This window comes from Polyangium mundeleinium, from assembly GCF_028369105.1.
Classification (GTDB): Bacteria; Myxococcota_A; Polyangia; order Polyangiales; family Polyangiaceae; genus Polyangium; species Polyangium mundeleinium.
In genome coordinates this window covers 634,388-749,730 of the sequence record NZ_JAQNDO010000001.1, presented here as the reverse complement: position 1 = coordinate 749,730, position 115,343 = coordinate 634,388, and the positions used below count along the sequence as shown (strand labels likewise).

The window sequence follows — 115,343 nt, the reverse complement described above, 5'->3', positions numbered from 1 at the left end:
TGCCCCCGGATCACGACACCCTCGCCGAGGTCCTCCTCGGCCCACGCGCCACGAACGGCGGGCCCACGGACGGCTACGTGCTCGCGTTCGGCGGCTGGGCCAAGCGGTGCTTCGCGTACGTCTTCGCCACGCGCGGGGCGAGCGAGCGCGTCGTGATGGAGCGGCTCGCGGTCATGGTGGACGGCTCGCTCCGGCGCATGCACTTCCAGAGCGAGCTCACGCCCACGCGCCCCTCGCGCGAGCGGGGGTCGACACGAGGCGACCCCCTCGGTCCACGATGACCGGCAAGGGTCGACGCGAGGCGACCCCCTCGGTCCACGATGACCGGCGGCGGTCGACGCGAGGCGACCCCCTCGGTTCACGAGGACCGGCAGCGGTCGACGCGAGGCGACCCCCTCGGTCCACGAGGACCGGCGGCGGTCGACGCGAGGCGACCCCTTCGGTGCAGGATGACCGGCGGCGGTCGACACGAGGCGACCCCCTCGGTTCACGAGGACCGGCAGCGGTCGACACGAGGCGACCCCCTCGGCGACGCCTTTTGTCCCCTCTGGGGTTGGTGAGGGCGTCGCCTCTAGAGCCCCGCAAACATCTGACAGAACTTGCTCGTCTTGGCCTCGTCCTCCACGAGGATCCACGTCCCCTGCGAGGCCTCCCCGTTCGGCGACGCGCCGAGCATCTCGGGGAGGACCAGACAAACCACCTCGTAACGCCCGTCGATCGTCCCCACCGGGAACGCCTCGTCCGACGTCTCGAACTGCCCGTTGAGCTTGCCGTACGACGTGCGCAGAAAGAGCGTGCCTGGACCGATGATGCTCGCGCCGCTCTGCGACAGATGCGCGAGCGTCCCTCCGCCGTACCCCTCGGACAGCGCCACCGAGAAGCTCCGTTCGAGCAGCGTCTCCGTGCTGACGTCGAACGCGATGCTGAGCCCGTAGCCCCGGCGATCGGCCGTCGAGAGCGTCACCGACGCCGTCGCCGGGGGGCCGTTCGGCAGCGGCGCCCGGATCTCGATGCTCGCCGGATCCCCGCGGAAGATGCGCCCGTCGGCCGTCCGGATCGTGAGGTCATCGTCCACGGACGTCGTCCGGAAGGCGAACAGATCACTCACATCACCCACCGAGCAGGCCGTGGTGCTCATGGCGGCGGCGGACGCGGCGCATACGCGCAGTAAGAAAAGGTTTTTGTCGTCCTTCATCGACGTATCCTCTGGCTTCAGCACCCGCAGTCGAGCACCTGGATGGTGAGCGGGTTGTGGATGACGTTGTCGCTCTCCGAGCTCTCGACGACGGCGTTGCCCGCGTCGACCTGGTGGTAGAGCCAGTACAAACCCTTCGGCGTGCCGCATGGCACCGTGGTCGTCACGCTCGGATGGACCTGCTTCTCCGCGTTGACCGTCGCGCCGAACCACGTCCCAAGCGTGATCCCCGCCCACGCGTGCGCGGTCGGGCTCGTCGCGAGGAAGAAGCGCTGGTCCGATGCCACGCTCTTCGTCCCCGTGTTGGCCGTGGTGAAGTGAAACGAGAACGTCTCGCCGCGGCAGCGCTGGATCGTCGTCCACGGCGCTGTGCTGCGGATGTTGCCGCTCGTCAGGCGCTGCGCGGAGGCCATCAGGTTCGTCTCGCCGGTCGTCGACGGGTACAAGAAGCGCCCGCCGGCCGCGTCGTCGGGCATGGGCTGCGCGAACATCGCGCTCGGCCCGCCGCCGAGCGGTACGGGCGGCGAGGGCCGCATGACCGTGAAGTCGAGCGTGTGGTTGTCCTCTCCGCCCGGGGCCGAGATCGAGAGCCCGTGCGCGTGACCAAGCTCGTGGAGGAACGTGGATCGGCCCGTCCGCGTCGGGCTGTACGGGCATGCGCCCGAGGCGAACGCCTCGTCGGGGTTGTCGAAGCTCTGCGTCGACAGGTTCGCGAGCAGCACGTTCACCTCGTCGATCCGATCGCAGCTCCGCACGACCACCGTCGTCCCGAGCGAGCCGTCGATGCTCGACGCCTCGACGAGCGCCACGTCGTTCCAGCCGTCGTCGAGGTCGACCCAGCAGTGGTTCGTGGACCAGGATCCGTAGTGGTAGACGGCGTCCTGCATGCCGCCGACGCCGCGCCACTGCCCGATCGCCGCGGCGTAGGCCTTCGCCTGGCTCGATCCCGAGGGGATGCTGCAAAGGTTCTGCACGAGCCCGAACGGCGACTTCCAGCGGACGTTCTTGCCGTTGCACGTGAGGAAACGAAACGCCTCGGCGTTACGCGTGAGCGTCAGGCACGCGAGGAGCACGTACGTGGCGACGATCAAGAGATGCACGCGCATCACGGCGCACCTCCGGCCTCGCACACGGCGAGCTCCTTCGTCGACGTGTCCGCGAGGCCCACGGGCGGGTCGAAGCACGCGAGCAAGCCCTCGGTGCTCGCGGGGCTCTCCGTGGGCGTGGGCGCGCGCCACGTCGTCACGCGCCGCCACGGACCGGCCGACATCGGCGCGGGCGAGAACGACCCGTGGGGCCACACGCCCGTCGCGTGGGCGAAGACGCGCAGCGCCTCGGCGAGCTCCTCGGCGTCGAGCGCGCGCTCCACGTCGGCCTCCGTGATCCACGTGGCGAGCCGCGGCGGCGCCGCGCCCTCCGCCGCGCCGCTCGGCAGCACCCATAGCAGTGGCCCGGCCAGGATCTCGGTCGCGCCCACGCCCGCGACGAGCCGCCCGTAGGCGTCCACGAGCGCGCGCTTCTTCCCCAGGGTGTCGAGGCGGAAGACGTGCCCGAACGCGATCGGCGACAGCGTCCACTCGGTGTTGCGCAGGAGCAGGAAGTACCGCTTGCCCGCGGCGAGCTCGGGCACGTGTGTCGCCGCGATCTCGCGACCGTCGGGCAGGTACCCGCCGAAGGATCGGATCTCGACGGAGCTCGGCGCCGATGGGCCGAGCGAGCCCAGGTGGACGGACAGGTTCGTCAGGGTCGCGACCGTCCGCGGCCCTTCGACCTCATCGAAATGGAAGCTCACGTCCTCGACGTCGCCTTCGATCACGGCGGCCGTTTGTCGCAGCACGGCGGCGAGCGTGTCCGCGGGCGAGGGCAGCGGAGCGGCGTGGGCGCTCTCGGCCCCGAGCGAGGCGCAAACGATCACGGAAGCGATGAAACTCGGACGGACGGATCGCATCGGATCTCCTCCGGCGGATGGGTCTTTTTCGACGCGGCGACGCGGCCATCCTCGCGCGCGGCGTCGCCACCGCGCCCTCGTTCGGCCTGCGCGGCGGCGCGACCGGGCCGGGACGAACGTGGTCCCGACGAACACGAACGATCTGGCGCATCGGGAAGAAACGGCCATCGGGCTGTCGGGGCCGTGTGTTCGAGGAACTTCCCGTCTTCGTCAGGAAAACGATGTACACGCCCTCGATCGGCGTGATCTCGCGGGGGATCTGGGGTCCGCCCGGTTTGTCGTTCTGGAGCCTGGTTTGTCCGTCGCGACGCCGCTGGTTTGTCCTTCGCGCGTGCAGTATGCGGGCAAGATCACGACTCGGGTGCAAACCGGAACCGTCGGGCAGGGGGCTCCCCGGCCCTTCGAAGAAAGAATCCCTACATGGAACGTCCAGGGTCCGGCATCCGCCTGGGACTCCGGGCGGAATGGACTTTCGCGGGAGGGACGACCTCGCTACGGTGCAAAAAAGCTCGTCCCAGGGACGTATTCTCTCCTGGGATGCACCGGGGAGATCGTCATGAACGTGCGCATTCTTGCTGCCTCCACGCTCGCCGCGGCGCTCGCTGTGAGCGGCTGCGGTTATTCCGAGGAAGAGTGGCAGGCGCAGCTCGACAAGTACAACAAGCTCCTGGCCGACAAGAACGCGAACGACCAGGCCGCGGCGGCCGCGCAGAAGAGGCTCGCGGAGGAGCTCGCGGGGGAGCAGGCGAAGGTCGCTGACCTGACGAAGAAGCTCTCGGACGCCGGCGTCGACATCAGCAAGCTGAACGAGAGCCTGCAGGCGTCGGCGACGAAGGTCTCGGCGCTGAGCTCGACCTTGGAGGAGCGCGAGAAGGCGCTCGCCGAGTACAAGGCGCGCGCCAAGCAGCTCGAGCAGATCAAGGCGCGGTTCGAGATGCTGCGCAAGAAGCTCGACGAGCTCACGAAGCTCGGCCTCGCGGTGAACATCCGCAAGAACCGCATGGTCATCTCGCTCCCGGGCGACGTGCTCTTCGACTCGGGCCGCGAGAGCCTGAAGAAAGAGGGTCAGGAGATCCTCACGAAGGTGGCGGGCATCATCAAGAACGACGCCTCGCTGCTCGGCCGCGACTACCAGGTCGCGGGGCACACGGACAACAAGCCCCTCGCGGGCGGCGTCTTCCGCGACAACTGGGGCCTCTCGCTCATGCGCGCGCGTGAGGTGCTGCTGTACCTCGTGAGCGAGAAGGGCGGCAACATGCCGACCGCGAAGTGGAGCGCCGCCGGCTTCGGCGACACGGACCCGATCGCCACGAACGACACCGACGAGGGCCGGCAGAAGAACCGCCGCTGCGACGTCATCGTGGTGCCGAGCGTCGAGGAGATGCTCGACCTCAAGGCGATCACGACGCAGTAACCCGCGCCCGCGTTCCGCCCCCCGTTCTCCCGCCTCAGGGACAAGCGCCGTCGTCGTACCAGGGATTCTGGCTCTGGATCAGGCTGCACTGATCGAAGCACGTCCCGCCGGCGCACCCCTTCGCCTTCGCCCCCGCCGTCGAACACGAAATGGGCATGCCCCAGCAAACGCCCGTGGCCATGGGCGAACAGGCGTTCGCCGTCTCCACCCTGCGATTGCATTGACGCCCGGCCGGGCAAGGCGCTTGCGGATCACAGGCCATGGCGTCCGCGGAGGGGCAGGCGCCCGCCGATTTCACGCTCGACCCGAACACCTCGGCGATCTCCGCATTCCAGTACGTCACGCCGTCGCAGCCGCACACGAGGGCCGGCGTCTGCGATTGCAACCCCGGCGGCGGCTTCGGCGCGCAAACCCCCTCCCCGCACCCCGGCGCATTGCAATAAAGACCCGGATCACACCCGTCGACGCCCCCGCTGCACGGCGCGCCGACCCCATGGCCACCCCCCGCGCCGCCGCCGCCGCCGCTGCCGCTGCCGCTGCCGCTGCTGCTCACGCTCCCGCCGCCGCTGCCGCTCCCGCCCCCGATTCCGCCTCCGCCCCCGCCTCCGCCGCTCCCGCCCCCGATTCCACCGCCGCCGCCGCTCCCGCCCCCGATCCCGCCCGCGCCCCCGGACGCACCCGTTCCCGCGCCGGACGCCCCGCTCCCCGTGGTGCCCTCGCCCTCGTCGTTGCAGCCCGAAACGGTCGGCGACAGGCCGGCTGCAAACATCACCGAAATCAGGATCGATTGCGCTCGCATACCGGCATCTTACACCGGATCTCCCCGCGACGCGGCCTCGCTGCTATGTTCCTCGCGTGACCCACGCCGCCGCCCCGCGCTCGCACGCCGCCCCCCTCGCGCCGGGACCTCGGGGCGCGCCGCTCCTCGGCAACCTCCCCGATCTTCGCCGCGACCGCATCCGCATCTTCCTCGACGCCGCCGATACCTACGGCGACGTCGTCCGTTTTCAATTCGGCCCCGGCGAAAGGCGCACCGGCCACCTCCTCCGCCACCCCGACCACATCAAGCACGTCTTCATCGACGCCGCCGATCGTTTTACCAAGCAAACCCCCGGCGTCCGCGAGGTCCGCGCGCTCCTCGGCGACGGCTTGCTCACGAGCGAAGGCGCCCTCTGGCGCCGGCAACGCCGGATTGCCCAGCCGGCCTTTCACAAGCAACGCATCGCGGCCTTCGCCGGCGTCATGGTCCGCGCCGCCGACGAGCTCGTCGATGGCTGGATGCGAAGGCCACGCCCCGATGCGCCCGTCGACGTCGCCAGCGAGATGATGCGCCTCGCCCTGCGAATCGTCACGGAGACCTTGCTCGGGACCGACGTCCCCATCGACGCCGCCGCGACCGCGCACGCGCTCGACCTCATCCTCGCGGACACGCGCAAGGGCGTCACGCGGATCCTCAAGATCCCCCGCAGCGTGCCCACGCCGAACAACCGGCGGTTTCAGGAGGCGGTCGCCGTCCTCGACCGCGAGGTCCTCCGCATCATCGAGCACCGCCGCAAGGCGCCCGAGGGCGGGACGGACCTCGTCTCCATGCTCATGGCCGCGCGTGACCCCGAGACGGGCGAAGGAATGACCGATCGCCAGCTCCGGGACGAGGTCATGACCATGTTCGCCGCGGGCCACGAGACCACGGCGAACGCGCTCGCCTGGACATTTTACCTGCTCTCCACGCATCCCGACGTCCGGCGCCGCGCCCGCGCCGAGGTCCTCACGGCCCTGGGCGGCCGCCTCCCGGATTTCGCGGATCTCGGCGCCCTCGACCTCGTCGGCCGTGTGTTTCAGGAATCGATGCGCCTTTATCCGCCGGCCTGGATGATCACCCGCCGCGCGGCCGAGGACGACGTCGTCGGGGGGTATTTGATCCCCAAGGATTCGCTCGTCTTCCTCGCCCCGTACGTCACGCACCGCCACCCGGCGTACTGGGAGAACCCCGAGGGCTTCGATCCCGATCGTTTCGCCGGCGGCGCGCTCGCGCGGATGCCTCGTTTTGCTTATTTTCCGTTCGGTGGCGGCGCGCGCCAGTGCATCGGCTCGAGCTTCGCCATGGTCGAGGGGACGCTCGTGCTCGCCACGATCCTGCGCCGCGTCCGCCTCGACCTCGTCCCCGGACAGACCATCGAGCCCGAGCCGGGAATCACGCTCCGGCCCCGGGGTAGCATCCACATGCGTGTCGTCCCCGAGCCGCTGCCGACCTGAATGACGACGACTACGCCTTCTCCGCGCCCGCCGCCTTCTTCGAGGCGAAGTGCGTCCGGATCGCGCCAACGATCGGCGGGAGCACCGAAATCACGATGATCAGGTAAACGACTTTCTCGATTTCCTTCGCGCCGAGCACCTTGCCGAGGAAGTAGCCGAGGAACGTCATCGACACGACCCAGCCGATGCCGCCGCAGACGTTGAACATGACGAAGCGGCGATAACTCATCTTGCCGATGCCGGCGACGACGGGGGCGAACGTGCGGGCGAACGGCATGAAGCGGGCGAGCACGATCGTCTTGCCGCCGTGCTTCTCGTAGAACTTCTGCGTGGCCACGAGGTAGTCGCGCCGGAAAAACAGGCTTTGCTCCCGGTTGAAGAGCTTCGGGCCCGCTTTGTACCCGATCGAGTAGCCCACCGTATCCCCCACGATCGCCATGACGCAGAGCACGGCGTTCATGAGCAGGAGGTTCGTGAAGGTGGGGAGCTGGAACGGGTTGATCAGATTCGCGTTGACGAGCACGCCCGCCGTCACGAGAAGGGAGTCGCCCGGGAGGAAAAAACCCACGAGCAGCCCGGTCTCGGCGAAGATGATGGCCATGAGCACCGGGTAGCCGCCCCAGGCGAGGAGCTGCTCGAGGTTGCGCAGGCGCGTGAAGAACTCGCGTAGAAGGTCCACGGCCGACCGACTAGCGCACCTTCGGGTTTTTGTCGACGTTCTGCGCTACTCCCAGCTCACCTCGCGCCGCACGCGCACAACGTCGAGCCCGTGCGCGCGCCCCTCCGGCACCTGGGAAAGCCATCGATGCCGCACCCGCCGCGCGCCCGCGAGCTCGAGCGCGTGCACCACCCCGAACTCCGTCGCCGCCATGTATGCGGAGGCCGCGATCGCCGGGACGCCGGAGGCGCTCGCCGCGAACGTCTTCGGCCGGACCTCCGCCACGTCCACGCGCACGAAATCGTAATAGGTGCCGCTGATGCGAGGCAGGTTCCGCATGGTCATTTCGGGCGAGGCCATCTTGAGCAGGAACCTGTAGAGCCCCGTGAACTGCCGCGGGACCCGCGCCCGGGCGACATTTCGAATCGTCTCCAGGAAGGGCTGCGCCGTCGTCAAGGACGCCGACCTGTGCACCGCGAGCAGCGGAAAGATATCGTACCAGCCGCCGACCACGAACGCGCGACCGAGGAATTCACGCAGCGCGGCATTCGTCACCCGCTCGAGGACTGCGGCGCGCCCGCCTCGCACGTTCTCGTCGATGAAATCGAGCGTGTCCACGTAGAGCACGCCTTTGCAGCGGAACGGCGAGGTCCCCGGCGCGAATGGAATGCCATCCATCGAAAACATGGACTCCCCTCTCTCTCGCCTGCCCCGCCCGAGCGACCATCTTGCACCCGATCACGAACGAACGGCAAGATGGTCGGAATGGACGCCGGCTTTTCGCCGCGCCACGCCGAGTGCAAGTTCTCCGGCCTGTCCTCGGAGCCTCGACGTTCAGCGCGCACCCCGAATGGCCTCCTCTGGTTCCTCGGGTTTTCGCTACTGACGAGTTGGCCGTGGTGTGCAGGGTCGGGTGATGCGTCCCTGCACGGACGGAAGCCGGGCCCCTCCGTATCGGTCGGGCGTGAGGGTCCGTGCCGGTCATGTGCGGAATTACGCTCGCTCCCTGTATCCGTCCTGATCGGACGCCGCGGAGCCTCCAAAGCGTCGACCCCACGATTCACGCGGAAATGTGCGCGGAACTGAGGACGGCAGGGGCTTTGCATTGGTGTCTGGCAGCGTGAACGAAGCCGGCCGAGGCGCGCTCGCCCGGTCTCGAAACGCGGAACGAAGTGGAGGAGGAACCCATGCTCAAGCACATCGCAGCCGCCGCTCTCGTCTCGACCTTCGCTCTCGGGGCCACGGCTTTCGCGGAGACGGGGGCTGGTCAGAGCGCGGGGCTCAAGCAGCTCTCGTGGCAGCAACTCCAGTCGGCCTGTCAGAACCCGTCGGCATTCCAAAGCCAGCGCCAGCCGAATGCCATTCGGCTGACCTGCGAGGATAACCGGCTCGTCTGGGAGGCCGAGCAGAGCGACTCCGTGGAAATGGACAACTCGCGCCGGATCACGGCGTCTCTGAGCTCGGACAAGTATTACGTCATCCGGCAGGATCAAGCGGCGTCGATCGGCGTGTCGCAGACGATGTGCCCGCGTTTCAAGGAGGTCCAGGTCACCCACACGCAGAGCTTCTCGCTCTCGTGCCAGGAGATTCAGAGCTTCCAGGGCAACATGAACGAGTTCTGCCAGGGCCGGCTCGACGCCGCGATCAAGAGCAACCAGCAGCTCGCCACGCGCACCCCGACGGGTCGCGTGTACGACATGTGCGCGGCGCCCGCGCTCGTGAATGAGCCTCCGAAGGCCCCGGCGCCGGCCGCTCCGGCCCAGAATGCCGGCAAGGGACTTCCGGGCGGCGTGCAGGTCAACCCGGCCATCGGCGTGCGTCCGGCCATCGGCGGGCAGCTCCCGGCGCTCCCGGGCCTCGTGGGCCGCAAGTCGCGCTGAGCAAGTCGCGCTGAGGTGAAAGAAGCGCGCTCGTCGGGCGGCCGGGCCGCGTGGCTCGGCCGCCTGGCCTTTTGCAAAAATCCCCTGAGCATTCCGGGACAAACATCCAAGGAGACGGCTCATGGCGATTCGTATCGTGACGACCTCCACCCTCCTCGTGATCGGCCTCGTAGGCGCCGGTTGCGGCATCGGCGGCACCACGGCCACCGGCCCCGATTGCGAGCAGGCGGAGGATTGCCCGGACAACACCGGCGGACATGGAGGTGACGGCGGCACCGGCGGCGGTGGGGGAGGAGCAGGCGGCACCGGCGGCACTGGCGGCGGAAACTCGGCGACGGGGCAGCCGCTCTACTGGGTCGAGGAGGGAGAACGCAAGGCGGAAGCAACCAGAAAGCCCTGGTCGTCCTGGTGGTACCCCCTTTGGGAGGACACCCTGTTCCAGGGGAAAAACGGCGAGGCTTCGACGCTCGAGAAATACGACATCTGGGTGGAGAAAGCGGGCAATACGCGCACGTCGGCCGCGGCCTACGAGCGCAAGGAGCTCTACCAGCCGCGCGCGGCCTCATGGTCGGGCCTCTGCGACGCGTGGGCCCTGGCGTCAATCCTCGAGCCCGAGCCGACGCGCTCTTTGACGCAAGGCGAGGTGACGTTCACGGTCGGGGACCTGAAGGCGCTCCTTCTGAAGACGTACGAAAAGGTCCCGCCGCTCACGCTCGTGGGCAGCCGATTCAATGGTGAATGGGACGACGTCTACGAGGACGTCCTGCCCCACGAGCTGCACCGTGTCATCGAGACCGAGCTCATCGGCCGGAAGCGGGCCTTCATCATCGACGAGGACGCGGGCCCCGAGGTGTGGAACGAGCCGGCGTGGAAGACCATCACGCGGGTCGAGAGAGATGCAAGCAACAAGAACGTGGCACACGTCCGCACCTGGCTCTTCCTCGTGAGCCCGCACGTCGACGATCGCAATTTCGTGGGCATGCTCGAGGACTCTCGCGAGTACACCTACGACCTCAAGGGCAAGTGGCAGGGCAATCGATTCGGCGTGACGTCGAGCGCCTGGACCGACCGGTCGCAATGGGATCACCCCGATTACGCGATCGTCGTGCCCGAACGCGTCCCGCGCGGCAGCCACAACCCGCAAATCCGGACCGAGTTCGTCGACCGCATCCGCGGCCGGTGAATCCCGGGGCGCCGGGGAGCGAGGCCCGAACCTCGCTCCCCCGAAGGCCTCCTCCGTCCGAGACGCGTCCCCGGGCCCGGGGGGTCCGAATGCCCTTGCCAGGGCCTCGGGCTTCGGCCGATGATCGGCGCCATGTACGACGTCAAGATCGTGGGCGGCACCCTCGTCGACGGCACGGGCGCGCCGCGTCATTCCGGCGATATCGGCATCAAGGACGGCAAGATCGTCGACGTCGGCGACTGCCCCGAGAGCGCCGCGCGCACGATCTCGGCCCAGGGCGCCCTGGTGATCCCGGGGTTTCTGGACATCCACACGCACTACGACGGGCAGATCTCGTGGGACGAGGAGCTCGCGCCCTCGTCGCTCCACGGCGTCACGACCTGCGTCATGGGCAATTGCGGCGTCGGATTCGCGCCCGTGCGGCCGAGCGACCACGAAAAGCTCATCGAGCTCATGGAGGGCGTCGAGGACATCCCGGGCAGCGCGCTGGCCGAGGGCCTCACGTGGGGCTGGGAGAGTTTTCCGGAGTACATGAACGTCCTCGAAAAGAGGCGCCGCGCGATCGATTTCGTCTGCCAGGTCCCGCACGACGCCCTGCGCGTGTACGTGATGGGCGAGCGCGCCGTCGCCGAGGAGAGCGCGACCGAATCCGACGTCGAATCCATGCGCGCGCTCCTCCGGGAGGCGCTGCTCGCCGGCGCGGCTGGCTTCTCCACGGGCCGCACCGACAACCACAGGAGCGCGCAGGGCAAACCCACGCCCGGCTCCGAAGCCCGGGGCGACGAGCTCGCGGGAATCGCGCGCGCCTTCGCCGGCCTCCCGCACGGCGTCGTCCAGGCCGTCAGCGATTTCGACATGTTCCGCGGCGAGGAGTATTTCCCGGCCGAATTCGACCTGCTCGAACGGATGGCCGAGGTCTCCGGCCGGCCGCTCAGCGTCTCCACCATGCAACGCGACCACGCCCCGCGGCAATGGGAGCGCATTTTCGAGCGCGCCGAGCGCGCCGCGCTCGCCGGCATGGACATTCGTTGCCAGGTCGCGGCGCGGCCCATTGGCGTCTTGCTCGGCCTCACGGCCACGTTCCACCCGTTCATGGGATTCCCGAGCTACCGGGAAATCGCCTCCTTGCCGCTCGACGCGCGTGTCGCGCAGATGCGGGATCCCAGCTTCCGCGCCCGGCTCCTCTCGGAGAAAAGCGGAAAGGTCGCCGGCGACGGCAGCCCCTTGCCGCCGCTCGCGGACTTTTTCCTGGCAAACCCGCTCCTCGTGGCGATGCGCCTCTTCCGGCTCGGCGAAGCGCCGAACTACGAGCCGTCCGGGCTCACGAGCCTGGCGGGCGACGCGACGCGCGGCGGTTTGCCGCTCCTCTCGGTCATCTACGACGCGATGCTCGAACAGGACGGCCGCGCGCTCCTGTATTTCCCGCTCTACAATTACACCGAAATGAACCTCGACGTCGTGCGCCGCATGCTCCTGCACCCGCTCTCGCTGCCGGGCCTCGGCGACGGCGGCGCGCACGTGGGTACCATTTGCGACGCGAGCTTCCCGACGTTCTTGCTCACGCACTGGGGCCGTGATCGGGCCGAGGGCAAGATCCCCGTGGAGCGCCTCGTCAAAATGCAGGCGCACGACACCGCGCGGTTCCTCGGCCTCGACGACCGCGGCACCTTGAAGCCGGGGCAACGGGCGGACATCAACATCGTCGATTTCGACAACCTGCGCCTCGGGTCCCCCTTCATGCAGCGCGACCTGCCGGCCGGGGGGCAGCGCCTCATGCAGCAGGTGGAGGGCTACGTGGCGACGCTCGTGGCCGGCGAGGTCATCGTGGAGAACGGGCGGCTCACGGGGGCGCGGCCGGGGCGGCTCGTGCGGATGGGAAAGGGCCGCGGCTGAGACGCCTCAAAACCGCTGTTTGCGAAGCGCGATGAGCCACCCCGAGAGCGCGCGGAACGCCTCGTCCGACGGCTTCTCCGGCAGGACCGAGGGTTCGCGCGCCCCTTCGAGCAGGCGCATCGCCCGATCGAGGCACGCGCGGAATCGCTTCACCTCCCGCGTCGAGAGCTTCGTCTTCTCGCCCGCGCGCTTCATGGTCACGAGCTCGCTCGCCTCCTCGAAGCCGTATTCGGGGAACAGCCGGGCCACGTCCGTCACCACCTCGCCTGCGCGGAGCAGGTGCGTCCCCGTGAGCGCCGTGCGCAGCACGTAGAGCACGCGCTTCGCCGTCGTGCCGCCCTCCTCCTCGGCCGCCTTGCGCTGATTCTGGGCAAACCCCGCGTAATGCCGGTACACGCGCCGCGACAGCGCCGCGCGCACGAGCGGGCGCAGCCCTTCGAGCAGCGGGCTCGCCACGAGCGCGGGCGCGCCGAGGAGCCGCTCCACGTAATTGCCATTTCCCCCGAGGACCCCGGCGAGCACGGGGCCGACCTCGTTCGAGGTGTAATCGATCTCCACCCCCTCGATCACCTCCATGCGGTCCCGCGCGCCCGGCGCCATGTCGAGGCCCACGAGCAGCGACGTCGGCACCACGTGCACCGCCTTCAAATCGAGATCACTGTCGGGCGAGGCGAACCCATACGCGTGCGCGCCGCTCAGCAGGACGACGATGTGCTCGCGGGCCTTGCCCTCTTCCTCCAGGACGCCGCGGGCCACCTTGGCTTGCCCGTCGGGCAGGACGTCGAATTGCATCACGAGCTCGATCGCCTCTCGGCCCTTCTCGTTCGTCATTGATCCCTCATTCGTCCCAGCGCGCCTCCGGTGCGGGCGCCGCGTCCTTGCCGAAGGGCCCTTCCCTGCCCTCGAAAAACCTCCGCGCAGCCTCTTCGCGGATCCTTCGCAGCGCGGCCTCGGCCCGCCGCACGTCCGCGCGCCGCGGCAGCTTGCTCTCCCGCCGCGCCGCTTCGAGCTCCGGCGTGAGCGACTCCGCCAGCGTGATCACATCCGCGAGCGGTACGCGCCCCTTCTTGATGTCGAGCAGCACGGGCCTGAGCTCGTCGCGCACGCAAAGCTCCGGCTCGCCCGTCCGGAGCCATCGGATCGACAGATCGATGAGGCGCACCAGGTTGTAGGCATTCTTCGGCCGGAGCTCGCGCGGCGAAGGCAGGAGCGCGCTCTCGCCCGCGCGCGCGTACGCGGCGAGCGCCGTCCACTCGCGCCCTTCGAGCAAGCCCTGATCGGCCATCGATCGGTAAAGCTGCTTCAGGTACTCGCGCGCGCGCAGAAGCGCGTCCTCGGGCGTCGGGGCCACGATGTGCGTCTCCTTCGCGAGCCGCGCCGCCGCCTCGTCGAGCCCGAGCGTCGGATCCTCGCGCAGCCAGCCGAGCACGATCGCGCGATGCTCGGCGAGGCGCGTATCGTGCGACAAACGCGAGAGCTGCGAGAGCGCGTACCGCCCGAAGCTCGCGTGGATCTCCACCGAGACGAACGCGTCACGCGCCTCGACGAGCCAGCGGCCCATCGGATCCTTCTCGCTCGCCGGCTGCGACGCGGCCGCGAACAGCATCTCCAGCGTGTTCGGATCGGCCCGCAGCGCCTGCCGGATCGCCTTTCCCATCTCCCAATACGTGCGGCTCCCGTCCTCGGACACGAGGTCCTGGGGCGGCTCGACGAGCCCGGTCGTGAACGGGAACGGCAAGACGAACACGCCGCGCCGATCCTCGTCCGAGGTCTCGTCCGACAAACCCCACGTCCTCGAACCGACGACCGCGTCGACCACCACACAAGGCAGCAGCGCCGACCACGCGTCCTCGCGCCGCCGCGCATACCGCACCTGGCCAACCTTGCGCGGCACGAGCTCCTCGCGTGAATACCGCACCGTCCCCACGCCGACGACGAGGACATCGAAGAACTCCCGTTCGACGTTGGGGGCTCCGCTCGGCTCGACCGAGCTGTGCCCCCAAACCCCCCGGCCGGATCCGACCACACGTCCGAGCGCGCCTTGCGGGACCAGACGCTCGCCAAGCGTCCGATCCACGCGGGTCGTCACCTCCGTCCCATGCGGGAGGGGTACGGCGAGGGGATCGACGTCTCCCATGCCGGAGAGCCTTCGCGACATGGGGCCGAGCTTATCCCTGTCCTCGCGCGCGAGCCACACGAATGCGGCGCGCGGCCGCGAGCACGACGAGCGCCACGACCCCGCCCCAGGCCGCCTGCGTGCCCTCGTTCGCCCCTCTGACCTCGCAGCCGCAGCCCCGCGCCCCGCCTGGCGGAACAACGCCACGCGCCGCCGACGTGGCATTTTCCTTCGCGCGCGTGACGCCTTCCAGCGGGCCCCACGCGCCGGACACGATGAAGCTCGCCCAGTAGTACGGGTGGTTGTATTCCGGCCGCTGGAGCAGACCAAGCTGCGATTCTCGCATTGCCTCGGCGCGCCCTTTTCCTTCACGGAAGAGCTTTTGGTAGTAGCTCGTCATGAGGTCGCGCGTCGCCTCGTCGTCGACCTGCCACAGGCTCATCACCTGCGTCTCGGATCCCGCGAGCACGAGCGCGCGGCGCAGCCCCCGCACGCCTTCGCTCCCGGCCCGCTCGCCGAGGCCCGTCTCGCACGCGCTCAACACCACGAGCTCCGTGCCCGTGAGATCGAGCGACGAGGCCTCGTACGCCGTGAGGATCCCGTCGTCCGCCTGCCCTTTGCGCACGTTCGCGCCGGCGAGCGCAATGCCCGAAAGAAACATCGGATGCGGCACCGGCAGCTTGCGCCCCTCCACCTCCGACGCGACCTGCGGCAGGCTCGCGGGCGGCACTTCGAGTTCGAGTCCGCGTGCCTTCCCCTGCCCTGCTTTCCCGTCGCTGCCCAGGAAAAACCCATGCGTCGCGACGTGCAGGATGCGCGGCGAGGAGACCTGCTTCAGCGCCGTCTCCGTGGCGACGCGTTCGAGTCGCACCGACGGATCGGGCATGAGGCGTCGAATGGCATCTGCCTCCTCCGCGGTGCCCGGGAGTGGCGAGAATTTCACCCGTGCAATCGTGGGCAACGAGCCTTTGGGCGCGTCCGGCAGCGCCGTCGCCCCCGCCTCGCCGGGCGCATCGTAATCGGGGTTCGCCACGAGCAGCGGCGCAGACCGCCGCGCCCCGCCCGCGCCGAGCCGGAGCAAATCACGCCCGGTCGAGAGGTAGGTGAACGAATACTTGGAGATCAGAAACTTGTTCTCCCGATCGATGAGCGCGCCGAATGGCACCAGCGCGAGCGCCGCGTCGGGCGAGATCAAGACGTGCTTCACTTGGCCGAGCCTTGCGCCGACCTGCCCGAAGACGACGTCGTGCAACAATGCGAGCTGCGTCCCGGTGTCGCTCGACCGCGCGCTCGGATCTTGCAACCCCCTGCGGATGATATCGACCTTCCGGTCGATCTCGACGGCGTCGACGCTCATCTGATGGTGCCAGACCCCGCCGTCCGGCCAGAGCACGTAGACCATGTATTTCGGTGGACCGAGCCTCTCGCTCGCTGCGCTGTAGAAATGCGTGCTGCGCGGCTGGTACCGGACGAATTCCATCAGCACCGCGTCTTTCGGGATGCGGGCGGCGACGGCCTCGATCGTCACCTTCGCCCGGCCGCGACGATAGCCCGCGCTGTGCTCGGCGATCCGAGCCTCGATCGCGTCCGCCTCCGCGCGGAGCCGATCCGTCTCGGCGTTGTGCTCGGCCACGGTCATTCCGCGCGGCCCCCGCGTCATGGCGGCCGCATAGGCGCCGCGCACCCGGGCGAGCTCGTCCAGCAAGGTGCGGTCCTCGGGGCTCATGCGCTCGCGCAGCGCGCCCATGTGTGCGGCCGACGCTTCGAGCACGCGCGCCTTGTTGCGCAGCACCGCGCCGAGCGCGAGACGCACGACCTCCGGCCGACCCCTGCCATCACCCCCGTATTCGAACGAGACGACGCGATCCATGACCGTCTCGAGCCGCGTCGCGTACAGCGTCTTGTCCTCCTCCGTGCCACCGACGAGCGCGTTCTCCAGCCATTGCTCCTCGATATCGAGCGACTTCTCGTAGAGTTCGGTGGCCTGTTTCCAATCGCTCCGCGTCCGCAGGAGCGCCCAATCGCTGTAGACCGTGGCGAGATCGGGGTGCCGGGGCCCGAGCGTCCTCGTGAGGATCGCCTCGGCGTTTCGATAATGCTCCTCGGCGAGATCCTTCTGGTTCGACCCCGTCAGGAACACCGCGATGTTGTGATGCAACCGGCCCACGTCGGGGTGGTTCGTCCCGTGCACACGCGCCGCGAGCGGCAGGGCGCGGTTGTACTGGTCGGCGGCTTTGTCGTAGCGGCCCATGCCGCGATACAACGCGCCGAGGCTGCCGAGGTCGTTCAAGAGCGAACGCTCGGGACCGGCCTTCTCGTGAATCGCAATGGCCCGAAGAAACACCTTCTCGGCCTGAGGGAGCCTCCCGGTCGCCATGTAAAGCCCGGCGAGATTCGCGAGCACCGTCCCGAGGGCCGATTCGCGCGGCGCGCCGCCCTTCTCTTCGAGGGCGACGGCGCGCTCGTAGAGCTTCTCGGCGCCCTTCGAATCGCCCTTCTTCTTGAGCATGGTGCCGAGGTTGCTGAGCGCCGTGGCGAGCAAATCGTCCGATCCCTTCGACACCTCCAGGATCTCGACCGCGCGGCGCAAAAAACTCTCCGCCTTCGGGTAATCGCCCGTCGCGAGGTACATTCCGCCGAGATCGGAGAGCGCCGAGCCCGTCTTCGCGTGCTCTTTTCCGTACTTCTGCTCGCGGAGCGCGACGAGCTTCTGCGCCGCCGCGAGCGCCTCTCCATATTTCCCCGCGGCATAAAGCGCCTCGACGTCCTTTTCGAGCGCCTCGTCGTCGAACATCGCCGCAGCGGGCTTCGCGGGGGCGTCTGCGCGCGCGGCCCCTCCCGAGAACGTGCCGAGGGCGAGGGCGAGGGCAAAGGCGACGTTCGCGAGGCGGCGCATCATGGAGGTTCTACCATCGCTCGCCGGGCGCGTGGTAGCCTCCCGCGCCATGCGTCGGTTCGAGTTCGTCGATGGGTCCTCGAAGAAGTTCTGGCAGATCGAGCGAGATGGCTCGCAGCTCTCGATCCAGTGGGGCAAGATCGGCACCGCCGGTCAAAGCCAGGTCAAGGATTTTCCGAGCGATTCGAAGGCCCAGGCCGAGCACGACAAGCTCGTCGCCGAGAAGACCAAAAAGGGCTACGTCGAGGTCGCGGCCCCGGACGCATCGGCGGCGCCGGCCCCGGCCCCCAAAAAAGCCGCTGTGGCCGCCGCCGCTCCCGCCGCGCCGAGCGCGACGCCTGCCCCGGCCCCGAAAGCGGCGAGCGCCCCGCAGGCCTCCGCGGACGAACCCCCGCAGGCGCCTCTGCCCGCGGCGCCCGTCATCATCGACGCCCCTCGACTCGAGGACATTCGTCCGAATTTGCACGTGCCCCATCGCAAAGGGGTCCTCCGACCGACGGCCGAGGAGCTCGCGGCCGATCCGTGGCAGGCCGTGCGGACGGCGTGGGCCGCCTGGGCGCCTCATTGCCCTTGGGATCAGATGACGATCCCTGCCGAGCTCGCGCCGGCCCTTCGCGAGGTGCGCGCCTGGCTCGAAGGCAAGGGCCCGACGCCCGTCTCGCCACTCGCCGCCGCCATGCTCGACGCATTGCTCGACGTGCCTTCCGGCACGCCCGCGTATCCCCTCCTCCGCGCGCTCGCCGACCCCTCGATCGCGAAGGACGGCCCGGGGTGGCTCATCGACGCGACCATCGCGATGGTGCGCGTCCGGATCGAGCCCTACCCGTATCAGATCCGCAACAAGGAGGCGACGGAGTTCAGCGGGTTCCGCCTGTATCCGGAGACCTCGGGGCGCTACGAGCTCGATTCGAACGGCCTCTCGAAGTTCGCGTATTACACGCAAAACCTCTCCGACGACACGTACGCCGCCCTCGTCGCGGCCGTGACGACGCGCTGGCCCACGCTCTCGTACTGGCAAAAGCGCCTCGCGCTCTCGTTGATCCCCGACCACACGCCGCTCGCGGACGCGCTCGGCGAAGACTGGCTCGCGTGCGACGGGCACATCGAGGGGTACGTCCGGCCCTCGTGGGACAAGGACGGCATGAAGCCGGAGTTCCATTTCGCGTACTCGCGCCCCATGCTCGTCAAGCTCGCGAAAAAGGCCGTCGGGATGTCGTTCTCCGGCGGATGCCTGGGCGGATATCTCTGGACGCTCTTCGACCTCTGCGGCGCGGACGTGGTCCCGGTGTGCCGGCTCCATTGCGACAGCGCCGATTACGCGGGCATCATCGTCGAGGGCCTGAACGTCGCAGGGTACGTCCGCGGGCCCGAGACCGCCTCGCTCATGGTCTCGCAGCTCGCGCAGAAGCGCGAAATCGCCCAGGTCGCCGAGGCGTGGCTCGCGAAAAACCCTGCGCTCGCCGTCCCCTCGCTCGCCGACGCGATCGCCGCGGCCTCGGCGCTCGGGGACCGGGCCGCGCCCGTGTTCCTCGGGATCGACCGCGCGCACCCGGGCCTCGCCGACAAACTCGACCTTCGCCCCGCCGCGCGCACGGCCTTGCAGAAGCTCCGCGAAAAGATGGCCCCGCGGCCCGAGGCCTCCCCGGCCGAATTGCCCCGCATCCTCGTGGATCCACCTTGGCTCTCGGGCCGATGGTCCACCATGCTGCCCATCGTCGTGCGTGTCGTGACGCAGCCTTACCCCGAGGCGCTGCACGACACGTACAGGGTCCTCTCGCAGGCGAAAGCGGACCGTGAGCAGACGCGAAAAACCACGAAGACGTCCTTCGAGGATGCCTCCGAGGACGTGGGCAAACGCTGGTACGGCAAATACGTCTCGGCGAAGCTGAACGAGCTCTCGGACGCGGACGTGAAACGAGCCTTCGCGGAGTGGCCCTCGAATGCGTGGGACGGCGGCTACTGCCTGCTCGTCCCGCTCGTGGTCCTCGGCGAAGACGCGATCGGCGGGTATCCCCGCATTGCCTCCGCCAATGCCGCGCATTTCGCGGGCGCCCTCGCGGACGTCGTCGAGTCCCCGCGGCTCGCGCCCTTTTTTGCCCACGCGCGCTCGCTGAAATCCTCGCGCAAATCCGCGGAGCGGTGGTTCTTGAGGTTCCCGAAGGCCGCGGCCGTCGGCCTCATCCCCGCGGCCGTCGGACCTCAATCCCAGGCACGCGAGCGCGCGGAGGAAGCGGTGCGATTCCTGGTCGCGAAGGGCCACGGCGAGATCGTCCGCGAGGTCGCCGAATCCTATGGCTCCGAGGTCGAGGCCGCCGTGAAGGCCGTCCTCTCCACAGACCCGCGCGACCGGTTCCCCGCGAAGCTGCCGAAGCTCGGCGATTGGGCCAAGCCCGAGGCCCTGCCAGCGCCCCTCCTCGTCGGCCGGACCAAGGCCTTGCCGCGCGCCGCCGTCGAGGCCCTCTTCCTCATGCTGGCGATCTCCACGCCCGAAACTGTGTACGCCGGCCTCGAGGACGTGCTCACCGCCTGTGATCCGGCCTCGCTGGAGGAGTTCTCCTGGGCGCTCTTCAATGAATGGCAACGCGCCGGCGGACCTGCCAAGGAGGCGTGGGGCTTTCAGCAGCTCGCCTTGCTCGGCGGCGACAACGTCGCGCGCAAGCTCACGCCGCTCATTCGCGCCTGGCCCGGGGAAAACCTCCAGGCCCGCGCCGTCTCGGGCCTCGACATCCTCGCGCGCATCGGCTCCGACCTCGCGTTGATGCACCTCAATGGCATCGCGCAGAAGGTGAAGTTCAAGGGCCTGCAGGAAAAGGCGCGCGAGAAAATGGACGCGGTCGCGCAGAACCGCGGCCTCTCCGCCGACGAGCTCGCCGACAGGCTCGTGCCCGACCTCGACCTCGACGCGGACGGCTCGCGCACGCTCGATTTCGGCGCCCGGCAGTTCCGCGTCGGGTTCGACGAGGCCTTGAAGCCGTTCGTCGTGGATGGGTCCGGAAAAAACCTCTCGGACCTGCCGAAGCCGAACAAATCGGACGACGCCGCGAAGGCGAAAGAGGCGGACACGACCTGGAAGACGCTCAAGAAGGACGTCAAGGCGATCGCGCAGAACCAGATCACGCGGCTCGAACTCGCGATGTGTTCGGAGCGGCGCTGGGAAGTGAATTCGTTCCGCGCCCTCTTCCTCGAACACGCGCTTCTCGTGCACCTCGTGCGGCGGCTCATCTGGGGCGTCTATGCCGAGGACGGGAAATACCTGCGCGCCTTCCGCGTCGCGGAGGACAGCTCGCTCGCCGACGCCGACGACGCGGCGTTCGATTTGCCCGACGGCGCGCTCGTCGGAATCGTCCACCCGCTCGCGCTCCCGGACGCGACGCGCGCAGCGTTCGGCCAGATCCTCGGCGATTACGGCATCGTCCAGCCCTTCCCGCAGATCGGCCGCGACACGTATGCCCCGACGAACGTGGAGGCGAACGACAGCAGCATCAAGCGCCGCGCGGGGCAATTCGTCCCCGTGGGCAAGCTCCTCGGCCTCGTCGAGCGCGGCTGGCGCAAGGGCGAGCCCCAGGACGCTGGCTGGATCTGGGACATGTACAAGCCCCTGCCCGGCGGCGCGACGGCGACGCTCTCCCTCCGCACCGGCATATCCGCCGACATGCAATTTACGGAGCCGAAGCAGGAGATCGGAGAGGTGTACGTCGGGAAAGACCGCGAGGGGGAAACGCTCGGCGCGCTCTCGCCCGTGGTGTTCTCGGAGCTCGTGCGGGACCTCGTGCAGCTCGGGAGCGCCTCGTGAAGAAGAAGCAGGCAGGTTTGCAGCGCGCCCCGGCGGAGCTGCATTTCAAGGACGAGCTCGCGCGGCTCGCCGCGGAGGACACGGGCCCGCGCCCGCCCGGGTGGAAGCTCTCGCCGCGGGCGGTGCGGGCGTTCGTGCTCGGCGATCCGGCGCGCGACATCAAGCCGAAATTCGTCGGCCATTCCGCGGTGATCGATCGGGCCATGGTCTCGCTCGCGACCTCGCGCGGGCTCTTGCTCATCGGCGAGCCGGGCACGGCGAAGAGCTGGCTCTCGGAGCTCCTCGCCGCGGCGATCTCCGGGCAGTCGACGCTCACGGTGCAAGGCAGCGCGGCGACGAGCGAGGACCAGATCAAGCATTCGTGGAACTACGCTTTGCTCCTCGCCGAGGGCCCGGACGAGCGCGCGCTCGTGCCCGGCCCCGTGCTCACGGGCATGCGCGACGGCAAGGTCGTGCGATTCGAGGAAATCACGCGGTGCCCGGCCGAGGTGCAAGACGGGCTGCTCTCGATCCTCTCGGATCGTGTCCTCACGATTCCCGAGCTTGGCGAGCAAGGCGTGGTCTTCGCGCGGGAGGGCTTCAACATCATCGCCACGGCGAACACCCGCGACCGCGGTGTCAATGAAATGAGCGCTGCGCTCAAGCGCCGCTTCAACTTCGAAACCCTCTTCCCGATCGGCGATCTCGCGGCCGAGATCGAGCTCGTCCGCCGCGAATCCGCGCGCCTGCTCGACGCCTCGGGCGTGAAAATGACCTTGCCCGAGCCGGTGCTCGAGGTCCTCGTCACCACGTTCCGCGAGCTGCGCACGGGCGTCTCCGGCGACGGCCAGCCCGTCGAGCGGCTCTCGACCGTCCTTTCCACGGCCGAAGCGGTCTCCGTCGCGCATGCCGTCGGCGTCCGGGCAGCGTTCCTCGGCGACGGCGCCGCGCACCCGGGCGACGTCATCGATTGCCTCGCGGGTGCCGCGGTGAAGGACAATGCCGAGGACCTGGAGAAGCTGCGGCGATATCTCGAGACCGTGGTGAGCAAACGCAAGGCGCCGCATTGGGTCGCGCTGCACGCGGCGCGGTCGAGGCTCTAAGCCCGTGTCTGGAAAGCTCCACGTCGTCGGCGTACGGCACCACAGCCCCGCGTGCGCGCGGCTCGTCGCGGCCGTGCTCGCGCGCGTCGACCCGGCCGTGCTGCTCATCGAGGGCCCGTCCGACTGGAACGTCAAAATGGCGGAGCTCGCGCTCGACCACGCGCCGCCGATCGCGATCTTCACGCATTACCTGACCGAGGACGGCCCGGTCTCGTCCTTCACGCCGTTCTGCGCGTTTTCCCCGGAGTGGGTCGCGCTCCGCTGGGCCTTCGAGCACGGGAAAACCGTGCGGTTCTGCGATTTGCCCTCGTGGAGCAAGGCGTTCGTCGGCGTGGAGAATCGGTATCGCGACGAGGACGATCGCTACGAACGAGCGCTCGAAGCGCTTTGCCGCCGCACGGGCACCTCGGACCTCGACGCCTTGTGGGATCACCTCTTCGAGGGCCGCTCCCCGGACGAGCTCGAACCCGCGCTCGAAGCCTACTTCCAGCAGATCCGCGGCGATACGGAGGCGGGGGAGCGGGACGGCCCCCGCGAGGCCTTCATGCGGGATCATGCGTCGTGGGCGCTCACGCGCGGCGACGTCGTGCTCGTGTGCGGCGGATATCATGCGCCCGCGCTCGTCGACATCACGCCCGGCGGCCCCGAGCCCGTTCCCCCGGCGCCCCCGCTCGGCGGCCAGAGCCACCTCGTACCCTGGACCTATGCCCGCATGGATAACTTCGCCGGCTACCAGGCCGGAATGCCCTCGCCGATGTGGTGGGAGCTCGAATGGAAGCTCGGCGCGGGCGTGGCGGAGGCGATGCTCGATCGCAGCCTGGAAGCCTTGCGCAAGAACACGCAACGGCCCACGGTCGCCGACCATATCGCGGTTCGCACGACCATCGGCGCGCTCGCGGCGCTGCGCGGGCACGAGACGCCGAAGCGCGTGGACGTGCTCGACGGGCTGCTCTCCGCCCTCCTCCGCGAGCCGCTCCCCGGCCCGCCGCCCTGGTCGCGGCGTGGCATCGTGACGGGCGATCTGCACCCGACACTGGCGACGCTCCTCCGCACATTCACGGGCGATCGGGTGGGCCGTTTGTCCGCGGGGACGGAGCGACCGCCGCTCCTCCGCGACGTGCACGACACGCTCTCCCGCCTCGGGCTGTCGCCGCCGAGAAACCCGCAGACGGTCTCGCTCGATTGGCGTATCGAGGGGGAGCGCGAGCGATTGCGGGTCCTGCATCGATTGCGATTGCTCGAAATCCCGGGGTTCGTCCGGGTGCATGGGCCGGCGTGGGGCACGGACGCGCGCATGGCCGAGGCATTCAAGCTCGTCTGGCGGCACGATCAGGATCCGGCCATCATCGAGGCCTCACGCTGGGGCTCGACACTCGAAGGCGCGGTCTCCTTGCTCCTCTCGCACCGCTTGCTCGCGGCCGATTCGCTCGCCGCGCGCGTGGACGCGCTCGGGGACGCGGCATTCGTGGGGCTCACGAAGCTCGCCGGCGAGATCCTCGATCTCGTGGCGAATGCGGTGGCCACCACGCCCTCGTTTGGCGCGCTCGGACCGGCCATCGAAAAACTCCTCGGCCTGTGGCGTCACGGCGAATGGCTGGAGGTCGTCGGCGCGCCGATCTTCGCGCCGGTGCTGCGCGCGGCCGGCGAGCGGTCGTTGTCGCTGCTCGCCGGCATTCAGGGGACGGATCTGCTCCCGGCCGATCTCACCGCGATGCGCTCGCTCGCCGAGCTTTTGCGCCATGGCGAGGCGCTCGGCCTCGATCCGGACGATACCCGCGCCGTGCTCGCGCGCAGGGTCACGGACCGGGCCGCGCCCGCGATGCTGCGGGGCGCCGCGCTCGGCGCGATCTGGTTCCTCGACACCGAAGCCGCGCCCGTGGATTCGGCCATCGACGGCGCGCTCTTCGCCTCCTCGGAAGGGCGGCTCGGCGATTACCTCGCGGGCCTGTTTGCCCTGGCGCGTGGGCCTGCGCTACGTGACGAACAGCTCGTCGGCGCGGTCGATGCGGCCCTCGGCAAGCTCGACGACGACGCATTCCTCATCGCGCTCCCCGCATTGCGCCTCGCTTTTTCGTGGTTTCCGCCGGCCGAGCGCGCGCGGTTCGGCGCGCTCCTCGCCACGCGCTGGGGCAAACGGGCGAATGCGTCCTGGATCGGGGACGTCCCCGCAAACGTCTTGCAAGCCGGCCTCGCGCTCGACGCGCGGGTGCTCTCGTGGGGCCGCGCGCTCGGGGTGCTCGAATGAGCACCTACGACGCGGAGACGCGGTGGCGGCTGATCCTCGGACCCGCCGGCAATGACGGGCTCGGAGCCACGGACGCCGGAGCAGGCAATGCCGGGGACCTCGAACGCGCCCTCGCCTGGCTTTACGATCGCGAGGCCGACGGCGAGGCGAGCCGCTCGATTGCACGCGGCGGCCCGGGCAGCGGGCCCGAGCACCCGCTCGACGTGCCGGAATGGATCAACAAGATCCACGAGCTCTTTCCGAAAGAGGCCATCGAGCGCCTCGAATCGGACGCGCTGCACCGCTATGGCATCCTCGACGTGGTCACGCGGAAAGAGGCGCTCGAAAACGTCACGCCTTCGCTCTCGCTCGTCGAGGCGATCCTGCGCAGCAAATCGCGCATGGATTCCCACGTGCTCGACGCCGCGCGCGCGATCGTGAACAAAGTCGTGGAGGATCTGAAGAAACGCCTCTGCGACGAAATCGAGCATCGGCTCGGCGCGACGCCGTTCCGGCACCGGCGCTCGCGCTTCCGCGTGGCGCGGAACCTCGACGCGCTCCGGACCATCCGGAGAAACCTCCAGCACTGGGACCCGGACAAACGCCGGCTCGTGATCGAGCGCCCGGAGTTCTTCGCCCGCGTCCGGCGCTTCGGGCCGCGCTACCAGGTCATCGTGCTCGTCGACCAATCCGGCTCCATGGCGCGCAACATCATTCACGCGGCCGTGGTCGCGTCGATCCTGTGGAAGCTCCCGTCCACGCGCTCGCACCTCGTCGTGTACGACACGGAGGTCGTCGATCTGACGCAATACGTGGACGACCCCGTCGAGCTCCTCATGCGCGTGCAACTCGGCGGGGGCACGGACGGGGCGAAGGCGCTGCAATACGCGGCGGAGCTCGTGGACGTGCCGCACCGGACGGTGCTGCTCTGGATCACCGATTTCGAGGATCACGCGGACAAACTCGTCCGTGAAGTGACCGCGCTCGTCGGCGAGGGGGTCACGGTGTTCGGGGCGGCCTCGCTCGACGATCAGGTGTGCGGCGCCTACGACCACGGCGTCGCGCAGGCGGTCGCGGACGCAGGCGCGCACGTGGCGGCCACGACGCCGAGCAAGCTCGTGGGATGGCTCGTGGAAAGGATGCGGCGATGAGGGCCGATCTCGCAGCCCTGACGCCCGAGGCGCTCGCCGCACTGGCGAACGTGGGCCTCGTGAAGCGCGCCCAACGGGAAATCGAGGCTGGACAGGGGCCGAAGGTCCACGAGGACGAGAATGGCGTCGTCGTCGCGACGTTCCCGGACGGCATTTCGACGCAGCTCCTACCGGGCAAGGCGCTGAAGGACACGCCCTGCGGCTGCGGGGCGAAAACAGTGTGTCGGCATCGCATCGCGGCCGTGCTCGCCTACGCGGCGGCGGCCGGGGCCGAGACGCGGCCGCCGTGGGAGATCAACGCCGAGGAGCTTTTGGTTTGGCTCGGCGAACGGGCGCCGCTCGTGGACGCCGCGGAGGCCGCGGGGGTGGAGGTCGAGATCGGGACGAACCCGCCGATCGCGCGTTTCTCCGGGTGCACCGTGCGTTTCTTGTCGGGGGCCGATCTCGCGCACGCGCGATGTGATTGCGCGACGCCGCCGTGCGTGCACGTGCCGCTCGCGGTTCGGGCGTTTCAGCGGCTCTCTGCCGAGGATCGGGCGCGGGGCGCGGGGCACGTGCGCCTCGGGCCGCCGCCGAAACCCACGATTCCCGCGGCCGTGCTCGCCGGCGTGGAGGGCCTCCTCGGACGAACCCTCGCGCGCGGGCTCGCGGACGCGCGCGGGCTCGCGCAGGCGCGCGAGGAGGTCCGCGCCCATTTGAAGGAATCTCCCTGGCTCGACAGCTTGATCGAGGACATCGAGGCACAACGCGAGGCGTGGGAGATTCGCTCGGCGCTGCACGACGCCGGGGAGGTGCGGAGGCTCGTCGCCGAAGGATGGGCGCGCGTGCGGGCCGCGAGAAACGGCGGGGATCCCGCCGCCTTGCTCGGCCTCGGCGAGCCGCTCGAAGTCCCGCTCGATCGGGCGCGGCTGCTCTCGCTCGGCGCGCGGCTCTCGGCGGCGGGATCGGCGCGCTCCTTGGAGGTGCTTTTCTGGGACGGCGCCACGGTCGTGTCGTGGAGCGTGGGGATCCCCGACAAGGTCGATCCGGCCTCCGTGATCGCGGTCGCGGGCACGCCGCTCGGGGTCCTGGCCGGCGGGCAGATCATCTCGCGTCATCTCGTGCGTTTGGCGCGGCGAACCATCGAGATCCGGCGCGGCAAGGACACGACGGTGGTCCCGCAGCGCGGCGCGTGGGGCGACATCCCCGCGCCCTTCGGTTTCCCCGGTCCGAGCGCGCTCCTCGCCGACGAAGAGGGCAGGCCGCCCTCGTTCCTACGCCCGCGCGCGCGCACGGCGGCCCTCCGGGTGGTCGCGACGAACGGGGGCGTGCAGGGGTTGTCGTGGTCGCCTGGGCGTCAAACGTTGTCGGGGTGGATCGAGGACAACGACGCCCAGCTCCGCGTGGAGCGGGCGCATGAAGGGTTCGCCCCCGGCGCCCTCGCGGCGCTCGCGGAGGCGCTCCCGTCGGCGCGTTACGTCTCGGGCTGGCTGCGTGAATCGCGCGGCGGGCGGGTGCTCGAGCCGATCGCGGTGGTCACGGATCACGTCGTCATCCCGGATCTCGCGCCCGCCGCGCCGATCCCCGCGCTCCCGCTCGCCGCGCCCGAGGCCGCGGATCTGCTCGGCGCCGCGCTCGGGCGGCTCGAATCCGCGCTGGACGCGCTGGCGCAGGACGGCGTGCTTTCGGCGCGGATCCCACCACTCGGGCCGGCGCTCGCCACGGTCGGATTGCGGGCGATGGCGGCGACGTATACGCGCCTCGAAGCCGCGCGGGCGGCCGGGGACCTCGGCGAGGCGACAAAAGCCTGGGCCGACGCGGCGATCTCGGTCGCGCTCGCACGGGCGTGAGCGTGGCTAAAGCGGATACACGACCGTATTCGGGATCATCGTGGTGTCGTAGATGCACCGCTTGCCGGAAAACAGGAGCTTCCCGTCCGCGACCACGAGCGTGTCCCGGTATTGCCCGGCGACGAGCACGGTCGTCTCACGCTCCACGAGCGTCTGGAGCAGCACGAAGTTCGAGACGGCCTCGATCCGCTCCTCGCTCCGCCAGATCGGCCGGACGTTGCTGATGAAATGCCGGTACGTGCGCGGCGAATAAAACAAGACCTCTTTGAGCGCGGTGGCTCGATCGATCATCATCCCGCGCCCCTCGCAACGCACAAGCGCGAGCGGCAATCCGCGCTCCTCGTTCTCCCGGGAGACGACCTCGTAGAGCGCCCCCTCCGTGAAAAAGAAGGGCCATCGTTCGAGCGCGCCCTCGTCGAGGGCGGCGGCGTAGTCGTAGAGGACGTCCTCCACGGCCGCCCGCAGCGTATATCCGCGCAGGTTCTCCGGGTTCATCGCTCGTCCTCCGCCCTGGTGAAGCCCATCACGTGCATGTAATGGTGGAAGAACGCCCGGAGCGCGACCTCCGTCACCATGACGTTCGCGTCCTCCCGATCCCGCCCGCCCATTTCGACGACGGCACACGCGTCCCGGCCATTACGAAGCCCCTCCTGCGTCGCCTTCAGCGCCTCGCCGTCGTCGAGTGAGACCAGCCCCGCAGGGCCGAACAGGTTCGCCTGACGCAATCGCCGCGCCGAAAGCGCCTCGTCGTCGTCCTCGTAGCCGAAGAACGTCCACGAGAGCTCGGTGCTGTCGGGTCCACGCGGGACGATGTGGCGCGTCGCCAGCGAATTGCCCTGCTGGTGGAGAATCAGGTTCGGGAAGAGGGTCATCATGACGACCCCGACCCCGTCGCGGAACTCTGCTTGCATGTCGAGCAGCCGGCGGTCTTGCAGCGTGTAATCGCTCTTGTACGAGGCCATCTCGCTCGCGGCCACCGTGAGCTGCCGCGCGCCGTGGCGCGAGACGAGCGCCGCATGCCGCCCGGATGCGTCGAGCCGAACTTCGGATTTTTGATCCGCGCGGAACAGACCAAACGTGACGAGAAACGAATGCAGTAGGGTCGCGTGGTAAGGGTCTTTCGTGTTCTCCAGGATGAGCTTCCAGTTGCAGGGGATCCGCTGGCGCATGTATCCGAGCACCCGCAGGGGGCGACCGTCGAACACCCGATCGAAGTAGGCGCGCATCGGCTCGGCGAGGTATTGCTCGAACGGCTCGGGCTCCTCGGCATACGACGCGAAGACAGCGCCGTTGTGGTTCGTCACCCGAAGCTTACGCAGCGGGTGGTCCGCGAGGTCGAAATCGTCCGGCATTCCGCCTTCGCCGTGGATTCCCCGCTTGAACGGCACGCCGCAGAGGTTGCCCTGGAGGTCGAACGTCCATTGATGGTAGGGGCACTGGAAGCGCGTGGCCTTGCCCGCGCTCGCGCGGCAAAATTCCATTCCTCGGTGGGCGCACCGGTTTTCGAGGACGTTGATCTTGCCCTCCTTGTCGCGCACCAGGATGACGGAACGATCGCCCACGTGGCTCCGCTGGAAGCTACCCGGTTCGGGGACCTCCGCGGCGAGGCCCACGTAACACCAGGACTGCCCGAAGATCCGCTCCTGCTCGACGCGGAAGACCTCCGGGTCGTCGTAAATCCAGTACGGAGCCCGGCTCGCGCCTTCCGCCGGCCACACACGCATGGGTTGCTTGGTCATTGGACTCTCCATCCCCGGGGAGAACATCGGGACCAGGCAGAGTGCGAAAAGACGACCGTCCGCGCATCCCCTGTGCGACTCTCGCCCCCCTGCTTGCTCCAGGCCGGTCTGCGTGAAAAACACATGCCAGCAATGGAAAACCCGATCACGGGCGTTCCAGGGCGACGGATGAAGCTCGATCGACGTACCTTCTCGGCCCTCGCGCTCAGCACGCTCGCCGGGTGTGAGGAACGGACACCCACCCCCGCGGACGCCGCCGCGTTCGCGCCCGCATCCGCTGCGCCCGCTTCCGCTGCCGCACCCGAGCCCGCGCCCGCCGATGACGTCCCGCCCCTGTTCCGCGCCCATCCCGGGCTCGCGCCGCATCTGCCGCGCCTCCCGCTCGGCCTGTTGCCGACGCCCGTCGCGCGCGCCGCGAAGCTCGGCGAAAAGGCCGCGCTCGCGGGGCTCTACGTCAAACGTGACGATCTCGCCGGCGCGGCCTATGGCGGAGGCAAGACACGCAAGCTCGAGTTTTTCCTGGCCGATGCCCGCGCGAAAGGCGCGCGCGAGATCGTCACGTTCGGCGCTTTCGGGTCGAACCAGGCGGTCGCCACAGCCCTGTACGGCGCGGCGCAGGGCTTCGCGGTCACGCTGCTGCTCGCCCCGCAAACGCCGAGCGCGTACGTCCGGACGAACCTACGCGCCGCGCGCCGCGCCGGGGCCACGATCCGGGTCGTGACGGGCGGCGTCGCCGAGGCCGAGGCCCTGGCGAAGCGGGCCGCGAAGGCGGCCCAAGGCGTCGCGCCATACCTCGTGCCACCCGGCGGATCCTCGCCGCTCGGAAACCTCGCGTTCGTCAATGCAGGCTTCGAACTCGCCGAGCAGGTCGGCGCCGGCCATTGCCCATTGCCCGATTGTGTCTACCTCGCCATGGGCACGATGGGCAGCGCGGTTGGCCTCGCGCTCGGACTCGAGCTGTCAGGGCTCCGGACCGAGGTCGTCGCCGTGCGCACGTCGAGCCCCGAGACGTCGAGCGAGGCGCGGTTTTTCGCGATGGCCCGGGAGACCGTGGCCTTCGCGCGTTCGCTCGATCCGACGTTCCCGGACGTGCGCCTCGGCCGGGCCCGTGTGCGATTCTCGACGAACCACCTCGGCGCCGGGTATGGTGCGCCGACACGAAAAGGAGAACGCGCCATCACGCTCGCCGCGGAGACGGAAGGCATGGCGCTCGAACCAACCTATACGGGAAAAACCCTCGCCGCTCTGCTCGACGACGCCACGCGCCTCGCGGGGAAAGTCGTGCTCTTCTGGAACTCGCAGAACAGTCGGCCGCTCGTGACCGAGGGCGTGAAGCCCGAGGACTTTCCGCCCATCCTCCGACAAATTGTCGCCGATCGCTGAACGCCGCCGTCAAGGCGTCCAGCTCACGTCGACGGTGCGGCTCAGCACGAACCAGGCATAAAGCCCGATTTGCGTCGCCGGCGGGGCGATCGGCTCCTGGAACGTCGCAGTCCGCGCGAGCGTCACCTGGAGCGGGCACGGGCCAGGCGCCGCCGGATCCAAGGGCGCGAGCTCGGCCTGGAGGATCTCGTATTGGCCCACGTCGTTCGGCAATGTGCGGCTCAGCGGCTTGATGCACGTCCCGTCGACGACGAGGCCGAGCACGTGTTTGCCCTCGGGCGCTGCATTCCAGGCGAGCTTCAGCGGAGAATCCCCGAGGAGCGGCGCCGCCGTGAGCCCGATCGGCGGCGGCACGGGGAGCACACGGTCGAGGATGCTCCGGTCCACGCGGCGCTCCAGATCCAGCGTGATATCCCCCGACAAATCCGCGACCTCGGCGAGGTAGACGGGGCGATCGTCCTCCTCGATCTCGCGCAGCGCGAGGGGCTCTCCCCCCATGCGGAGCCGCAAAGTGTCTCCGTCCGACAAACGCAACCCACCGAGCGGGCTGGAGATCCGGGCGCGCACCGTGGCGCCGTCTCCGCTATCGGTTGCGTCCAGAGAAATGAGCATGTCGAGGGTCGAGACGTCGGTCGAGCGCACGGGCTCGTCCTCGCACCCGGCGAGCGCCGCGAGCGCGAGGAGCCCGATCCCAAGCGCGCGCGTCGTCATCAAAACACCACGAGCCCGGCGAAGACGCCCCCGCCGATCGATCGATAAAGCCGCGTCGGCTCGCCGCCCCGCACCTCGTCGACCCGCACGCGCGCGCCCACCTGCAAGAGACCCGTGCTCACGCCGAGCTCCACGTCGTGCTCCTGCAACGCGAGCTCGTTCGTGGTGATCGGGACGAAGCGGTAGGCCGTTTGAAGGCCAACGGTCTCCGTGGGAAAAATCCGGAACCGCGCGAGGCCAAACGGCGCACCGTGATAGCCCGGTTCGAGCCAGACCGGGCGGCCGTACTCGAAGGTGCCGCCCACGCCGAGGACGAACGAGCCAGGCGCCCGGCCCTTCCAGCGGAACGGCGCGACGAGACCCGCGCCGGAGAGGCCGATCTCGACCTGCGCATTCTCGTCGAATCCGATGGGGCCGCCATTCAGGTGAATCTCGAAGCCGAACCGCTCGTGCGGAAAACGCACGACGTCGAGGTCGATGAAGCCGACGAGGACCTGGTACCGCGCGAGCGTCCCGAGCCCCAGCATTTTCAGGCCCCGGACGTACATGACGCCCGCGTCGAGCCGCGCCATCTCGACCGTCGAGCGCTCCCGCGGCGCGGAATGGTTCCCGGCCGGCGCGGAAGGCGCCGCGACGGGCTCGGGCGGCGGCGGGAGCTCGGGCAGAGGCTCGGCCGGCTGCGAGGGCGCGGCCTCGTCAGGCGAAGCCGCGCCAAGCACGAGGGGCGCGAGGAGGCAGAGGAGGGCGCGGGCCGCGCGGCTCCCGTGGGTTCGTAAAGCTCGGTTTTCCGTGGCTGACGCGCGCATGACTCACCGGGGTCGCACGAGGCGACCTTACCACGACCGGAAGAAGTTTGATATCCTCGGCCCCGCCGCCGCTGGGGGCGGACGCGGCTCCTTTCTTTTGCGCGACAAGGACGACATGACCCACATACGCTCATTCCATCACGCGATGTCCGGGTGGGGCAAACCCCTGCTCTCCTTGCTCCTCGCCTCGGGCCTCTCCCTCGCAGCCGCCTCCTGCGGCGAGAGCGAGGGTCGTCCCGGGGGCCGGACCGGGGGCTCCACGACGGGAGGCACGCGCAACACGACGTGTGAGAAGGGCGAAAGCAAGGGCGAGGTGGCCGCGCCCGAATACAAAATGACGCTCGGCGGCGAGACGAGCTGGTTCGCCTCGCCCGTCGTGCGCGACCTCGACGGCGACGGAAAACGCGAGCTCATCGCGGCCTATTCTTCGGTCTTCGTCCACGACGCGGAGGGCAACGTGCTCGCGAAGGCCGAGGGCGGCGAGGGGCGCGTGTACGCCCCGCACATCGTCGCCGATCTCGAAGGCGACGGGCTCGTCGACATCGTCTACGGCAGCGATCACGAGGTCTGGGCGTACGAGTGGAAGGACAAGACGCTCGTGCCGAAGGCTGGTTTCCCCGCGAGCACGACGACCGCGAACAACGCGCCCGAGGTGCGCGGCATGGCCGCAGGTGACCTCGACGGCGACGGCGTGCTCGAGATCGTGGTGACGACGACGCAAACCGCGAGCACGGAGGACGGCGGGGCGCAGGTCTTCGTGTTCCGCGCCGACGGGTCGCTCCACCAGCCCGCGGGGCTCGGGTTTCCGGCGTGGCCGCGCTACAATAGCCTCGCGGGCGCCGGGAATGACGCGGATCGCAATGGCATGGGGCATTCCGGGTACGGCTGCTACGGGCTCAACGTGGCGGTCGGGAACATCGACGACGACCCGGACCTCGAGGTGCTCGCGACCTACGACAACCACCACATCCAGGCGTTCGACCACGATGGCGTGGCGATCGACGCCGCGCCGTTCTTCACGAACCGCGCGAACGAATTCGAGGGCCAGCGCCTGACCTGGGGCCAGTTCATCCGTTGGGCCGATCCGAAGGTGGAGGCGGACCATTACAATTTGCACACGGGCGAGTGGCCGCACCCGTCCTTCGCCGAGTGGCTCCAGTGGACGGCGTCGCCGCCGAACGTGGTCGACCTCGACGGGGACGGGAAAAACGAGGTGCTGGGCGTGCCGAACGTCGAAAAAAACGAGCCGTACGAGACGCAGGCGTATGCGATCATGGTGCTCGAAGGCGCGCACGGCGACGGGAGCCGCTCGGCAATGCGCAAGCCCGGCTGGGAGACCTTGCCGCGCGGGGAAAAACCCATCGAGGTGGAGGGGTACTACCCGCCGGGCGGTGTGCCCGCGGCGACGACGGTGAACATCCAGGGCGATGACAAACCCGAGATCGTGGCGCCGTTCAACGACGGGTTCGTCTACGCGTTCGGCGCGGACGCGAAGCAGATCTGGCGCTTCAATTACACGCACGGCAAATCGATCATGTTCGCGACCGAGGTGACCGTCGCGGACCTGAACCAGGACGGCTCGCCCGAGCTGATGTTCGCCACGTATGGGGATCCGAACGTGCTCGACTCGGGCTATCTCGTGGTCCTCGGCGCGGACGGGACGCTGCTCCACGACGTGCCGCTCCACAACACGGGCGAGCAAAATGGAAATGGCAACGGCGCGCCCGCGGCACCCGCCATCGGGGACCTCGACGGCGACGGGCAGGTCGAGATCTTCGTGCAGACCTTCGAGCACGGGCTCGACGTGTTCACGGTGCCAGGATCGGCCGAGAATTGCCTGCTCTGGTCCACCGCGCGCGGCGGCCCGCTCCGCATGGGTCAGCCGAACGGCGATTGATGTTCGATTTTTGCTCGGTGACGGGTCGCCCCCTTCCCACGGGACGGAGCCGTGATTATCTAGCGCCCTTCCCGTTGGGAGGAGAACCCGATGAGCCAGAACGTCTTCGTCACCGGTACGAACAGCGGCTTCGGCCGCCTCATCACGCTCACGCTCGCGAAGAAGGGCCACACGGTCTTCGCGACGATGCGCGACATCACGGGCCGCAATGCGGCGGCCGCCGAAGAGCTCACGAAGGCCGGCGAGGGCCGCGTGCACGTGCTCGAGATGGCGGCGACCGACGACGCGTCCGTGAACAAAGCCGTGGCCGCGGCGCTGGAGAAGGCCGGGCACCTCGACGTCGTGGTGAACAACGCCGGATACGCGGCGCTCGGCCTCGAAGAGACGCTGACGAGCGAGGATCTCCTCCGCCAATACGACGTGAACGTGGTCGGCCCGCACCGCGTGCTCCGCGCGGCGCTGCCGTCGATGCGCGCGCGCGGCAAGGGCTTCGTCGTGCAGATCTCGAGCGCCCTCGGGCGCCTGGTCTTCCCGGTGATGGGCGCCTACGGGTCGAGCAAGTTCGCACTCGAAGCGCTGAGCGAGGCGTATCGTTATGAGCTCAAAGCGACGGGCGTCGAGCTCACGATCGTGCAGCCGGGCGCGTTCCCCACGGAATTCGGCCAGAAGCTCGCCGTGGGCGGCGAGCAGGAACGCGCCCAGGGTTACGGGCCGTTCGCGAACGCGTTGGAGATGATGGGCAAGAGCTTCGAGCAGATGTTCTCGGGCGACAACGTGCCGAGTCCGCAGCTCGTGGCGGACGCGGTCCTCGCGCTCGTCGAGTCGCCCGCGGGCAGCCGCCCCGCGCGCGTGGTCGTCGACCCGACCTCGGCGCCAGCGACCGAGGGGCTGAACAAGGCGCACGCCGAGGTGCAGAAACACCTGCTCGCGGGCATGGGCATGGGCAACCTGGCGGATTGACCCTTCTCGCTCACCCCTTCCCGAGCCCGAGGACCTCGGCGTAAACCTCGGGATCGAACCCCACCACGAGCGTTTGTCCGACCCGCATCGTCGGGGCCCGCAAGCCGCCCGTCGGCCCGAGCAGGGCCCCGAGCACGTCTGCGTCGGGCGGACACGCGCGCATGTCCAGCGTGACGCGCTTTTTTCCTTTCACCGCAACGACACGCTCGGCCTGCCGGGCGAGCGTGAGCGCAGCTTCCTCGCCGAGCTTCAGCTTGCCGGCGTCGGCCATTTCCACGATCGACACATTTTCTTGCGCGAGAAACTCCCGCGCTCGGGTGCACGAGGTTCACCCCTTGCGATGATAATACCAGTCGGCTCGCTCGTTCATGCCGGATTCCTCCTTTGCCGGACGATGAAGGGTTTTACCCGGAACGTCAAGTGGTTCGGCGCTCGAAGAGGTTGCCTCGCGTGGCGCATGCGTCCTAGACTGGCAGCCCGCTCCGCCCCTCTCTACCTGCCATGGAGTCCGCATCATGAGCGTCTCCACCCTCGACGCCGAGGCCAAGGCCCAGGCGCCCTCGCTGCGGCGCAGGCTCACGTTGTTCGACGTCCTCTGCATCGGGGTCAACGCCACGGTGGGATCGGGCGTGTTCGCGCTGCCCGACGACATGTACCGGGTGATGGGCGGTTTTTCTCCGCTCTCCTTCGCGCTCTGCGCGCTGCTCCTCATGCCGGTGGCGCTCTGCTTCGCCGAGCTCGCGGGCCGGCACGCCGACACGGGCGGGACGTACCTCTATGCGCGCAATGCGTTCGGCGACCGGGCGGGTTTCCTCGTCGGCTGGTTTTGCTGGGCGAACACGTTCGTGAGCTGGGCGGCGAACGCGAGCCTTTTCGTGGAGCTCGTGGGAATCCGCGCGCCGCTCGTGGGGCCGGCCGTCGCCGCGACGGTCGTGGTGGCGCTCGGGGCGGTGAATTATTTCGGGGTGAAACCAGGCGCGTGGGTCGTGAACGCGATGACGGTCGGCAAGATAGGCGCGATCCTGTGTTTCCTCGTCGTGGCCGTATCGCTGTTCGATCCGTCGCGGCTCGGGGGAAAACTCCCGCTCGGTGCGCTCGGCGTGGGGCAAGGCGTGTATCTCGCGCTGTTTCCGCTGCAAGGCTTCGAGGTCGCGCCGATCGCGGCGGGCGAGACGCAAAATCCCCAGCGCAACGTGCCGGTCGGGACGCTCGGCGCACTCTCGATCTCGGCGCTGCTCTTCATCGTGGTGCAGGCGGTGCTGGTCGCGACGTACCCGCGCATCGGCGAGGAGTCGGGGCAGCCGCTCGTGGACGCCGCGCGGTATATCGGGCCGACGATCGGCGCGATCGTGGTCGCCGGCAGCTTGCTCTCGGTCGGCGGATTCACGGCGGGCAGCGCGCTCGGGTCGCCGAGGTACGCGCAGGCGATCGCGGCGCACGGGCTCATGCCGGCGGCGCTCGCGCGAATCCACAGGCGCTGGGGGACGCCACACGTGGCGATCTTCTGGACGACGGTCATCACGGCGGCGCTCGCCTTTTTCTTCGATTATCGGCGCCTCGTGGGGATGTCGAACATCACGATCGTGATTCAATATCTGTTCACGTGCCTCGCGGTGCCGGTGCTTCGAAAGAAAGACGGCGATTCGAAGGGGTTCCGCGTGCCGGGCGGGAAGTTCGTTCCTTTCGTCGGCGCGGTCGGATCTGTGGCGCTGCTCGCCGGCGCGGAGAAGCCGGAGTTCTTGTTCGCCGGGGTGACGCTGGTGCTCGGGATGCTGGTCGCGCTGGGCACGAAGCGATTCAGGCGCGCCGAGAGCGCGTGAATGCCTTGACAGGCAGGCCTGGGGGCTGATGCGATCCGCGCCATGCGGATGTCTGCTTCGCCTTGGTCTCTCGTCTTGCTGGCCCTCGCCGGCTGTGGTCCGGGCCCGGCGATCGTATCGGACCCCGACGAGGCGCTGAAGCCACGAACGTTTGCGTCCGCATCCGCCGCGGCGTCTGCTTCCGCGGCCCCCTCGGCCTCCGCTTCCGCCTCGGCTCCCGACAAACCGAAGCTCGAAGTGGCAGGCGGCGCGCTGCCGCTGCCACCTTTTTCGTGCGGCAAAGGCAAGGAAATCGTGGCGGCGACGGGCACGTATTGCGTGTTCACGGAGCTGCGCTCGTGGCAGGACGCCGAGCGGCATTGCGAGGAGCACGGCGGGCACCTCGCCTCGATCACGTCCGAGGCCGAGGCGCAGGTGATCCGCGCGGCGATCGTCTCGCCCGTGACCAGCGAGAACGTATGGCTCGGGCTCGTCGAGCCGACGGAGGGGCGATGGCTCGGCCCCGACGCCAAGCCCGTGCGTTTTTTCGCGTGGAACGACGGGGAGCCGAACAATGACGGCGGCGCGGAAAACTGCGGCGCGTGGCTCATCGGGAGCGGTCGCTGGAACGACGTCGATTGTTTCGTCCCGCGCATGGCGCTCTGCGAGAGCCGGTCGCCCGCCGGGACGAGAGGCGCGCTCAAGTGCGGCGAGGACAGGCGGATCATCGTCGGAAAACGCGAGTATTGTTTGCAGGATGCCGCGACGTGGTCAAATGCACATGCGCGGTGCGTGCAATCCGGCGGGGACCTCGCGGTCCTCGATTCCGCGGAGGAGAACGACGCGCTGTTCGCCGCGATCGGCGCGAAGATCGACGTCGGGTCGATGTGGATCGGCCTCTCGGACGCAGCCCAAGAGAACGATTTCCGGTGGGCCTCGGGGGAGCCGCTCGGCGCGCCCCCGTGGCGAGGCGGCGAGCCGAACAACCTCGGCGACGAGGATTGCGCGGAGTGGCTCCCGGGCGACGGGCGCGCGAACGATCTCGCCTGTCAGGAAAAACGTGCGAGCTTGTGTGAAAAGCCGAAGGCGAGCGTCGCGAGATGACGGCGACCTTCGTCCTGGTCCACGGTCCTTTCCTCGGCGGATGGGGCTTCCGGCGCGTGGCTTCGCAGCTCGAACGCGCAGGGCATAACGTTTTCACGCCGACGCTGACGGGCATCGGCGAGCGCTCGCACCTGCTCGGACCGCACGTGGGGCTGTCGACGCACATCGAGGACATCACGAACGTGCTCGTGTACGAGGATCTTCGCGACGTGATCCTCGTGGGGCAAAGCTACGGCGGCATGGTGATCACCGGCGTCGCGGACCGCGTGCCGGAGCGGATCGCGCAGCTCGTTTACGTCAACGGGCACGTGCCGACGAACGGGCGGAATGCGATGGGCGGGTTTGGCGGAGGAACAGCCGATAAGCTCGGCGAGATGTCGGGCGAGGAAGGGCCCCGGCTCTTGCCGCCCTTTCCCTTCGAGGCGATGGGCATTTACGAGCCCGAGGATCGGGCGTGGGTGGGGCCGAGGCTGACGCCGCATCCGATGAAATGTCTCGAGGAGCCGATCGTGCTCGCGCACGGAGAACCCCGGATGCCCCGCGCCTACGTCTACGGCACGGCGCGTGAGGACCTGATCGCCTTCTTGAAGGCCGATCCGATCGCCCATTTCGTGGAAAAAGCGCGCGCGGACGGGTTCGCGTTCTACGAGTTGACCGCGGGTCTGTTCCCCATGATCAGCCACCCGAAGGAGCTCGCCGAGGTGCTCGAAAGGATCGCCTCCTCCGCTCGTTAAGCGGCCGAAGGCGCGCGCGTTTGTCCCTGCGAACCAGCGATCTCGCGGACCACCTCCGCGAGGCGGCCGGCGATCGCGCGGCGGTGAAATGGTTCGAGGCCCTCGGGTCGGGAAGGAAGGAGGGGTTCGCCGCGCTGGAAGGAGCGCGCGATCCGTTCGAGCGCCGCGGCAATGGCAGCGGGCTCGCGCGGGTGGACGACGACGCCGAGGCGATGACGCACGATGAGACACGAGAGCGCTCCCTCGGGCGCGAGCGCGAGGCAAGGCCGGCCGACCGCCATGATGTCGAAGATCTTGCCTGGATAGATGGCCGCATTGCCAGGGATGTCGTCGACGACGACGAGCGCGAGGTGGCTCTCCGCGAGGAGCGAAAGCGCCTCGTCGTGCGGGCGAAAGCCGAGGTGCCGGACCATGGGGAGCGGGGCCTCGTCGAAGACGGCGCGCTCGGTATCGACGACACGGCCGACGAAGCGAATGTCGAAGAGGTTTGCGAGCGCGGGCGCGCGCTCCGCGAGGAGGCGGAGGCCCGCGAAGAGGCCACGCGGCGAGGTATGCCAGAACGTCGTGCCGGCATAGGTCGCGACGAGCTTGCGTCCGGGCGCATACGGCGGCGGAGGCGTCGCGGCGATGTGCGCGAAATCGTCAGGATCGTAGCCGTTCGTCAAGGTGATCACGCGCCGCGCGTCGAGGTCGCGATACCGCGCGAGCAGGTTCTGGCGAAACTCCTCGGTGGCCGTGAGGATACGCGCGGCGCGCCGGACGAGGGCAGGCTCGATCGTGTCGATGGCGCGCGAGAGGAGCGGCCCGCCGTGCATTTCATAGGTGGCCGCGGTGCGCCATTCGTCGCGATAATCGAGGACGAACGGGACCCGCGAGAGCGGGCCGAGCAAAAAGGGCGAGAAGGGCGGGCCGCTGACGAGGACGGCGTCGACGTTCGCCGAGAGGCGGCGAATCGCGGCCGCGGCCGCAGGGAGCCAAAGGATCTGCGGGTCCGGGACGAGCGCGGCGGAGGCGAGGCGCGCGAGGGCGCGGCGCGCACCGGCGAAGCGGCCTTTCGAGGCGGCGCCGCGCCAGACGGCGGCCTTTTTCTCGTAGCTCGGTTCGAGGGTGCGGACGCGGACGACCTTCACTTCGGCCGGGACGTCGCGGAGCAAGCTCTCGTCCCGGATGGGGACGGACGGGTTTTCCGCCGTGAGCACGGTGGTCTCGACGCCCCACGAAGGTAGGTACTTGGCAAACTTGGTGACGCGCTGGACGGCGACGCCGCCAACGGGCGGAAAAGCATACGAAACGATGAGCAGGCGCAAGACCGACCCCCCCGCGTGAAATGCCGGGCCAACGATTGCACGGCGGCGCGGGCCGGGCAAATGGGGGCCCGGTGTGAGCGGAAAGAGCGTCCTGGGCGCGGTTTTGTCCTTGGCGCCCCGACGGGATCTCGCGTAGAGATACGCCTGCCGTGGATCTGCTCTACTTCGCGCTTCTCTGCTCCGTGCTGATCTTCGTGCACGAGCTCGGCCACTTCGTGTGGGCGAAGATCTTCGGCGTGAAGGTGCTCACGTTCTCGATCGGTTTCGGGCCGAAGGTGCTGCGGTTTCGAGGACGAGAGACGGAGTATTGCGTGGGGCTCTTGCCCCTCGGCGGCTTCGTGAAGATGCTGGAGGAGAACCGGCAGGAGCCGGTGCTGCCCGAGGATCGCAAGCGTACGTTCGAGGCGCAGGCGCTCTGGAAACGGGTGATCATCGTCATCGCGGGCCCGGCGATGAACATCCTGTTCCCCGTTCTCCTCTATTTCTCCGTTTTCGTGGGAGAGACGCGTTTTTCGCCCCCCACGGTCGGCTTCGTTTTGCCCGGACATCCGGCGGAGGGAAAACTCACGCCGGGCGATCGGGTGCTCGAGGTGGACGGCGAGCGAATCTCGACGTTCGCCGAGCTCGCGCGGATCATCGGGGAGAGCCCTGGCAAAGAGCTGCGGCTCAAGGTGTTTCGCAACAACGAGCACGTCGAAGTCGTGGTGGTGCCGGAGGAGAAGGTCGTCCGGAAGCCACTCGACATCGTGGAGAAGGTCGGCGAAATCGGCATCAAGCCGAGTCGGCCCGCGGCCGTCGTGGGAATTTCGCGGCCGGATTCGCCGGCCTACCGCGCAGGGCTCCGGACGTTCGACCTCGTGACAGAGGTGCGCGGCCGGCCGGTGAAGACGTTCGCAGACCTCGAAACGGCGCTGTCGGAGAACCACGGCGAGACGGTGCCGGTGACGTATTTGCGGCCAGTGAAGGTGCCCCGCGCGTTCGGCGGGCTCGCGGACATGGCCGTGTACGAGTCGGGCGTGGCGGCGCTGACGCCGGAGGCGAGCGGGCACGGCGATCTGGAGTCGCGAACGGGGCTCGAATCGGCAGACCTGTACGTATTCGACGTGGCGGAGGGTTCGGCGGAATGGAACGCCGATATGCGACCCGGGGATCGCATCGTCGAGGTCGACCAGGCGGCGGTGACGGCGTGGGCGACGTTCCTCGAACGGCTGCTCGTAGCGCCGGATCGGCCGCACATGGTGACGTGGCTGCGGGGCGGGGTGAAGAAGAGCGGGACGATCCTGCTGCGGCGCGAGGACTGGATCGACGAATACGGCCAGCACCGGCCGCGGTATTTCGTGCGGGCGTCGAACTGGTCGCCGGTGGTGCCGGAGGCGTACGTGGAGCACGCGTCGCTTTTGCCGTTCGCGCTGAGGAGCGCGCTCGATGAGACGTACGACGTGATCCGGTTCATCGTGGTGGGGATCGTGCGGATCGTCGAGGGCAAGGTGAGCATCTCGACGCTGGGCGGGCCCATCACGGTCTACGACGTGGTCGGCGAGGAGGGCTCGAAGGGCGTCTCGTACTTCGTGTGGGCGATGGCCGTGATTTCCATCAACCTCGGGCTCGTGAATCTGCTCCCGATCCCGGTGCTCGACGGCGGTCACCTTCTGTTTTTCCTGTTCGAGGCCGTATCGAGGCGGCCTCTGCCGCTGCGGGTGCGGGAGATCGCGAGCCTCGTGGGCCTGCTCGTGCTCTTTGCATTGATGGGGGTGGCGTTCAAGAATGACGTGGAGCGACGGTGGGACGTGATCCAAGGGCAGTTGAGGGAGCTCGTTGATTAGCGAAGCAAGGCTCATCGCGGCGCGGGTGCTCGCGCGGGTGTGGAGCGCGGAGGCGTTCGCGGCCGCGGCGCTCGACGCCGAACTCGGGCGGCGGTCCGGAATGGATCCGCGCGACGCAGGGCTCGCGACCGAGCTCGTGTATGGTGTTTTGCGGACGGAAGCCGCGCTCGTCGCGAGGCTTTCGGCATTGACGTCGAAACACAAGCTCGACCTGCCGTCGCCGATCGCGCGGGCACACGTGCTCATGGCGGGGTATGCGATCTGCTTTCTGGATCGGGTGCCGGCATTCGCCGCGGTGAACGAAGCGGTCGGGGCGATCCGCGCGGAGGGGGACGTGCGGACGGGGTCGTTCGCGAATGCGATTTTGCGGAAGCTCGCGGCGGAGGTCGAGGCGAAGGGGCGGCCGTCGCTGCTGGAGGCGGCGAGCGCGTCGGCGCCGGGGTGGCTCCGGGGATCGCTGCGTCGGTCGCTCGGGCGGAGCGCAGCGGAGGCCTATCTCGCGGCAGGGCCGGTGCCGCCGCCGCTGGGTTTGTCGCTCGCGCTTTCGGAGGATCGCGCGGCGTGGGTCACGCGATTGCGGGAGGTTTGTCCGGAGGGAACGTTCGAGGAGGGGCACGCTTCGTCGCGGGCGATCCTGGTGCGCGGAGCCGGAGACGTGCGGCGGTTGCAGGGCGCGGGGACCGCGTGGATCGTGCAGGAGGAAGGGGCGCAGGTGGTGGCGCTCGCGCTCGGGGCGCGGCGGGGCGAGCGGGTGCTCGACGCCTGCGCAGGGCGAGGAAACAAGACGTGGCTGCTCGCGGACGAGGTGGGCCCCGAGGGCGCGGTCGATGCGGCGGACCTCTATGCAGCAAAGCTCGAACGATTGAAGGAGGGCCCGGCGGGGCGGGGAGCACGGGCGGCATATGCGGTCGACTGGGCAGCCAGGACGGGGGCGTTCGAGGACGTGCCTCGTGATTATGACCGGGTGCTGGTGGACGCGCCGTGCTCCGGCGTGGGGACGCTGCGGCGGCGGCCGGAGATCGCGCTGCGGCGGACGGCGGAGGACGTGAAACGTTTGTCGGAACTGCAGATTGCGATCGTGCGGAACGCGGCGACGCGGGTGAAGGACGGGGGGCGGCTGGTCTTCGCGGTGTGCAGCGTGCTGCGGGAGGAGGCCGAGGAGGTGGTCGAGCGGCTCGCGGGGGAGCCGTCGGGCACGGGGGTGCGGCTGGAAAAACAGCCGATCGAGGCGGAGCTTCCGCGGGACATTCTGGGCGAGGGGGCGACGAGCTTCCGGCTCCTGCCACACGTGCAGGGGACGGATGGGTATTTCGTGGCGGGGTTTTTGGTGCGGAAGGAATGACAGGCAGCGCGGTTCAGGGGCAGGCCACGATAGGAGGGGGATTCGATACCCCTACCCGCCCACCTGCTGCACGAGCCCTCCCACCACCTCGCGCATCGGCCGCGTCGCCCTCTTGATCACGCGTCCCGCCACCTCCGGCGCGAGCAGCGCCGAGACCGGGTCCAGCAGGTGTTGCACCCGGACGAACTGCTGGAACACCACCGTGTCCTCCGCGATGGTATGCATCAGCTCGTCCATGTACTTGCCCACCACCCGGCTCATCGCCCCAGGGCGCTCGCCCCGCGTCTCCGGCCAGCGGAAATCCTCGGCGAGCGCCATTCCCCACACCGAGCGCAGGACCCGCTCGAGGCGTCGCTGGAATCGGCGCGACAAACCTACGAGGCTCGGGCCACCAATGCGCTCGCGTTGCTCCGCAAGGCAGGAGGCGAGCTCCATCGCGCCGAGCACCGCCATCGTCATGCCCTGGCCGTACATCGGGTTGAAGGAGGCGACCGCGTCGCCGAGTGCCACGAAGCGGTCCGGAAAACGCTTCAGCTCCTCGAAATGGCGGTGCCGGTTCTCCGTCTTCGCCGAGCCGTAGATCGGCGAGGCCGGCTCGGCTTTCTGCACGAGATCCCATACCTCGGGGAATCGCAGGTTGCGGATCCATGCGTTGAATCCCTCTTCGTCGAGCGGCGCGCGTTCGCCCGCGATGCCCATCAGCGTGACGAACCACTTGCCGTCCTCGCACGACATGAAGCCTCCGCCCCGCGGCAGATCCGGGGGGCTCGGGAGGTCCACCACGAGGTTGTACCGCGAGATGCTACGGGGGCCACGATACCAGCGGGTCGCATAAGACAGGGCCGCGTCGACCGTCTCCTCGCGCGGCGTCGGAAAGCCGAGTTCCGCGAGCCATTCGTCCACCCGGCCCTCGCGGCCACACGCCGCGACCACGAAGTCGGCCCGCAGGACGTCCTCGCCGCGGCTGTCGCGAACCTTGACGCCGGAAACCCCGTGGCCCTCGCCGACGAGGCCCTTCACCTGGATGCCATTGCGAAACTCGACCCGGCCGTCACGCTCGAGCCGACACCGCATCGTGTACTCCCGAAACGGACGGCTCGCGAAGCTCACCTCGACGCCGCTCGTCGAGTGCGGCAGGCGGAATATCGGGAAATTGATGAGCGATGTGCCGGCATAGTCGCCCCACGGCGCCCCGGCCCTGGTGAGCTCTTCGCGGAGGCCCGGGAAGAGCGCCTCCAGCGCCTGCTCACCGCCCGCGAGCAGGATGTGGACGTGCCGGGCCTGGGGGACGCCGGCACGGTGCTCGGCGCTGCTCTGCGGTTTGTCGCGCTCGAGCACGGTGATGCGGTCGAAATGCTCGGTGAGCACGCGCGCGGCGGAGAGGCCCGCGATACCACCACCAATGACGATGGCATGCCTTCCGGATCCGTGCGTCGCAGTAAACGTCATGGCCGTCCTCCTCGACAAACCGGACCGGGCGGCGGTCAGGCAAAGGCCCGTGGTCCGGGAGCGGCCGCTCATGATAGTCGAAACGGAATTTCCTGTCAGCCCCGCACGTTCCGCTCGGACGGCGGGCGGGCGCTCTGGAGCTCGGCGAGGATCGTGTCGAGGCGCGCGAGAATGGCCTTTTGCAGGGCGATCGACTCCGCCGTGGCGGCGGAAACCTGCGCGTCGGCCCCATTGGTGGGCGGTCCGACGGAATTTTGCTGCGCGGCGGCGGGCCGGGCGAACGCGTTCGCCGCGACGCTCGGGCCAAACGTCATGAGGAAGGTGGCGAGGGCCTTGCCCGATTCAGTTTGCGCGAACTTGTTGTCGTACCCGACAGAGAGGCAGGTCGAGACGAACACCGCGGCGTCCCAGAACGTGCGGCACCGCGGGTTCTTGTCTTTCTCGGCGAGCCAAAAGAGGTAAGCGCCGCCAAGCACGGAGACGAGGAGCGTGTCCAGCGGATCCCGCTGGACGAGCTCGCGAAAACCTTGCTTCCACGTGCCATACCCGAGCGCGCCGCCCTGCGCGCCCGGGGTCGAGACGAGGCCACGCGCGATCTGCGCGAGCGCAGAGAGCGCGGCTTCGTCCGGATCTCGGCGAGGCGGGGTCATCGATTCACTCGCCCGCGACCGGGGCCGCAGGCGGGATCGTCGGAGGGTCGACCTCGTGGACCTGGATGCCGGCGCCGGAGGGCGCGGCGTGGGCGACGCCGAGGTCGTCGAGCTTCTTCGCGAGCTCCGGGTCTTTGTCGATCACGGCGCGAAGCTCGGTCGGGAGCGTGGCGAGGAAGGAGCGGGCCTTGTCCGCGAGGCCGCGCTCATCGACCTGCGAGAAGGCGAGCATCTCGCGAAGGAGCGGGTATGCGGCGCCCGCTTCGAGGATGGTCTTGAGGATGGGCGAAGCGACGTTGCCGAAGGGCGCGCTCGGGGCGCCCTCGCCGTTCGTCGCGGCGGCGCCGCCCGTGCCCTGGAGCTGCAGGACCTTGATCTCGCTGATGGCGCGGGCCGGGGTCATGAGCTCGCGGGTGACGGCGGGCAGGACGTCGAGCGCCTTCACGGCGACGTCGCGGAGGAGGAACTTCGTGGCGACGGCGTTCTCGGCCTCGACGAGCTTGCGCTTGGCGTCGGCCTCGGCCTCGCCCTTCTTGCGCGTGGCCTCGGCGAGGGCGATCAAGGCCTGCGCTTCCTGCGAGGCGGCTTGGGCCTTGGCCTCGGCGGAGATGCGGACGCGGTCGCCGTCGGCCTCGGCGCCCTTGCGCATGACGTTGGCGCTCGCCTGCGCTTCGAGCTCGCGGGCCTGCGCGAGGCCTTGTGCGCGGGCGATCTCGCCCTCGGCCGCGGCGCGTTTGACCGCGGCTTCACCTTCGGCGTGCGCCTTGAGCGCGGCGGCCTGCGTCTCGGCTTCGAGCTTGAGCTTGAAGGCCTCGCGCTCGGCGGCGATGCGCGAGCGTTGCGCGTCCTCTTCGCTCTTGATGACGGCGATGGCCTTTTCGCGGTTCGCCTTCGCGGTCTCCTCGACCGTGATGATGCCCTGCATCGCTTGCTGCTGCTCAGCCTCGGCCTGGGCCTTCAGGGCGGCGGCGCGCGCGGCCTGCTCTTCGCTCTGGGTGACCGCGATCTGCTTGGCGATGCGCGCGGTCTCGACGGCCTGCTGCTTGACGATCTCGGCGCTCTCGACGGCCTTTTGCTTGTCGATCGAGGCCGTTTCGAGGGCCTTCTGCCGATCGACCTCGGCGGCCTGGACGACCTTTTCCTTCTCGATCATCGAGGCCTCGATCTCGCGCTGCTTGGCGATTTCGGCGGCCTGCTGCGCCTTTTCCGCGGCGATCTGCGCCTCGCGCTGGCCTCGCTGGCGCGCGGCCTCGGCGACGGCGATCGCTTGCTCCTGCTGGATACGCGCGGTCTCGGTGGCTTTGCGTTTTTCGAGCGCGGCGAGCTCCTGGGCCTGCTCCTGGATGTAGACGGCCTTCGCGGTCTCGGCCTTCTGCGTGGCGGCGTATTCGGAGACGCGGCGGGCCTGGTCGGCCTCGGCTTGCTTCTGATCCTGCTCGATCGTGAGGGCGCGTTTCTTCGCCTCGGCGTTCGTGAGCTGGATGGCGAGCTCTTTTTCGCGCTGGATCTTCGTGGTCTGCTCGGCGTTCGACTGGACGCTGTCGGTGATGGCGCGAAGGCCCTCGGCGTCGAAGACGTCCTGCGGATCGAGCTCTTTCACGGGCACCATCGCGAGCGCGGTGATCGAGACGTTCTCCAGCGTGAGGCCGTTTTTCTTGAGCTCGTCGGAGAGCGTGCTCTGGATGTGCTCGGCGAACTGCTTGCGCTGGCCGTGCAGCTCCATGAAGGTCTGGTTCGCCGAGACGGAGCGGAGGGCGTCGGTCAACTTGCCCTCGATGAGGTCGCCGATGGCCTGCTCGTCGAAGTTTCGCTCGCCGAACGAGCGCGCGGCGGCGAGGACGTCCTCGGCGATGGGCTCGACCTTGATGTAGAGCTCGGTCGTGACGTTGGCCTTGATCTTGTCCCGCGTGACGAGGGCGTTCTTGCCCGAGCGCTCGACGGAGAGCTTGATCGAGTGGAGCGAGACGCGCAGGAGCTGGTGGAGGATCGGATAGACGGTGATACCGCCGCCGATCACGACCTTGTTGCCGCCAGCGCCGGTGCGGACGAGGGCCTCGTCCGCACCACAACGTCGATAAAACTTCGCCAGGGTGACGAAGAAGGCGACGAGGAGGACCAGGATACCGCCCGTTCCGAGGGCGAACAATTGAAACTCGGGTTTCTGGAAGAGCTGCGGCATGGCTCGGATGCTCCGATCGAAAAAGCTCCACCGCGAACGCGGCCGGTCGATGAGACCGCCTCGCAGGGGGCCGTGGCAAGGGAGAACGCGCTCGCTCGCTCAAAGCGCTCGGGTTTTAGCTTTCGTTTCCGAGGCTTCCGCTTCTGCCTCTGCTTCGCTTTCGGCCCGCGTATCGCCCGCGATGCGGAGCGCGGGCGCGGGCGGCGCGTCGTCGTCGAGGGGCGCGACGAAGATGCGACCGTCCTTGCTGTCGTAATCGACGATGACCACCTCGCGGCCGGCGCCGAGGACGGGTTCGCCCTCACGAATGCGGCAGATGACGTGCACGAAATGCCCCGCCCGGTCCTTGGCACGAATCTCGCCGAATTCACTGGTGACGCGGGTCGAGATGACGACACCCGAGCAGCCCACGAGGTTCCTGCGACTCGTGGCTTCCTCGCCGGACGGCGCGACGACCTTGCCGAGGAGGCGCGAGGCGGTGCGCGTGACGAGGTAAGCGACGAGGAGCGAAGCGGGCAGGCTGAACGCGAGGGTCGAGGACGCGAGGGCGCCGGCGCGGCCGAAATAAAGGGTGTTGAGCGCGAGGCCGGTGATGCCGAACGTGACGGCGAAGGTCTGCCAGAGAACCGAAAACGGGACGCGGCCCGCGCCGAGATCGACGAGGATCTTGCCGCCGAGGCTCGCGTCGTGGTCGTGGTCGGCGTCGTGATCGTGGTCGTGATCGGCGTCCGCGTCCGCGTCGAGGTCGTGATCGGCGTCGACGTCCGCATCGTGATCGGCATCCGCGTCGGCGTCGTGATCGGAGCCGCCGACGAGCAGGCCGAGGACGCCGGTCATTTGCAGGAGCGCGAAGAGGATCGCGACCGTGAATACGATTGCGTAAGGAAGGTTCGCCCAGACGAAGAGGGATTGGAGGAAGTCCAAGGGGGCTTGGCGCAGGATGGTGTGGTCGCTGCGGTGCGGGGTCAAGACGAAGGGCGACCGATCCGGGCGATTGCTTGCTGTACGTTGAGGTTGTCGAGCTCGCGGAGCGCGTCGAGCCCGTGGGGGGCGAGGCCGAGCGTGCGGCAAGCTTCGAGGAGGGCGACGTGGACGGACCACGTCTTGAGGGGCGGGGCTTCGAGGAGCGAGAGGAGCGGCGCGATCGCGCGGGCGGCGTCGAGCCTCGTGAGGGCGTAGATCGCGTGGAGGCGGAGGGTCTCGCGCTCGTCGTGGGCGGCGAGTTTGGCGAGGCGAAGAATCGCCTCCTCGGCTGGCGTGTGGGCGACGTAGGTTTCGAGGGTCTCGTAGGCGTGGGTGGTCGTGGTGCGCGGATCGAAGATGTGGCGAAACGCGCGCTCGGCGACGAGCGCGTTCGGCGTCGTTTTGCCGAGGTAATACATTGCGGTCTTCGAGATGTGGAAGCGCGGGTCGTCGAGCAGAGCGAAGAGCTCGTCGTACCGATTCCACGCCGCGAGGAGCCGCGCGCCCTCGTCGCGGACGTCCGGATCGGGGTGCGTCGTGACGAACGGTGTGAGGCGTTCGATGTCGGAAGGGGAAAAGGCTGCCGGGTCGGCACTCCGGAGGCGGCGCTTCTTTTCGGCCCAGGGGCCGTCGGCGTGGGAGAGCGACGAGAGGAGTTCGTCCGCCGTGACGATATCATGCACGGGGTTCGTTCGGACGAACGACTCCGGTGGCTCGTGGCATATCTCGTCGTCGGTGAATGCGAGGACCGACCAGACCGGCTGCATCCAGGCGAGGAGCGCCTCGCGTTCGGCGCCCTCGGCCTCCTTCAGGTCGTATTGAAACCGCGCGCGCAGGTCATCGAAACTGGACCTGATCACCTCGCCGAGTTTTCCCTCGCGCGCCGAAAGCTCGGCGAGACGCGCGAGGGTGCGGCGGGTCGGATAATACTGGAGGGTATTGGCCGCGGAGGCGGCGACGCGCTCCTCCGTATCGTCGAGCGCAGCGAGCAAGGGCTCCTCGGCAGCCACGGGTTCGTCCCAGAGGAGCACGTTCGCCGCGGTCTCGCGTAGGCTCGGGTCCGGGTGCGAGAGCGCCGCGATCTTGAGTACCTGGAAACGCGGTTCCTCGAATCCCCATTCCACGGCCTGGATGGCCTCGCGGTGGAGCGGATGTCCGGGATCCCGCGCGAGGGGTTCGAGGAAGTCGGCATGGCGGTGATCCATGCCGAGGACGGCATACCGCTGCACGAGGGAATCGCCGTCGCGGAGCATCGCAGCGAGCTGGGATCGATTTTGGGCGCCGGCCGAGCGGAGGATCGAACTCGCTGCTTCACGCACGGGCGGAGGGGCCGCGCGATCCTGGAGCCATTCGAGGAGCCGAGGCTCGGCCCGGGGGTCGTCGAGGCGTTCGAGCGTATCGGCAATCTCGTGGCGCTCGTCCTCGGGGAGATCAGGCTCGGCGAGGCAAGCGAGGAGGGCAAACGTGAAGGAGCGGTCCTCCTCGTCGCGAATCTTCTGGTGCGGGAAGATGACCGTCACGGGCCCGAGCGTACCACGACGCCTGCCCCTGTCCCGCGGAGCCTCTTTGAGGCATGCTCGCGTCCGCCATGCACGACTGTCCCCTGCCCTGCCTCGCCGATCACGCGCCGCCCAAGGAAGCCTTCGGTGGATGGCTTTCGGCGGATCGGGCCCCGCTGCCCGCCGCGAACGACGAGGAAGGCGAGCGCCTGTCGGCGTCGCTGCCCGAGGTGATCGACGCGCACGTGCACCTGTTCCCGGACCCGGTGTTCGAGGCGCTCTGGCGATGGTTCGAACAGTATGGATGGCCGATCCGGTACAAGCTGAAGGCGCTTGATGTGGTGCGATTCCTGCTGTCGCGCGGGGTGTCGCGGATCGTGGCGCTGCATTATGCGCACAAGCCGGGGATGGCGCGGGCGCTGAATCAATTCGTGGCGGGGCTCTGCCGGGAGGAGCCGCGAATCCTCGGGCTCGCGACGGTGCTGCCCGGGGAGCCGGGCGCGAAGGAGATTCTCGCGGAGGGGTTCGCGATGGGGCTGCGGGGCGTGAAGCTGCATTGCCACGTGCAATGTTTTTCGCCGGACGAGGAGTCCCTGCACGACGTGTACGAGGCGTGCGTCCGGGCAAACCGGCCGCTCGTGGTGCACGCGGGTCGGGAGCCGAAGAGCCCGGCCTACAAGTGTGATCCGTACGTGCTCTGTTCGGCCGAGCGGGTGGAGCGGGTGCTCGCGGAGTATCCGGGATTGAAGCTCTGCGTGCCACACCTCGGGGCCGACGAGTTCGACGCGTACGAGCGGATGCTCGAACGGTACGACAATCTCTGGCTCGATACGACGATGGCGATGGCCGAATACTTCACGGGCGCGCCGCCGTTGCGGCTCCTTCATTGCCGGCCGGAGCGGGTCCTTTACGGGTCGGATTTCCCGAACGTGCCGTATGCGTGGGACCGGGAGATCAAGCGGCTCGCGGCGCTCGGCATGCGGGAGGAAGAGCTCGCGGCGCTCGTCGGGGGCAATGCGACGAGGTTGTACGGGTCAGAATAAGCCCGGGACGAGGGCCTTGCGCTCGGGCGGGTAATCCGGGAATTTTTCGCGGTACCAGCGGTGGTGGGAGAGAGCGCGCGGCAGGAGGTTCGCGATGGTCCAGAGCGCGAACGCGAGGCCCGGCAGCGACCAGGTGCAGATCGCAAAGCCGAGCCATTCGATGATCTCGCCGAAATAATTGGGGCAGCTCACCCAGCGGTAGAAGCCGCCGCGGGGGATCTTGTAGCCGGTTTCGCCGGGTTTGCGCAGGTGGAGGAGGATCCAGTCCGCCTGCTGGTTGATGGCGAATCCCGCGAGGAAGATGGCCGCGCCGAGGAAGAAGCGAGGATCCGAGAACCACGCCGAGTCATATCGATCGGGGCCGGCGAAGCTGAAGAGCCAGCGGCCATTGAGGTAGGCGTTGGTCGAGGTAAACGCGAAACCGAACGCGGCAATGGCGACCGGCATTCGCTTGGGGCCGCTCTTGATGCGGAACGGGAAGATGTAGGCGCGGTGGACGTAGTGGAGCTGCCAGAGGAAGAGGAAGCCGAGCGAGGCCGCATCCGTGGGGCAGCCGCCGAAGTACCAGCAGGCGAAAAAGACGAGGACCGACGGTGACTCCATGACGAGCCAGCCTGTGCGGTTGCTGAACGTCGGGCCCCAGGATTTCGCCTCGTGGCGGCCGTACGGCGCGGTGATGAAAAACAGAGCCGGGAAGGTCAGGGCCGCGACGACGAGGAATCCCCAAAGGATGTATCGATAGAGCGTGGGCTCGTCCATGGATCAGCGGGGAAGCATGCCGGTCTCGCGGAACCACGCATACGTCGCCTCCAGGGTCTCTTTCGTGGGGCGCGGCGTGAACCCGAGCTCGGCCTGGGCCTTTTGATGGCTCGTATGGCGGTGAATGCGGAGCGCGTGCAAAGAGACGCTGTTGAAGAGGGGGTCGGTGCGGAGGAGCTTCGCAATGCCTCCCGCAAGCGGCGCGACGGCGCGCGCGAGCCACATGGGCGTGGTGAGGCGCGGCGGGCGGCGGCCCGTGACCTCGCCCGCGACCGACGCGAGCTGCCCAAAGGTGAGCCAGTGGCCGGAAAGGAGGTAGTTTTCCCCACGGCGACCGCGGATATCGGCCGCGAGAGCCGCTGCCACGATGTCACGGACGTCGACCCAGGAGAAGCCGCCCTCGACGAGCCCAGGCATGCGGCCGCGGGCGAGCGATAAGAGGACGCGGCCCATGCGCGAGGGCATGTAATCGTGCGGGCCAAGGACGGCCGCGGGATGCAAGACGACAGCGTCGAGGCCCTTCTCGACGGCGGAGAGGACGACGCGCTGGCCCGCGGCCTTGGAGCGGTCGTACGGAGGCTGGCGAGGGTCGGTGATGAGCGGGCGCTTCTCGTCGAGGACCTCGGCCGCAGGTTCGGTGGCGAAGGCGTGGATCGAGCTGAAATGCACGAGCCTTCGGACGCCGTGGCGCATGCACGCGTTCGTGATGTTGCGGACGCCTTCGACGTTGATGGGCTCGACCTCGGGGTCGACGGATTCGAGCGATATCTTGGCGGCGCAGTGGTAGACGAGCTCGGCGCCGCGGATGACGCGATCGACAGTGTCGGCGTCACGGACGTCGCCCGTGGTTCGCTCGCAATCGACGCCGTCGAGCGCGCGCGGCCCATGTCGATAAAGCACATGCACGCGATGGCCGCGCTCGACGAGCGCGCGCGTGAGGTTCGCGCCCACGTGCCCCGTGGCCCCGGTAACGACGACATTCATGGATGATCGGTCCTCCGTGCGCCCGGCACTATACCGGGCGCGGAGGACACGCCATCCCCTTTTTAAAGAATCCCGGGGAACTCGGTGTTGACGTCGTCGATGAGGTCCTGACGACCGATGCGCAACCAGGCGTCGCGCGCCGCGTAAAGGTGGTTCTTGAAGATGTCCGGGTCCGCGGCGACCTGGGCCAGGCGGTAATGCGTCCAGCCGATCGAGTAATCGTCCTTGAGGGCCGCGAAGAGGCCGAGGGCGTTCTCGTAATGCGACCGGGCCGCGTCGTGCTCGAACTGCGTGAGCGCGATGTCGCCGAGGCTCTGGATGCAGTTCGCCTCGCCCATTTTCTCGCCGACCTCGCGGAGCAGCGGGAGCGCCGCGAGGTAGTACGCCTGCGCGTCCTCGATCTCCGTGCACGCGAGCGCGACGTCGCCGAGGGTCGACAGGCACGTGCCCTCGGCGAGTTTGTCGCCAAGCTCCTTCAGGATGGGCAGGGCCTTCTGGTAATGCTTCTCGGCCACGGAGTGCTCGCCGAGCGCGAACGCGATGTCGCCGAGGTTCTGCAGGCACTGCGCCATCGAGAGGCGATCGCCGAGCTCTTCGAGGAGCGGGCCGACCTCCTGGTAGAGCGCGCGCGCCTCGTCGTACTGCGTGCCCTGGAAGGCGATGTCCGCGATGCCCTTCATGCAGTTCGCGCTCGCCGCCTTGTCGCCGAGCTCGTTGTAGATCGGCAGCGCTTCCTTGTACCGCGCGCGCGACTCCTCGTAGTCGTCGCGCAAGGCCGCGATCTCGGCGAGGTTGCGCAGGCAGTTGGCCTCGCCGAGCTTGTCGCCGATGTGCCGGTAGTACGGCGCGGCGTCGGTGTAGCGGAGCTTCGCCTCGTCGTACTCGTCGCGCTCGCTCGCGATGTCGCCGAGGCGCATGAGGCACGCCGCGATGCTGAGGCCCGCGCGCGCCTGATGGAAGAGCGGGAGCGCGTCGAGGTAGCGCGCGCGCGCCTCGTCGACCTCACCACGCGCGAGCGCGATGTCGCCGAGCGCCTGCGTGCAGTCGGCCTCGCCAAGCTTGTCGCCGCCTTCCCGCGCCGCGTCGCGCGCGCGCTCGACGACGCGCGGCGTGCAGTGGCCCGAGGAGCCGATGAACGTGGCGAGCGCGACGGACGCGTCGATGCACGCGATGCGGTGCGGGCCGTCGATGCCACGCAGGATCATCGCCTCGATGTTGTCGCTGTCCGCCGCGAGGCGCGCCGCGCTCTCGTCCCCCGCCGGCCATCCGACGTTCGGACCGTTCGAGAGCGCGAGGCCGGTGTACCGCTGCGTCGCCTTCGCCGACTCGTCAGCGCCAGGGCGCTGCAAGGCGACGATCTCACGGACGGCGCGGCGCAAGCGGGAACGCCCCGACGCATCCTGCGCGAGGCCGAGGGCCACGAGCGCAGCGCCCGCGTCGGCGGTGCCCGAGGACGCGAAGGCCGCGAGGTCCTCGGCGCGGACGCCGTTCGGCAGCGCAGCGAAGAGCGGCGCGAGGCGGCGCGCTTCGTCCGAGAGGCGGCCGCTCGCGAGCGCGAGGGCGACGGCGATCTCGATGGCGCTCGCCGACTCGGGGCCGTCCTCGCGCATGAGGAGCTCGTTCTGCTTCTGGTGCCAGGCGCGGACCGCGAGGTCGAGCGGACCGTCACCGGCCGCGCGCGCGAGCAAGGCGAGCGCGAGGGGATTGCCCGCGGCCTCGGTGAGCGCGAACGAGAGGCCCGGATCGGAGCGGCGCGCGTCGCCGGCGATCGCGAGGAACGCGGCCCGCGCGGAGGCCTCGTCGAGGGGTTTGACCGCGGCGACGTGGAAGCCGTCGGGCGGCGCCGCGCTCGATCGCGACGTGGCGATGACGGCGACGCCGGGGATGGCCGTGAGCCTCTGGAGAAGGTCGCGCACGTTCGCGGGGTCCTTCGCGAGGGGCACGTCGAGATCGTCGAGGACGATCAAGGCCGGCGCGCGGCGCAGCGACTCCGCGATGCGGTTGAGGAGCGGCGCCTCGGGCGTGACGCCGAGGGCGCGGCTGACCTCGACGACAGCCGCTTCGGTGTCGGCCGCCGTGTCGAGGTGCGCGACGTACCTGCGGCCGCCGAAACGACGAACGGACGCGTCCGCGTGGAGGAGCGCGAGCGCGAGTGTCGTCTTGCCGAGGCCGGCGTCGCCGACGAGGAGCACGGGCCCGGGCGCGTCGCGATGGACGTGTGCCGCGAGCTCGGCGAGGAGCGCGTCCCGACCCACGCAGGGTCCTGCGTCGGGCACCGGCGTTCCGGCGACCCGTTTGTCCTCGGCGAGCAGGTGCTCGTTCCGAGCGACGGCAACGGGGTGCGCGCCGGAGATCTTGTCGAGCAGAACCTTGAGATCGGCGTTGTCCACGAGGAGCGCGATCTTGCCGGCTCGATCGGCTCCGCGCGCGACGCGCCGGGCGATGGTGCCGAAGTTCTGTGCGACGAACGCTTCGACGTCTGCGTCTTGAGGCAGGACTTCCGCGAACAGCCGGTTCAGACCGGCCTTGGTAAGGACCATACCCGGCAGTTTCACCCCGAGACGCACGCGGGGACAAGATCGGTTGCGTTCCGGTCGAGCCTCGAACGCCGTTTGGAGGCCGGCCCGCGGAGGGACCACGCATCACGTTCCGAAAGGCTCGGTTCTGCCCGCTCCGCCCTCTTCCGTCGTCACGTAGTCCCGAGCACAACGACTGCGCATGACGGAGCCACCTCGGCGGCGAGGTGACCATGCGAACGAGTCGGATCGGCCCGGTCGATCGTCGTTTCCGTGCACGAGTCGCGCACTTGCGCTCGACAAGGAGCGCGCGGGTGTCACACTCCAACTCGTCGCGCGCGTGCCGGTCCGCCCCCCCCAACCGGTGCGCTGCGCGACTTTTTTTTGCCCTCACGGCAAGCCGCGCCGGCCCCTCGTCCCGTCTTCCCACCGAGGCCGCGCCCTGGTAACGCGGCGCCATGACGGATACCGACCTCGTCCTCGTGGAGCGGACCGGCCCGATCGCGACGCTCACGATCAACCGGCCCACCAAGATGAACGCGCTGAACGCGCACCTCGTGGCGGAGCTCGCGCGAGCGTTCGAGGCGCTCGCGGCCTCGGCCGACGGGGAAGACGCCGTGCGCGCGGCGATCCTCACGGGCGCGGGCAAGGCGTTCGTGGCAGGCGCGGACATCGGGGAGATGGCGGAGATGACGCCGGTGGCGGCGAAGCGGTTTGCCGACGCGGGGCAGCGGCTGTGCCATCGGATCGAGGCGCTGCCGTTCCCGGTGATCGCCGCGGTGAACGGGTTCGCGCTCGGCGGGGGCTGCGAGCTCGCGCTGGCGTGCGACTTCATCTACGCGGCCGAGGGCGCGAAGCTCGGGCTGCCCGAGGTGACGCTCGGCGTGATGCCGGGCTTCGGCGGAACGCAGCGGCTGCTCCGGCGGGTGGGCGCGGCGCGGGCGCGGGAGCTCGTGTACACGGGCGACATGGTGAGCGCGGAGCAAGCGCTCGTGATGGGGCTCGTGAACGCGGTGCACCCGGCGGCGGAGCTCGTCCTCAAGGCGAGGGAGACGGCGCAGAAGATCGCGTCGCGGGGGCCGCTCGCGGTGGCGGCGGCGAAGCGCGTGATGCTGCACGGCGAGGGGGTCGACCTCGCGTCGGCGTGCGAGCACGAGGCGCAGGCGTTCGCGGGGCTGTTCGGGTCGGAGGATCAGCGGGAGGGGATGAAGGCGTTTTTGGGGAAGACGAAGCCTTCGTTCCTCGGGCGCTAGCGCGCGAGGCTGTTCTTCGTCTTCTGGCCCTTCTCGTCGTACACGTAGAAGCCGCGGCCGCTCTTCTTGCCGAGCCAGCCGGCCGCGACGAGGTTCCGGAGCAACGCCGCGGGCGGTACTTGTCCTCGCCGAGATCCTTGTGGAGCACCTCGGCGATGGCGAGCACCGTGTCGAGGCCGATGAGGTCGGCGAGCTCGAGCGGGCCCATCGGGTGGTTCAGGCCGAGCTTCGCGCCCGTGTCGATGTCCTCGGGGCTGCCCACGCCCTCCTGCAGGGTGAAGCACGCCTCGTTGAGGAACGGAATCAACATACGGTTGACCAAAAAGCCCGGTCGATCCTCGGACGTGATCACGGTCTTGCCGAGACGAACCGAGAGCTCGTGCACGAGCGTGTAGGTCTCGGGCGAGGTCTGCACGCCACGCACGATCTCCACGAGCTTCATGAGCGGAACGGGGTTCATGAAGTGCATGCCGATGACACGCTCGGGGCGCGAGGTCGCGGCAGCGAGGCGCGTGATCGAGATCGACGAGGTGTTCGAGGCGAGGATCGCGCCCGGCGCGAGCGCGGCGTCGACCTTGCGGAAGAGGTCGATCTTGAGATCGACGTTCTCCGTCGCTGCCTCGACGGCGAGCTCGACGGAAGAGAAGGCGGTCATGCTGCCGGCGGGGACGATGCGATCGAGCAATGCGCGATGCTCGTCGGCCGACATCTTCCCTTTCTCTACCTGCTTTCCGAGGATACTGCCGATCAGCGACTTGCCCTTGTCCGCGATCTCCAGGGATGCGTCGCAGAGGACGACCTCGATCCCGGCCGCGGCGGCAACCTGAGCGATGCCACGACCCATCTGGCCTGCGCCGATGACACCAATCCGTTTCACGGAGGAAGCGTTCATGGGCCCGCTTGATAACCCAAGGTGCGGCCGCGTGGAACGGCCGAGGGCGCGCGAGGGCAGGACGGGGGCTTTCCCGCGGGGTTTGCCGCGCCGCGAGCGGACGGCCGGGCCGGGATGGAAACGGCGCCTTGAAACGCCGGTCGAATGCAGCGTAGAGTCGGCTCGCGTCAAATAAATCCGAGGATCCTTCTCTCGACGACGCATGGCGGGAGAAGGACGAGCTGTCTGGTCCAAGGAGCCTTGCGCTGCACGTCGAGGTGCAGCGTATGGGTGACCGGATGATCGTGTCGTTGTGCTTCGCCGACCGGGGTAACGATGAGCGTTGAGAAAATTCGCGTGGCCCTCGGGGTCCTGCAGTCCGATCCCGAGAACGAGGCGGCCTGGAACGATCTCGCGGAGGCAGTGACGGCCCCCGACACGTCGACGAACGACGTGGAGCGTCTCCTGGGGCTCGCACGGGCCAAGCAAGAGGAGCGGAAAGAATGGGGCGCGGTCGCCAAGCTCCTCGAGCTGGAGATCTCCTTCGCCTCAGAGACGCCCGTCGAGCCGCCGATGCAGGCGGAGCTCGCGCGCATCTACAACGAGGAGCTCGCCGACGCCGACAAGGCGCGAGCCGCCTACGAGCGCCTGCTCGAGCTTCGGCCGAACGACGACGCCGCAGCCGAGGCGCTGGAGAGCGACGCGACGAAGCGCGAGCGGTGGAGCGAGATCGTCGACCGCTACGTGGCCGAGTCCGAGAACGCAGACGGCCCCGCCTTCAAGAGCTCGCTTCTGGCGAGCGCGGCGGACGTGGCGCTCCGGTACGGGCACGCCGAGGCGCGTGATCGAATCGACGAGCTCATCGGACTCGCGCTGGCGCTCGATCCGAAGAACAGCCGCGCGACGCGGCTGCTCGAGCGCGCGAGCGTGAAGGTTGCCGACTGGGACGGCGTGACGCGGGCGCTCTCGTTCACGCTGCGCGAGGGCGCGACGAAGGAAGATCGGATCGCGGCAGGGCTCAGGCTCGGGCGCGTCGCGGCGGAGAAGCTCGGCGACAAGGGCCGCGCCCGCGACGCCTTCGCGCAGGTGCTCGACATGCAGCCCGGCCAGGCGGACGCGCTCGCGTTCCTCGCCGAACATTTCACCTCGAACGAGCAATGGGACGAGCTCGTCGCGCTCTACGAGGATCAGCTCAAGGGCGGCGGCGTGAAGCCGGGCGAGGAGCTCGGTGTGCTCGTCCAGATCGCCATGGTGCACTGGCGGATGCGGGGCCAGCCGCAAGCGGCGGAGGCGTACTTCGATCGCGTGCGTCGCGCCGATCCGACGCACGCCGGCATGCTCGCGTTTTTCCGGGAGCACCTGCTCGCCAAGGGCGACAAGGCGCGGCTCTACGCGATCCTCACCGACGCCCAGCGCGCGCTGCCCGACGGGGCCGACAAACGCGCGATCGCCTCGGAGCTCGCCAAGCTCGCCGAGTCGACCGAGAACGCGCACAAGGCGATCGATCAGTACAAGAACATCCTGCGCACGGACCCGGACAACCGCGACGCGCGCGACGCCCTGAAGCGGCTCTACATGCAGACGGAGGGCTACAACGCCCTCGTCGAGCTCTACCGGCAGGAGCTCGAGCGCACGCCGCAAACGGACGTGCAAGGTCGCATCCAGGTGCTGCGTGACATCGCCTCGGTCTACCGCGACCGCGCGAAGAACGACGCGGCGCTCGTCACGGTGCTCACGCAGATCGCGCAGCTCGACGAACGCGACATCGACGCGGTGCGTGAGCTGACGCGGGTCTACGAGACGCTGGGTCGCTGGCGTGACCTGCTCGCGTACCAGCAGAAGCTCGCGGAGCTGTCCACGAGCGACGCGGAGAAGGCGAACCTCTACCGCGCGGTGGCGCGGCGCTGGGTCGACCAGTTCTCGAACGTCCAGAACGCGGTGTCGGCCTACGAGTCGCTGCTCGCGGTGGCGCCGGGCGACGACGAGGCCGAGTCGCGGCTGAAGGAGCTCTACCTGAAGCGGCGCTCGTGGGCGCAGCTCTACGCGCTCTACGAGGCGCAGCTTCCAAGGACGGAGGACGCGGCGCGCATCGAGCTGCTCGGCGAGATGGCGAAGCTCGCGGCCGAGCGCCTCGATCGCGGCGCGGACGCGATTGCGCACTACAAGCAGATCCTGGAGCTCGACGCGTCGGCGCCAGGTGTGCTCGACGCGCTGGAGAAGCAAGCCGAGCGCGACAAGGATTTCGCGACGGTCGCCGAGGTGCTCGAGCGGCGCGTGGACGCGGCGACGGACGACGCCGGCAGGCTCAACGCGCTGCAGAAGCTCGGCGCGGTGTACGCGGAGCGGCTCAAGGATCCGGTGGCGGCGGCGCGCACGTGGCGCCGCGTGCTCGTGCTCTCGCCGGGGCATGCGCGCGCGCTCCGCGTGCTGCGCGAGTCGTACGTGGCGTCGGGCGACTGGGACGGGCTCGAAGAGCTCTACGCGTCGCAGAACGACTGGGAGGGGCTCGTCGAGTTCCTCTCGGGCGCGGCCGACAAGACGACCGAGCCGAACGTCAAGCTCGACATCTCGTTCCGCGCGGCGCGGATCTACGAGGAGCAACTCGGCGCGCCCGAGCGGGCCGTGCGGTCGTACGAGCGTGTCCTCAGCGTGTCGCCGACCGACGCGCGCGCGGCCGCTGCGCTCGTGCCGATCTACGAGAAGGAAGAGAAGTGGGCGCGTCTGCCCGCGCTCTACGAGATCCTGCTCGGCGCCACATCGGACGTGGAGGAGCAGGTCTCGATGCTGCGCAAGCTCGCCGCGGTGACGGGCGGGCCGCTCGCAGACAAGCAGAAGGCACTCGGCTACGCGCGACGCGCCTACGAGCTCGACGCGAGCGAGGATGGTCTGTCGCTGCTCGAAGCGTGGTCGCGCGCGGCGAGCTCGTGGGGTCCGTTCGTCGAGGCCGTCGAGGCGCGGCTGAAGCGCGACGAGGAGATCGACAGCGCGACGCGGCGCGCGCTGAAGCTCCGGCTCGCGGAGGTGTACGCGCGCGAGCTCGGCAAGGTGGACGAGGCGGCGGCGACGTACCGCGAGCTCGTCGAGTCGGATCCGACCGACGAGGAGACGATCCGCGAGCTCGACGCGCTGCTCCGCGCGAACGAGAAGAAGGACGATCTGCGCTGGCTCTTCCAGCTCCGCGCCGATCAGGTCGAGGGCGAGGCCCGTGCCGAGATCCTCGAAGAGTGGGCGACACTCGAAGAGGAGGTGTTCGGCGACAACGCGCAGGCGATCCTGCTCCTGCACAAGGTCGTCGAGGTGACGCCCGCGCGTGGGGAAGCGCTGCGTGCTCTCTCGCGCCTGCTCATCGCGGCGGGCGAGGCGGCGGCGGGCGCCGAGGTCGTGGCGCGTCACCGCGACGTGTCCGACGGCGAGCAGCGCGGTCGGTGCGAGGTCGAGCTCGCCACGCTGTACCTGGAGAAACTCGAACGGCCGGTGGACGCGTTCGACGCGGCGGTGCGTGCGCTGGAGATCCTCCCGCACGAAGCCGATGCGGTGAGCATCCTCGCGCGCCTGCTCGACAAACCGGAGACGCGCGCGCAGGCGGCGCAGGTCCTGTCGAGCGAGTACGCCGAGACCGGTGACGCGCGCCGCGAGGCACACGCGCTCCGGGTGCTGCTCGAAACCGAGACCGACACGTCGACGCGGCTCGCGCTCTTCCTCAAGCTCGCGGACGTCAACGAGGAGAAGCTCCGCGCGGTGGGCACGGCGCTCGACGTGGTGCTCGGCGCGCTGAACGAGTTCTCGAGCGAGCTCACGGTCTGGGATCGGGCCTCCGAGCTCGCCGCGCGGGCCGGTCGCCCGACGGATCTCGCCGAGGCGTACCGGACCCACCTCGTCGCGGCGCGCAACGTCGAGGGTGACAAGAAGCTGCCCGACGACGTGGAGATCGAGCTCTGCGAGCGCGCGGCGATGCTCCACGACGACCAGCTCGGCGATCCGGAGGGCGCGATGCCCTACCTCGATCGCGTGCTCGCGGTGGACCCGACGAACGAGCGGGCGTTCTCGCGCCTGAAGCAGATCCTGACCAACGCGGAGCGGTGGGGCGAGCTCGAAGCGCTCTACGACAAGGCCGCGCAGGGTACGCCGGATCAAACGACGCGGATCTCGCTGCTCAACGACGTCGCCGTGATCGCCGAGGAGATCATGAGCGATGCGGCGAAGGCCATCCGTTACTACGAGCGCATCCTCACGCTCGACGCGTTCTACGAGCCGGCGCTCGACGCGCTGCAGAGGCTCTACGAACGCGAGGGGCGGTGGAAAGACCTCGCGGCGCTCCTGGAGCGACGGCTGGAGACGTCGACCGACGAGGAAGCGGCCGACATCAAGCTGAGCCTCGGGCGGATCTACCTCGATCGCCTGCACGAGCCGGCGCTCTCGCTCGAACACCTCGAGCGTGTGCTGGAGCATCGGCAGGGTGACGCGGAGGCGCGCCAGCTCGTCGAGCGTCTGCTCGAAGTGGGCAGCCTGCGCCTGCGCGCCGCGCGCGTGCTGGAGGTCGTGTACGAGGCGCGCGACGAGGTGCGTCAGCTCGTGCGTGTGCTCGAAATCCGGCGCGAAGGCGCAACGGAGGAGCACGAGCGTCGCGAGCTCTTGCGCCGCGTGAGCACGCTGCGCGACGACCGGCTGCGCGACGACGCGGGCGCGTTCGCCACGTTGAGCGAGCTCGTGCCGCTCGAGCCCGACGACGCGGTCGTCCGTGAGCGCTTCGTGGACATCGGCCGCAGGCTCGCCGAGCACGAGAAGATGGCGACGGTCCTCACGGCGGCCGCCGACGCGTGCAGCACGCCGCCGACCCAGGGCGAGATCCTCATGGTCGTCGCGCAGATCTGCGCGGACATGCTGGGCGACCTGGATCGGGCCGAGAAGGTCTACCGGCGCGTCCTCTCGATCGACGAGACGGATCCGAACCTGGTGATCCCGGCGGCGCAGGCGCTCGCCGAAATCTACACGGGCAAGGGCAAGCACGAGGCGCTCGCCGAGGTGCTCGGCATCGAGGTGCGCCTCGAAGAGGATCTCGAAAAACGCCAGAACCTCTACCGCCGCATCGGCGAGGTGTACGAGTCGGTCCTCGAAGCGCCCGACAAGGCGATCGGGGCCTGGCGCGCGCGCATGTCAGACGATCCGGAGGACCTCGAAGCGCTCGCCGCGCTCGAACGTCTCTACGAGCGCACGGGCGAGTGGCGCGAGCTCGTCTCCATCTTGGAGGCGCGGCAGACGCTCTCGAACGACGCGAACGAGCGCAAGCGGACGATGGTGCGCGCGGCCGAGACGCTCGCGAGCAAGCTCGACGACGTGTCCGGCGCGATCTCCGGCTGGCGCAACGTCTCCGACGAGTTCGGCCCCGAGCCGGCCACGCTCTCGGCGCTCGAAGCGCTCTACGAGAAGGCCGAGCGGTGGTCGGATCTCGCCGACACCCTCGACGTGCATCTCTCGCTCGCGAACGAGCTCTCGGAGCGGCTCGATCTGTTCGCGCGGCTCGGCGACGTGCGGCGCCTGCACCAGAGTGATCTGCCGGGCGCGCTCGACGCGTACCGCCAGGCGCTCGTCCTCGATCCGGCGAACGTGCGCTGCAGGAACGCGCTCGAAGCCTTGCTCGAGGATCCCGAGGCGCGGCGCGACGCGGCCGAGACGCTGCACCCGCTCTACGAGGCCGACGGCGACAGCGAGAAGCTCTTGCGTGTCCTCGAGATCGAGGTGGAGACGGCGGACAGCACGGGCGAGCGTCTCTCGAACCTGCAGAGCGCGCTCCGCACGGCGGAGGGTCCGCTCAGCGACACGGGCCGGGCCTTCGGGTACGCGGTGCGCGGTGTGCGCGAGGCCGCGGGTGAGCCCGAGGTCGCGCAGTGGATCGAGACCGTCGAGCGCCTCGCGAAGGCGACGGGCCGGTGGGCGGAGCTGTCGGAGCTCTACCGCTCGGTCGTGGACTCGATCCTCGACGGCGACGTGCAGCAGGACGTGCGGCTGCGCGTCGGCGAGCTCGCCCGGACGAAGCTCGACGACAAGGCGCTCGCGGTCGAGTGGTACAAGAACGCGCTCGAAGCGAGGAGCGACGATCGTCGCGCGATGGTGGCGCTCGAAGAGCTCTATGGCGAGGCGAACGACGCGCCGAACCTCTTGGAGATCCTCCGGCAGCGCGTCGACAACGCCGCAGACGACGTCGAGAAGAAGCGCCTCCTCTTCCGCCAGGCGGAGCTGCAGCGCGACGCGCTCAAGGATCCGAGCGGCGCGATCGAGACGTACGAGGCGCTGCTCGACGTCGAGCTCAACCCGAAGGCGATCGACGCCCTGGAGACGCTCTACAAGGAGTCGACGCGCTGGGAGGACCTCATCAAGCTCTACGAGCGTCAGCTCGATGGAGCGGTGGGGGCGCCGGCCGAGCTCCGCGTGAAGATCGCGAAGGTCGCACACGAGCGGCTCGAGGACGTGTCCCGCGCGTTCGACGAGCTCGCCGAGGCGCTCGTGATCGACGCGGCGCACGTGGGCGCCGTGGGCGAGCTCGAAGCGTTGCTCGAAGCGTCGGAGAACCCGGCGCACCGGGCGCGCGCGGGCGAGATGCTGGAGCCGGTCTACCTCCGCCGCGCCGACTGGGCGCGCGTGAAGATGGCCCTCGACGCGCGGCTCGCCGCGAGCGAGGACCCGTCGGAGCGGCGCGATCTGCTCACGCGCCTGGCAACGCTGCACGAGGAGCAGCTCGAGGATTACAAGGCCGCCCTCGAGACGGTGGCGAAGCTCCTGCACGAAGACCTCGGCGACGAGGGCGTGTGGCACGAGCTCGAGCGCCTCGCGAAGGTGGCGAGCGCGGAGCGGAGGCTCGCCGAGATCTACTCGGCCGAGCTCACCGAGATCACGGTCGACGACGGACAGAGCGCGAAGCTCTGCCGCCGGACGGGCGAGATCTACGCGGACCTGAACGACGTCACGAGCGCGCTCAAGTGGTACCGGCGCGCGCACGAGTTCGAGCCGGAGTCGCGCGAGCTGTTCTCCGCGATTGACGGCCTGCTCGTGCGGGAGCGCCGCCACGAGGAGCGCGTCGAGCTCTACCGCTCATCGCTCGACTACCGCTACGACAAGGAGCGGCTCGACGCGCTGCACACGATCGCGCGCCTCGAACGGATCGAGCTCAAGCAGCCCGAGAAGTCGATCGAGACGTACCGGGCGGCCCTCGACGTCGACGAGTCCGACGCGCGCGCGCTCGACGCGCTGACCGAGCTCTACGCGGAGCTCGGCCGTGATCAGGACCTCGCCGATCTCTACCTGCGGCGCGCCGCGGCCGCGGCGAACGGCGAGGCCGGCGCTCCGTACCGCCTCGCGCTCGCGCGGCTGCTCCGCGACAAGATCAAGGACACGTCGTCCGCGATCGATCAGCTCGAAGCGATCGTCACCGACGTGCCGTGGCATCAGGAGGCGATCAAGGAGCTCGAAGCCCTCACGCGCGATGAGGAGCACAAGGCGCGCGTGGTGGAGATCCTCCGCCCGCTCTACGAGCGCAGCGACGACTGGCGCTTGCTCGTGAAGCTGAACGAGGAGCGCTACCACCTCGCGAGCGAGGTGCACGAGAAGGTCGCCGTGCTGCGCGAGACCGCGCAGCTCTGGGAGACGCGTGGCAACGATCGAGGCCTCGCCTTCCGCTCGATGCGCGCGGCCTTCGCCCTCGACCCCGAGGACGGAGAGACGCGGGCCGAGCTCGAGCGCCTCGCGACGATGCTGGGCGCCTGGGAGCGGCTCTGCGAGAGCTACGAGCAGGGCATCGAGAAGACGACCGACGACGTGGTCAAGCGCGAGCTTCTGCTCGCCGTGGCCAAGGTCTACGACGAGAAGGTCGACGATCCGCGGCGCGCCCTCGGCGCCTACCGGAGGCTCAGCGAGCTCGATCCGACCGAGCGTGATCCGCTCGAAGCGATCGACATGCTGTCGATGCTGCTCTCCGACTGGCAGACCTTGATCGCGGTCCTCGAAAAGAAGAGCGAGCTTGCCTCGGACGACGAGAACGCCGCCATCTGGCGCCGGATCGCCGAGACGAAGCTGCAGATGCTCGACGACGAGGAGGGCGCCATCAAGGCATACGAGCGCGCCCTCGAGCTCGATCCGGAGAGCACGGTCACGGTCGACGCGCTCATCCCGCTGTACGAGCCACGCGACGCCGCCCAACGCCTCGTCGAACTCTACGCGCGTCGCGTGGAGCTCGCGGGCTCGGGTGAGGCCGACCTCCGGTACGACCTCAACGTCCGCGCGGCCGAGCGTTACGAGAAGTCCCTCGACAACCGTCGGGAGGCGATCAACGCGCTCAACGCAGCGCTCGACGCGCGCCCCTCGGACGCGACGGTCCTCACCTCGCTCGAACGGCTCTACCGCGCCGAGAAGATGTGGGACGAGCTGCTCGACAACCTGAAGCTCCAGGCGAGCACGGCGGACACGCGTGAGACGCGCGTCAAGCTCCGGACCGCGATCGGCGACCTCTACGCCGCCGAGCTCGCGAGCCCGCAGGACGCGCTCGAACACTACCGCATGGTGCTCGACGACGACGCCACGAACGATCACGCGATCAAGGCGATCCGCGCGATCGGCGAGGGTCGCGAGGAGCTGCGCCTCGACGCGGCCGACGCCCTCGAGCCCGTCCTCCGCGCGGCCTCGCGCTGGGAAGAGCTCGTCGGCGTCCTCGAAATGCGCCTCAAGGCGCAGACCGAGGGCATCGACCGCGCCCGCACGCTCCGCGCGATCGCGATCGTCGAAGACGAGAAGCTCAGCAAGCCGCTCGCCGCTGAAGGCGCGCTGCTCCGCGCGCTCGAAGACACGCCGGACGATCCCGAGCTCCACGCCGAGATCGAGCGGCTCGCCGAGCGCTCCGAGGGCTTCGGCCGTTACTGCGACGCCCTCTCGCAGCGCGCCGCGGCGACGTTCGACGCGGTCATCGCGAAAGACCTGTGGCTGCGCGTCGGTCGCATCGCCGAGGACAAGCTCAAGGACGATCGGCGCAGCGTCGAGGCGTACGCGAAGGCGGTCGAGCAAGCTGGCGACGAGCCCGCGCTGCTCGAGGCCCTCGACCGTCTCTACTCGCGGCTCGGGGACAACAAGGCGCTCGCCGACGTCCTCGAACGTCGCGTCGCCGCGATCTCCGACGAGCGCGAGCAGGCGAACTTCCACCACCGGCTCGCCACGATCCAGATCGAGGCGTTCGGCGAGAAGTCGCAGGGCCTCGCAACGCTGAAGCAGGCCCTCGAGCGGGCGCCCGATCACGGGCCCTCGCGCGAGGCGCTGGAGAAGCTCACCGACGAGCGGTCGCTCTTCGAGGAGGCCGCCGAGGCCCTGGAGAGCGTCTACAAGTCGCAGGGCGATCACGCAGCGCTCGCGAAGCTCTACGAGAAGCGCATCGGGTTCGTCGGGACGCCCGCCGAGCGCGTGCGGCTCCGGCTCGATCTCGCCAAGGTCCTCGAAGATCGCTCCGGCGATCCGAAGGCGGCCCAGGGCGCGCTCGAAGCCGCGCTCAAGGACGACCCGGCCGACGTCGACGTGCTCGCGGAGCTCGAGCGCCTCGCCCCGATCACGGGCGGGTGGGCGAGCGCCGCGGACGCGCTGGAGAAGGCCGTGTCCGAGAAGAGCGACCTCTCGACGGACGCGGCGCGCGACCTGTGGATGCGCATCGCCGAGTGGCGCAAGGACAAGCTCGCCGACAACGCCGCTGCCGAACGCGCGCTCGAACAGGCGCTGAAGCACGACCCGACGAGCGAGACGATCCTGCGCAACATCGAGGGCCTGCAGCGCGCGGCCGGCCGCGAGCGTGACCTCGTGGGCACGCTGCGCCGCCTCGCCGGGCTCGACGGCCTCGGCCACCTCGCCTCCGACCTGCGCCGCGAGGCGAAGGGCCTGGCCGAGGGCGTGCTCGCGGACGACGCGCTCAGCGAGGCGATCCTCCGCGACATGATCAAGGCCGACGACAGCGATGCGTGGGCGCTCGCGGAGCTCACGAAGGTGCGCGACAAGGCGGGCGATTCGAAGGAGGTCTTTGATCTCCTCGTGCGCCAGGCCGAGCTCGCGGCCGAGGGCGAGAAGATCCGGGACCTCAAGCACCGCGCGGCCTCGGTCGCCCGGGAGAAACTCTCGGACGACAAGAAGGCCCTCGACCTCTACAGCCAGATCTTCGAGGACGAGCCGAACGACGCGAAGGCCTCCGACGCGCTGCGCGAGCTCTATGCGAAGGGCGGCAAGCACAAGGAGCTCCTGAACGTCCTCTCGCGCCTCGTGGACCTCGCGGAGACGCCTGCGTCCCGCGCCACGCTCCGCCTGGAGAGCGCGCGGATCTGCATCGAGAAGCTCGACGCGACGAGCGAGGCGATGGAGCACCTGCGCGCGATCCTCGACGAGGAGCGCACGCACGAGCAGGCCACGCTGCTCCTCTCGCAGCTCCTCGAAAAGTCGGGCCGCGACGACGAGCTGGCCGAGCTGCTCAACACGCAGATCGACCTCGCCAAGGAGCGCGGCGATCTCTCCGCGGAGCTCGTCTACAGCGTGCGCCTCGGTGAGGTCTTCGAGAACCGGCTGAACAACGTCCCGAAGGCGATCGAGACGTACAAGGCGGTGCTCGAGCGCGACGGCAACCACAAGGGCGCGCTGCTCTCGCTCGCGCGCCTCTACGAGAAGAAGGGCGACAAGGCCGAGGCGGCCAAGGCGCTCGAGACGGTGCTCTCCTCCGCCAGCGGCGAAGAGGCCGTCAAGACGTCGCTCCGCCTCGCGGATCTGTACACGGCGCTCAAGGACGAGGCGGCGGTTCGTCGTGTCCTCGAAGCTGGCCTCAAGGCCGACGAGCGCGCCGCGGACATCCGCAAGAAGCTGCACGCGCTCTACGAGAAGCAGCAGGCGTGGGCCGAGCTCGCCGACCTCGTGAAGGGCGACGCCGACGCCGCGACCGAGCCGGGCCAGAAGGTGCAGCTCTACCGCAAGGCCGCGGACATCCACCTCGGCAAGCGGAACGATCCGGGCGCCGCGGCGGACCTGCTCGTGAAGGCCTCGGAGCTCGCCCCCGGCGATCGCGAGCTGCTCCTCGCGCTCTGCGACGCCTACAGCGCCTCGGGCCGCGGCAAGCAGGCCGCGGAGGTGCTGCAGAAGATCGTGGAGTCGTACGGCGGCCGTCGCTCGAAGGAGCTTGCGACGATCCATCACCGGCTCGCCAAGGCGTACCTCGCCGAAGGCGACAAGGAGAAGGCGCTCACGGATCTCGACATCGCGTTCAAGATCGATCCGGGCTCGATCGCGATCCTGCGCGACCTCGGCGTGCTCTCGATGGAGCTCGGCGAGGCCACGGAGGAGAAGGCGGCGCGCGACGCGCACTTCGAGCGCGCGCAGAAGACCTTCCGCGCCCTGCTCCTGCAGAAGCTCGACGAGAATTCGCCGATCTCGAAGGCCGCGGCCTTCTACTACATCGGCCGGATCCTCCACGCGCAGGGCGATGACAAGAAGGCGATCCAGCAGCTCGATCGCGCGATCGACGCCGACAAGAACTTCGCGCCCGCGAAGGAGCTGCTCGCCAAGCTGAAGAAGTGACGCACGCACGGCGACGAGCCCTCGGCTACGCAGCAGGGCTCGTCGCTCGCGCCTTCCTCCGCTCTGTCCGCTTCTCCCTCGTCACCCACCCCGATCTCGACGGAACCGACGGCACCCCCTGGGTGCTCTCCTTCTGGCACGGCCAGCAGTTCGCGCTGCATCGCTGGCGCAAGCGACGCCGCACCGCCGTGCTCGTCAGCCTCTCCGACGACGGCGAGATCCAGACCGGCGCGCTCGGATCGCTCGGGCTCGTCGTCGAGCGAGGTTCGTCCACCCGCGGCGGCGCCATGGGCCTCAAGGGCATCGTTCGCCGCATGCGACACGGTCATGACGCGGCCTTCGCCGTCGACGGCCCACGCGGCCCGCGTGGCGTCGTGCGCGGCGATGGCGATCGCGTCGGCGCGATCCTCGCGGCCCGCCTCGCCGGCGGCCTCGTCGTGCCGCTTGCCTCGGCTTGCTCCTCCGCGTGGGTCCTCGCGCGCACGTGGGACAAGTTCGAGATCCCCCGCCCCTTCTCGCGTGTCGCCGTCGCGCTCGGCGCGCCGCTCGATCCACGCGGCCTCGACGGAACCACCCTCGCGCGCGCGATCGACGCGTCTCGCGAGACCGCCCTGCGCGCGCTCGGCGCCGATCCGTGACACGCTCTCGGGCGACGACCATGAGCCGCATCGCCTGCATCGACGGAGTCATCCACGCGCCCGAGGACGCCAAGGTCTCGGTCTACGACCGCGGCTTCCTCTACGGCGACAGCGTCTTCGAGACCATCCGCACCTACGGCGGCCGCCCCTTCGCGCTCGACGAACACGTGCAGCGCCTCGAACGATCGGCCGCGCAGGTCGCGATCCCCATGCCGATCGATCCGACCGCGTTTGCCGCCGAGATCGAGCGTGCCCTCGCAGCCGCGGCGAACCCCGAGAGTTACGTGCGCGCCACGCTGACACGTGGCTCCGGTCCGCTTGGCCTCGATCCGCGCCTCGCGACGCATCCGCTGCGCGTGATCCTCGTCGAACCGCTGAAGCTCCTCCCGGCGGTGATGTACCGCGACGGCGTCTCCGTCATCACGCATCGCACCGAGCGCGCCTGCGACGCCGCGCACGGCGCCAAGGTTGGCAACTACCTCGCCAGCGTGCTCGCGATCCGCAAGGCGTGTGACGTCGGCGCGCACGAGGCGCTCATCATCAACACGGCGGGACAGATCGTCGAAGGTACGACCTCCAACGTGTTCGTCGTGCAAGGACGAACCCTGATCACGCCTCCCGAAGAGGCCGGGATCCTCGCGGGGATCACGCGCGCGCACCTCCTCGCGATCGCGGGCGAGGCTGGGCTCGCCGTCGCGTTACGCCCGCTCGTTCCGGAGGACGTACGCACGGCGGACGAGGTGTTCCTGTCGTCGAGCTTGCGCGAGATCCTGCCCGTCGTCGCTGCCGACGACGCGCCGATTGGCAGCGGCAAACCGGGCGCGCATACGCGGGCGTTGCACCTCGCCTTTCGGCGGCATGTCGGGATGGGCGACGCGAAAGCGCCCTGGGAAGGCTGAACCTCTTCTTCCTTCCCCCCTCTCCATGAGTGGAGAGGGGGAACAGGGGGGTGAGGTCAGGCGATCAGGTCGAAGCTTCCTCCGCAGGAGCGGAAGCCTGCGGAGCCGCCTGCGGCCCGAGCGGCGCCACCGGGATGCGGAGCGAACCGCCGCCCTGATGCGCGAGCACGCTGATCCCCTTCTGGAAGAAGCCCAGCAGGAACGGGATCTCGTTCGGCGGCGACGTGATGAGCCCCGCCTCCTTCACTGCGCGCGCCACCGCGAGCACGTCCGTCGCGCGGTCGTTGCCCTTCCGCGCGCGCACCGAGATCGCCGCGTCCTTCATCCGCGTCGCGACGATCGCGCGCGCCTCCGGCGAGAAGAAGCGATCCGTCGCGGCCGCGATCTCCTCGGTCAGCGCCGCGTTCACGGCTTGCGGATCCCGCACGCCCTCCGGCCCGAGCCGCTGGCCGAGCCGCTGGAGCAGATCCTCCAGGCTCCCGCGATCGGGCAGCCACGACCGGAACTCCGGCTCCTCGTGCAACGTCGCCGACCCGGGCGCGCGCGCCCAGGCAACGTCGCTCGTGATCTCGGCTTCGAGATCGGCCAGCGGGTGCGCCGGCTCGGCCTCGGGACAGGGCTCCACGAGCTCGCGGCAGCCTTCGAACCCGAGCGGCACGATCTGCCCCGACGTCGCGTTCTGCTTGCGGGCCGTGGCGATCCGATGACGCGCCCACTCCAGCGGCACGGGCGCAGGCGACACGCCGAGCCCTTCGAGCGCGCGGTTCCGACCTTCCTTGAGCTGCGAGCCGCTCATCCAGGCGCTGCCCGCGTTCAGGATGCCGATCGGATCCCTCACGATCACCTCGGCCAGGTGGTAACGACCGCTCGCGTCGCGGCTCGTGATCGAGATGGCCGACGTCCCGCTTCCGTCGGGCGGCAGGAACGTCGCTTCGAGCGTCGCCTCGGCCCGCGTGTCCACGCGCGCCACCCGCGGCCGCGTCGGGATCGCCGTCCCGCGCGACTTCAGGATGTTGAGCGCTCGACGCGCGGCCTTGCGCGCGACGCCCGGCGCTTCGTCCGCGTCGGCCACCGCTACGATCGCCTCCACGTTCGAGGCCGCGAGCCACGCGTCCACGAGGGCCGCGCTGTGGTCGCCTGCCTTGCGCGCGGCCTCCGCGGCCGTGTCCCAGCCGGCCGACAGATCGGCCGCCTCGAACGCCGGGGCTGCTGCGGCCGCCGGGGCCTCCGCGGCGCCTTCCGCCTTCGCGGGCTGCGCCGGGGCTTTGCCCTTCGCCTGCGCGGCCTTCGCCTTCGCGGCGAGGGCTTCCTTCGCCGTCAGGGCCGGCTTCGGCGCGCCAGCCTTCACGCCACCGCTCGCCTTCGGGGGCGGCGCGATGATCGTCACGATGTTCGGCTTCGGCGCGACCGGCTTCGCGACGGGCGCGGGCGCGGCCGGCTTCGCGGGCGGCGCGGCCGGCCTCGCGGCGACGGCCGGCTTCGCCTGGGCCTCCCCTGCGGCGGCCGGTCCGGCGGCGCTCGGCGCGGCGGCTTGCGGACGATCACGACGCGGACCTGCACCCTCGGGACGCGGCCCACGATCCGGCCTCGGCCCACGATCCGGCCTCGGTCCACGATCCGGACGCGGACCCCGGTCCGGCCTCGGCCCACGATCCGGGCGCGGGCCTCGATCGAAGCGCGGCGGCCTCTCACCGCCTTCGGTGCGGGCCTGACCTTCCCCGGGCGGGCCGGCCGGGCGGGGCGGACGCGGGCCGGGGCCCGGGCCCATCGCCGAGCGCGCGGCACCCGGGCCGGGGCGCGGGCGCATCCCTTCTTCCTGACGCGGAACGAAATCGCCGCCGTGGTCCCTGCGGGGGCCGCGGGGCGGCGGCCTGCCGCTGCTCGGCCTTGGGGTACCGGCCGGCGGGCGGGGCCCACGCATGTCGATCCGGCGCACGCCTTCCGGCCTTCCGCCGGGGCCGCTCGCGGGCTTCGGCGCGGGCGCCGCGGCGCCTTCACCTGCGGCCGGCTCCGTCTTCGCCTCCCCGGCCTCTTGCGTGGGCTTTCCTTCCGCCGGGTTCTCGCCCCCGGGCTCGCCCTCGCGCCGCGTGCTCGCCGAGCGGACGATCCTGCGCGTCTTCTTTTCCGGGTTGTCGCTATCGTCCTTGGTGGTCATTTCGAGGCTCCCCTGGGGATTGACTTTGCCCAGGCGTCAAACATGGGCAATCGCATCGATTTCGACGGCGGCGCCCTTCGGCAGCGCCGACACTTGAATGGTCACGCGTGCGGGCGGCTCGGCGCCCACGACTTCTCCGTAAATCCGGTTGACGACCGCGAAATCGCCGAGATCGACGAGCCAGATCGTCGTCCGCACGACGTCGGGCCAGGACGCGCCGGCGGCGCGGAGCACCTCGCTGAGGTTCGCGAGCGCTTGCTTCGTCTGTGCCTCGATCCCGCCCGCGACGAGCTCACCCGTCTTCGGGTCGATGGGGATCTGGCCACTGCAGAAGACGAGGTTCCCGGCGCGCGTGGCCTGCGAATAGGGGCCGATCGCGGCGGGGGCCTCGGTCGTGGAAATGATGGTTTTCGGCATCTCTCGTACCCTCCGTTCAGCCGAAGCTCTTCCGGCCTTCGATGGCGCGGCCGAGCGTGACTTGATCGGCGAACTCGAGGTCACCGCCGTGGGGCACGCCGCTCGCGATGCGGGTCACGCGCGCGCCGAGCGCGGCCATCTCGCGCGCCACGAGCAGCGCCGTCGCCTCGCCGTCCACCGACGGCGGCGTCGCCACGAGCACCTCGCTCACCGGCGCCTCGGCGTCCGTCACGATGCGCTTCAGCCCCTCGAGCGGCAGATCCTCGGCCGAGATCCCGTCGAGCGGCGAGAGCAGCCTTCCGAGCACGAAATACTTCCCGCGCATCACCCCGCTCCGCTCGATGGCGAGCAGGTCTTGCACCCGCGCGACCACGCAGAGCAGCGCCCTGTCGCGCCGCTCGTCCCGGCAGATCGCGCAACGCACGAGCTCGCCCGGCTGCGCGCCTTCGGCGACCTCGGCGATGTTTCCGCAGCGCTCGCAGGGCCTCACGTGATCGCGCAGCACGGCGAGCTCGGTGCCGAGATCGTGCGCGACCTCCTCGTCCGCTGTCGCCAGGAACAGCGCGAAGCGTTGCGCGGTCTTCTCACCGACGCCTGGCAGCCGCGCGAACAGGTGCGCGACGCGCGTGAGGCGTTCGGGTAGGGAAGAGCTGCGCGTGACGTAGGAGGTGGGGCTCCGCGTGGCCACTACGTGTGCATTCCCGGGATCTTCACGCCGCCCGTGACCTTGGCGATCTCGGCTTCGACGTGCTTGTCGGCCTGCTCGAGCGCCGCGTTTGCCGCGACCGCCACCGCGTCGAGGGCCATCTCCAGGCCTTCGGCGGCGAGGAAGTCCGGATCGATCGCGATCTTCCGGACCTTGCCTTCGCAGGTCACGGTGACCGAGACCTTGTCCGACGCGGCGGTCGCCGAGATCTCGTGGTCCTTGATCTTGGCTTTCGCCTCGTCGATTTTGCGCTGCATCCGGGCCGCTTGGCGGACCAGCTCGTTCATTCCACCGCGAAATTGCATGGGAGGAGCGTGTATGCCGTGAAGTTGGCTGGGCTGCAAGGCCGGACGAACGCCCGCGCGCGCCTCTTCGCTCGCTCGGCGCGCCCGCCGTGGCGGTCCGGCTGCGTCGCAAGACGCCAGCGCGCCTTTCTGCTACGTCGAGGCGGCGATGAGCTACGTCGTCCTCGCGCGCAAGTACCGACCGCAGTCGTTCGAGGACCTCGTCGGTCAGGGGCACGTCTCGACCACGCTCGAGAACGCGATCGCCAAGAACCGCGTCGCGCATGCCTTCTTGTTCACGGGCGTCCGCGGCGTCGGCAAGACGACGAGCGCGCGTATCCTCGCGAAATCGCTCAACTGCGTGAAGGGTCCGACGTCGAAGCCCTGCCAGGAGTGTGCTCCTTGCAAGGAGATCACCGTCGGCAGCGACGTCGACGTCCAGGAGATCGACGGCGCGAGCTACACGGGCGTCGACGACGTCCGCAAGCTCCAGGAGAGCCTTCCGTACCGGCCTTCGCGCGACCGGTTCAAGATCTTCATCGTGGACGAGGTCCACATGCTCTCGAACAACGCGTGGAACGCGTTCCTCAAGACGCTCGAGGAGCCGCCGCCGCACGTGAAGTTCATCTTCGCGACGACCGAGGTCCACAAGATCCCGGTCACGATCCTGAGCCGCTGCCAGCGCTACGACTTCAAGCTCATCAGCGCGCTCTCGATCACGGCGCGCCTGCGCTTCGTCCTCGACCAGGAGGGCGTCGCGTTCGAGGACGCCGCGCTCTCCATCATCGCCCGCGAGGCGGCGGGCAGCATGCGCGACGCGATGAGCCTGCTCGATCAGGTCCTCGCGTGGGTCGGCGTCGACGGCGACAAGCTCACGGCCGAGGGCGTCGCGCGGGTCCTCGGCGTCGCGGATCGCTCGGTCCTCCACGGCCTCGCAGCCGCGCTCGTCGACGGCGACGCCGAGGCGTGCCTGCGCACGGTCTCCGACCTCGCGCATCAGGGCTACGATCTCCCGCACGTCGCGCGGGACTTCCTCGCGCATTTGCGCGACCTCGTGGTCGCCAAGGTCTCCGCGGATCCGACGGGCCTGCTTGACCTCGCCGACAGCGAACTCGCCGACGTCAAGACCCTGGCGGCGCGCGCGGACGCGGACGACCTCGCGCGCTTGCATCAGGGGTTCTCGCGTTCCTACGACGACATCACCCGGAGCGGCCAGCCTCGCGCGGCGCTGGAGATGACGCTCGTGCGCCTCTCGCGCCGGCCGCCGCTCATGCCGGTGGACGAGCTCTTGCGGCGGATCGGGGACATGGAGCGCCGCTTGCTCGGGGGAGGCGGCGGCGCGCCGGGCCCCTCGGGCGGCGCCGGGCAGGGACGGCCCATGCAAGGCGGCGGCGCGCCTCCCGGCCAGCGTCGGGCGTCCGCCTCCGAGGCTTCGTCGTCTTCACCGGCCCCATCGGCGTCTTCCCCGGTGCCTCCACCAGGTTCCCAAGCCTCTCCGGCGCCTTCACGGGTGGCTCCGGCGTTTTCACAAGCCGCTCCGGCGTTTTCACAGGTCCCTCCGACGCCTTCACGGGTGGCTCCAGCGTCTTCACAAGCCGCTCCGGCGTCTTCACAGGTCCCTCCGACGCCTTCACGGGTGGCTCCGGCGTCTTCCCGACCGCCTCCGGCCAACGGCGCCGCCTACACAAACGGCGCCCCCTACACGAACGGCGCGGCCCCCCCCAACGGCGCCGGCCGCATGGCGGCCCCGAGCGCCCCCGACCTCGCCACGTTTCGCGCCGTGATCGAGCTCGTCCGCGCCAAGCGCGCGCCGCTCGCCTCCGTGCTCGAACATGCCGCGCTGCTCCGCATCGGCCCCGACGGCATCGTGCTCGGCTTCGAGGACAACTCGTTCCTCGGCAAGCAAGCGCAGGAGCCCGTCGCCAAGGAGGGCATCCGCGCCGCCCTCGCCGCGCATTTCGGCGGCAAGCCCGACGTCACGTTCGAGACACTCCGCCCGCAGAGCGGCGCCGTCACGGTCGCGCAGATCGACGGCGCCGACCGACGCGCCCGCCTCGACAACGCGCGCCGCGCCATCGCCGATCATCCCCTCGTCACGGCCGCGATCGAGCTGCTCGGCGCCGAGCTGCGCGACGTACGCCTCGGACACGAAGACGCCGCTGCCGCCGAGCGCATGTCCACGCGCTAGGATCAGCCATGCGCTTCTTCCCCTTCGCCGCGGCGATCGCGGCCGCCTCGCTCCTCGCCCCCACCGCGGCCCACGCGAACGGCCGCTTCCCCATCGCCGACCAGCTCGTCGTGGATCCCAAGGATCCTGCACACATCGTCCTCCGCACGACGTACGGCATCCTCGAGACCTCGAACGGGGGCAGCTCGTGGTCGTGGATCTGCGAGGGCGCGGTCGGGTACGGCGGCACGCAGGATCCGGCCATCGGCGTGCTCGCGGACGGCACGATCCTCGCCGGCGTCTTCGAGGGCCTCAGCGTGAGCCACGATCGCGGCTGCGCTTGGGGCTTCGTCGAGGCCCCCTTGAAAGACGAGTACGTCATCGACGTCTCCGTCCACCGGGACGACCCCTCGCGCGGCGTCGCCATCACGTCCACGGGCAAGGGCACCGACGGCTTCCACGTGATCGTCGCCGAGACGGCCGACAACGGCGCCACCTGGACGCAGGCCGGAAAGCCGATCCTCAGCGACTTCATCGCCCTCACGGTCGACGTCACGCCTTCGAACCCGCAGCGCCTCTACGCGAGCGGCATCGTTGGCAAATCGTTCGCGCCTGCGATCGAGCGCTCCGACGATCGCGGCGTCACGTGGACGCGCACCTACCTCGACGCGGCCTACGCGAGCTTCGTCCCCTTCCTCGCCGCGATCGACCCGCAAAACCCCGACCGTGTCTACCTGCGCCTGAGCGGCGATCCCGTCGACAAGCTCCTCGTCAGCGACGACGCCGGCGCCACGTTCACCGAGGCCTTCACGGCCGCGGACGATCTGCTCGGCTTCGCGCTCTCGCCCGACGGCACGCGTATCGCGATCGGCGGCCCGAAGGACGGCATCCAGATCGCGAACACGGCCGACCTCGCGTTCGAGAAGGTCAGCGACCTCTACACGCGCTGCCTCACGTGGACGACCGCAGGCATGTACGCGTGCGGCAACCAGTTCGTCGACGGCTTCACCGTCGGCTTCTCGAAGGACGAGGGCAAGACGTTCGAGAACATCTACAACCTGCCCGACATCTGCCCGCTCGAATGCGGCGAGGGCGCGACGACGCCGGCCATGTGTGTGATGAGCTGGCCCGGCATCGCGGCCACGCTCGGGATCGAGCCGACCGCGTGCGGCGGCATCGGCCCGGGCAGCGGATCGGGCAGCGGCAGCGGCGGTGGCCCGCCGCGGGACCTGGAAGCGGCAGGCGGATGTGACTGCGGCCTGGGAAGCGCGTCCGGCGCGTCCGGCGCCACGGTCCTGGCCGGCCTCTCGGCGCTCGTCTTACGCTTGCGCCGCCGAAGAGATCGCCGCGCGCCCGCCGCGAAGACGCGCTAACGCAACGCCGCCCGCACGCTCTCCTCGACGATCCCCAGGAGCGTCTCGAGATCGTCGTCCGTGATCGTGAGCGGCGGCGCCACGTACACCACGTCGCCGAGCGGCCGCAGATACGCGCCGCGCCTCCGCGCCTCCGCATACACCCGCCAGCCGAGCTCACTGAGGTATCCCGCGCCCTTCGACAGATCGAGCGCGCCGATCATCCCGAGCGATCGCGCCCGCGACACGCCCGGGATCTCACCCATCGAAGCGAACACCTTCGCGATCCGCGCGGCCTTCGGCTGGGCCTTCGCGAGGATCTCCTCCTCGCGGAAGATCGCGAGCACCTCGCGCGCGATGGCCGCGCCGAGCGGGTTTCCGCAGAAGGAATGGCCGTAATAGAAGGCGCGCTCCGGCGCCCCGAGGAACGCGTCGAAGACCCGCCGCGTCGCGAGCGTCGCCGCCATCGGGAACATGCCGCCGGAGAACCCTTTCGCGCAGCACATCAGATCGGGCGTGATGCCCGCGCGCTCGCACGCCCACATCGATCCCGTGCGCCCGTAGCCCGTGAACACCTCGTCGATCACGAGCAGCACGTCGTAGCGATCGCAGAGCGCGCGCGCATGCCGCAGGTACGCCGCGTCGTACATCCGCATCCCCGTCGCGCCTTGCACGAGCGGCTCCAGCACCACCGCCGCGATCGTGTCGCTCCCCTCGGCGAGCAGCTTCTCCAGGGCCTCGAACGCCCGCGCGTAGCCCGCGTCCGAAGGCGCATCGCCCTCGGGCGTCGGTACGTGAATGCACTCGAGGAGCACGCCTGCGAAAGGCTTGCGAAACACCTCCACGCCCCCGAGGCTCGCCGCGCCGATCGTCTCGCCGTGGAACGCGCCGTCGAGCGCCACGAACCTCCGCCGCGCGGGCCGCCCCTCGTTGTGCCACATCTGCACCGCGAGCTTCAGCGCGACCTCCACCGCCGTCGAGCCGTCGTCGCTGAAGAACACCTTCGTGAGCCCCGGCGGTGCGATCGCCACGAGCTCCTCGCCGAGCTTCGCCGCGCCCTCGTGCGTCACGCCCGCGAGCGACACGTGGCAGAGCTTCTCGGCCTGCCGCGCGAGCGCCGCCACGAGCCGCGGGTGGTTGTGCCCGAGCGTCGAGACCCACCAGCTCGAATTCGCGTCGAGGTAACTCCGCCCGTCGACATCGAAGAACCGCGCGCCCGCGGCACGCTCGACGACCAGCGGATCGACCTCGTCGATGTACCGCTGCATCGGCGTGTACGGATGCCACACGTACTGCTTGTCCGCGCGCACGATCTCCGCGCGCCGCGCGGCCCTCTTGTCGTCGACCTTCGTCACGCTTTCCTCCCGGCGAACGCGCGCCGCACCTCCACCGGCATCGGCGGCAGCGAGCTCGTCCGATTGATCTCCGGCGGCACCGACCTCCGCCCCGGCGCAGGCTCTCCGTGCTGCGGCAAGAAGATCCGCACCTCCGTCCCTGCACCCACGTCGCTCTCGATCGACAGCCGCCCGCCGTGCGCGTCCACGATGCGCGCCACGATCGCGAGGCCGAGCCCCGTCCCCGCCGCGCGCGTCGTGAAGAACGGATCAAGCGCGCGATCCCGCACCGACGTGTCCATCCCCTCGCCCGTGTCCGCGACACGCACCTCGACCCCGGACGCGCCGCTCTCCGCGTGCGGCACGAGCGTCACCGTCAACGATCCGCCGGTCGGCATCGCCTGCATCGCGTTCGTCACGATGTTCTCGAACACCTGCCGGAGCAGCATCGGATCCGCGTGGATCTTCTCGAGGGGCTCCGGCTCCACGAGCGTCACCTTCACGATCGTCTGGTTCTGCGAGAGCGCGAGCGCGCGCTCCACGATCTCGCGCGGCGCCACGAGCTGACGCTCGCACCGCACGGGCCGCGCGTACCGCAGGAGATCCCCCACGAGCCGGTTCAGCCGCGACGCCTCCTCGTCGAGGATCCCGAGCAGCGTCTGCCGATCGTCCTCGCCGAGCCCTTCGCGCCGCAACGTCGCCACGGCGGTCGTGATGATCGCCAAGGGGTTCCGCACCTCATGCGCGATCACCGCCGACAGCTCGCCCACGGCCGCGAGCTGCTCCTTGCGCACGAGCTCCGCCTGCGCCGCACGCAGCTCCTCGTACGCCCGCGCGATCTCCGCCGACCTTTGCTTCAGCTCCGACGCGCGCTCCTCCAGCCGTTGCCGCAGCGCCACGTAACGCGACAGGAGCGACATCACGACGCCCATCACGAACGCCGCGTACCCGTACGGGCTCGTGAGCGGCTTGCCTTGCCCGAGCACCCCGTAGAACCCGTCGTAGCCCGTGCTCACGACGAACGCGATCGAGCCCCACAACGACGGAAGCAGATCCGCACGGCCGCGCAGCGCGCTCCGCACGAACACCGTCATCCCGAAGATCGCGGCCGCGAACGAGCCGACCGACACCAGCGTCGCGAGCGGGTGCGCCGGCGTCGCGACTTCCACGACCGAAAGCCCGAGCAGCGACACCGGCGCTTCGGCCACGGTGTCGAAGTGCCTCACGTGCTCGACGATGCTCGCGACCCCGAAGAGCGCCGCCGCGCCGTAGATCGCGACGAGCACCCGCGGGGCGAGCCGCATCTGCGAGAGCTGCGCGACCACGTGCACGAGCAGCGCCGCCCCGAGCACGCGGCCCACGTCCGAAGCGAGCAGCGCCATCCGCACGGCTGGCACGTCGCGCATCAGGTGCAGCGCCGCCGCGCCAGCCGTGTGCACCGACAGCGCGAGGCAGAAGAACCCGAACAGCACGAAGTCGGCCTCGCGCCCGCGCAGGCGCTCCCTCCGCCGCGCGACGAAGCAGAACGTGGCGATCGCGACGTACGCGACCACCCAAGCGCTCAAGAATCCGGCGATGGAGTGGGCGTGCACGGTCCTCGGAGCTTTCCCCGATCCTACGAGCCTGGGCCATCGGGAAGCGGCCTCATCGTCGGTCCGGGAAGGGCCTTCGCCCGCGGCGAGCATGCGCGTGGCCCCGGGCCTCGACAAGCCTGTTTTTTGACGCCCTCCCCTCCCCGCGCCCGGATCACGCGCCTCGCATCGATGTGAAACGGTTGCGGCCTGCGCAACTTTTTCCCCGGTAGACGCCGTTACCAGGGTCCTCGATGACCAAGCCACCCACGGGCAATCCGGCTCGGTGTCGGGCCGGTCGCGTGGACCCGCGTGACCCGTTCAGGGCACGTTGCTTGCTTCTTTTGCTCCGGATCCTTCAGTCTTCCTCGGTTACGAAGGATCCACCGGAGGTTTCGACCCATGGCGCGTGCGTCGGGCAGATCGACAGGGATGCTCGAAAAGAACGGCTCGGCCCGCGCGGGATCACGCGCGGCTTTCCGAGCGACCTTGGCCCTCGCGATGCTCGTGCTCGCGCCTTTTGCCGTGGTCTTCGCTGCGTGCTCGGCCGAACCGCCGCTCGGGGCGCGGCCTGGAGAAGGGGGCAGCGGCGGCAGCGGTGGCAGCGGCGGCAGCGGCGCCGGCCCGAGCATGGGCCCCTGCGTGGATGGCCAGGTGCGCGACTGTCACCTCACGATCGGCGAGCAAAACGGGATCCTCACCTGCCTCGACGGCACGCAAGCGTGCGTCGAAGGCACGTGGGCCCCTTGCGCCGAGGGCACCATCTCCTCCCGCATCGCGCCGCCGAAGGCGAAGATCCACGAGACCTCGGCGCGCCCCGACGACGGCGACATCATCATCCTGAACCACGTCGCGAGCGCTTGCGTCAACAACCCCTGCGATCCTTCGTGCCAGGTCTTCGACGAGCAGCCCGACGCCGGCGTCACGCCCGATGCGGGGGCCAGCGTCTACGACTGGCAGAACGGCGACCTCAGCGATTTCCCGAACGGCCTCGTGAACAAGGGCCTGAAGGAGCCGTGCGCGCAGGCGAGCGACTGCCAGTTCAACATGCAGTGCGAGAGCCCGAGCTCGAACACGTGCTCGCACCACAAGTGCTCCGTCGGCGAAGGGCTCTACCCCGACTGTGATCCGTGCGTGAAGTCGATCTGCACCGCGGATCCGACCTGCTGCCTCATCCCGTACGCCGGCACCTGCGCGCACGACCCGTGCGTCACGGGCGTCGGCTTGAAGAAGACGTGCAGCACCTGCGTGAACACGGTCTGCACGGCGAACCCGACCTGCTGCACGGGCACGTGGACGCAGGCTTGCGTGGACGCCTTCGCCGTCGCTTGCCCGAAGAGCTGCGCCGGCGTGCAAGGGAACTGGACGCCGAGCTGCGTCGACAAGGTCTACAGCCTCTGCGGCGCCGAGTGCAAAACCGACCCGCCCTGCTCGCATAACAAGTGCTACTCGGGCGCCGCGCTGAGCGCCGCTTGTGACCCGTGCGTCGCGACGATCTGCCAGGCGAGCCCCTCCTGCTGCACGACGAAGTGGGACAACCTCTGCGTCGACAAGGTCAAGACGCTCTGCAACGAGACCTGCCCCGCGAAGGGCGTGTGCACGCCGTGGCTGCCCGGCGAGACCGACCCGAACTGCGCCGGGGTCGACCTCGCCGTCGGCGTCCCGTGCAACGGCGTCGTGCCCGTCTGCAACCACGGAAAAACCGCGGCCCCCACGGGCATCCGTCTCGTGCACTTCCCGGCGAACTCGCAGCAGTACCCGAAGTGCGCGCCCGACCAGACACTCCCCACCATGATGGAGTGCCTCACGCAGGAGCCCATCCCGCCTGGCAAGTGCATCAACGTCGACGCGAACGCCTGCGGCATCGGGAACGGCAACCGCGAGATCATGATCAACCCGCCGAAGAAGACGGCGGCAAACCCCTACGTCACCGAGTGCTTCTGCGAGAACAACTGGTCGCTCTCGAGCGGCGGCAACGCCTGCGAGGCGCCCGATTGCTCCTCCGTCACGAGCCGGACCATCCGCCCCGTGAACATGTTCGTCCAGTTCGACCGCTCGGGCTCGATGACCACGAACGACCGCTGGGGCAAGACCACGGGCGCGCTGAAGGCGTTCTTCCAGGACCCGGCCTCGGCCGGCATCGGCGTCGCGCTCCGCTTCTGGGAGCACTACAAGCCCGTCACCGGCTGCGACGACACGAACTGCAGCATCGACGCGTGCGCGGTCCCGCTCGTCACGCTCGGCAAGCTCACGACCGCGGCTGCGCCGACCGACACGCAAGAGCAGAAGCTCATCACCGAGATCAACAACACCACGCCCGCCGCCGACACGCCGCTCCTGCCCGCGCTCGCCGGCGCCGAGAAGTGGGCCAAGGCCTACCAGCTCGCGAACCCGAACCAGCAGACTGTCGTCGTCTTCGTCACCGACGGCTACCCGAACTCCTGCGGCAGCGACGCGACCACGATCGCGGCCTACGCCGAGGACGCGTACACCAACGCTGGCGTGCTCACCTACGCGATCGGCATCCAGGACGCGAACGTCTCGCTGATGAACCTCATCGCGCAGAAGGGCGGCACCTCCACCGCGTTCTTCGTCACCGACCAGGGCGACGCGCAGCAGCAGATGCTCTCCGCGTTGCTCGAGATCAAAGGCGACGTCGTCGCGTGCGAGTTCGATCTCCCGAACGCGGGCCTCTTCGATCCGACGGCCGCGACGGTCACGTTCATGCCCGCAGCCGGCGCGGCCGTGGCCTTCCCCAAGGTCCTGAACCAGGCCGCGTGCGGCACGGGCTGGTACTACGACACCCCGCAGAATCCGAAGAAGATCTTCCTCTGCCCGACCACGTGCCAAACGGTGCTCAACTCGGCCGGCGCGACGATCGACGTCGAGCTCGGCTGCCCCGGCGCGTACACCCCCGCGACGTTCACGCACGTCTACGAGGCCAAGTGCCCCACGGGGACCAAGGTGCAGTGGGGCTACTTCGCCTACGACAGCGTCACGCCCGGCGACTCGAACCTCGCCTTCAGCGCGCGCACCGCGGACACGGCGGCCGGCCTCTCGGGCGCGTTCACCTCGCTCGCGACGGCCAAGGCCTCGCCCGTCGACACGCAGCTCTGCACCATGGCTGGCCCCTCGCCGTGCCCGATCGACATGTACAAGACGCTCGGCACGCCCGGCGCGCGGCAGTCGTTCCTCGAGTTCTCCGCCACGTTCAACCCGACGACCAACAAGGGCGCCGCGCCGACCCTCAACGGCTGGGAGATCACCTACTCGTGCGTCGACAGCGAATGACCTCGCGCCTCGGGCCCCTCGCCGTGCTCTTCGGTCTCACGCTCGTCGCGTGCGGCGAAGACAAGCTCCCGCCGCGCCCGACCACCACCACGTCGAGCTCCTCCGGCAGCGGCGGACAAGGAGGCGCGGGTGGGCAAGGCGGCGCCGGCGGCATCGGCGGACAAGGCGGACAAGGTGGCACGGGCGGCATCGGCGGCATCGGCGGCAGCCCTCCCGCGCCCGTCTGCGGCGACGGCAACTTGAACCCCGAGATCGGCGAGGAGTGCGACGACGGAAACCCCGACGGCGCCGACCTCTGCGACGCGAACTGCAAGCTCGTCACGAGCGAGACCGAGCCGAACGCCACGGCCGCCCAGGCGAACGCGTGGAGCTCGCCGTGGGGCGCGCAAATCGCGCCGGCCGGCGACGTCGACGTCGTCTCGTTCAACCTCCCCGCGGCCGCGAGCCTCGTCGTCGAGACCCGCGACACCGGCGACGGCGCGTGCGCGAAATCCGAGCTCGACACCTTCGTCGAGATCCTCGGCTCGAACGGCGCCACCGTGCTCGCGAGCGACGACGACGCGGGTGAAGGCTACTGCTCGCGCGCCACGTTCTCCCTCGCCGACGCAGGCCTGTACTACGCACGTGTCACGGCCGCGCCCGCCGTCCCGAACGCGACCTTCCCCTACCGTCTCGTGATCGACACGTTCACCAACACCTGCGGCGACGGCGTGCGCACGCCCGGCGAGCAGTGCGACGACGGCGGCACGACCGCGGGGGATGGATGCAGCCCGACCTGCATGCTCGAGATCCACGAGAGCGAACCGAACGACACGATCGCCCAGGCGGACCCCGTCACGAGCGGCTGGCAGGCGATCCTCTCGCCCGTCGCGGACGCCGACTACGTCTCTGTCCAGGTCGCGACGAACGGCGCCACGATCACCGCGCAGACCAACGACGCCGGCCTCGGCGGCTGCGCGATGAGCACGCTCGACACGATCGTCACGATCTTCGACGCCACGGGCAAAGAGCTCGTCATGAACGACGACGCCCTCGGCTACTGCTCGCTCGCCAAGGCGGAGAACGTCGCGGCTGGCACGTACTTCGTGCGCGTCACGGCGGGCGGCCGCGCCTCGGATCCGAGCTACTACGGCCTCTCCGTCCTCGTCACGACCCCCTGACTTGACCGCCGGAAGCCCCGGCGTAAGGCTCGCGTCGTGTCTCAGCGTAAGCGTTACCTCTTCGTCTGCGTGAACCGCCGCCCCGACGGCACCCCCAAGGGCTCGTGCGCGCAGCGCGGCGCCGTCGAGATCCACGCGGCCCTCAAGGACGCACTCAAGGACCGAGGCCTCGCGAAGACCGAGGTGCGCGCCTGCACGTCGAGCTGCCTCGACGTCTGCTGGGCGGGCCCGGTCATCGCCGTCGAGCCCGACGGCTACTTCTACGGCCGCGTCACGATGGAGGACGTCCCCGAGCTCGTCGAATCGCTCGCGAACGGTACCCGCGTCGAGCGACTCGTTTTGCCCTCCAACGACTTCGACGAAAAGACGTCCGGCCCTCCTCTCCCCGCTCCCAAATCCAAGCCCGCGGAAGGCCACGAGCCGTGAGCGGCTTCGAGTTTCGCGAGACGATGGCGGGCAGCTACCACCGCGTGGACGAGCCGCATGTCGAGCGACCTCTCTCGTTCACGATCCGCGCCCGCAGCGCGCCGCTCCTCCGGTTCCTTCGCCGCCCCGAGGTCGAGATCGAGGGCGCGATCGACGCCCCGGGCCTCGCGGATCACCGCTACCTCCGCGGCACCCTCGGCATGGATCTCCTCCGCACGGGCACGCTCCCCTACGCGTTCCACTTCCAGGGCGACGACGATAAACCCTACGTCTTCGAAGGCCAGAAGGACGTCTCGATCACGGAGCTGCTCGAATCGATGACCGTGCTCCCCGGCGCCATCAAAACCGAAGAAGGCGCCCTCGTCGCCCGCGCGCTCCTGCGCTTCGACGCGCGCAGCGACCTCGTCAAATTCTTGAGGAGCTTCCGGCTCTCTCGCTGACCCATTGGAGGACAAACGATGCGACGGCTCGATCCCAAGGCGAGCGTGGTGCTCGTCGTCGACGTGCAGGACAAACTCGCCGCGGCGATGCCCGAGGACCGCATGAAGGACCTCGTCCGCGCCGCCACGGTGCTCCTCGAAGCGGCCGATCTGCTCGGCGCGCGCGTGCTTGGCACCGAGCAGTATCCCGCGGGCCTCGGCCGCACGATCGCCCCGATCGGCGACAAGCTCCGCGCCATGAACGCGCCCGTCGTCGAGAAGATCGACTTCTCCGCGTGTGACGAGCGTGGCTTCGAACGCGCGTGGGCCTCGATCGGCGCGCCGCGCACCGCGATCGTCCTCGGCATGGAGACGCACGTCTGCGTCATGCAGACCGTGCGCGAGCTCGCCACGCGTGGCACCAGCGTGCACGTCGTCGCCGACGGCGTCGCCTCGCGCCGCGACGATCACCGCGCCATCGGCCTCGATCTCTGCCGCAACGCCGGCGCCACGATCACCACGATGGAAACCGTCGTCTTCGACTGGCTCGGACGCGCAGGGACGGACGCCTTCAAGAAGCTCTCGAAGTTGATCCGCTGACACCCTGGCAATCGGACATCCTGGCACGGGCCCATCCCGTCGATTTTCGTGATCTCAGCAACCTCGCCCTTGCCAAGTTGACGAACCGTCAGACCACGTGGACACCGTGCCTCACGGCGTGACATGTTGTCGACATGGTTGACGAGCTGTCAGGATCTTCGACGCCCGCGCCTCCCGAGGCGAAGGCGGGGGCCGACGCGCCCACCGTGCTCGTGGTGGACGACGAGCCCAGTAACCTTGCTTCCATCGAGAAGATTTTTCAGCGCGACGGCATGCGCGTCCTCACCGCGCCGTCGGCCCGCGCGGCGCTCGACCTCCTTCGGGGCCACCGCGTCGAGGTCGTCCTGACCGACCTCATGATGCCCGGCACCAGCGGCATCGAGCTTCTCCGCGCGATCAAGCAGCTCGCCCCCGACACCGAGGTCGTCCTCATGACGGCGTACGGCACCGTCGAGACGGCCGTCCAGGCCATGCGCGAGGGCGCCTACGACTTCGTCGAAAAGCCCCTCAAGCGGATGACGATCATCAAGAGCGTCCGCAAAGCCGCGGAGCGCCGCTCCCTCGTCGCCGAAAACCGCTCCCTCCGCCAGGAGCTCAAGCTCCTCACGAAACGCGAGATCATCGGATCGAGCCCGGCGCTTCGACGTGTCCTCGACGTCGCCACGCAGGCCGCGCCCTCCTCGGCCACCGTGCTCGTCCTCGGCGAAAGTGGCACCGGCAAGGAGCTCGTCGCTCGTTACATCCACGACCACAGCGCGCGCCGCCATGGGCCTTTCGTCGCGGTCAACTGCTCCGCGATCCCCGAGACCATCCTCGAAGCCGAGCTCTTCGGCCACGAGCGCGGCGCGTTCACCGGCGCATTCGCCCGCCGCGAAGGCCGATTTGCCAAGGCCGCAGGCGGCACTCTCTTCCTCGACGAGATCGGCGAGCTCAGCCCCTCCGTTCAGGTCAAGCTCCTGCGCGTCCTGCAGGAAAACGAATACGAGCCCATCGGCGGCGATACCGTCCGCGCCGACGTCCGAATCGTCGCCGCCACAAACAAGGATCTTCGCGCCGAGATCGCAGCGGGCCGCTTCCGCGAGGACCTCTTTTATCGTCTGAACGTCATCGCCATCACGGTCCCTCCGCTCCGGGCGCGCCGCGAGGACATCCCCCTGCTCGTCGACCATTTCCTCGGCGTCTACTGCGCGAAGAACAATCGCGGCCGCCTCGAAGCCCCGCGCGAGGTGATCGCGCGCCTGCTCGACTACTCGTTCCCCGGAAACGTCCGCGAGCTGGAGAACGTGATCGAGCGCGCCGCCGTGCTCTGCCGCGGCGAGAAATTGTCCGTCGAGGACCTTCCCGAGTCGATCCGCGAGAGCCTCGCGGCGGCCCCCGAGACGATCACGTTCTCGGTCGGCACGCCGCTCGACGAGGTCGAACGCCGGCTCATCCGGGAGACCTTGCGTTACGCCCATGGCGACAAATCCGTCGCCGCCCAGCTCCTCGGGATCTCCACCCGCACGATCTATCGCAAGCTCGGAGAGATCGAGGGTTGATCACCGGGAAGACCGGCGCTACCCCGGCGCTTGAAAATCCGATTGTCACTTTGGCAATCCTCGCCGCCCCCACCCTCCCCCCTTCGCCACCTTGTCGATCGTGGCCTTCCCGCGCGAAAAATGGGGCGGGAAGCGCTAGGATCGGGGCTGGCACGTCTCTCGCTAGTACGGAGCTGGGCTCATGGGACTCGACGCGATCCTGAAGCGCTACTTTCCCGCGGTCATCTGCCTCTTGATCGCCTCCGCCGCCTATTTCCAGGCGTCCGGAATGGGCGAGCTCGTCGCCGGCAGCGTGCTGCTCGATCCGTCGTCGATGCCGCCGCCTCCGCCGCCGCCCAAGAGTGGCTTGCCGCACACGAGCTCCGGACAAGAGCGCACCGTCAACGCTGCGCCGATCCTGGGCCGCAATCCGTTCGACTCGATCACGGGCCCGCTCGACGGCAAGCCTGTCGAGCTCCCGAGCGCGCCCGATGCGCCGGCGCCCGACAACAGCGATCCCTATAACGATCCCGTCTGCGACGTCGGCAAGGTCCTTTTGATCACGCAATCAGAGGACCCAGATTGGTCGTTCGCGGCCATTGCGGGCTCGGACGGCAAAGCGCAGCTCCGTCGGCGCGGCGACGACGTCTCGGGGCACCAGATCTACTGGATTGGCTGGGATCGCGTGTGGCTCATGAGCGGCAGCTCGCGGTGCCAGATGCAGGTGCACGGCGAGCCGCCGAAGAAAATCGCCGCCGCACCGAGCGCCTCGACCACGCCGGACGCGCCGAAGCCGAAAGGCAAAGGAAAGGGCGTCCCCAAGGATATCGCGGACAAGATTCACAAGGTCAGCGAGAATCAATTCGACATCGAGCGCTCGGTCGTCGATCAGATCCTGGAGAACCAGGCGGAGCTCATGCGGTCGGCGCGCATCGTACCCGAAAAGGAGGGCGACAAGGTCGTCGGGATCCGGCTCTTCGGCGTGCGCCCGGAATCGCTGCTCGGTACACTCGGCCTCGAGAATGGCGACCGCCTCCAGTCCATCAATGGCTTCGAGATGAGCGACCCGCAAAAAGCGCTCGAGGCATACGCGAGGCTCCGCACCGCGGACAAGCTCCAGGTGAGCGTCAATCGGCGTGGCAAGCCGATGAACATCGATTTCAACATCAAGTGACCGGGACGAACGGTTCCGCGACGAACGGCATCGAGACGGGAGACCGAGGGATGGCCAAGCTCAAGCTGCCTGCATTCAACGAGGGGAGCCTGCTCCAGCGAACGCTGCTCTACGTGGGCACGTTCGTCGTGGGCTCGATCGGCTTCGTCGCCCTCGCGAGCCTGCTCGTCGTGACGATCGCGAAATCGGTCCTGCCCGCCCGGGGCGAAGCGAGCGAGGCGAGCGAGGCAAGCGAATCGAGCTCGGACAAACCGGCCGAGGTCGCCGCAGCCACGCCGGGGAAGCCCACCAGCAAGATCCCGCGCCCGAAGCGGAGCAAATCGGCCGCCCCGGCCGAACCGCCCGCCGAAGCCACGCCCTGACGTCTTCCGTAGCGAATGACCGAATCGAATTCGAGGATCATGAACACGCCTTACAGAAACTCCCGGCTGGGAAGGTTTGGCTTCGGCTTCGCGGCGCTGCTTTGCGCCTCCGCGCCTGCGATCGTGTCCGCGCAGAATGGTCCGCCGCGCGGCGCTCCCGTCCTCAAGACGCCCGGCGCGCGTCCCCAGCCTGCCTCGCCTCCCGGCGCGCCCGCCGCGGCGGCTCCCGGCGGCGCTGCAGGCGGCCCGAATACGGGCGCTCCTCCCGGCTTCCCGCCCGGCCCGCCGCCGCGCGCGGCTTCGCCGTTCGGCCCCGCGCCCGTCGTCGGCGAGGATCCCATGGCCGGCGTCAAGCAGGGCCCGAAGGAAATCGATTTCAAGCCGCGGAATGGCAATTTCATGGTCTCCTTCAACCTGGAGGAGGCCGACCTCAACGAGCTCGTCAAGGCCATCAGCAACATCACGGGCCGGCGCTTCATCTATGGCGGCAAGCTCCGCCAGATCAAGGCCACCGTGTATTCGCCGGACAAAGTCACGGTGCAGGAGGCGTACAGCGCGTTCCTCTCGATCCTCGAGACGAACGGCCTCACCGTCATTCCGCACGGCCGCTTCCTCAAAATCGTCGAGACACCCGGCGTCGTCTCGCAGACGACCCCCATTTACGGCGCCGGCACCGCCGTCCCCGCCGAGGATCGCTTCCTCACGCGCATGTATCGCGTCGCCAACGTCGATCCGAACGAGGCCGCGAACGTCCTCGGGAAGTTCAAATCGAAAGAGGGCGACATCACGGTCCACCCGTCCGGCAACCTCATCATCATGACGGACACGGGCTCGAACGTGCAGCGCATGATCCGCATCCTCGAAGACATCGACGTCGGCGGCGCGGGTGATCAGATCTGGTTCGAGCCGATCCATTATGCCGGCGCGAACGACGTCGCCATGAAATTGAACGAGATCCTCGACCTCAAACCGGGCGGCGGCAAGGCTGGGGGCAAGGCCGGCGCGGCGGGCGGCGGCGGCGCAGGCGGCGCGCGGATCCTCGCGGACGACCGCACGAACTCGCTCGTCATCACGGCGAACCAGCCCGATTACATGCGCCTCCTCGAGCTCATCAAGCGCATGGACGTCCCGCAATCCGGCGACGGGCAAATGCACGTCTTGCCGCTCCAGCACGCCGGTTGCAAGGACCTCTCGGGCACCCTCAATCAGCTCCTCGGCGGCTCGGCCGGCACCGGTGGCGCCGCCGCTGGCGGTCGCCGCGGCGCGCAGGCGGCCCCGCCCGTCCCCGGCTCGACCGAGGACATTTTCGAGGGCCAGGTCAAGATCACCTGCGACGAGGGCTCGAACAAGCTCGTCGTCACCTCCTCGCTCCGCGATTACGCCGCACTCCGCAGCGTCATCGACGAGCTCGATCAGCCGCGCCGCCAGGTCTTCATCGAGGCCGTCATCATGGACGTGAACGTCGACCGCACGAACGACGTCGGCGTCCGCTGGCACATGGGCGCGCCCGTGCCCACCGACATCGCGCAGACGAGCGGCACCGGCATCGTCTACGGCGGCAATGACGCGCTCACCTCCGTCCTCGCACCGCAATCGGTCGCAAGCCAGCTCGGCGCCTTCGCGCTCGGCGTCCGCGGCCCGACCATCAACGATTCGGCGAACCTGCTCGGCACGGGCATTTCGATCCCAGCGTTCGGCGTCATCATGCACGCGATGGCGACCGACTCCGATTCGAACGTCCTCGCCACGCCGCACATCCTCGCGACCGACAACATTCCGGCCACGATCGAGATTGGCCAGAACATCCCCCTCCAGACGAACGTCGGCGGCAACCTCGGCTCCCTCGCGGGCGCGGCGGGTGGCGCGGCGGGCGCGGCGGGCGGCCTTGGCGGCCTCGGCCTCCTCGGCGGTCTCGGCGGCTTCGCGGCGCCTCGCCAGGACGTCGGCACGAAAATCGAGGTCACGCCGCACGTCAACGACTCCGATCAGGTCCGCCTCGAAATCACGGAGGGCATCTCCGAGGCCGGCGCGCCGCAGGGCCAGCTCGGCGCCATTCCGATCATCAAGCGCCAGGCGAAGACCACGCTCGTCGTCCGCGATCAGCAGACCGTCGTCATCGGCGGCCTCATGCGCGACGCCGTCACGAATTCGCGCACGAAAATCCCGATCCTCGGCGACATCCCCGTCCTCGGCGCGCTCTTCCGCACCACGAAAAAGACCACGCAGAAGACGAACCTCCTGCTCGTCCTGACCCCGTACATCATTCGTGATCAGGAGGACCTCCGGGCAATCTTCGAGCGCAAGATGCAGGAGCGGCAGGAGTTCCTCGACCGGTATTTCGTCTTCGGCGACTCGGAGTGGGAGCCCCCGAAGGATTACGCGCGCGCCAATGGCCTCGTCGAGGACATCCGGCAATCGCAGCTCAAGATGGCGGAGCGGGCGCGCCTCGAAGAGGAGGCCAAACCCAAGGGCCCGCGCTCGCATGAGCCCGGACAACCCATTGCGGTGCCGAGCATCGCCGTCCGCGGCGCCGGCGACGACGGCGGCGGCGGGGCCGTGCAGACCGCGACGCCGCCGGCGGCGGGCGGCAATGCCCCGGCCACGCCCACCCCGCGCCGCCGTCCGACCGGCGGCGCCACCCCGAGGCCCGTGGAGCGCGTGGAATGAGCATGAACCCGGTCGCCCGAGAAGAATACATCGGCGAGATCCTGGTCCGCCACGGCGTGGTCGACGCGCAGAAGCTCGCGCCGCTCTTCGAGACCGTGCGCGAGCGAGGCCAGCTCCTCACGGACCTCCTCGTCTCCTCGAACCTCGCGGACGAGGACAAGATCGCCCGCGCGCTCGCGAACGAGATGGGCCTCGATTACGTGCCGAAGATCGACACCGATCAGATCAAATTCGACGTCGCCTCGCGCCTGCCCATCACCTATGCGAAGCAGCGCTTCATCCTCCCCATCTTCGAGGATGACCAGACCGTGCACGCGATCGTCGCCGATCCGCTCGACACGCTCGCGGTCGACGACGTCCGCGCGATCTTCGCGAAGCCCGTGGAAATCTCGGTCGCGACGCGCAATCACGTTCACGAGGCGATCAATCGCATCTGGGAAAAAAGCGACGCGGGCCAGTCGAACCTCGAAGGCGACAAGCACGAGGAGGAAGACAACCTCGTCGACATCATCGACTCGGACGACGACGCGCCGATCATCGCCTGGGTGAACAGCCTCTTCGCGCTGGCCGTCCGCGAGCGCGCGAGCGATATCCACATCGAGCCCGAGGAGCGCGACGTCGTCGTTCGGTATCGCATCGACGGCGAGCTTTACGTGGCGCGCCGCGCCTCGAAGCAGTTCATGGCGCCGATCATCGCCCGCGTGAAGATCATGGCGAGCCTCAACATCGCCGAGAAGCGCCTCCCGCAGGACGGCCGCATCACGCTGAAGATCGCGGGCAAGAGCGTCGACATCCGCGTCTCCACGGTCCCGACGAGCCGCGGCTTCGAGCGCATCGTCATGCGCCTCCTGCACAAGACGAGCATCCTCCTCGGCCTCGACGATCTCGGCTTCGCCCCGCGCGAGTACGGGATCATGGATCACCTCATCAATCGGCCCGACGGCATCATCCTCGTCACGGGCCCGACCGGCAGCGGCAAGACGACCACGCTTTATGCAGGCCTGAACCGCATCAACGATCCGAGCCGCAACATCCTCACGGCCGAGGATCCGGTCGAGTACGAGATCGGCGGCATTCACCAGGTCCACGTCCACCCCTCGATCGGCCTCACGTTCGCGAGCGCGCTCCGCGCCTTCTTGCGCCAGGATCCGGACGTGATCATGGTCGGCGAAATCCGCGACAAGGAGACCGCCGAGATCGCCATTCACGCCTCGCTCACGGGTCACCTCGTGCTCTCGACGCTCCACACGAACGACTCCGCGGCGGCCGTCACGCGCCTCGTCGAGATGGAGATCGAGCCGTTCCTCGTGCGCTCCAGCGTCATCGGCATCCTCGCGCAGCGCCTCGTGCGCATGCTCTGCCAGCACTGCAAGATCCCGTATCAGCCGACGGCGTACGAGCTCAAGCAGCTCGGCCTCGACCCGGAGCGCCTCGCCTGGAAGGCGAAGCGGATCCCGTCGCAGCGGTATTCGGTGCACGGGCTCGAATACGAATACGTCGGGCAGAAAATGGGCAGCTCGCCGGTTTTCTTCAAGCCGGGAGGCTGCGATGCCTGCTTGCAAAAGGGCTTCGTGGGGAGGCGCGGAATCTACGAGCTGCTCGTCATCGACGACGCGATCGGCCCGCTTATCCTCAAGAACGCCGACGCGCAGACGGTCAAGCGCGTCGCCATCGCACAAGGGATGGACACCATGCGCGACGACGGCGCGCGCAAGGTCCTCAAGGGTATGACGACGGTCGAGGAGGTCCTCGCCGCGACCCAAGAGGATATCATCGTGGACGAATAGGGAGGAGCGGGCCGTGGCCGTCTTCGAATACAGAGGCATCCTCGTCGCCACCGGAAAGCAGGTGAAGGGCGTGCGCGACGCGGAGAACGCGAAGGCGCTCCGCGTCCTCCTGCGCAAGGACGGCATCCTTCTCACGACGGCCGCGGAGGAGAAGGCCGCTGCGGCGAAGACCAAGAAATCGATCAACCTCCTCGCCTTCACGCAGCGCCCCTCGACGAACGACGTCGCCGTCGTCACGCGCCAGCTCGCGACCCTGCTCAAGGCGGGCATTCCGCTCTTCGAATCCCTGACGGCGCTCATCGATCAAGTCGAGAAAGAGTCGCTCAAGCGCGCGCTCACCCAGGTCCGCGAGCAGATCCGCGAGGGTACGAGCTTCGCGAAGGCGCTCGAACAGCACCCTTCGATCTTCCCGCCGCTCTACGTGAACATGGTCCGCGCCGGCGAAGCGTCGGGCATGCTCCAGCAGGTCCTCGAGCGCGTCACCGCGTTCCTCGAGTCCCAGGCGAAGCTCACGTCGAAGGTCAGCTCGGCGATGGCTTATCCCATCCTGATGGCGATCCTCGGCGTCTCGCTGGTCTCGGTCCTCATGGTCGCGGTCGTGCCGAACGTGACCTCGATCTTCGCGTCGATGGATCAGGCATTGCCCTGGTACACGGCAACGCTCATCGGCACCTCCGACTTTTTGAGCAACTATTGGTGGCTCGTCCTCGGCCTTCTCGCGGCGGGCATCTGGGGCTTCCGTCGCTGGAAGCGCACGCCGGCGGGCCGCCTGAAATGGCACGGCTTTTTGCTGAAGGCGCCCATCGTCGGCAAGCTCGTGCAGATGATCGCGATCGCGCGCTTCTCACGCACGCTCGCCACGCTGCTCAGCGCCGGCGTCGCGCTGCTCGGCGCGATGGACATCGTGAAAAACGTCCTCGGCAACGCCGTCCTGGAGAAGGTCATCGCCGACGCGATCAGCTCGATCCGCGAAGGCCAGAGCATCGCCGAGCCCTTGAAGCGCAGCGGCCAGTTCCCGCCGATCGTCACGCACATGATCACGATCGGCGAGAAGAGCGGTCAGCTCGAAGAGATGCTGGAGAACGTTTCGAACGCGTACGATCTGGAGGTCGAGATGCGCGTCACCGTGCTCACGAGCCTGCTCGAACCGCTCATGATCGTCTTCATGGGCGGCGCGGTCGGGTTCATCGCGTTCTCGATCCTCATGCCGCTCATCCAGATGTCGAGCTTCGCAGGCTAGAAGGGGAACCGGGGCGTGGCGCGACGCAGGCAGAGGGAGACGACGATCTGGTTCCCGTGGGAGCGGGGCGGCGGGATCCTGCGCGGCCGCGGCATGGCGCGGGCGAAGCTCGTCGCGCTCGCGCTCGGGATGGCCACGCTCTTGCTTCTCCTCGGCGCGCGGGAGCGACGCAAGACCGGCGTGCGATCCACGATGGCCACGATCGGCGTCGTCCGGACGGGCCTCGATGCGTACCGGGCGGACCACGAGCGAAAGTGCCCCCCGTCGCTCGATGCGCTAAAAGCGGAAAGCTATATCGGGATCGACCCCGTCGACGCGTGGGGCAGGCCGCTCCGGCTGGTTTGCCCTGGTCAGAAGGACCCAGAGGGGTACGATCTCACGAGCGATGGACCGGATGGTGAAATCGGCGGTCTCGACCGCGTGGAGTGAACGGACCATGAAGGTGAAAGCGAATCAAATCCGGAAGTGGAAGCGTGCGGCGTCGAGGGGCGTGACGCTGGTCGAGGTCCTGATCGTGCTCGCGATCATGGCGATCATCGCGGGCGGCGCGACGGCGCTCGTGTTCCCGCGGTACAAGGAGAGCCAGATCCGCGGCGCGGTGCTCAGCGCGGGCGTCATCAAGACCGCGGCGCAACAGTACATGCACCTCGACAGCATCAGCGGCGGCTGCCCGACGATCAAAGAGCTCGTCGACGGCAAGCACATCGACGCGACGAAGACGGAAGACCCGTGGGGCACGCCCTTCAAAATTCAATGCGACGGCGACGAGATCACGGTGATCTCGGCGGGCCGTGATCGCAAAGAAAACACGCCCGACGACGTCAAGGACGTTTTCAAGGACGCCGACATCAAGCGCGTGGCGGCGCTCTGACGAGGACCGTATCGATGCCGCGCGCCTCCGCTCCTCTTGCGACATGCCATGCCCCCGCGCGATCGCGTGGTCGGCGTGGCATGACGCTGGTGGAGGTCCTCATCACCCTGGCGATCATGACCCTCGTGACGGGGACGGCGGTGGTCGGGCTCGGCACGCTTCGGCGCGCGCGGCTCAGGCAATCGACGGTGATGATCGCCAGCGCGGTACGGGTCGCCTATGGGCACGCCAATGCGATTGGAAAGCCCGTGCGGCTCGTGTTCGATTTCGAGCAGCGGATGGTGATTCTGGAAGAGGGCGCGGGCCAGCTCTCGGTCGACAAGAAGGACAAGACGGGCGGCGCGGCGGCCGCCACGGAGATCGAGCAGAAGGCGATGGAGGAGGCGGAGCGGATCGTGAAGGGTCCTCGCGCGCCGCGCCCCTCATTCACGCCCACGAAGGCGTTTGGATTCGAGCCGCAGGGCGAAAAGCCGGGCAAGGACCTCGCCGACGGCGTGCGATTCCTCTCGATCGACACCTCGCATCAGGAGGAGCCGATCGAGGAGGACCGCGCGTATCTTTATTTCTGGCCCGGGGGGCAGACGGAGCGAGCGGCAATCCAGGTCGTGCTCGGCAATCCCGCGGAGGCGGATCCGGAGCGCGACATCATGACGGTGCTCGTCTCGCCGCTCACGGGCAAGACGTCGCTCCAGAAGGGGCGCGTCGAAATGCAAAGGCCGCGCGACGATTCCGAGGAATCGGAGGCCCGCGATTCCGGTTTCTGAGGGGTCTGGGGAGATCGATATGAAACGGAGAGGATTCACGCTGCTCGAGGTCATGGTCGCCGTCGCGATCCTGGGCCTCGGTCTGACCGCGATCCTCTCGGCGCAGGCGGGCGCGTTCTCCGCCTCGTCCCACGCGCGGAACCTGAGCGTCGCCACCTCCCTCGCCCGCTGCAAGATGGGCGAGGTCGAAGAGCACCTTTTTCGCGAAGGCTTTCAGGAGCTCGAAGAAATCGAGAGCGGCCCTTGTTGCGAGGGCGACGAGACGCCGAACCTGAAGTGCACGTGGAAGATCGAAAAGCCGCAGTTCCCCGAGCCGAAACCCGGCGAAATGGAGCTCGACACCGGCCTCGATCTCAGCTCGACGCAAAATGGCGGCGCGAATCCCTCGAGCACCGCGGGCGCCGCGGGTGGGCTCGGTGCGATGGGCGGCCTGCTCGGCCTCGCCGGCGGCGCGACGCCCCCTGCGGCGGGCGACCTCGCGGGCGGCGGCCTCGGCGACGTCGCGGGCGCGCTTGGCGGCGCCACGGGCGCAGATGCGCTCGGCGGCATGCTCCAGCTCGTCGGCACGTTCGTGTATCCGGCGCTCAAGTCGATCTTCGAGACAAACACCCGCCGCGTCACGGTCACGGTCACGTGGACCGAGGGCACCCGCGAGCATTCCTTCGACGTCGTGCAATGGGTGACGAACCCGAAGCCGACGCTCATCACGAACGACGCGCTCGACGCCGTCGAGGCCCAGATGAACCCCACAGGCGGCGGGATCACGGGTGGCGGCACGAATGCCACGGGCGGCGGGCCCACGGGCGGCGGCAATCCTTTCGGCGGCGGCACGCGGACGGGTTTCCCGGGCATGCCCGGGGGAGGCATGGGCCGATGAAGACGCGTCGTCGTGCATCGATTCGTGGCCTCACGCTGCTCGAAGCGATGGTCTCGATCGGCGTTCTCGCCCTCATCGGCTCGCTCATCTATGGCGCGTTCGACGGCATGTCCCGCTCGCGCAAGGGCATCACGGGGATGAACGACCGATACCACCAGGGCCGCGCTGCCATTCAACGCATGTCGCGCGAGATCCAGGCGGCGTTCGTCTCGAAGCACGGCGATTACACGAACAGCTCCACGATGATCTCGCAGCAGGTCCGCAAGACCGGGTTCATCGGCCAGGACGAGGGCACGTTCGATCGCCTCGATTTCACCTCCTTCGCGCACCGACGCCTCTCCCGCGACGCGCACGAGTCCGATCAATGCGAGATCGGTTATTTCGGCGCGCGAAACGAAGCAGGCACGCTGGACCTCGTCCGGCGCGAGGACAAATTCCTCGACATGGAGCCGCAAAAGGGCGGCGTCGTGAACGTCCTCGTCGAGGACGTGCAGAGCTTCGACATCCAGTATTTCGACGCCACCATCTCCGAATGGGTCGACACCTGGGACACGACGCAGGTCACGGGCCAGCCCTGGCGCCTGCCCCAGCAGGTCCTCATCACGCTCGTGCTGAATGGCGGTCCCGGCGGCAAGCCGATCGTCCTTCGCTCGCGCGTCTCCCCCGCGATGCAGCTCGCCCTCGATTTCGCGAACTGAGCCATGAAAGAGCCGAACCGCGAAAAGGAGGCCAGGAAGCTCCGCAGGCGAAAACGAGAGCGCCGCGGCGTCGCGCTGCTCATGGTGCTCGGCGCCATCACCGTGCTCACGGTGTTTCTCACCGAGTTGCAGCAGGAGACGACCTCCGAGCTCGCCGCCGCGCTCGCGGACCGGGACGCGCTCAAGGCCGAATACCTCGCGAAGAGCGCCGTGAACCTCTCGCGCCTGCTCATTGCCTCCGAGCCGACGATCCGCACGAGCGTCCCTCTCCCGTTGCCCTTCAAGCAGCTCCCCGTCTGGGAGTTCACCGACATCGCGCTCGGCCCCTTCAATGACGAGACCGGAATGGCCACGTTCGGGGGAATGCTCGGCGTCGATACCACGCAGGGCAAGGGCCTCGGCATCACGGGCGGCTCGTTCACGGTCAAGATCGTCGACGAGGATTCGAAGATCAACGTGAACCGGGCCGCGCCGATCCCGGACATCGATCTCGAACGATTGCTCGTCAGCCACATGCAGGGCCCGCAATACGCGCCGATGTTCGAGGGCACGGACCCCGACGGCCAGTATTCGACGATGCAGACGATCTGCGGCGCCCTGACCGATTGGGCCGATCAGGACGAGAACCTCTCGACGTGTTACGTCGGCTCGCAGGCCCAAGGGTCCACGGGCGCCGAGGACAACTATTACCAGACGATCGGACTCGAGTATCGCCGCAAGAACGCCGCGTACGACTCGCTCGAAGAGCTGCGCCTCATCCGCGGCGTCGGCGACGACTTCTGGGCGACGTTCGTCGAGCCGAACCCGGACGATCCGAAATCACGCACGCTCACGGTCTGGGGCCAGAAAGCCGTCAACGTGAACACCGCGAACCCGCAGACCTTGCTCGCGGCGGCTTGCTCCGTCTGCTCGGGCGGCGCGGGCGCGACACAATCGAACGCGACGCAGGGCATTCCCCTTTGCACCGACCCGACCATCCAGGCACAGTTCCTCGGCCTCCTCGGCGTCCTCAAGACGTTCCCGATCCCCATTTTCTCCAAGCCCGCTGACTTCCCCAATCTCCTCAAGACGGGCACCGTCCCCGGGGCGCTCGGTGCGATGCTCGGGCCGATGCTCACGCCGCTGCTTGCGCAGGCGGGCCTGCCGTGCGGGCTCAACGCGGGCGCGTCCAAGCAATTCACCGTCACGAGCAAGGTCTTCAGCATTTACGCCGAGGGCGTCGTCCCCGGCCGCAAGCGCACGACGCGCGTGCGTGTCCACGCCGTCGTGGACACGCGCGGCGTCGATCCGCTCACGGGCGGCACGGCGACCGGCTCGACGTCCGCGCAGGGGCTCGCACAGGGAGCGGCCACGGGAGGCACGACCTCGGCCGGCGGCACGGCCACGGGCAGCACGATCGATCCGCTGACCGCGCTCGCCACGAACCCGCTCGGCAAGATCGTCTATTATCGCATCGATTAGGTTTCCTCGAGAGAGCATCACGATGTCCAAAATTCTCGGTATCGACGTCGGCAAAGCGGTGGTGAGGGTGGCGCTCCTGCGCCTCTCGTACCGCAAGATCACGCTCGAGGCCCTCGGCGAGGCGCCCGTCACCGGCCTCGAAATCGACGCCATCCGCGCCGCCGTGGGCGGCCACAAGGCCGACGCGATCTCGATCGCGATCTCGGGCGAGCGGACGTTCTTCCGGTCGATCGACATGCCAACGTCGGCGCTGAAGGAGATCGACAACGTCCTGCCGTTCGAGCTCGAATCCCTGATCCCGTTCGAGATCACGGACGCGGTGTTCGATTACCGCATGGACAAGAACCCGGGCGGCGACACCGTGCCGATCTTCGCGGCCATCGCGCGCATCGAGGACGTCAAGCAGCGCATCGACGCCGTGCGCGAGGCCCTCGGCATGGAGCCCGAGCGCGTCGGCACGGGCGCGCTGCCGCTCGCGAACCTCGCGGGCGTGATGCCCGAAATCGAAAAGCCATTCGGCAAAGAGGCCGCCGCGGGCGAGGCTGCGCTGCCCGTCGCGATCCTCGATCTCGGCGAGGCCACGAGCGACATCGTGATCCTGCGCGGCGGCGACCCCGTCTTCGCGCGCACGCTCTCGCGCGGCACGCTCGGTTTGCCCGGGAGCGCGCCCGCGCTCTCGCGTGAGTTGCGACAAACCCTGGCTGCATGGCGCGCCTCGGGCGGCAGCCCGCTCGCGGGCATGTACCTCGTCGGCGGCGGGGCGAGCGCGCAGGGCGCGGAGGCGTATCTCGCGACCGAGCTCGGCATCACGATCCTGCCCTTGCCGAAGCCGCGCCTCGAAGGCGTCACGGCCGAGCAAGAATCGATGCTCCCGCGCTTCGCGAAGGCCATTGGCCTCGCGATGGGCCTCGCCGGCAAAGCACGCGGCCTCAACCTGCGCCAGGGCGGCCTCGAAGCCGCGCGAAGTTATCCGTTCCTCCGCGAAAAGATCCCGCTCCTCGCGGGCCTCGCCGCCGCGGTCGTCGTGAGCTTCGGCTTCAGCTTGCTCGCCCAGCACCGGAGCCTCTCGGCCGAGAAGGAAATGCTCCTCTCGCGGCTCGAAACGGCGACGGGCGACGTGTTCGACGAGGAGACGAAGGAGCCGGAGAAAGCGCGCAGCATGCTCGACAAGGGCCCCGGCAGCACCGACGAGGACCCGCTGCCGCGCGCGGACGCATTCGACGTCATGGTGAAACTCTCGGAGGTCGTGCCCAAGGAGATCACGCACGACGTCCTCGAGTTCGACGTGAACCGCGGCCACGTCTCGATTCAAGGCACGGTTCCTTCGATCCCCGACGCGCAGGCGATCGCGGACAAGATGAAGGAGCACAAGTGCTTCAAGGACGTGAAGATCAGCCGCACGGCCCAGTTCAGCGAGGGCAAACAGAAATACGTGCTCGAGCTCGACGTGAAGTGCGACGACAAGAAGAAAAAGACCACGACGAAACCCTCGGGCGCCGCTGACACGGCGGACTCGTCCTCGCCCGCGGCCGGCAAGGAGGAAGGCAAGTGACGTTCGCGGAGCGCCTTGAAAAACTCGAGCCGCGCGAGCGCAAGCTGCTCGGCGTCCTCGTCGGCATCATGGCGGCGCTGCTCGTGCTCGCGATGCCGATCTACGCCTGGAGCGCCGTGAGCTCGTCGCGCACCGAGAACGACGAGATCCGCGCCCTCATCGACGAGGTCTACAAAGCGCGCCTCTCGGTCGCCGAGCGCAAGGCGAAGCAAGACGCGCTGCTCGCGCGGTACGGCCGCCCCGCCCCCGCGCTCGCCGGCTTCATCGAGGACGCCGCGAAGCAGAACGGGATCACGATCGCGGACGCGCAGGACAAACCCGAGGTCCCGCACGGGAAGAAGTACTCTGAGCGTCTCACCGTGGTGAAGATGCACAAGGTCGGCATGCTGGCGCTCGTGAAGACGATCGAGCGGATCGAGCAATCGGGCCACGCCGTCGCGGTGACGCGCCTCAACATCCGCCCGCGCGCCGGCGAGCCGGACTCGTACGAGGTGGAGCTCGGCGTGAGCGCCTACGACCGCAAGCCCGACGCGAAAGAAAAAGACAAGGACAAGGGCGAGCCGAAGGATACGGCCGAGGAGGAAAAGACCCCGTGAAGGCCCGTTTCCTGCGTATTGTAAAATTCCTCGCCTACCCGGCGCTTTATTGCTTCTGCCTCGGGCTCTTCTTTTATGTGGCCTTCCCCTGGGATCGCCTGAAGGATCGCCTCGTCGCCGAGTTCCAGGCCGCGCAAAAAGGCAAAAGCGCGGGGCAACGGCTGGAGATCGACGAGCTCGATTCGTACTGGTTCACGGGCGTCGAGGCGACGGGCGTCCGGCTCTACCTGCCTCCGAGCGACGACACGTCGTCGAGCGCGTCCGGCCCCTTCGGCAGCAGCACCGACAAGGACAAACCCGCCCCGAAGGAGAGCGTGATCGAGGTCGAAGAGGTGGAGGCGCGGCTGCAGATCCTGCCGCTCTTCCTCGGCCGCGTGCGCATCAAGTTCTGGGCCAAGGCCTTCGAGGGCGAGGTCAAAGGCACGGTGCCCGTCGGCGGTTCGAGCGGGCCCGTGGAGGTCGAGCTCGAAGGCGTGAACCTCGCGAAGGTCGACGTGATCAAGGACTTCCTCGGCGTGCCGGTGAAAGGCGTCGCGAAGGGGACGTTCGAGCTCGCGGCCGAGGGCGGGAAGTTCAGCAAGGCAAACGGCGCGCTCGACCTGACGATCGCCGAGATGGTCGTCGGCGACGGGAAGTCGAAGATCAAAGGCCAGATCGCGCTGCCCGAGGCGAAGCTCGGGGATCTCGTGATCGCGGCCGAGGCAAAGGAAGGCGTCCTCAAGGTCACGAAGCTCGAAGCGAACGGCTCCGACATCGAGCTCGCCGGCGACGGGAAGGTGAACGTGCGCGAGCCGTGGAACAGCTCGGCCGCCGACCTCTACGTGCGCTTCAAGTTCACCGACGCCTACCGCAACAAGAGCGATCTGACGAAGTCGTTGCTCGGCGCGCCAGGCTCGAGCGCGCCGTCGCTCTTCGAGCTGGCCGATCCGAAGATCAAGCGAGCCAAACGGCAAGACGGGTTCTACGGCTGGCACGCGCACGGCGCGCTGTCGCGGCTGAAGTTCGATCCGCACTCGACCGACGGCCCGGCCGCCGGGCGAGGCCGCGGCAAGGGCGACTCGCCGTTCCCGTCGAAGAAGTCCGGTTTGCCCCTGGGCACGTCGACGGTGAAGGACAAGGGCGACGAGGAGCCCGCACGCGCGCCCGCCGCCCCGGAGCCGAAAGCTGTGGAGCCGCCGCGCGAGGCGCCCCCGCCGCCGGAGCCCGCGGACAGACCCGCCCCGACGAGCGAGCCCGCGCCCGCGATGCCGCCCGAAGAGCTGCCCCCGGCCCCCACCCCGCGAAACCGGGGCCAAGCCGAGCCCGAATGAACGAATGAAAACGAAAACGCCGGGCCCCTTCTCCAGGGCGCCCGGCGTTTTTCTTTGGAGCCGCTCCGATCAGTTGATCGGCATCCCCTTCGCCTCGCCCTGCGTCATCTCGTGGGTCTTGGGGTCGTACTTCGAGGTGCACTTCGCCATGACGAGCGTGGCCTCGAAATCGGCCGCCGACTTGAGCGAGCCCTCGACGGTGACCTGCACGCCGCCGGTCGGTACGTCGCGGAACGTGTCGGGAATGACGCACTGAGGATACCGAACGGGCAAGGTCTGCTTGCCGTCCTTGCCATGAATGGTGAAGCGATACTCGCAAGGCTTGTCGCGCTTTTCGAGGGTGCCCGGCACGAGCTCGCCCTCGACGCGGACCTTGCGGCCCATCAGTTTGTCCTGCTGCGCGAGGAGCTGATCGACGGGCGTCGCGTAAATGGCCGCTTCCTTGAAGCCGAACATGAAGAGGCCGACGAGCGCGCCGCCCATGACGAGCAGCGTGATCAAAAGGCCCAAGCTGCTGTTCTTCGGCCGCGCCTTCTCGGCCGTCTGGGGCACGGTGAGGGGCGGCATCGCCGCCGGCCCGTCGTCGTCCCGTCCAATCCCCGCAGCCTGCGCGAGCTCCTCGTCCAGCTTCTTGCTCATGACGAGCTCAGGGTAGCGAACCTTTCCGGGCAGGTCGAGGGGCAGGAAAGGAAAGCAGGGCGGGGGTAGGTGCCTCCGCCCTGCTTCAGGGATTTGGGGCCGAGCCCCGGTTCAGCAGCTCTAGTCCTGGGGCTTCTGCTGGCCGCTCTGAACCCCCTCCTGGCCCCACTGGCGCACGAAGGCGCGCGTCTGGTTACGCAGGTTGGGCACACCACTCGCGTCCTGGGCGAGCAGGAGGATACGAATCTCGTTGCCCTGCTCGATGAGGCCCGAGCGGCCCGCCATCTGGCCGAGGTCGAAGAGCGCGCAACGCTCCGCCGCGCTGGTGGGCCGCGCCGCGTGCTGCTCGCCGGCTGGAGGGCTCATCGTGTACGCGATGTGGATCGCATCGCCGCGCAAGGTGGAGAGGTCCACGCCCGCCTTGGGGCTCGCGATGATCGCGACGCCCCCCTCGATGTCCTCGACGCGAAGGTTCGAGTGCTGGACGAACGAGGAGCACATCTCCTGCTCGCTCATCATGCCCATGCCCGCATGTCCGCCCTGGTCCTGGCCGGCCTGGCCCTGGCCATACTGTCCCGCCTGGCCCTGTCCCGCCTGGCCCTGGCCATACTGTCCCGCCTGGCCCTGGCCATATTGCCCTGCCTGGCCCTGACCGTAGTACGGGCTCGGTTGCCCCTGCTCCGCGGGGGCAGCGGCCTCGAAGGCCGGCGTCGGGCGCCGCTGCGCACTCTGCGCGGGTTTTTCGCCACGCCCGCATCCCACGCCAAGGGTCATGAGGGCCGCGGCACCGAGCATCGTGAGCTGCATGGTCTTCGTCATCGAAAGTCCTCCTGAGAGGTAGAGGCATCGCCTCCGAACGCGGGGAGGCACTCGAAAGAAAGCCCCTCGCGATCCGGAAAAACCCCCTGCCGTTCGTCGGACATTGCAGCCGACGTGCCCCCGAGCACGTACGGCGCGGACACCTCGCGAGCGGCACGGCGTGCACGCGGCCGCCGTCCAGGGACACGACGCGCTCGTGCTGCTCTTCCTGCACGCCCGGCAAAGTCCGCGTTAAGGTGGGCGCGATCGTGGCGCGCCTCCCCCTCTCTCGTCGTGTGCAAAAAGGCCCGAGTTTTCTGCTGCTCTGGCTGCTCGTCGGAAGCTCTGCCTGCTCGGGCGCGAGCGTACGTGACAGGCAGCAGCCGAGCGGAGGGGGGCCACCGAGCGAGCAGCGGGCGCAAGCGGCGGGGGTGCCGAGCTCGGCCGCGGGCGCGCAGGTGACGCGTTTGCCGCTGGGCGCAGCGGAGGAGGCGGGCCTGCCGATGTCGGTGGAGCCGGTGTTCGGGGAGGCAGCGGCGCTGCTCGTGTCGCAGGCAGCGGGCGAGCCCGAGGGGTATGTGCGGTGGGTGGAGGAGTCCGGTCGGATGGGGCCGATCGTGCGGCTCGTGGATGAAAACGTGGTGCTGGCGTTCACGCGGAGCGACGGGAAGCGGGCGCTAGTGACGTCGGTGGACGGGGAGCGGTTGTGTTTGTCGGTGTTCGAGAAGACGTCGGAGGTGGCGGAGATCCGGGCGTGTGAGCGGGTTGGGGATGTGAAAGCGATTGCGGTGAGCGGGGAACGGGTGGCGTTGATCTCGGTGGAGACGGTGGGGGCCCATGCGGGGTCGGGGGATCGGCGCGGGGCCGCCTCTTTTTTGGGGGCGGGGGCGGTTCCCCCGAACTCGGGGCCTGCGGCCCCTCAAACAACAGGACCCACCACCCCCGCCCCCAAAAAAGAGGCGACCTCGCGCCTCGTCCAGAATCGCAAGGCGCCGGCGGCGGGGAAAAAGGGGAATGGGGGGAAGAAGGCCGGGGGGAAGAAGAAGGAGGTGGTGAAGAAGGCTGCGCCGAGGCCGACGGTGGAGGTGACGGTGCGGTGGTTGTCGCGGGATGGGGTGTTCGAGGGGGAGGCGACGGCGACGGGGTTGCGGTTTGTCCCGCCGCTGGAGGGGATGGGGGTGGTGGATGCGCGGGGGTCGGCGCGGGGGGTGGAGATTGTTTGGTATGAGAGTGCCAAACCGTCGGGGGCGAGGAAGGCGACGGGGATGGGGTGGGCCGCGGTGGGTGGGGGGGTGATTGGGGCGGATGGAAGGTTCGAGGCGAAGAGTCGATCGAGGGTGGTGGAGGGGGAGCTGGAATGGGGAGCGTTGAAGGGGTTTTATGCGCCGCGGCTGGTGGGAGGGGCGCAGGCGGGGCTGTTGACGCAGCCGGTGGCGAGGGGTGGGAGCTGTGAGGTGAGCTGGCTCGGAGGGGCGGCGGCGAAGCTCGGGCGGGGGGCGTGTGCGGTGGAGCCGGGGGCGGCGGCGGGTTTCGAGAAGATTCTGGAGGCGGAGCCCCGGCGGATGGGGGGGCAGGGGCGCAATGATGTGGGGCTCGTGGTGTGGGCCGGGGAGCGGGCGTTTTTTACGACGAGTGATGGGCGGGGGCTGCGGTCGGCCGGGCGTGATGGGAGTTTGCGGGAGGAGGGAGCGGCGTTTCCGACGCGGCGGGGGCGGGTGCATTGGGCGCGGGTGTGGCCGGATGGAACGGGGGTGGCGCTGGCCGGGGGGCGGGTGCGGGTGCTGGAAGGGGATGGGGTGCGGGAGGGTTTGTCGAAGGAGGAGATTTTTGCGGGCGGGCGGAGCGCCGGGGCCGTGGCGGGGATCGGGAAGATCGGGGGGGCGGTGTGGGTGGCGCGGGGGGATGTGGGGCGGGTGGCGCCGGCGGGTGGGATGGCAGAGGTTTGGCGGGGACGGGTTTGGCCGGATGGAGCGGCGCTGGTCGGGGGGAAGGGGAAGGGGTTGTTGATGGAGCTGTCCGGGGGGCGGCTGCATGTGGCGGGGCTTTTGGAGGAGGGGAAGGTGGGGGCGCCGGCGCTGTCGAATGGGCGAGCGCGGAGCGCAGCCTCGCCGGTTCGGCCAGGGTTTGCCGCGGTGGAGCGGGGTGCGGGTGGCGCGATCGTGGCGGGCGTGGGGGTGGGCTCGGATGAGGAGGTGGTGGCATTCGTGGTGGACGGGGCCGGTCGGCTCGGTCCGGTCGCGAAGACGTCGCTGAAGGTGCGGGCCGGGGAACTGGGGGTGCGTTTGTCGGGGCTGCCCGGGGGCGGGGCGCTGCTGTCGGACGAGGGGCGGCGGTATGTGGTTTGGCTGGACGAGGAGGGGCGTGAGGTCGGGGCGGCGGCTTGGCCGGAAGGGGTGGCGGCGGGGGTTTGTCAGGACGGGTCGGCGGGGCCGCGGTTTTATCCGTCGGGGAAGCCGGGCGGGTTCGTCGAGGTGGACGCGCTGGCGGCGCCGGGGACGTGCGTGGTGGGGGAGCCCGGATGGGCGACGGACGGGTCCTTGCGGTGGTTCGGGACGCGCGCCGAGGGGCGGGACGTGGTGCCGGAAGCCGGGGTGGTGCGGGGGCTCGGGGCGGCTGTGGAGCGGGCCGGCGCGGAGGGCGCGGAGGAGGTCGAGGAGGTGAAGGCGACGGCGCCGCGGCCGTGTCCGCCGGAAATGGTGCTCGTGCAGGGAAAGCTCTGCGTGGACCGGTTCGAGGCGACGATGGTGGACGTGGCGAGCGGGGAGGCGCTTTCGCCGGATTTCCCGGTGACGCCGAATTTGATGGAGATCACGCTGGGGGATTGGTCGACGGGGCGGAGCCGCATGGGCGGGGTGCACGCGCGGGCGATGCCGCTGCCCTTGTTGCCCGGGTGGCAGCGGGGGCAGAAGCTCAACGTGGTGGCGGTGCCGCGGCGGATGGCCCGGCCAAACGGGTATTTGACGGGGCTCGTGGCGGAGAGCGCCTGCGCGGCGGCGGGCAAGCGGCTGTGTACGCTGCCGGAGTTCGTGATGGCTTGCCGGGGGCAGGACGATACACCTTTTCCGTACGGGGATACGTACGTGGAGGGGGCGTGCAACGTGTTCCGGGAGGCGCACCCGGCGGCGATTCTGCATGACAATGCGTCGATCGGGCACCTCGATCCACGATTGAACCACGTGCGCGTCGGGGAGGCGCCGCTGTTCCGGAGGACGGGCGCGACGCCGGTGTGCCGGAGCCGCTGGGGGAACGACGCGATTTACGATATGGTCGGCAACCTGGACGAGTGGGTCGACGAAGGAAGTGGGGCGTTCGCAGGCGGGTTTTATGCGCGGTCGACGCGGTCGGGATGCGACGCGGTGGTGACGGCCCATCCGCGGAGCTACCTCGATTATTCGACCGGGGTGCGGTGCTGCAAGGATGCGGAGCCCTGAAGGGGGCGCCGTCGACGCGCGACGAGCGAGGCGCCGAACGCGACGACGAGCACGACGCCCGCCGAGGACGATGCTCTGCCCCCGGTCACCGCGCACCCGCCGCTCGTCTCCGTCCTCGTCGGCGTGGTCGTCGGTGTCGTGCCAGGCGGGTCGAGACGCACCGTTCGCACGAACAGCGTCGCGCCGTCGTCGTACGCGAGCGCGTACGAGCCGTCGGACGACGCCGCGAGACGAATATCGAGCGATGGCTGGGTCGTGATCACCGCCGTCTCTTCGCGGGGCGCTCCATCCGCGTCGAGCGTGACGATCGACGAGCCGCCGCCATTCGCACGATACGCGAGCGCGATGCTCGTCCCGTTCGTCGCGAGCCGTGGGTCGCGGATCCCCGGCGCCTCCGCGAGATTGTCCAGCGCGCGGATCGTGCCGTCCGCGGCGAGGAAGAACCCGTGGAGATGCTCGCGGTTTTGTCCGCTCGGGTCGCCGGCCGGGAGGAAATACGACCACGAGACGGCGAGCGTCCCGGCGCCGGTGAGCGCCACCGCGATGCGCGCGGAGGTCGCGTCGCGGAAGCCGAGGTACGTCGGCTTCGGATTCGTGTTCGCGTCGTCGAGCGCGGCCAGCGCGACGTTCAGCGACGGATCCGATCCGTTGAGCTGGAAGCCCGCGACGCATTGCGCGGCCCGACATGCGACGTCGACGAGCGGCGAGCCGGTCGGCCAGAACAGCGTGCTCGACCCTGCCTTCGTGATCGCGGCGACGGGACCGTTCGTGCAGGAGAGCACGAGGCCGGTGCTCCGCGCCTCGAGCGCGAGCGGACTGCACTCGACGAGGCCCTGCTCCGCGAGCCCGTACGTTTCGGGGTCCCCCACCGTCCCCGCTTCGTCGACCGCGAACAGACGTGTGCCGACATTGAGACCATCGAGGTCTCCGACCGCGATGCGATACGCGCCGTCCGCGAAGACCGCACGCACCGCGTAGAGCCGCGTCTCTCCCGAATACACGAGGAACCGCGGGACGACGACGCCCTGCTCGGCGTCCACGATCGCGGCGTAGAGATCGCGTACGCCTTCGACCCACGTGACGAGCGTCGACGAGCCGTGCGCAGCGACCGCGTAGTCGTCGCGACGCTCGTCGAGGAACTCGCCCTGGCCGTCCGGAGGCTCGGATATCGCGGGGAGCGTCGCGCCGACGTCGATCGGCGCGCTCAATTCGATCGGATCGGCCAGCGCGATGGACGCATGCGTGACAGCGATCGCGGAAAACAGGCCCGCGAAAAGCGGGCGGCGAAGACGCGGACCAAGCGTGGAGGAGGCAAGCATGCCTCCTTCGACGCCACTTCGTGACCCCTATTCACCTCCCCGGGTCCGCCTCCGAGTCCGATCTCCGCCTCCACGTCCGACTTCGCACTCGAAGCCGTGCGACGCCGCGGAGAAGGCGAGGATGAGGCGTTTGGCGAAGCGGAATCCAGGTGGGAAGAAAAAAAACCGAAGAGGAAACGAAGACGGGGTGACGACCGCTCTAGCCCGGAATCGAGGCCCTGCGCTTGCCGGCGATCGTCTCGGTCCGGGCCCGCTCGAACTTGGGGCGGTCGGCATAGGCCTTGATTCTGCCGCCGAGCGCGACATTCGCGACGGAGACGCCCATCGCCACGATACGCGACTTCACGAGGACGTGCGCGTCTCCCTGCTTCGGGTGCTCCTGCGCCCAGCGCACGAACTCCTGCCGCACGATGCTGTCGTAGCCCGTCACGAGCTCCCAATCGTGGAAGACCTCGATGTCGCCCAGCGTGTGCGACGCGAGGCGGTCGAACGCGCGCATCACGTGCAGCGCGCAGTCGAGGTCCGCGTACCCCGAGACGCGGGTGAAAAACACGCCGTGCGCAGGGCTCGTCATGAGGAGCTCCCAGGCGTCCGTCTTCCAGGACTCTTTCCATTGCCCACGATCGGACAGGGCGTCGGCCATGCTCCCCCATGGTGAGCATGGAATTCGAAAGGACGGAAGGGGGATCGAGACGTGGTACGCCGCGGGGATACGCGTGTAAGCTCACGCCGCGGGCGCCGTTCTCCCGCACGGAAAGGACCGCCATGCCTCGCCTCGCCTCCCTCGCCCTCTGCGCCCTCGCGCTCACCGTCCTCGCGGGCTGCGGGACCAGCTACACGCCCGCACGAAACACCAATTTCGAGATGGATCGCGAGGCCGAGATCGACGACGAGGATATCCGCAAGGCGTTCGAAGCCCGGCCCCAGATGCCCGCCGGCGCGATCCGGCTCGCCTATTACACGCTCGATCCGGAGGTCGCCGGAGACCTGGAAAGAGTGTTCGGCAGGCTGCCCGGCGTCACCAGCGTCTATCGTATTCCGTCCTTGCTCGTCACCGGGCAACGGCGGCTCTCCGAAGGGCATGGGAATGGGTATCCCTACGGACCGCCGCAAGACATCTCGTTGAAAAAGCTCCGCTTGCTGGCGGCCCGCGCGAACACCGACGTGCTCGTCATCGTGGACCACGGCTACCGCAACATGGGCGCCAATCCCCTCGTCGCCACGACCGCCCTGCTTTTGCCCGTGCTCTTCGTGCCGTTCGTCGATACCGAGGTAAAAGGGTACGTCGAGGCGTTCGTCCTGGATGTGCGGAATGGATACCTTTACGGCCACGTCTCCGAGGAGGATACACGCGGAGAGCCGTACGCGACGATCTACGCGAAAAGCGCCAAGGACTACGCCGACGAGCAATGGATCGATCTGCGGCAATCGCTACAAAAACAACTCGCGAAGGTGATCGAGGACGAGCGCGCCCGCAAGCCCGTGCCGAGCGCGCCCCCTCCCCCGCCCCCGCCCGACCCCGCGGTCCCGCTCGCCGCCCCCCCAGCCGCGCCGCCCGGGACGGCCCCCGGGCCCTGAAACGTCGGTTTCGCCCGATTGACGAGGCAGGCGGGTCTCGTCACATCGAAGGTATGCGACCCGTCGTCCGCAATGGCCTCCTCCTCGCCGCCCTGACGCTCGCCGCCGCCTGCCGCGAGCCTCTGCCCAAGGACAAACCGCCCCGCACGCCCACGGGCCCGATCGCCCCCGCCACGAACGAAGTGCCCGGGACGGCCGCGCCGGATGGGACGGCCGCGCCCGATCCCAAGCCGAACTAGCGCTTCTTCTTGCGAGGCTTCTTCTCGACCCCAGGCGCGTCCATGCAGCAGCGGAAGCCCGTCGAATAGTCGTGGTAGGTCGGCTCGTGGGCGATCGTGGTGAACGAGCAGCCCGGGCCGTGCTCCAGGGTGGTGCTGAAAAACCCGCCCATGAAGATGCCATTCCCCACTTTCCAGGGCTGCTTCTTTCGCTCGACCTCGTCCCGCGCCATGACGTCTTCGATATCGGAGCCGACGGCGTCGCTCACCCATTCGTGGAGGTTGCCGACCATGTCGAAGGCGCCCTCGTCGCTGCCGCAGGTCTCGTATTCGCCCGATTTGGCGAGAAACCCAGGCTCGCGGTCGAGCTTCGGGTCGTTGAAGACCTCGTACGTCCAGGCGCCGCGGCTCCGGCCGTAAAACTTTTCGAGGAGGTGGAGCTTGCCGGTATTGCAAGCGCCGCGCTGGCCCTTGTTGCCGTACGGATACCGGTAGCCCTTGCGGCCCTTGCAGGCCCGCGTCCATTCAGCGCGGCTGCAGAGGCGCTTGCCCGCGTGCGCGCAAGCCTCGGCCGCCTCGACGCGGCTGATGTACGCCTGCGGGTAGAAGCCCGCTCCGCTCATGGCGAGGTAAAACGTGCCCTTTTCAGGGCGATCGTAATGGGGCCACGGCGTCACCACGCCGTCCACGGTCTTCGTGGCGAGGTGCGCCTCCCAGCGGTCGACGCAAGCGCGGCCGGTCTTGAGCATCTCGGGAGGACAAACCGGCGGGGATCCGCCGTCGGCCTCCGCATCCGCGCCCGCGTCCGCAATCGCTGCCGGAGCTGCGTCTGCTTCCGCGTCCGCTCCCGCTTCCGCGACGGCCTCCACGATCGCCTCCGCGACCACGGGCAACGTGGACCCCGCGGGAACGGCCTCCGTGGTGCTCGGCGCGGCTTCCCCGCCGGTCGGTTTGGCCTCGGAGGAGCTGCATGCGGCGAGGGAGCCCGCGGCGGTCGAGGTGAGGGCGGCGACGAGGAAAGCGGGGCGAAGATCGAGGCGCATGGGAAGCAAAAGCCGGAACGCACGAGGCCCGGGTGGGCCTTTCCACTATCGTTCTTCTTCGTATTTGAGCTCGTAGTCCCCGACCCCGATCACGTCCCCGGGCTTGAGCGCCGCCGGCGCCGTGAGCTTCTTGCCATTGACGAACGTGCCGCTGCCGCCCCCGAGGTCGGTCAGGTAAAACTTGCCGTCCTGGCCCACGATCGAGCAATGCTCCCGCGACACGTCCGTGCCTTCGAGGCGAATCTGCGCGTGGTTCGTCTGGCCCACCGTGATCGTCATGCCTTCGAGGCGATACCCGTCCTTCGGGCCCTGGCCCTTCACGACGAGCAGGCGGGCGCGGGGGAGGTTTCCGGCGACCGTGGCCATGGCGCGGCGGCTGAGGGGGCCCGCCTGGCTCGCCCCCGCGCGGCGCGAGGCCGCGGCGGCGCGGCCCGCCTGGGCCTTGCGGAAGAGGCGATAGGCCGCAGGGTTCGGCTTCTTCGCGAGCACCTCCGCCTCCTCCGCGAGCTGCGCGATCGTCTCGCCGAGCGGCGTGCCGTCTTCCGCTTCGAGATCGGCCTCGGCGCGCATGCCATCCACCGCGCGCCGGAGCAGCGCCGCCGCCAGTTCGAACGAGCTCTGATCGGCGAGCACACGCGCCGCGGTGCGTGCCTCCTCCGCGAGCGCGACGAGCACCCGCGCGCGCGCCGCCGGGTCGCGCTCGGGCGCGCCGGGCTGCACGTCGACGCCGATCGTTCGATCGAGGACGTGGACGTCCGTCGCGCCGGGGCGGCGATGCGCGAGGCGCGTCCGCACGACCTCGAAGGCCCCATGCACCGAGGCGCCGGGCTCGATCACGACCTCGATGACCAGCGACGCACGTTCGCCCGGCTGGAGGTCCGGCATCTCCACGCGCGCCGCGCCCATGGTCTTGCGCACGCGCACGTCGCCCGCGATGCGGATGATGTCGACGCCGCGCGCAGGCGAAACATCGACCGACACGCCCTCCGCGACCGCGTCGCCCGTCGCGCCCACGGCCAGCGCGAGCTCGGTCGCGCAGAGCGCTGGATCCCGCACGTAATAATACTGGCCGCCACCCGCGACCGCGATGCGCCGCAGGATGTCCTCGTTGTGCTCCTCGCCGTAGCCGAGCGTGGAGACCGCCGCGTCCGCGCGAAACGAAGCCGCGATCTCGGCGAGCGCCTCGGGGCGCCGATCTCCGAGCGTCGGATCGCCGTCGCTGAGCAGGAGGATGCCCCGTCGCTCCGCGGGCACGCGCGGGCCGAGCGCGCTGCGGCTTACGCGCAGGCCGCTCTCCATGTCGGTGCCGCCCTCGGGATCGATACGACGCAAGCTACCCGCGAGCCTGCGGCGCGCGGCCGCGTCGAGCTGTTCGAGCTCCGCGACGACCTCCGCGCCTTCGGAGAACGAGACGATCCCCACGCGATCGGTGGGATCGAGCAGCTCCACCATCCGTTCGATGGAACGGACGACCTGCTCCATCGGCTGGCCCCACATCGACGCGGAGACATCGATCGCGAACACCAGCGCGAGGGGCGGCCGCTCGTGCCGTTCGTCCTCGGGGAGCGCGGCCGAGACCTCGACGACGAGGTGCGCGCGCTGCGGGGCGCCCGGAGCGACACTCCGGACGTCGAGCGCGAGCGAAAGATCGAGGGCAGGACCGGGCATGCGCCCCCAAGAATACCCGGCAGAGGCCGAGGCGCGAGTCGAGATCGTTTGGGTGCTGCCAAATGAGGCACAAGCGGGACGGAGCGCCGCGTCGTCAACACGTCGCCGGATCGGGGGTACGGCCGACCATAACACTGCGATGACGGAGAAAGCGTGAGCGGGCCCGGTGGGCGGGCGTCCTGCAACGCAGAAGCCGTTTTTTTCGGCCGTAGAGCGGGTTGACCGGACGAGGAGCCTCGGACTAAGACACCCGCCCCCGCGATCGCGTGAAGGGATCGCTCGAATGGCCGTGACCGGTTTCGCCGGGGGGCACCGGTTTTCTTTGGTTCAAGCGGCGGTGAGATGCGCGTCTGTATTTTCTTCGACGGCAAGAATTTCCACTCCGGATGGCGTGACGAGGCCGGAGGTCGGAGGCTCGCGTTTCCCAAACTCTCGCGCTGGCTGGTCGATCGTGTAGGCGGCTCGCTGCTTTGGGGCGCTTATTACTATACCGGCGTCGAGATCGGCTCGGCCGCGGTGACCGAAGGGCAGAAGAAGCTCGCGGGCTTCCTCGACATGCTCGAAGTGCAGCCCGGCTTTTTCGTGAAGCGTTTCCCACGCAAAACGACGATGTTCCAGTGTGCCGCGTGCGGCGCCGAGAACCGGTATACACAGGAAAAAGAGGTCGACACCTCGATGGTCGCGGACATGCTCCGTCTCGCGGCCGTCAACGCGTTCGACGTGCTCGTCCTCGTCTCGGGCGACTCCGATCACGCACCGGCCGTCGAAGGCGTGCGGCAGCTCGGCCGCCAGGCGTACGTGTCGACCTGGGGGCGCGCAGGGCTGTCGATTCGGCTGCGCAAGGCGGCGTTCGATCACATCGATCTGCTCGAAGGGATCTCGTTTTTCGAGGATAACGAGGGCTCCGGCGCGCCCGCGCCGCCCGGGCCCGAGCCGCGCTGGGCGAGCGAGGAAATTCCACCCGCCGTGCCGACGCCGCCCGCAGGGTCGGTGCCCCGTGAGGCGATCCACGAGGAGTGCGAGGACGCGGAGGAGGCAGACCCGGACGCGTCCGAATCCGCGCCGCCCTCGTACCAGCCGTCGGACGACGAGTCGGTGTTCATCGAGGAGCTGCGCGCGGCCGAGCGCAGGCTGCGCAACGGGTACGTCGGGGCGAACTACTTCGTGACGCGCTGGCAATCGAACCGGCTCGATCCCTCGCCCGACGCGCGCCGCCGCATGCTCGAGCACCTCGTGACCTCGCGGGTCATCGAGGTCTACCACGCGCCCGACGGAAACGCGGCGATCCGGGCGCGCGACGAGTAAGCCGTTTCAGGTCAAAGGAAGAGGTCGCCGAGCAGCGGGAGCGCGCCGACGCGCACGTCCCGCGACGCGCGCGTGAGGCGCTCGGCGAGCGGACCGAGGCCCACGGCCGGCAAGGCGCGCACGGGCTCGTGCAGCGGGCGGAAGAAATCGTCCCAGTGCGAGAGGAGCACGCTCGCGGGCGAGACG

Annotated in this window: 85 protein-coding genes and 2 pseudogenes (2 of these 87 running past the window's edge); 50 read left to right on the top strand and 37 right to left on the bottom strand. The window is 69.1% G+C overall.

The features are described from left to right. Window positions 1–281, top strand: partial view of a hypothetical protein gene (locus POL67_RS03055; protein ID WP_271915438.1) — the final stretch only. It extends 424 nt beyond the left edge of the window; only the last 281 of its 705 coding nucleotides appear in the window; its start codon lies off the left edge, out of view; the stop codon is at window positions 279–281. A 290-nt stretch (window positions 282–571) separates the two neighbouring features. Here POL67_RS03055 and POL67_RS03050 read toward each other — a convergent pair whose 3' ends face one another. Genes POL67_RS03050 through POL67_RS03040 form a run of 3 tightly spaced genes read right to left on the bottom strand, consistent with a single transcriptional unit; the run spans window position 572 to window position 3,143 of the window. After that, window positions 572–1,195: a hypothetical protein gene (locus POL67_RS03050; RefSeq protein ID WP_271915408.1), complete on the bottom strand. Its 624-nt coding sequence runs from the start codon at window positions 1,193–1,195 to the stop codon at window positions 572–574. A gap of 17 nt (window positions 1,196–1,212) precedes the next feature. Then, complete coding sequence (locus POL67_RS03045) at window positions 1,213–2,304, bottom strand: zinc metalloprotease (protein WP_271915405.1); 1,092 nt, start codon at window positions 2,302–2,304, stop codon at window positions 1,213–1,215. Further along, the gene (locus tag POL67_RS03040) at window positions 2,301–3,143 is read right to left on the bottom strand and encodes a hypothetical protein (RefSeq protein WP_271915402.1); all 843 of its coding nucleotides are present in this window, start codon (window positions 3,141–3,143) and stop codon (window positions 2,301–2,303) included. Before POL67_RS03040 ends, POL67_RS03045 begins: the two co-directional genes overlap by 4 nt. A 556-nt stretch (window positions 3,144–3,699) precedes the next feature. Between POL67_RS03040 and POL67_RS03035 the strand changes: the two genes are divergently transcribed. Next, window positions 3,700–4,557, top strand: coding sequence for an OmpA family protein (locus POL67_RS03035; RefSeq protein ID WP_271915399.1), 858 nt, complete (start codon window positions 3,700–3,702; stop codon window positions 4,555–4,557). Between the two features lie 34 nt (window positions 4,558–4,591). On the opposite strand, the gene POL67_RS03030 is transcribed toward POL67_RS03035, so the two are convergent. After that, window positions 4,592–5,356, bottom strand: a complete 765-nt coding sequence (locus tag POL67_RS03030; RefSeq protein ID WP_271915396.1) for a hypothetical protein — start codon at window positions 5,354–5,356, stop codon at window positions 4,592–4,594. Window positions 5,357–5,412: 56 nt separating this feature from the next. Here POL67_RS03030 and POL67_RS03025 point away from each other — a divergent pair, with 56 nt between their 5' ends. Further along, window positions 5,413–6,810, top strand: a complete 1,398-nt coding sequence (locus POL67_RS03025) for a cytochrome P450 (protein ID WP_271915394.1) — start codon at window positions 5,413–5,415, stop codon at window positions 6,808–6,810. A 10-nt stretch (window positions 6,811–6,820) separates the two neighbouring features. Here POL67_RS03025 and POL67_RS03020 read toward each other — a convergent pair whose 3' ends face one another. Together POL67_RS03020 and POL67_RS03015 are read right to left on the bottom strand one after the other, a co-directional pair. Continuing rightward, window positions 6,821–7,489 carry a VTT domain-containing protein gene (locus POL67_RS03020; RefSeq protein ID WP_271915391.1) on the bottom strand — a complete coding sequence of 223 codons (669 nt, stop codon included), beginning with the start codon at window positions 7,487–7,489 and terminating at the stop codon, window positions 6,821–6,823. Between the two features lie 45 nt (window positions 7,490–7,534). Then, the gene (locus tag POL67_RS03015) at window positions 7,535–8,155 is read right to left on the bottom strand and encodes a hypothetical protein (protein ID WP_271915389.1); all 621 of its coding nucleotides are present in this window, start codon (window positions 8,153–8,155) and stop codon (window positions 7,535–7,537) included. Window positions 8,156–8,655: 500 nt separating this feature from the next. Here POL67_RS03015 and POL67_RS03010 point away from each other — a divergent pair, with 500 nt between their 5' ends. From POL67_RS03010 to POL67_RS03000, 3 genes are all read left to right on the top strand, one after another. Continuing rightward, the gene (locus POL67_RS03010; protein WP_271915386.1) at window positions 8,656–9,348 is read left to right on the top strand and encodes a hypothetical protein; all 693 of its coding nucleotides are present in this window, start codon (window positions 8,656–8,658) and stop codon (window positions 9,346–9,348) included. A 121-nt stretch (window positions 9,349–9,469) separates the two neighbouring features. Beyond that, a complete protein-coding gene (locus POL67_RS03005) occupies window positions 9,470–10,531 on the top strand; it encodes a hypothetical protein (RefSeq protein ID WP_271915383.1) in 1,062 nt (353 codons plus the stop codon). Window positions 10,532–10,663: 132 nt separating this feature from the next. Beyond that, window positions 10,664–12,424, top strand: a complete 1,761-nt coding sequence (locus POL67_RS03000; protein WP_271915380.1) for an N-acyl-D-amino-acid deacylase family protein — start codon at window positions 10,664–10,666, stop codon at window positions 12,422–12,424. Window positions 12,425–12,430: 6 nt separating this feature from the next. On the opposite strand, the gene POL67_RS02995 is transcribed toward POL67_RS03000, so the two are convergent. The 3 genes from POL67_RS02995 to POL67_RS02985 are packed head-to-tail and all read right to left on the bottom strand — an operon-like array spanning window position 12,431 to window position 17,439. Further along, on the bottom strand, window positions 12,431–13,255 hold the full coding sequence (locus tag POL67_RS02995; RefSeq protein WP_276075346.1) for a nucleotidyltransferase domain-containing protein: 825 nt from the start codon (window positions 13,253–13,255) through the stop codon (window positions 12,431–12,433). A 7-nt stretch (window positions 13,256–13,262) separates the two neighbouring features. Then, window positions 13,263–14,582 (bottom strand): DNA polymerase beta superfamily protein, encoded by a 1,320-nt coding sequence (locus POL67_RS02990; protein WP_271915377.1) that lies wholly within the window; start codon window positions 14,580–14,582, stop codon window positions 13,263–13,265. Between the two features lie 10 nt (window positions 14,583–14,592). After that, window positions 14,593–17,439 carry a CHAT domain-containing tetratricopeptide repeat protein gene (locus POL67_RS02985; RefSeq protein WP_271915374.1) on the bottom strand — a complete coding sequence of 949 codons (2,847 nt, stop codon included), beginning with the start codon at window positions 17,437–17,439 and terminating at the stop codon, window positions 14,593–14,595. Between the two features lie 46 nt (window positions 17,440–17,485). Between POL67_RS02985 and POL67_RS02980 the strand changes: the two genes are divergently transcribed. The 5 genes from POL67_RS02980 to POL67_RS02960 are packed head-to-tail and all read left to right on the top strand — an operon-like array spanning window position 17,486 to window position 27,515. Further along, complete coding sequence (locus tag POL67_RS02980) at window positions 17,486–21,229, top strand: DUF4132 domain-containing protein (RefSeq protein WP_271915371.1); 3,744 nt, start codon at window positions 17,486–17,488, stop codon at window positions 21,227–21,229. Further along, on the top strand, window positions 21,226–22,311 hold the full coding sequence (locus POL67_RS02975; RefSeq protein WP_271915368.1) for an AAA family ATPase: 1,086 nt from the start codon (window positions 21,226–21,228) through the stop codon (window positions 22,309–22,311). Before POL67_RS02980 ends, POL67_RS02975 begins: the two co-directional genes overlap by 4 nt. 4 nt (window positions 22,312–22,315) lie before the next feature. After that, window positions 22,316–24,556 carry a DUF5682 family protein gene (locus POL67_RS02970; RefSeq protein WP_271915366.1) on the top strand — a complete coding sequence of 747 codons (2,241 nt, stop codon included), beginning with the start codon at window positions 22,316–22,318 and terminating at the stop codon, window positions 24,554–24,556. After that, window positions 24,553–25,686, top strand: coding sequence for a VWA domain-containing protein (locus tag POL67_RS02965; RefSeq protein ID WP_271915364.1), 1,134 nt, complete (start codon window positions 24,553–24,555; stop codon window positions 25,684–25,686). Before POL67_RS02970 ends, POL67_RS02965 begins: the two co-directional genes overlap by 4 nt. Further along, a complete protein-coding gene (locus POL67_RS02960) occupies window positions 25,683–27,515 on the top strand; it encodes a YehQ family protein (protein ID WP_271915361.1) in 1,833 nt (610 codons plus the stop codon). The genes POL67_RS02965 and POL67_RS02960 overlap by 4 nt, the downstream gene beginning before the upstream one ends. Before the next feature lie 6 nt (window positions 27,516–27,521). Here POL67_RS02960 and POL67_RS02955 read toward each other — a convergent pair whose 3' ends face one another. Together POL67_RS02955 and POL67_RS02950 are read right to left on the bottom strand one after the other, a co-directional pair. After that, window positions 27,522–28,010: an aromatic-ring-hydroxylating dioxygenase subunit beta gene (locus tag POL67_RS02955; protein WP_271915360.1), complete on the bottom strand. Its 489-nt coding sequence runs from the start codon at window positions 28,008–28,010 to the stop codon at window positions 27,522–27,524. Next, complete coding sequence (locus POL67_RS02950; RefSeq protein ID WP_271915357.1) at window positions 28,007–29,254, bottom strand: aromatic ring-hydroxylating dioxygenase subunit alpha; 1,248 nt, start codon at window positions 29,252–29,254, stop codon at window positions 28,007–28,009. Before POL67_RS02950 ends, POL67_RS02955 begins: the two co-directional genes overlap by 4 nt. A gap of 132 nt (window positions 29,255–29,386) precedes the next feature. On the opposite strand from POL67_RS02950, the gene POL67_RS02945 reads away from it, so the two are divergent. Next, window positions 29,387–30,637: a 1-aminocyclopropane-1-carboxylate deaminase/D-cysteine desulfhydrase gene (locus tag POL67_RS02945; protein ID WP_271915354.1), complete on the top strand. Its 1,251-nt coding sequence runs from the start codon at window positions 29,387–29,389 to the stop codon at window positions 30,635–30,637. Window positions 30,638–30,646: 9 nt separating this feature from the next. Here the strand turns inward: POL67_RS02945 and POL67_RS02940 are convergent, their stop codons facing one another. Then, window positions 30,647–31,348 (bottom strand): hypothetical protein, encoded by a 702-nt coding sequence (locus POL67_RS02940; RefSeq protein WP_271915351.1) that lies wholly within the window; start codon window positions 31,346–31,348, stop codon window positions 30,647–30,649. Next, window positions 31,348–32,154, bottom strand: coding sequence for a hypothetical protein (locus POL67_RS02935; RefSeq protein WP_271915349.1), 807 nt, complete (start codon window positions 32,152–32,154; stop codon window positions 31,348–31,350). Before POL67_RS02935 ends, POL67_RS02940 begins: the two co-directional genes overlap by 1 nt. A gap of 115 nt (window positions 32,155–32,269) precedes the next feature. Here POL67_RS02935 and POL67_RS02930 point away from each other — a divergent pair, with 115 nt between their 5' ends. Next, window positions 32,270–34,051 (top strand): FG-GAP repeat domain-containing protein, encoded by a 1,782-nt coding sequence (locus POL67_RS02930; RefSeq protein ID WP_271915346.1) that lies wholly within the window; start codon window positions 32,270–32,272, stop codon window positions 34,049–34,051. 90 nt (window positions 34,052–34,141) lie between these two features. Then, window positions 34,142–35,011 (top strand): SDR family oxidoreductase, encoded by an 870-nt coding sequence (locus POL67_RS02925; protein ID WP_271915343.1) that lies wholly within the window; start codon window positions 34,142–34,144, stop codon window positions 35,009–35,011. Window positions 35,012–35,021: 10 nt separating this feature from the next. On the opposite strand, the pseudogene POL67_RS02920 reads toward POL67_RS02925, so the two are convergent. Next, a pseudogene (locus POL67_RS02920) lies at window positions 35,022–35,327 on the bottom strand (ArsC family (seleno)protein); the annotation flags it as partial. A 199-nt stretch (window positions 35,328–35,526) separates the two neighbouring features. Here POL67_RS02920 and POL67_RS02915 point away from each other — a divergent pair. From POL67_RS02915 to POL67_RS02905, 3 genes are read left to right on the top strand one after another with little or no spacing between them, the layout of a single operon-like run. Further along, window positions 35,527–36,831 carry an APC family permease gene (locus tag POL67_RS02915; protein ID WP_271915341.1) on the top strand — a complete coding sequence of 435 codons (1,305 nt, stop codon included), beginning with the start codon at window positions 35,527–35,529 and terminating at the stop codon, window positions 36,829–36,831. Between the two features lie 48 nt (window positions 36,832–36,879). Next, window positions 36,880–37,914, top strand: a complete 1,035-nt coding sequence (locus POL67_RS02910) for a C-type lectin domain-containing protein (RefSeq protein ID WP_271915339.1) — start codon at window positions 36,880–36,882, stop codon at window positions 37,912–37,914. Then, a complete protein-coding gene (locus POL67_RS02905; RefSeq protein WP_271915336.1) occupies window positions 37,911–38,648 on the top strand; it encodes an alpha/beta hydrolase in 738 nt (245 codons plus the stop codon). The genes POL67_RS02910 and POL67_RS02905 overlap by 4 nt, the downstream gene beginning before the upstream one ends. Here the strand turns inward: POL67_RS02905 and POL67_RS02900 are convergent. Beyond that, window positions 38,645–39,955, bottom strand: coding sequence for a glycosyltransferase family 4 protein (locus POL67_RS02900; RefSeq protein ID WP_271915333.1), 1,311 nt, complete (start codon window positions 39,953–39,955; stop codon window positions 38,645–38,647). The genes POL67_RS02905 and POL67_RS02900 overlap by 4 nt on opposite strands. Window positions 39,956–40,104: 149 nt before the next feature. On the opposite strand from POL67_RS02900, the gene rseP reads away from it, so the two are divergent. Beyond that, a complete protein-coding gene (gene rseP / locus POL67_RS02895) occupies window positions 40,105–41,778 on the top strand; it encodes an RIP metalloprotease RseP (RefSeq protein ID WP_271915332.1) in 1,674 nt (557 codons plus the stop codon). Then, complete coding sequence (locus POL67_RS02890; protein ID WP_271915329.1) at window positions 41,771–43,120, top strand: RsmB/NOP family class I SAM-dependent RNA methyltransferase; 1,350 nt, start codon at window positions 41,771–41,773, stop codon at window positions 43,118–43,120. Before rseP ends, POL67_RS02890 begins: the two co-directional genes overlap by 8 nt. A 51-nt stretch (window positions 43,121–43,171) precedes the next feature. On the opposite strand, the gene POL67_RS02885 is transcribed toward POL67_RS02890, so the two are convergent. The 5 genes from POL67_RS02885 to POL67_RS02865 all read right to left on the bottom strand — a co-directional run bounded on the left by POL67_RS02885 (window position 43,172) and on the right by POL67_RS02865 (window position 49,881). After that, on the bottom strand, window positions 43,172–44,569 hold the full coding sequence (locus POL67_RS02885) for an NAD(P)/FAD-dependent oxidoreductase (protein WP_271915326.1): 1,398 nt from the start codon (window positions 44,567–44,569) through the stop codon (window positions 43,172–43,174). 95 nt (window positions 44,570–44,664) lie between these two features. Beyond that, window positions 44,665–45,219, bottom strand: a complete 555-nt coding sequence (locus tag POL67_RS02880) for an ion channel (protein ID WP_271915323.1) — start codon at window positions 45,217–45,219, stop codon at window positions 44,665–44,667. A 4-nt stretch (window positions 45,220–45,223) separates the two neighbouring features. Next, window positions 45,224–47,398, bottom strand: a complete 2,175-nt coding sequence (locus POL67_RS02875; RefSeq protein WP_271915321.1) for a flotillin domain-containing protein — start codon at window positions 47,396–47,398, stop codon at window positions 45,224–45,226. Window positions 47,399–47,497: 99 nt separating this feature from the next. Beyond that, on the bottom strand, window positions 47,498–48,322 hold the full coding sequence (locus POL67_RS02870) for an OB-fold-containig protein (RefSeq protein WP_271915319.1): 825 nt from the start codon (window positions 48,320–48,322) through the stop codon (window positions 47,498–47,500). Window positions 48,323–48,363: 41 nt separating this feature from the next. Continuing rightward, a complete protein-coding gene (locus POL67_RS02865) occupies window positions 48,364–49,881 on the bottom strand; it encodes a HEAT repeat domain-containing protein (protein WP_271915316.1) in 1,518 nt (505 codons plus the stop codon). Between the two features lie 53 nt (window positions 49,882–49,934). Between POL67_RS02865 and POL67_RS02860 the strand changes: the two genes are divergently transcribed. Then, window positions 49,935–50,903 (top strand): amidohydrolase family protein, encoded by a 969-nt coding sequence (locus tag POL67_RS02860; protein ID WP_271915314.1) that lies wholly within the window; start codon window positions 49,935–49,937, stop codon window positions 50,901–50,903. Here the strand turns inward: POL67_RS02860 and POL67_RS02855 are convergent. The 3 genes from POL67_RS02855 to POL67_RS02845 form a co-directional block, all read right to left on the bottom strand. Further along, window positions 50,895–51,662 carry a DUF1295 domain-containing protein gene (locus POL67_RS02855; RefSeq protein WP_271915311.1) on the bottom strand — a complete coding sequence of 256 codons (768 nt, stop codon included), beginning with the start codon at window positions 51,660–51,662 and terminating at the stop codon, window positions 50,895–50,897. The two genes, POL67_RS02860 and POL67_RS02855, sit on opposite strands and share 9 nt — an antisense overlap. Window positions 51,663–51,665: 3 nt before the next feature. Beyond that, the gene (locus tag POL67_RS02850) at window positions 51,666–52,646 is read right to left on the bottom strand and encodes an SDR family oxidoreductase (protein WP_271915309.1); all 981 of its coding nucleotides are present in this window, start codon (window positions 52,644–52,646) and stop codon (window positions 51,666–51,668) included. Between the two features lie 62 nt (window positions 52,647–52,708). Next, on the bottom strand, window positions 52,709–55,186 hold the full coding sequence (locus tag POL67_RS02845) for a tetratricopeptide repeat protein (protein ID WP_271915306.1): 2,478 nt from the start codon (window positions 55,184–55,186) through the stop codon (window positions 52,709–52,711). 434 nt (window positions 55,187–55,620) lie between these two features. Here POL67_RS02845 and POL67_RS02840 point away from each other — a divergent pair, with 434 nt between their 5' ends. Beyond that, window positions 55,621–56,415, top strand: coding sequence for an enoyl-CoA hydratase/isomerase family protein (locus tag POL67_RS02840; RefSeq protein ID WP_271915302.1), 795 nt, complete (start codon window positions 55,621–55,623; stop codon window positions 56,413–56,415). A 163-nt stretch (window positions 56,416–56,578) separates the two neighbouring features. On the opposite strand, the pseudogene POL67_RS02835 reads toward POL67_RS02840, so the two are convergent. Then, a pseudogene (locus tag POL67_RS02835) lies at window positions 56,579–57,259 on the bottom strand (3-hydroxyacyl-CoA dehydrogenase family protein); the annotation flags it as partial. 363 nt (window positions 57,260–57,622) lie between these two features. Between POL67_RS02835 and POL67_RS02830 the strand changes: the two are divergent. The 3 genes from POL67_RS02830 to POL67_RS02820 are packed head-to-tail and all read left to right on the top strand — an operon-like array spanning window position 57,623 to window position 70,400. Beyond that, complete coding sequence (locus tag POL67_RS02830) at window positions 57,623–68,863, top strand: tetratricopeptide repeat protein (protein ID WP_271915299.1); 11,241 nt, start codon at window positions 57,623–57,625, stop codon at window positions 68,861–68,863. After that, on the top strand, window positions 68,860–69,501 hold the full coding sequence (locus POL67_RS02825; RefSeq protein WP_271915296.1) for a lysophospholipid acyltransferase family protein: 642 nt from the start codon (window positions 68,860–68,862) through the stop codon (window positions 69,499–69,501). The genes POL67_RS02830 and POL67_RS02825 overlap by 4 nt, the downstream gene beginning before the upstream one ends. A gap of 20 nt (window positions 69,502–69,521) precedes the next feature. Further along, window positions 69,522–70,400: an aminotransferase class IV gene (locus POL67_RS02820; RefSeq protein ID WP_271915293.1), complete on the top strand. Its 879-nt coding sequence runs from the start codon at window positions 69,522–69,524 to the stop codon at window positions 70,398–70,400. 64 nt (window positions 70,401–70,464) lie between these two features. On the opposite strand, the gene POL67_RS02815 is transcribed toward POL67_RS02820, so the two are convergent. From POL67_RS02815 to POL67_RS02800, 4 genes are read right to left on the bottom strand one after another with little or no spacing between them, the layout of a single operon-like run. After that, window positions 70,465–72,555: a hypothetical protein gene (locus POL67_RS02815; RefSeq protein WP_271915290.1), complete on the bottom strand. Its 2,091-nt coding sequence runs from the start codon at window positions 72,553–72,555 to the stop codon at window positions 70,465–70,467. A gap of 36 nt (window positions 72,556–72,591) precedes the next feature. Next, the gene (locus POL67_RS02810) at window positions 72,592–72,972 is read right to left on the bottom strand and encodes a RidA family protein (protein WP_271915287.1); all 381 of its coding nucleotides are present in this window, start codon (window positions 72,970–72,972) and stop codon (window positions 72,592–72,594) included. A gap of 16 nt (window positions 72,973–72,988) precedes the next feature. Then, window positions 72,989–73,660 (bottom strand): recombination mediator RecR, encoded by a 672-nt coding sequence (gene recR, locus POL67_RS02805; RefSeq protein WP_271915285.1) that lies wholly within the window; start codon window positions 73,658–73,660, stop codon window positions 72,989–72,991. After that, window positions 73,660–73,983: a YbaB/EbfC family nucleoid-associated protein gene (locus tag POL67_RS02800; RefSeq protein WP_271915282.1), complete on the bottom strand. Its 324-nt coding sequence runs from the start codon at window positions 73,981–73,983 to the stop codon at window positions 73,660–73,662. The genes recR and POL67_RS02800 overlap by 1 nt, the downstream gene beginning before the upstream one ends. A 148-nt stretch (window positions 73,984–74,131) precedes the next feature. Here POL67_RS02800 and dnaX point away from each other — a divergent pair, with 148 nt between their 5' ends. After that, window positions 74,132–76,150 carry a DNA polymerase III subunit gamma/tau gene (gene dnaX, locus POL67_RS02795; protein ID WP_271915279.1) on the top strand — a complete coding sequence of 673 codons (2,019 nt, stop codon included), beginning with the start codon at window positions 74,132–74,134 and terminating at the stop codon, window positions 76,148–76,150. Window positions 76,151–76,158: 8 nt separating this feature from the next. Next, entirely contained in the window at window positions 76,159–77,502 is a 1,344-nt protein-coding gene (locus POL67_RS02790) for a beta propeller repeat protein (protein WP_271915276.1), read from the top strand. Here the strand turns inward: POL67_RS02790 and bioA are convergent. Next, a complete protein-coding gene (gene bioA, locus POL67_RS02785; RefSeq protein WP_271915273.1) occupies window positions 77,499–78,836 on the bottom strand; it encodes an adenosylmethionine--8-amino-7-oxononanoate transaminase in 1,338 nt (445 codons plus the stop codon). The two genes, POL67_RS02790 and bioA, sit on opposite strands and share 4 nt — an antisense overlap. Next, window positions 78,833–80,407, bottom strand: a complete 1,575-nt coding sequence (locus POL67_RS53445; protein ID WP_271915270.1) for a sensor histidine kinase — start codon at window positions 80,405–80,407, stop codon at window positions 78,833–78,835. Before POL67_RS53445 ends, bioA begins: the two co-directional genes overlap by 4 nt. 381 nt (window positions 80,408–80,788) lie before the next feature. On the opposite strand from POL67_RS53445, the gene POL67_RS02775 reads away from it, so the two are divergent. The 20 genes from POL67_RS02775 to gspN all read left to right on the top strand — a co-directional run bounded on the left by POL67_RS02775 (window position 80,789) and on the right by gspN (window position 103,158). After that, window positions 80,789–83,677 (top strand): vWA domain-containing protein, encoded by a 2,889-nt coding sequence (locus POL67_RS02775; protein ID WP_271915266.1) that lies wholly within the window; start codon window positions 80,789–80,791, stop codon window positions 83,675–83,677. Continuing rightward, the gene (locus POL67_RS02770; RefSeq protein WP_271915265.1) at window positions 83,659–84,837 is read left to right on the top strand and encodes a pre-peptidase C-terminal domain-containing protein; all 1,179 of its coding nucleotides are present in this window, start codon (window positions 83,659–83,661) and stop codon (window positions 84,835–84,837) included. Before POL67_RS02775 ends, POL67_RS02770 begins: the two co-directional genes overlap by 19 nt. A 36-nt stretch (window positions 84,838–84,873) precedes the next feature. Then, the gene (locus POL67_RS02765; protein ID WP_271915262.1) at window positions 84,874–85,263 is read left to right on the top strand and encodes a (2Fe-2S) ferredoxin domain-containing protein; all 390 of its coding nucleotides are present in this window, start codon (window positions 84,874–84,876) and stop codon (window positions 85,261–85,263) included. Continuing rightward, on the top strand, window positions 85,260–85,703 hold the full coding sequence (locus POL67_RS02760) for a hypothetical protein (RefSeq protein ID WP_271915259.1): 444 nt from the start codon (window positions 85,260–85,262) through the stop codon (window positions 85,701–85,703). The genes POL67_RS02765 and POL67_RS02760 overlap by 4 nt, the downstream gene beginning before the upstream one ends. Before the next feature lie 18 nt (window positions 85,704–85,721). Further along, window positions 85,722–86,282 carry an isochorismatase family protein gene (locus POL67_RS02755; RefSeq protein WP_271915256.1) on the top strand — a complete coding sequence of 187 codons (561 nt, stop codon included), beginning with the start codon at window positions 85,722–85,724 and terminating at the stop codon, window positions 86,280–86,282. A gap of 134 nt (window positions 86,283–86,416) precedes the next feature. Next, on the top strand, window positions 86,417–87,820 hold the full coding sequence (locus POL67_RS02750) for a sigma-54-dependent transcriptional regulator (RefSeq protein ID WP_136934006.1): 1,404 nt from the start codon (window positions 86,417–86,419) through the stop codon (window positions 87,818–87,820). 181 nt (window positions 87,821–88,001) lie between these two features. Beyond that, window positions 88,002–88,973, top strand: a complete 972-nt coding sequence (gene gspC, locus POL67_RS02745) for a type II secretion system protein GspC (RefSeq protein WP_271915251.1) — start codon at window positions 88,002–88,004, stop codon at window positions 88,971–88,973. Window positions 88,974–89,023: 50 nt separating this feature from the next. After that, window positions 89,024–89,335 (top strand): hypothetical protein, encoded by a 312-nt coding sequence (locus POL67_RS02740; protein WP_271915247.1) that lies wholly within the window; start codon window positions 89,024–89,026, stop codon window positions 89,333–89,335. A 39-nt stretch (window positions 89,336–89,374) separates the two neighbouring features. Continuing rightward, on the top strand, window positions 89,375–92,002 hold the full coding sequence (gene gspD / locus POL67_RS02735) for a type II secretion system secretin GspD (protein WP_271915245.1): 2,628 nt from the start codon (window positions 89,375–89,377) through the stop codon (window positions 92,000–92,002). Window positions 92,003–92,004: 2 nt separating this feature from the next. Continuing rightward, the gene (gene gspE / locus POL67_RS02730) at window positions 92,005–93,789 is read left to right on the top strand and encodes a type II secretion system ATPase GspE (RefSeq protein WP_271915242.1); all 1,785 of its coding nucleotides are present in this window, start codon (window positions 92,005–92,007) and stop codon (window positions 93,787–93,789) included. A gap of 13 nt (window positions 93,790–93,802) precedes the next feature. Then, window positions 93,803–95,029, top strand: a complete 1,227-nt coding sequence (gspF, locus tag POL67_RS02725; protein ID WP_271915240.1) for a type II secretion system inner membrane protein GspF — start codon at window positions 93,803–93,805, stop codon at window positions 95,027–95,029. A gap of 15 nt (window positions 95,030–95,044) precedes the next feature. Then, a complete protein-coding gene (locus POL67_RS53440; protein WP_271915237.1) occupies window positions 95,045–95,458 on the top strand; it encodes a type II secretion system protein GspG in 414 nt (137 codons plus the stop codon). 7 nt (window positions 95,459–95,465) lie between these two features. Then, window positions 95,466–95,900 carry a type II secretion system protein gene (locus POL67_RS02715; RefSeq protein WP_271915234.1) on the top strand — a complete coding sequence of 145 codons (435 nt, stop codon included), beginning with the start codon at window positions 95,466–95,468 and terminating at the stop codon, window positions 95,898–95,900. A gap of 14 nt (window positions 95,901–95,914) precedes the next feature. After that, entirely contained in the window at window positions 95,915–96,664 is a 750-nt protein-coding gene (locus tag POL67_RS02710) for a pilus assembly FimT family protein (protein WP_373372345.1), read from the top strand. A 19-nt stretch (window positions 96,665–96,683) separates the two neighbouring features. Beyond that, a complete protein-coding gene (locus POL67_RS02705; RefSeq protein WP_271915229.1) occupies window positions 96,684–97,541 on the top strand; it encodes a type IV pilus modification PilV family protein in 858 nt (285 codons plus the stop codon). After that, window positions 97,538–98,239: a type II secretion system protein GspJ gene (locus POL67_RS02700; protein ID WP_271915226.1), complete on the top strand. Its 702-nt coding sequence runs from the start codon at window positions 97,538–97,540 to the stop codon at window positions 98,237–98,239. The genes POL67_RS02705 and POL67_RS02700 overlap by 4 nt, the downstream gene beginning before the upstream one ends. Before the next feature lie 3 nt (window positions 98,240–98,242). After that, the gene (locus POL67_RS02695) at window positions 98,243–99,700 is read left to right on the top strand and encodes a type II secretion system minor pseudopilin (protein ID WP_271915223.1); all 1,458 of its coding nucleotides are present in this window, start codon (window positions 98,243–98,245) and stop codon (window positions 99,698–99,700) included. A 22-nt stretch (window positions 99,701–99,722) separates the two neighbouring features. Continuing rightward, window positions 99,723–101,252 (top strand): type IV pilus biogenesis protein PilM, encoded by a 1,530-nt coding sequence (pilM, locus tag POL67_RS02690; RefSeq protein ID WP_271915220.1) that lies wholly within the window; start codon window positions 99,723–99,725, stop codon window positions 101,250–101,252. Next, window positions 101,249–101,848 carry a type II secretion system protein M gene (locus POL67_RS02685; RefSeq protein WP_271915218.1) on the top strand — a complete coding sequence of 200 codons (600 nt, stop codon included), beginning with the start codon at window positions 101,249–101,251 and terminating at the stop codon, window positions 101,846–101,848. Before pilM ends, POL67_RS02685 begins: the two co-directional genes overlap by 4 nt. After that, window positions 101,845–103,158 carry a type II secretion system protein GspN gene (gene gspN / locus POL67_RS02680; protein WP_271915216.1) on the top strand — a complete coding sequence of 438 codons (1,314 nt, stop codon included), beginning with the start codon at window positions 101,845–101,847 and terminating at the stop codon, window positions 103,156–103,158. The genes POL67_RS02685 and gspN overlap by 4 nt, the downstream gene beginning before the upstream one ends. 69 nt (window positions 103,159–103,227) lie before the next feature. On the opposite strand, the gene POL67_RS02675 is transcribed toward gspN, so the two are convergent. Together POL67_RS02675 and POL67_RS02670 are read right to left on the bottom strand one after the other, a co-directional pair. After that, window positions 103,228–103,797 (bottom strand): cytochrome c maturation protein CcmE, encoded by a 570-nt coding sequence (locus POL67_RS02675; RefSeq protein ID WP_271915214.1) that lies wholly within the window; start codon window positions 103,795–103,797, stop codon window positions 103,228–103,230. 120 nt (window positions 103,798–103,917) lie between these two features. Continuing rightward, window positions 103,918–104,616 carry a hypothetical protein gene (locus POL67_RS02670; protein ID WP_271915212.1) on the bottom strand — a complete coding sequence of 233 codons (699 nt, stop codon included), beginning with the start codon at window positions 104,614–104,616 and terminating at the stop codon, window positions 103,918–103,920. A gap of 248 nt (window positions 104,617–104,864) precedes the next feature. Between POL67_RS02670 and POL67_RS02665 the strand changes: the two genes are divergently transcribed. Continuing rightward, window positions 104,865–108,026, top strand: coding sequence for a hypothetical protein (locus POL67_RS02665; RefSeq protein WP_271915209.1), 3,162 nt, complete (start codon window positions 104,865–104,867; stop codon window positions 108,024–108,026). On the opposite strand, the gene POL67_RS02660 is transcribed toward POL67_RS02665, so the two are convergent. Continuing rightward, window positions 107,984–109,345: a hypothetical protein gene (locus POL67_RS02660; RefSeq protein WP_271915206.1), complete on the bottom strand. Its 1,362-nt coding sequence runs from the start codon at window positions 109,343–109,345 to the stop codon at window positions 107,984–107,986. The two genes, POL67_RS02665 and POL67_RS02660, sit on opposite strands and share 43 nt — an antisense overlap. Window positions 109,346–109,544: 199 nt before the next feature. Beyond that, window positions 109,545–109,988 carry a hypothetical protein gene (locus tag POL67_RS02655; RefSeq protein ID WP_271915204.1) on the bottom strand — a complete coding sequence of 148 codons (444 nt, stop codon included), beginning with the start codon at window positions 109,986–109,988 and terminating at the stop codon, window positions 109,545–109,547. 122 nt (window positions 109,989–110,110) lie between these two features. On the opposite strand from POL67_RS02655, the gene POL67_RS02650 reads away from it, so the two are divergent. After that, window positions 110,111–110,923, top strand: a complete 813-nt coding sequence (locus POL67_RS02650; protein ID WP_271915202.1) for a hypothetical protein — start codon at window positions 110,111–110,113, stop codon at window positions 110,921–110,923. 53 nt (window positions 110,924–110,976) lie between these two features. Continuing rightward, window positions 110,977–111,162, top strand: a complete 186-nt coding sequence (locus tag POL67_RS02645; protein ID WP_271915200.1) for a hypothetical protein — start codon at window positions 110,977–110,979, stop codon at window positions 111,160–111,162. On the opposite strand, the gene POL67_RS02640 is transcribed toward POL67_RS02645, so the two are convergent. Continuing rightward, complete coding sequence (locus POL67_RS02640; RefSeq protein ID WP_271915197.1) at window positions 111,159–112,184, bottom strand: formylglycine-generating enzyme family protein; 1,026 nt, start codon at window positions 112,182–112,184, stop codon at window positions 111,159–111,161. The two genes, POL67_RS02645 and POL67_RS02640, sit on opposite strands and share 4 nt — an antisense overlap. 45 nt (window positions 112,185–112,229) lie before the next feature. After that, window positions 112,230–113,852 (bottom strand): FHA domain-containing protein, encoded by a 1,623-nt coding sequence (locus POL67_RS02635; RefSeq protein WP_271915195.1) that lies wholly within the window; start codon window positions 113,850–113,852, stop codon window positions 112,230–112,232. A gap of 342 nt (window positions 113,853–114,194) precedes the next feature. On the opposite strand from POL67_RS02635, the gene POL67_RS02630 reads away from it, so the two are divergent. Continuing rightward, entirely contained in the window at window positions 114,195–115,157 is a 963-nt protein-coding gene (locus tag POL67_RS02630; protein WP_271915193.1) for an NYN domain-containing protein, read from the top strand. A gap of 11 nt (window positions 115,158–115,168) precedes the next feature. On the opposite strand, the gene POL67_RS02625 is transcribed toward POL67_RS02630, so the two are convergent. Further along, window positions 115,169–115,343 carry the end of an MBL fold metallo-hydrolase gene (locus POL67_RS02625; protein ID WP_271915191.1) on the bottom strand. The gene runs 707 nt beyond the window's last position, so only the last 175 of its 882 coding nucleotides appear in the window; its start codon lies beyond the right edge, outside the window — the gene reads right to left on this strand; its stop codon occupies window positions 115,169–115,171.

Coding starts and splice junctions, on each gene's coding strand:
- POL67_RS02635 (WP_271915195.1), bottom strand. CDS start 113,852: ATGCCCGGTCCTGCCCTCGATCTTTCGCTCGCGCTCGACGTCCGGAGT.
- POL67_RS02910 (WP_271915339.1), top strand. CDS start 36,880: ATGTCTGCTTCGCCTTGGTCTCTCGTCTTGCTGGCCCTCGCCGGCTGT.
- POL67_RS03035 (WP_271915399.1), top strand. CDS start 3,700: ATGAACGTGCGCATTCTTGCTGCCTCCACGCTCGCCGCGGCGCTCGCT.
- POL67_RS02830 (WP_271915299.1), top strand. CDS start 57,623: ATGAGCGTTGAGAAAATTCGCGTGGCCCTCGGGGTCCTGCAGTCCGAT.
- POL67_RS02845 (WP_271915306.1), bottom strand. CDS start 55,186: ATGGTCCTTACCAAGGCCGGTCTGAACCGGCTGTTCGCGGAAGTCCTG.
- dnaX (WP_271915279.1), top strand. CDS start 74,132: ATGAGCTACGTCGTCCTCGCGCGCAAGTACCGACCGCAGTCGTTCGAG.
- POL67_RS02915 (WP_271915341.1), top strand. CDS start 35,527: ATGAGCGTCTCCACCCTCGACGCCGAGGCCAAGGCCCAGGCGCCCTCG.
- POL67_RS02660 (WP_271915206.1), bottom strand. CDS start 109,345: ATGCTTGCCTCCTCCACGCTTGGTCCGCGTCTTCGCCGCCCGCTTTTC.
- POL67_RS02715 (WP_271915234.1), top strand. CDS start 95,466: ATGAAGGTGAAAGCGAATCAAATCCGGAAGTGGAAGCGTGCGGCGTCG.
- POL67_RS02675 (WP_271915214.1), bottom strand. CDS start 103,797: ATGAGCAAGAAGCTGGACGAGGAGCTCGCGCAGGCTGCGGGGATTGGA.
- POL67_RS02800 (WP_271915282.1), bottom strand. CDS start 73,983: ATGCAATTTCGCGGTGGAATGAACGAGCTGGTCCGCCAAGCGGCCCGG.
- POL67_RS02855 (WP_271915311.1), bottom strand. CDS start 51,662: ATGGACGAGCCCACGCTCTATCGATACATCCTTTGGGGATTCCTCGTC.
- POL67_RS02945 (WP_271915354.1), top strand. CDS start 29,387: ATGGAAAACCCGATCACGGGCGTTCCAGGGCGACGGATGAAGCTCGAT.
- POL67_RS02740 (WP_271915247.1), top strand. CDS start 89,024: ATGGCCAAGCTCAAGCTGCCTGCATTCAACGAGGGGAGCCTGCTCCAG.
- POL67_RS02955 (WP_271915360.1), bottom strand. CDS start 28,010: ATGAACCCGGAGAACCTGCGCGGATATACGCTGCGGGCGGCCGTGGAG.
- POL67_RS02925 (WP_271915343.1), top strand. CDS start 34,142: ATGAGCCAGAACGTCTTCGTCACCGGTACGAACAGCGGCTTCGGCCGC.
- POL67_RS02630 (WP_271915193.1), top strand. CDS start 114,195: ATGCGCGTCTGTATTTTCTTCGACGGCAAGAATTTCCACTCCGGATGG.
- POL67_RS02880 (WP_271915323.1), bottom strand. CDS start 45,219: ATGACCCCGCCTCGCCGAGATCCGGACGAAGCCGCGCTCTCTGCGCTC.
- POL67_RS02885 (WP_271915326.1), bottom strand. CDS start 44,569: ATGACGTTTACTGCGACGCACGGATCCGGAAGGCATGCCATCGTCATT.
- POL67_RS02960 (WP_271915361.1), top strand. CDS start 25,683: ATGAGGGCCGATCTCGCAGCCCTGACGCCCGAGGCGCTCGCCGCACTG.
- POL67_RS02980 (WP_271915371.1), top strand. CDS start 17,486: ATGCGTCGGTTCGAGTTCGTCGATGGGTCCTCGAAGAAGTTCTGGCAG.
- POL67_RS02775 (WP_271915266.1), top strand. CDS start 80,789: ATGGCGCGTGCGTCGGGCAGATCGACAGGGATGCTCGAAAAGAACGGC.
- POL67_RS02700 (WP_271915226.1), top strand. CDS start 97,538: ATGAAGACGCGTCGTCGTGCATCGATTCGTGGCCTCACGCTGCTCGAA.
- POL67_RS03040 (WP_271915402.1), bottom strand. CDS start 3,143: ATGCGATCCGTCCGTCCGAGTTTCATCGCTTCCGTGATCGTTTGCGCC.
- POL67_RS02930 (WP_271915346.1), top strand. CDS start 32,270: ATGACCCACATACGCTCATTCCATCACGCGATGTCCGGGTGGGGCAAA.
- POL67_RS03000 (WP_271915380.1), top strand. CDS start 10,664: ATGTACGACGTCAAGATCGTGGGCGGCACCCTCGTCGACGGCACGGGC.
- gspD (WP_271915245.1), top strand. CDS start 89,375: ATGAACACGCCTTACAGAAACTCCCGGCTGGGAAGGTTTGGCTTCGGC.
- POL67_RS02950 (WP_271915357.1), bottom strand. CDS start 29,254: ATGACCAAGCAACCCATGCGTGTGTGGCCGGCGGAAGGCGCGAGCCGG.
- POL67_RS02645 (WP_271915200.1), top strand. CDS start 110,977: ATGCGACCCGTCGTCCGCAATGGCCTCCTCCTCGCCGCCCTGACGCTC.
- POL67_RS03050 (WP_271915408.1), bottom strand. CDS start 1,195: ATGAAGGACGACAAAAACCTTTTCTTACTGCGCGTATGCGCCGCGTCC.
- POL67_RS02755 (WP_271915256.1), top strand. CDS start 85,722: ATGCGACGGCTCGATCCCAAGGCGAGCGTGGTGCTCGTCGTCGACGTG.
- POL67_RS02655 (WP_271915204.1), bottom strand. CDS start 109,988: ATGGCCGACGCCCTGTCCGATCGTGGGCAATGGAAAGAGTCCTGGAAG.
- POL67_RS02705 (WP_271915229.1), top strand. CDS start 96,684: ATGAAACGGAGAGGATTCACGCTGCTCGAGGTCATGGTCGCCGTCGCG.
- gspE (WP_271915242.1), top strand. CDS start 92,005: ATGAACCCGGTCGCCCGAGAAGAATACATCGGCGAGATCCTGGTCCGC.
- POL67_RS02820 (WP_271915293.1), top strand. CDS start 69,522: ATGAGCCGCATCGCCTGCATCGACGGAGTCATCCACGCGCCCGAGGAC.
- POL67_RS02850 (WP_271915309.1), bottom strand. CDS start 52,646: ATGAATGTCGTCGTTACCGGGGCCACGGGGCACGTGGGCGCGAACCTC.
- POL67_RS02695 (WP_271915223.1), top strand. CDS start 98,243: ATGAAAGAGCCGAACCGCGAAAAGGAGGCCAGGAAGCTCCGCAGGCGA.
- POL67_RS02940 (WP_271915351.1), bottom strand. CDS start 31,348: ATGACGACGCGCGCGCTTGGGATCGGGCTCCTCGCGCTCGCGGCGCTC.
- POL67_RS02790 (WP_271915276.1), top strand. CDS start 76,159: ATGCGCTTCTTCCCCTTCGCCGCGGCGATCGCGGCCGCCTCGCTCCTC.
- POL67_RS02710 (WP_373372345.1), top strand. CDS start 95,915: ATGCCGCGCGCCTCCGCTCCTCTTGCGACATGCCATGCCCCCGCGCGA.
- POL67_RS02650 (WP_271915202.1), top strand. CDS start 110,111: ATGCCTCGCCTCGCCTCCCTCGCCCTCTGCGCCCTCGCGCTCACCGTC.
- POL67_RS02905 (WP_271915336.1), top strand. CDS start 37,911: ATGACGGCGACCTTCGTCCTGGTCCACGGTCCTTTCCTCGGCGGATGG.
- gspC (WP_271915251.1), top strand. CDS start 88,002: ATGGGACTCGACGCGATCCTGAAGCGCTACTTTCCCGCGGTCATCTGC.
- POL67_RS02670 (WP_271915212.1), bottom strand. CDS start 104,616: ATGACGAAGACCATGCAGCTCACGATGCTCGGTGCCGCGGCCCTCATG.
- POL67_RS02750 (WP_136934006.1), top strand. CDS start 86,417: ATGGTTGACGAGCTGTCAGGATCTTCGACGCCCGCGCCTCCCGAGGCG.
- POL67_RS02640 (WP_271915197.1), bottom strand. CDS start 112,184: ATGCGCCTCGATCTTCGCCCCGCTTTCCTCGTCGCCGCCCTCACCTCG.
- POL67_RS03010 (WP_271915386.1), top strand. CDS start 8,656: ATGCTCAAGCACATCGCAGCCGCCGCTCTCGTCTCGACCTTCGCTCTC.
- POL67_RS02995 (WP_276075346.1), bottom strand. CDS start 13,255: ATGACGAACGAGAAGGGCCGAGAGGCGATCGAGCTCGTGATGCAATTC.
- POL67_RS02815 (WP_271915290.1), bottom strand. CDS start 72,555: ATGACCACCAAGGACGATAGCGACAACCCGGAAAAGAAGACGCGCAGG.
- POL67_RS02965 (WP_271915364.1), top strand. CDS start 24,553: ATGAGCACCTACGACGCGGAGACGCGGTGGCGGCTGATCCTCGGACCC.
- POL67_RS02810 (WP_271915287.1), bottom strand. CDS start 72,972: ATGCCGAAAACCATCATTTCCACGACCGAGGCCCCCGCCGCGATCGGC.
- POL67_RS02840 (WP_271915302.1), top strand. CDS start 55,621: ATGACGGATACCGACCTCGTCCTCGTGGAGCGGACCGGCCCGATCGCG.
- POL67_RS02935 (WP_271915349.1), bottom strand. CDS start 32,154: ATGCGCGCGTCAGCCACGGAAAACCGAGCTTTACGAACCCACGGGAGC.
- POL67_RS02875 (WP_271915321.1), bottom strand. CDS start 47,398: ATGCCGCAGCTCTTCCAGAAACCCGAGTTTCAATTGTTCGCCCTCGGA.
- POL67_RS03030 (WP_271915396.1), bottom strand. CDS start 5,356: ATGCGAGCGCAATCGATCCTGATTTCGGTGATGTTTGCAGCCGGCCTG.
- pilM (WP_271915220.1), top strand. CDS start 99,723: ATGTCCAAAATTCTCGGTATCGACGTCGGCAAAGCGGTGGTGAGGGTG.
- POL67_RS03005 (WP_271915383.1), top strand. CDS start 9,470: ATGGCGATTCGTATCGTGACGACCTCCACCCTCCTCGTGATCGGCCTC.
- POL67_RS02860 (WP_271915314.1), top strand. CDS start 49,935: ATGCTCGCGTCCGCCATGCACGACTGTCCCCTGCCCTGCCTCGCCGAT.
- POL67_RS02990 (WP_271915377.1), bottom strand. CDS start 14,582: ATGTCGCGAAGGCTCTCCGGCATGGGAGACGTCGATCCCCTCGCCGTA.
- POL67_RS03015 (WP_271915389.1), bottom strand. CDS start 8,155: ATGTTTTCGATGGATGGCATTCCATTCGCGCCGGGGACCTCGCCGTTC.
- POL67_RS02985 (WP_271915374.1), bottom strand. CDS start 17,439: ATGATGCGCCGCCTCGCGAACGTCGCCTTTGCCCTCGCCCTCGCCCTC.